The 83,353-nt window shown below is 60.6% G+C and carries 62 protein-coding genes and 13 pseudogenes; 52 read left to right on the forward strand and 23 right to left on the reverse strand.

Annotated elements, in window-relative coordinates; genetic code table 11:
* Positions 1–117: 117 nt before the first annotated feature.
* The 3 genes and pseudogenes from F6X40_RS26630 to F6X40_RS26640 all read left to right on the forward strand — a co-directional run.
* Positions 118–495: pseudogene (locus F6X40_RS26630) on the forward strand (integrase core domain-containing protein); the annotation flags it as partial.
* A 37-nt stretch (positions 496–532) separates the two neighbouring features.
* Positions 533–682: pseudogene (locus F6X40_RS26635) on the forward strand (IS30 family transposase); the annotation flags it as partial.
* A gap of 103 nt (positions 683–785) precedes the next feature.
* On the forward strand, positions 786–1,820 hold the full coding sequence (locus F6X40_RS26640) for an IS110 family transposase (RefSeq protein WP_187629834.1): 1,035 nt from the start codon (positions 786–788) through the stop codon (positions 1,818–1,820).
* Between the two features lie 418 nt (positions 1,821–2,238).
* Here F6X40_RS26640 and F6X40_RS26645 read toward each other — a convergent pair whose 3' ends face one another.
* On the reverse strand, positions 2,239–3,108 hold the full coding sequence (locus tag F6X40_RS26645; RefSeq protein ID WP_187629835.1) for a LysR family transcriptional regulator: 870 nt from the start codon (positions 3,106–3,108) through the stop codon (positions 2,239–2,241).
* 110 nt (positions 3,109–3,218) lie between these two features.
* Between F6X40_RS26645 and F6X40_RS26650 the strand changes: the two are divergent.
* From F6X40_RS26650 to F6X40_RS26710, 13 genes and pseudogenes are all read left to right on the forward strand, one after another.
* Positions 3,219–3,591, forward strand: a pseudogene (locus F6X40_RS26650) (hypothetical protein); the annotation flags it as partial.
* Between the two features lie 1,370 nt (positions 3,592–4,961).
* Entirely contained in the window at positions 4,962–6,356 is a 1,395-nt protein-coding gene (locus tag F6X40_RS26655) for an FAD-dependent oxidoreductase (protein WP_187629836.1), read from the forward strand.
* On the forward strand, positions 6,353–7,165 hold the full coding sequence (locus tag F6X40_RS26660) for a TlpA family protein disulfide reductase (protein WP_187629837.1): 813 nt from the start codon (positions 6,353–6,355) through the stop codon (positions 7,163–7,165). Before F6X40_RS26655 ends, F6X40_RS26660 begins: the two co-directional genes overlap by 4 nt.
* 87 nt (positions 7,166–7,252) lie before the next feature.
* Positions 7,253–8,224: a dicarboxylate transporter/tellurite-resistance protein TehA gene (gene tehA, locus F6X40_RS26665; RefSeq protein WP_187629838.1), complete on the forward strand. Its 972-nt coding sequence runs from the start codon at positions 7,253–7,255 to the stop codon at positions 8,222–8,224.
* Positions 8,225–8,322: 98 nt separating this feature from the next.
* Positions 8,323–9,951: a sigma 54-interacting transcriptional regulator gene (locus tag F6X40_RS26670; protein WP_262421554.1), complete on the forward strand. Its 1,629-nt coding sequence runs from the start codon at positions 8,323–8,325 to the stop codon at positions 9,949–9,951.
* A gap of 223 nt (positions 9,952–10,174) precedes the next feature.
* Positions 10,175–10,729 (forward strand): OsmC family protein, encoded by a 555-nt coding sequence (locus F6X40_RS26675; protein WP_187629839.1) that lies wholly within the window; start codon positions 10,175–10,177, stop codon positions 10,727–10,729.
* Between the two features lie 48 nt (positions 10,730–10,777).
* Positions 10,778–11,920, forward strand: coding sequence for an acyl-CoA dehydrogenase family protein (locus F6X40_RS26680; RefSeq protein WP_187629840.1), 1,143 nt, complete (start codon positions 10,778–10,780; stop codon positions 11,918–11,920).
* Positions 11,917–13,272: an FAD-dependent oxidoreductase gene (locus F6X40_RS26685; protein ID WP_222946169.1), complete on the forward strand. Its 1,356-nt coding sequence runs from the start codon at positions 11,917–11,919 to the stop codon at positions 13,270–13,272. Before F6X40_RS26680 ends, F6X40_RS26685 begins: the two co-directional genes overlap by 4 nt.
* A 9-nt stretch (positions 13,273–13,281) precedes the next feature.
* The gene (locus F6X40_RS26690; protein WP_187629841.1) at positions 13,282–14,673 is read left to right on the forward strand and encodes a CmpA/NrtA family ABC transporter substrate-binding protein; all 1,392 of its coding nucleotides are present in this window, start codon (positions 13,282–13,284) and stop codon (positions 14,671–14,673) included.
* Positions 14,674–14,689: 16 nt separating this feature from the next.
* Positions 14,690–15,601: a nitrate ABC transporter permease gene (gene ntrB / locus F6X40_RS26695; protein ID WP_187629842.1), complete on the forward strand. Its 912-nt coding sequence runs from the start codon at positions 14,690–14,692 to the stop codon at positions 15,599–15,601.
* Entirely contained in the window at positions 15,591–16,559 is a 969-nt protein-coding gene (locus tag F6X40_RS26700) for an ABC transporter ATP-binding protein (protein WP_187629843.1), read from the forward strand. The genes ntrB and F6X40_RS26700 overlap by 11 nt, the downstream gene beginning before the upstream one ends.
* Positions 16,560–16,594: 35 nt before the next feature.
* Positions 16,595–17,044 carry a cyanase gene (gene cynS, locus F6X40_RS26705; protein WP_187629844.1) on the forward strand — a complete coding sequence of 150 codons (450 nt, stop codon included), beginning with the start codon at positions 16,595–16,597 and terminating at the stop codon, positions 17,042–17,044.
* Between the two features lie 86 nt (positions 17,045–17,130).
* On the forward strand, positions 17,131–17,826 hold the full coding sequence (locus F6X40_RS26710) for an MBL fold metallo-hydrolase (protein ID WP_187629845.1): 696 nt from the start codon (positions 17,131–17,133) through the stop codon (positions 17,824–17,826).
* A gap of 6 nt (positions 17,827–17,832) precedes the next feature.
* Here the strand turns inward: F6X40_RS26710 and F6X40_RS26715 are convergent, their stop codons facing one another.
* Both F6X40_RS26715 and F6X40_RS26720 read right to left on the reverse strand, forming a co-directional pair.
* Complete coding sequence (locus tag F6X40_RS26715) at positions 17,833–18,636, reverse strand: substrate-binding domain-containing protein (protein ID WP_187629846.1); 804 nt, start codon at positions 18,634–18,636, stop codon at positions 17,833–17,835.
* 78 nt (positions 18,637–18,714) lie between these two features.
* The gene (locus F6X40_RS26720) at positions 18,715–20,112 is read right to left on the reverse strand and encodes a dihydrolipoyl dehydrogenase (RefSeq protein ID WP_187629893.1); all 1,398 of its coding nucleotides are present in this window, start codon (positions 20,110–20,112) and stop codon (positions 18,715–18,717) included.
* A 171-nt stretch (positions 20,113–20,283) separates the two neighbouring features.
* Here F6X40_RS26720 and F6X40_RS26725 point away from each other — a divergent pair, with 171 nt between their 5' ends.
* Positions 20,284–21,246, forward strand: a complete 963-nt coding sequence (locus tag F6X40_RS26725) for an AraC family transcriptional regulator (RefSeq protein ID WP_187629847.1) — start codon at positions 20,284–20,286, stop codon at positions 21,244–21,246.
* Positions 21,247–21,353: 107 nt separating this feature from the next.
* On the opposite strand, the pseudogene F6X40_RS26730 reads toward F6X40_RS26725, so the two are convergent.
* From F6X40_RS26730 to F6X40_RS26745, 4 genes and pseudogenes are all read right to left on the reverse strand, one after another.
* Positions 21,354–22,088 (reverse strand): annotated as a pseudogene (locus F6X40_RS26730) (IS6 family transposase).
* Positions 22,089–22,200: 112 nt separating this feature from the next.
* Entirely contained in the window at positions 22,201–23,679 is a 1,479-nt protein-coding gene (locus F6X40_RS26735; protein ID WP_187629848.1) for a YncE family protein, read from the reverse strand.
* A 40-nt stretch (positions 23,680–23,719) separates the two neighbouring features.
* Positions 23,720–24,151 (reverse strand): DUF305 domain-containing protein, encoded by a 432-nt coding sequence (locus tag F6X40_RS26740; protein WP_187629894.1) that lies wholly within the window; start codon positions 24,149–24,151, stop codon positions 23,720–23,722.
* A gap of 325 nt (positions 24,152–24,476) precedes the next feature.
* Positions 24,477–24,818: a DUF4148 domain-containing protein gene (locus F6X40_RS26745; protein ID WP_187629849.1), complete on the reverse strand. Its 342-nt coding sequence runs from the start codon at positions 24,816–24,818 to the stop codon at positions 24,477–24,479.
* Positions 24,819–25,917: 1,099 nt separating this feature from the next.
* Between F6X40_RS26745 and F6X40_RS26750 the strand changes: the two genes are divergently transcribed.
* Together F6X40_RS26750 and F6X40_RS26755 are read left to right on the forward strand one after the other, a co-directional pair.
* Positions 25,918–27,543, forward strand: a complete 1,626-nt coding sequence (locus F6X40_RS26750) for a serine hydrolase (protein ID WP_222946171.1) — start codon at positions 25,918–25,920, stop codon at positions 27,541–27,543.
* A gap of 84 nt (positions 27,544–27,627) precedes the next feature.
* Positions 27,628–28,338, forward strand: a complete 711-nt coding sequence (locus F6X40_RS26755) for a transcriptional initiation protein Tat (RefSeq protein ID WP_187629850.1) — start codon at positions 27,628–27,630, stop codon at positions 28,336–28,338.
* A 234-nt stretch (positions 28,339–28,572) separates the two neighbouring features.
* Here the strand turns inward: F6X40_RS26755 and F6X40_RS26760 are convergent, their stop codons facing one another.
* The gene (locus tag F6X40_RS26760) at positions 28,573–29,265 is read right to left on the reverse strand and encodes a response regulator transcription factor (protein ID WP_187629896.1); all 693 of its coding nucleotides are present in this window, start codon (positions 29,263–29,265) and stop codon (positions 28,573–28,575) included.
* Positions 29,266–29,848: 583 nt separating this feature from the next.
* Here F6X40_RS26760 and F6X40_RS26765 point away from each other — a divergent pair.
* The 4 genes from F6X40_RS26765 (at position 29,849) to F6X40_RS26780 (ending at position 32,561) form a co-directional block, all read left to right on the forward strand.
* Complete coding sequence (locus F6X40_RS26765) at positions 29,849–30,226, forward strand: response regulator (RefSeq protein ID WP_187629851.1); 378 nt, start codon at positions 29,849–29,851, stop codon at positions 30,224–30,226.
* Positions 30,227–30,510: 284 nt separating this feature from the next.
* Positions 30,511–30,774: a hypothetical protein gene (locus F6X40_RS26770; RefSeq protein WP_187629852.1), complete on the forward strand. Its 264-nt coding sequence runs from the start codon at positions 30,511–30,513 to the stop codon at positions 30,772–30,774.
* A gap of 34 nt (positions 30,775–30,808) precedes the next feature.
* Entirely contained in the window at positions 30,809–31,099 is a 291-nt protein-coding gene (locus tag F6X40_RS26775) for a hypothetical protein (protein ID WP_187629853.1), read from the forward strand.
* 220 nt (positions 31,100–31,319) lie between these two features.
* The gene (locus F6X40_RS26780; protein WP_187629854.1) at positions 31,320–32,561 is read left to right on the forward strand and encodes an ABC transporter substrate-binding protein; all 1,242 of its coding nucleotides are present in this window, start codon (positions 31,320–31,322) and stop codon (positions 32,559–32,561) included.
* Between the two features lie 53 nt (positions 32,562–32,614).
* Here F6X40_RS26780 and F6X40_RS26785 read toward each other — a convergent pair whose 3' ends face one another.
* Complete coding sequence (locus tag F6X40_RS26785; RefSeq protein ID WP_262421555.1) at positions 32,615–37,741, reverse strand: AAA family ATPase; 5,127 nt, start codon at positions 37,739–37,741, stop codon at positions 32,615–32,617.
* Positions 37,742–38,176: 435 nt separating this feature from the next.
* Between F6X40_RS26785 and F6X40_RS26790 the strand changes: the two genes are divergently transcribed.
* The 3 genes from F6X40_RS26790 to F6X40_RS26800 all read left to right on the forward strand — a co-directional run bounded on the left by F6X40_RS26790 (position 38,177) and on the right by F6X40_RS26800 (position 42,039).
* Complete coding sequence (locus F6X40_RS26790; RefSeq protein ID WP_187629856.1) at positions 38,177–39,787, forward strand: GMC family oxidoreductase; 1,611 nt, start codon at positions 38,177–38,179, stop codon at positions 39,785–39,787.
* 220 nt (positions 39,788–40,007) lie between these two features.
* Positions 40,008–40,469, forward strand: a complete 462-nt coding sequence (locus tag F6X40_RS26795; RefSeq protein WP_187629857.1) for an EF-hand domain-containing protein — start codon at positions 40,008–40,010, stop codon at positions 40,467–40,469.
* A gap of 583 nt (positions 40,470–41,052) precedes the next feature.
* Positions 41,053–42,039 (forward strand): zinc-dependent alcohol dehydrogenase family protein, encoded by a 987-nt coding sequence (locus F6X40_RS26800; RefSeq protein ID WP_187629858.1) that lies wholly within the window; start codon positions 41,053–41,055, stop codon positions 42,037–42,039.
* 52 nt (positions 42,040–42,091) lie between these two features.
* Here the strand turns inward: F6X40_RS26800 and F6X40_RS42610 are convergent.
* Positions 42,092–42,223 (reverse strand): annotated as a pseudogene (locus F6X40_RS42610) (LysR family transcriptional regulator); the annotation flags it as partial.
* Between the two features lie 43 nt (positions 42,224–42,266).
* On the opposite strand from F6X40_RS42610, the gene F6X40_RS26805 reads away from it, so the two are divergent.
* Together F6X40_RS26805 and F6X40_RS26810 are read left to right on the forward strand one after the other, a co-directional pair.
* Complete coding sequence (locus F6X40_RS26805) at positions 42,267–43,004, forward strand: SDR family NAD(P)-dependent oxidoreductase (protein WP_187629859.1); 738 nt, start codon at positions 42,267–42,269, stop codon at positions 43,002–43,004.
* A gap of 4 nt (positions 43,005–43,008) precedes the next feature.
* Positions 43,009–44,118, forward strand: a complete 1,110-nt coding sequence (locus F6X40_RS26810; RefSeq protein ID WP_187629860.1) for an NAD(P)H-dependent flavin oxidoreductase — start codon at positions 43,009–43,011, stop codon at positions 44,116–44,118.
* Between the two features lie 152 nt (positions 44,119–44,270).
* On the opposite strand, the pseudogene F6X40_RS26815 reads toward F6X40_RS26810, so the two are convergent.
* Together F6X40_RS26815 and F6X40_RS26820 are read right to left on the reverse strand one after the other, a co-directional pair.
* Positions 44,271–44,573: pseudogene (locus F6X40_RS26815) on the reverse strand (IS6 family transposase); the annotation flags it as partial.
* 61 nt (positions 44,574–44,634) lie between these two features.
* On the reverse strand, positions 44,635–45,387 hold the full coding sequence (locus F6X40_RS26820) for an IS6 family transposase (protein WP_187629861.1): 753 nt from the start codon (positions 45,385–45,387) through the stop codon (positions 44,635–44,637).
* Between the two features lie 53 nt (positions 45,388–45,440).
* Here F6X40_RS26820 and F6X40_RS43600 point away from each other — a divergent pair.
* Positions 45,441–45,572: pseudogene (locus F6X40_RS43600) on the forward strand (Tn3 family transposase); the annotation flags it as partial.
* Positions 45,573–46,193: 621 nt separating this feature from the next.
* Positions 46,194–46,985, forward strand: coding sequence for an IclR family transcriptional regulator (locus tag F6X40_RS26830; RefSeq protein WP_187629862.1), 792 nt, complete (start codon positions 46,194–46,196; stop codon positions 46,983–46,985).
* Between the two features lie 13 nt (positions 46,986–46,998).
* Here F6X40_RS26830 and F6X40_RS26835 read toward each other — a convergent pair whose 3' ends face one another.
* On the reverse strand, positions 46,999–48,330 hold the full coding sequence (locus tag F6X40_RS26835) for an MFS transporter (RefSeq protein ID WP_187629863.1): 1,332 nt from the start codon (positions 48,328–48,330) through the stop codon (positions 46,999–47,001).
* A 286-nt stretch (positions 48,331–48,616) separates the two neighbouring features.
* On the opposite strand from F6X40_RS26835, the gene F6X40_RS26840 reads away from it, so the two are divergent.
* Positions 48,617–49,399 (forward strand): enoyl-CoA hydratase/isomerase family protein, encoded by a 783-nt coding sequence (locus tag F6X40_RS26840; RefSeq protein WP_187629864.1) that lies wholly within the window; start codon positions 48,617–48,619, stop codon positions 49,397–49,399.
* A gap of 23 nt (positions 49,400–49,422) precedes the next feature.
* Positions 49,423–51,540, forward strand: coding sequence for an acetate--CoA ligase family protein (locus tag F6X40_RS26845; RefSeq protein ID WP_187629865.1), 2,118 nt, complete (start codon positions 49,423–49,425; stop codon positions 51,538–51,540).
* Between the two features lie 456 nt (positions 51,541–51,996).
* On the opposite strand, the gene F6X40_RS26850 is transcribed toward F6X40_RS26845, so the two are convergent.
* The 3 genes from F6X40_RS26850 to F6X40_RS26860 all read right to left on the reverse strand — a co-directional run bounded on the left by F6X40_RS26850 (position 51,997) and on the right by F6X40_RS26860 (position 54,924).
* Positions 51,997–52,407, reverse strand: coding sequence for a VOC family protein (locus F6X40_RS26850; protein WP_187629866.1), 411 nt, complete (start codon positions 52,405–52,407; stop codon positions 51,997–51,999).
* A gap of 132 nt (positions 52,408–52,539) precedes the next feature.
* Positions 52,540–53,400 (reverse strand): oxidoreductase, encoded by an 861-nt coding sequence (locus F6X40_RS26855; RefSeq protein WP_187629867.1) that lies wholly within the window; start codon positions 53,398–53,400, stop codon positions 52,540–52,542.
* Between the two features lie 45 nt (positions 53,401–53,445).
* Entirely contained in the window at positions 53,446–54,924 is a 1,479-nt protein-coding gene (locus tag F6X40_RS26860) for an aldehyde dehydrogenase (protein WP_187629868.1), read from the reverse strand.
* Between the two features lie 220 nt (positions 54,925–55,144).
* On the opposite strand from F6X40_RS26860, the pseudogene F6X40_RS26865 reads away from it, so the two are divergent.
* Positions 55,145–55,534: pseudogene (locus tag F6X40_RS26865) on the forward strand (helix-turn-helix domain-containing protein); the annotation flags it as partial.
* 318 nt (positions 55,535–55,852) lie between these two features.
* Here F6X40_RS26865 and F6X40_RS26870 read toward each other — a convergent pair.
* Positions 55,853–56,131, reverse strand: a pseudogene (locus tag F6X40_RS26870) (DDE-type integrase/transposase/recombinase); the annotation flags it as partial.
* A 31-nt stretch (positions 56,132–56,162) separates the two neighbouring features.
* Here F6X40_RS26870 and F6X40_RS26875 point away from each other — a divergent pair.
* From F6X40_RS26875 to F6X40_RS26895, 5 genes and pseudogenes are all read left to right on the forward strand, one after another.
* Complete coding sequence (locus F6X40_RS26875; protein WP_222946173.1) at positions 56,163–56,741, forward strand: hypothetical protein; 579 nt, start codon at positions 56,163–56,165, stop codon at positions 56,739–56,741.
* A gap of 239 nt (positions 56,742–56,980) precedes the next feature.
* Entirely contained in the window at positions 56,981–58,333 is a 1,353-nt protein-coding gene (locus F6X40_RS26880) for an epoxide hydrolase family protein (protein WP_187629869.1), read from the forward strand.
* A gap of 1,222 nt (positions 58,334–59,555) precedes the next feature.
* Positions 59,556–60,020, forward strand: a complete 465-nt coding sequence (locus F6X40_RS26885; RefSeq protein WP_187629870.1) for a hypothetical protein — start codon at positions 59,556–59,558, stop codon at positions 60,018–60,020.
* A gap of 9 nt (positions 60,021–60,029) precedes the next feature.
* Positions 60,030–60,723 (forward strand): annotated as a pseudogene (locus F6X40_RS26890) (protein mobD).
* Positions 60,716–61,489: a hypothetical protein gene (locus tag F6X40_RS26895; protein WP_187629871.1), complete on the forward strand. Its 774-nt coding sequence runs from the start codon at positions 60,716–60,718 to the stop codon at positions 61,487–61,489. The pseudogene F6X40_RS26890 and the gene F6X40_RS26895 overlap by 8 nt, the downstream one beginning before the upstream one ends.
* On the opposite strand, the gene F6X40_RS26900 is transcribed toward F6X40_RS26895, so the two are convergent.
* The 3 genes and pseudogenes from F6X40_RS26900 to F6X40_RS26910 form a co-directional block, all read right to left on the reverse strand.
* Positions 61,390–61,635, reverse strand: a complete 246-nt coding sequence (locus tag F6X40_RS26900) for a hypothetical protein (protein WP_187619994.1) — start codon at positions 61,633–61,635, stop codon at positions 61,390–61,392. The genes F6X40_RS26895 and F6X40_RS26900 overlap by 100 nt on opposite strands.
* Positions 61,636–61,720: 85 nt before the next feature.
* Positions 61,721–63,962 (reverse strand): annotated as a pseudogene (locus tag F6X40_RS26905) (ParB/RepB/Spo0J family partition protein).
* A 134-nt stretch (positions 63,963–64,096) separates the two neighbouring features.
* Complete coding sequence (locus tag F6X40_RS26910) at positions 64,097–64,930, reverse strand: DUF932 domain-containing protein (protein WP_187629872.1); 834 nt, start codon at positions 64,928–64,930, stop codon at positions 64,097–64,099.
* A gap of 900 nt (positions 64,931–65,830) precedes the next feature.
* Between F6X40_RS26910 and F6X40_RS26915 the strand changes: the two genes are divergently transcribed.
* From F6X40_RS26915 to F6X40_RS26925, 3 genes are read left to right on the forward strand one after another with little or no spacing between them, the layout of a single operon-like run.
* Positions 65,831–66,088 (forward strand): hypothetical protein, encoded by a 258-nt coding sequence (locus F6X40_RS26915; protein WP_187629873.1) that lies wholly within the window; start codon positions 65,831–65,833, stop codon positions 66,086–66,088.
* Between the two features lie 33 nt (positions 66,089–66,121).
* Positions 66,122–66,595, forward strand: a complete 474-nt coding sequence (locus F6X40_RS26920; protein WP_187629874.1) for a hypothetical protein — start codon at positions 66,122–66,124, stop codon at positions 66,593–66,595.
* A gap of 20 nt (positions 66,596–66,615) precedes the next feature.
* Entirely contained in the window at positions 66,616–67,044 is a 429-nt protein-coding gene (locus F6X40_RS26925; protein ID WP_187629875.1) for a DUF5677 domain-containing protein, read from the forward strand.
* 628 nt (positions 67,045–67,672) lie between these two features.
* Here the strand turns inward: F6X40_RS26925 and F6X40_RS42620 are convergent.
* Positions 67,673–68,047, reverse strand: a complete 375-nt coding sequence (locus F6X40_RS42620) for a hypothetical protein (RefSeq protein WP_262421557.1) — start codon at positions 68,045–68,047, stop codon at positions 67,673–67,675.
* 85 nt (positions 68,048–68,132) lie between these two features.
* On the opposite strand from F6X40_RS42620, the gene F6X40_RS26940 reads away from it, so the two are divergent.
* From F6X40_RS26940 to F6X40_RS26955, 4 genes are read left to right on the forward strand one after another with little or no spacing between them, the layout of a single operon-like run.
* Positions 68,133–69,641, forward strand: a complete 1,509-nt coding sequence (locus tag F6X40_RS26940; RefSeq protein ID WP_187629877.1) for a sensor histidine kinase — start codon at positions 68,133–68,135, stop codon at positions 69,639–69,641.
* Positions 69,638–70,051, forward strand: a complete 414-nt coding sequence (locus tag F6X40_RS26945; RefSeq protein ID WP_187629878.1) for a response regulator — start codon at positions 69,638–69,640, stop codon at positions 70,049–70,051. The genes F6X40_RS26940 and F6X40_RS26945 overlap by 4 nt, the downstream gene beginning before the upstream one ends.
* A 50-nt stretch (positions 70,052–70,101) precedes the next feature.
* On the forward strand, positions 70,102–71,583 hold the full coding sequence (locus tag F6X40_RS26950; protein WP_187629879.1) for a response regulator: 1,482 nt from the start codon (positions 70,102–70,104) through the stop codon (positions 71,581–71,583).
* Positions 71,573–72,214: a response regulator gene (locus tag F6X40_RS26955; protein ID WP_187629880.1), complete on the forward strand. Its 642-nt coding sequence runs from the start codon at positions 71,573–71,575 to the stop codon at positions 72,212–72,214. Before F6X40_RS26950 ends, F6X40_RS26955 begins: the two co-directional genes overlap by 11 nt.
* A gap of 188 nt (positions 72,215–72,402) precedes the next feature.
* Here the strand turns inward: F6X40_RS26955 and F6X40_RS26960 are convergent, their stop codons facing one another.
* Complete coding sequence (locus F6X40_RS26960) at positions 72,403–73,377, reverse strand: IS5 family transposase (RefSeq protein ID WP_187629881.1); 975 nt, start codon at positions 73,375–73,377, stop codon at positions 72,403–72,405.
* A gap of 202 nt (positions 73,378–73,579) precedes the next feature.
* Here F6X40_RS26960 and F6X40_RS26965 point away from each other — a divergent pair, with 202 nt between their 5' ends.
* Positions 73,580–74,599 (forward strand): IS110 family transposase, encoded by a 1,020-nt coding sequence (locus tag F6X40_RS26965; RefSeq protein WP_187629882.1) that lies wholly within the window; start codon positions 73,580–73,582, stop codon positions 74,597–74,599.
* Between the two features lie 416 nt (positions 74,600–75,015).
* Here F6X40_RS26965 and F6X40_RS43605 read toward each other — a convergent pair.
* Positions 75,016–76,215, reverse strand: a pseudogene (locus F6X40_RS43605) (IS4 family transposase); the annotation flags it as partial.
* Positions 76,216–76,443: 228 nt separating this feature from the next.
* Here F6X40_RS43605 and F6X40_RS26985 point away from each other — a divergent pair.
* From F6X40_RS26985 to F6X40_RS27010, 6 genes and pseudogenes are all read left to right on the forward strand, one after another.
* On the forward strand, positions 76,444–76,734 hold the full coding sequence (locus F6X40_RS26985; RefSeq protein ID WP_187629886.1) for a hypothetical protein: 291 nt from the start codon (positions 76,444–76,446) through the stop codon (positions 76,732–76,734).
* The gene (adhP, locus tag F6X40_RS26990) at positions 76,731–77,786 is read left to right on the forward strand and encodes an alcohol dehydrogenase AdhP (RefSeq protein WP_187629887.1); all 1,056 of its coding nucleotides are present in this window, start codon (positions 76,731–76,733) and stop codon (positions 77,784–77,786) included. Before F6X40_RS26985 ends, adhP begins: the two co-directional genes overlap by 4 nt.
* A gap of 476 nt (positions 77,787–78,262) precedes the next feature.
* Positions 78,263–79,924 carry an NAD-dependent malic enzyme gene (locus F6X40_RS26995; protein ID WP_187629888.1) on the forward strand — a complete coding sequence of 554 codons (1,662 nt, stop codon included), beginning with the start codon at positions 78,263–78,265 and terminating at the stop codon, positions 79,922–79,924.
* 107 nt (positions 79,925–80,031) lie between these two features.
* Positions 80,032–82,392 (forward strand): aspartate-alanine antiporter, encoded by a 2,361-nt coding sequence (gene aspT, locus F6X40_RS27000; protein WP_187629889.1) that lies wholly within the window; start codon positions 80,032–80,034, stop codon positions 82,390–82,392.
* Between the two features lie 124 nt (positions 82,393–82,516).
* Positions 82,517–82,684: pseudogene (locus tag F6X40_RS27005) on the forward strand (IS110 family transposase); the annotation flags it as partial.
* A gap of 270 nt (positions 82,685–82,954) precedes the next feature.
* Positions 82,955–83,353: DUF3141 domain-containing protein (locus tag F6X40_RS27010; protein ID WP_262421558.1), on the forward strand; the 399-nt coding region annotated here is incomplete at its 3' end.

Here is an 83,353-nt window from a genome sequence, read left to right on the forward strand (position 1 = left end):
CGTCAATCAAAACCGCGCGTCAATCAATAAACGCTTGCCAGCGTCAATCAACATCGGCATCATATTTCTGCCGCGACATTCTCAAGCTGATTGTCGCGCGTCTCTCATCCAGATTGTCGCGCCACAAACGACAACCCGTTCTCGGAATCGCTGTTCAAAACACTGAAGTATCGGCCGGCCTATCCTCTTCAGGCGTTCGACACTCTATTTGCCGCGCGCGCCTGGGTCACCGGGTTGGTGCGCTGGTATAACCACGAACATCGCCACAGCGCGATCCGTATCGTCACGCCTGCCCAACGGCACGCCAATCTCGACCAGCAGATCCTCGATCGCCGCGCGACGCTCTACGAGGCGGCAAAGCAGCGCAACCCGCTACGATGGAAAGGCCCCACGCGAAACTGGAAGCGCGTACACACGGTCCATCTGAATCCCGATCAGACAGACAACTTCGAACCCATCAAACGCGACCACCGACAGGAGCAAAAAGCCGCCTAAATTTAATCGTTGAGGCGACATCTAGCTTGAAATTTACCGGTATTTTCCTAAAGGAATCGATCTCTCCATCTATTCTCAGGCCCAGCTCAATGCCGTCGCAAGGAGGCTCAACGAGCGTCCGCGAAAGACACTAAACTTCGATACACCGGCTGATCGATTTCATCGATCCGTTGCATCGACCGGTTGAATTCGCAGGCAACAACAATGGGATGGACGCCCCCACCCGAAACGACATCAGCGTGCCAAAGTGGAGTTGCGTATCAACCACTTCACAGATGGGAGCGCCCATCATGAAGGCTACAACCATTGGCATCGATCTGGCGAAAAACCTGTTCCAGATTCACGGAGTCGACGAACACGGCAAAGTCGTGCTGAAGAGACAGCTTAGGCTAGAGCAGATGGCGGCGTTCTTTGCCAACCTGCCGCCTGCGCTGATCGGAATGGAGGCCTGCGGGAGCGCGCACTACTGGGCCCGCAAGCTGCAGGGCATTGGCCACACCGTCAAGCTGATGGCCCCGCAGTTCGTCAAGCCCTATGTAAAGACGAACAAGAACGACGTTGCCGATGCCGAGCCGATTTGCGAGGCAGTCGCGCGGCCCAATATGCGCTTTGTACCGGTCAAGAACATCGAACAGCAGGCTGTGCGGGCGCTGCATCGGGCACGCCAAGGTTTTGTCCGGGCGCGCACGGCCCAGGCTAATCAGATCCGCGGGTTGCTCAGCGAATATGGAATCGTCATTCCACAGGGCTTCGCGCATATCGCCGAACAGGTGCCAGACGTTATCGAGGATGGAGCTAACGAGTTGCCGGGACTGTTCCGGCAGCTGGTGCAGCGCCTGATGGACCACCTCAGTGTGCTTCACCGGCAAGTCCTCGATATGGATGCCGTGATCCTGGCATGGCACCGCGAGAGTGATCTGTGCCGCAAGCTGGAGAAGATACCGGGCGTAGGTCCGGTTACGGCCACGGCGCTGGTGGCGACCATCGGCGATGTGAAGCACCTTGACAACGGTCGACAACTGGCCGAGTGGCTGGGTCTGGTACCCCGACAACACTCGAGCGGTGGAAAGCAAAACCTGCTGGGCATCAGCAAAAGAGGTGATTGCTATCTCCGAACGCTACTGATTCATTGTGCCCGTTCAGTGATCTTCTTATCGCGGCGAAAAGGAGTCTGTGAAGGCTGGGTCTATGAGCTGATACAGCGGCGCAACCACAACGTAGCTGCCGTCGCACTAGCCAACAAGATTGCACGCATTGTGTGGGCGCTGTGGACACACGACAGAGAATTCCGGTCTGACTACGCACCCGCTGTCGCGACCGCGTAGCCAGACCGGTTGACCGGAAGACAAAATCGCTGCACGAGAAGATCGAACCACCGATTGCTCAGGCGATCATGAAGTGATGGCAAGACAGGTTAGACCGTGGTTGGCAAAGCCCGAGAATGACCGAGCACCATCGAGTGCGCTACAACGACGGGGAACCAACCAGCGAAACCCATCAGGGACAGCGGCGCCGCCGCAACGAAAGTCCGAATGTACGGTTGCAATCTACCTTTCAGTCATTGCGTAGTGAAAACCTGGCAAAACCGGGGCGTCCATGTACGGTCATTCGTGTGGGCGGGGGCTTAAGCAAACCCATATCGCCACTTGAGGACAATTGCAGCGATGACCTGGCCGCTTTGTTTGAAAGGCGGTCCGGCGAAGCGGACGCAGACCGCGCGGAGGCACTGATCGCCCGCCTCACTCAAACGTTCGCTAGCGCACCGATCGTTGCATCCAGAAGCGCGCGTAGTCGCGCGACGCGACGTAAATCACGGTGATAGCCAAGCCAGACATCGCGACCCGGCGGCGCTTCGCCTAAATCGACCCGGCGGATGCCCGGCGTCGCATCGCCAAGCGGACACGGCAGCACGGCAAAGCCAGATCCTTCAGCACACATGCGTGCCTGCACTCCACGATTATTGCTGCCGAACACGATCTTGGCCCGGGGCAGCATGCGCTTGACCCATTCGACGTCGGGCAGCGAGCCGAACTCGCTGTCCATGCTGATCAGCGTGTAGCCGTCACCCTCTCCGCGTGACGGCGGGACGAGATCGACGTGCCTGTACAACGCATAGTCGATGCGCATCAGCTTGCGCTGGATGACGTCGGGTTCGCCGAACGGCGTGATGCGGAACAGCAGATCCGCCTCGCGCCGCGCGAGGTTGTAGAGGCGTGAATCCGTGACGAGCTCCAACGAGATGCCCGGGTGCTTCGCCAGAAAGCGCGCGAACACCGGCGTGAGTAGGTGCACGCCGAACCAGTCCGACGACGAGACGCGCAGCAGACCCGTCAACTGGGTCTCTTTCCCGGTGAGCGCGCGCGTGAAGCCAAGCGCTTCCTCCTCCATTCGCTCGGCATAGGCGAGCACCGCCGCGCCGTCATCCGTAAGGGCAAAGCCATCGCTCGTGCGCTGGAACAGCGTATGCCCGAGCGCTTCTTCGAGTGCACGCAACCTGCGACCCATGGTGGGCTGGGTCTGGCCCAAACGCTTCGCTGCTGTCCCCAGCGTGCCGCAGCGGGCAATCGCCAGAAAGATCCGGACATCGCCCCAATTCAGGTAGGCTTCGTTCATTCTTGCATGGCCCCCGTGCGGAAACATTGATTTACATGCGTTCTAGCATAAATCATGATGAACGTATTGACCCCTCCCTCGACGGGAAAGCAACCCGATAGGAAACGACCATGACCATGCAGGTGTTCGTCCTCAATCGCTACAACGGCCCGCTCGAATTGACCGAAATCTCGATGCCCGAGCCCGCACACGGCCAAGTGCGGGTGCGCATTGCCGCAAGCGGTCTCAATCCGCTCGACACCAAGATTCGCGCTGGCAGTGCAGCACATGCGAAGCATCCGCTCCCTGACGCAGGACACAGGCTTCGACGTCGTGGTTGACACCGTCGGCGGCCCTTCGCTCGATGCGTCGTTTGCGGCAGTCAAGCATTTTGGCCATGTCGTCAGCGCGTTGGGTTGGGGTACGCATGCGCTGGCTCCCCTGTCGTTTCGAGAAGCGACGTACTCAGGAGTCTTCACCCTCTATCCGCTCCTGACATCGGAAACGCTCGGCTAGTGATGCCATTGGCGCGCGTCCAGCGCGCATGCTGATCAACCGCAAATGGCACGCTCGCTGCATCGGCGTTGTCCGGACGATAACTCGCACCGAATGGCCGGAGACCGCGTATTCGGTGGTGCGACCGCGCGCGTCGCCGTCACGGCAGACTTGACCGTTCGTTCGCGCAACGTGACGAAGCGCACATTACTCACGGTCCAGCGTCGCTAACCTGTCTATGATTCACGAGGCGAGTCCGGATACGGTCTCTCCCGCCGCATTATCATGCACCGGAGACGGCGATATGAACCGGAGCTCGATGGAGCCGCTTCCTGTCCGCTTGCTTACCGCACTGTTCGGACTGTTTTTGATCGCACTGTTTGGCCTGGCGTCTACGCGCGCGGTCGCATCCGATCCTGCTTGGCAAGCGCTCTTGCCTATGTGGCCCACGGTCGATGTGGGCGATCCAATCCCTGACAGCCTGATCAACAGTTGGCGAACGAAATCACTTAGATGTGACGGCGTTAAGGGACGGTACAACAGCTTCCCGGCGAAAGCCCCCGACGCCACAACCCGTGCAACGACGGCGACATGACGCTCTTCAACGGGATACTGTGCGCCGCCGGGGTTCCGGACGGTTGCGTCGCAGTGAAACAGTCCCAGGACGTGAACGGCCGCCGGTACCGCTCGCCGCGGGCGCGCGCATTCAATCAAGATAACTGCGCATCCGCCGGCTTTGGTGGAAAAGCAACGCTGATCCTTGCAAGAACACCCTGTCTCCGGACTGGGGCTTGGCATCATGCTTTACGTGACGACGCAAAGGGACGACAACAGCTTCAGGCGATGGGCGCGCTGCCTGGAGTCAAACGTAATACGACACGAGTGTGCCGATTTGCACGAGATATCTGGATTGGCCGTGCATCGGGATCTGCGCCGTTTGCCGCAGGTACGGGCAGTCATGGACTTTCTACGAAAGATCATCGCGGAAAATGCCGCTTTATAACAAACGATTAGAAAGGGTTCCAGATTTTGAGCTAGATCCGAGAAGACCCGATCGTGCTCGGCGAGGAACGCCCGTTCCAGCGCACGGGCCGGCTGGCAGCCGCACACGCGAAATTATTATGGGTCGATCTAAAACAGCGTAGACGGGCGGACGTGCATTGAGGCACACCCAACGTCAACTTGCGACCGCCCGTTCATCCGACGAAACCGCGCCGTCCCCGGAACCTCCCGCCGCGACGTTGAGACGATCAGGCATTTTTGTGAGTGACGCGGGCATCGGCATACGCGGCGTGCCTCCATAGAATTGACCCATAGTCATGCAAGTCGCCGCGCAGCATGCCGGGCGACACCGAACGGATACCCCACAGGATCTCATCATGTCGAATGTTGAACACTATGAATACGTTTTCCTCGGCGGAGGAAAGGGCGGCAAGACGCTTGCCATGGAGTTGGCTCAAGCGGGCAAGCGGGTGGCATTGATCGAGCGCGGCATGATCGGCGGCTCATGTATCAACGTGGCGTGTATTCCCACCAAGGCCCTGATCCAGAATGCCCGTATTGCTCACGTGCGCAACCCGCAGTTGCGCGATGGCGAAGTGGTCGACCGCCCCACGACTAACATGTCACAGGTTGCCCGGAACGTGCGTTCCGTAGTCGACGGCATGGTCGACATCAACCTCAAGGCGTTTATTGCTTCGGGAATGGCACTCGTGCTGGGCACGGGACGCTTTATCGCCCCACGCACGATCGAGGTGCGGATGAACGAGGGCGGTGAGCGGGTGATCCAGGGCGAGCACGTATTCATCAACACCGGCACAACGGCTGCCGTGCCGGATGTTCCCGGTCTCAGGGATGCGCAACCGCTCACCCATGTTGAAGCGCTGCAACTGGAGTCGCTGCCTGAGCACCTGATCGTGATTGGCGGCGGCTATATCGGCCTCGAAATGGCTCAGGCGTTCCGGCGTCTCGGCAGCAAGGTGACGCTGATCCATGAAGCGCCGCGCGTAGCGATGCGCGAAGACGAAGACGTCACCTCGGCCATCGAGGCAGCCTTGGCCGAAGAGGGTATCGACATCCGGGTCGGCGCCAAACCGGCGCGCGTCTCGGGTCTTTCAGGGCACGCCGTCACGCTGGAACTGGCCAATGGCGAGCAGGTTTCAGGCAGCCACGTACTTGTGGCAGCAGGGCGCACGCCGGTCTGCCGGGGCCTGGGGCTGGACGCGGCAGGCGTCGAGCTGGACGCGCGTGGTTTCATCAAGGTCGACGAGCGGCTCGCGACGAGCGCCGCTAACACATGGGCGATCGGCGAGGTGGCGGGAACGCCGATGTTCACGCACGCATCCTTTGACGACTATCGCGTGTTGAAGTCTCAACTGGCCGGCGGAAACCTTACCACCAACGACCGCATCATTCCTTACGCCTTGTTCATCGAGCCTGAACTGGGCCGCATCGGTCTCAACGAAACGGACGCGAAAGCCCGGGATATCGACGTGCGGGTCGCGAAGATCCCGCTGGCGGCGGTGCCGCGCGCTCGCACCAACGGTGCAACGAAGGGATTCATGAAGGTCCTGGTGGACGCGCACTCTGACCAGATACTGGGTTTTTCCATGCTGGGGACCAATGCCGGCGATGTGTTGACGGCTGTGCAGATGGCCATGCTCGGCAAACTGCCATACACGGTCGTACGTGACGCGATCATTGCGCATCCGTTGATCTCGGAGGGGCTGAATATTCTGCTTTCGAAGGTTCCGCCGCGGGTGATGGGTCAATGAATATTGGCCCGTTTTCCTTCCCGGTTGCACTGTTCATTCTGCTGACGAGCGTCGCGATTGCGGTGGTGGTCGCGCGCATCGCCGGACAGGGGGCATCCGACGCCGAAAGGGTCATTGTAAATAGTGTGATCGTCGGGCTGGTGGTGGGACGACTGTCGTTTGTCGCGCACTATCTGCCCGCCTATAAGGGAGATGTACCGAAGATGCTGGACTTTCGGGACCAAGGCTTTGATCTGCTGCCGGGTGTGGTGTCCGGTGCCTTATTGTTGCTCTGGATGGTGGCGCGCCGGGCTCACGTGCGCCGCGCCACCATTTTCGCGGCGCTTGCCGGTGTGTTCAGCTGGAGCGTGGCTACCGCTTTCGCTGGTACCGGCAGCGAATCCGCATATTTGCCCGCGGTGAACGTCGTTGATCTGAACGGCAAGGTGCAGCCGCTCGCACGAAACGACGGCAAACCGCTGGTGATCAACCTCTGGGCGAGCTGGTGCGCGCCCTGCCGCAGCGAAATGCCAGTCCTCGCGCAGGCACAAAGAGAACTCCATGGCGTGGACCTGGAATTCGTCAATCAGGGCGAATCGCCGGCAACCGTCAGCGATTTTCTGGCGAGTCAAAGGCTATCTTTACAGAATCTCGAGCTTGATCCGTCGTTGGCGGTCGCGCGCGAGGTCGGCGCCCGGGTGTTCCCGACCACGCTGTTCTATGATGGTACAGGCAAATTAGTGGCTGTGCATCTTGGACCGTTTTCGCGAGCAACGTTTGAAAGCGCGCTCGATATCCTGTATCCGGGCGCCATCGTTGTCAGGCGCTAGGGCAGGGGCAGGAGGTCCAAACCGTACAAGGTTTGCCCCTCCCATACTTTCGTCTAGCTTCGCCGCACATCACAGCACGGAGGCTTCATGTCGACCATTTCGGTGTCACCGGGCGTGCGCCACTTTTCGGTTCCGGCTTCTTCGTTCGGAATCGTTCTGGGAATGGCTGGATTTAGCAACTGCTGGCGCTTTGCCCATGTCATCTGGGGCATGGATGCGCGAATTGGAGACGCGCTTTCTGCGCTGACCGCGATAGTGTGGCTTACTCTGCTGGCGGGCTATGCGATGAAGTGGTGGCGCGATCGTGACGACGCGATGACCGAGTTCGAACACCCCATTCAGTGTTGTTTCATCGGACTCGTTCCGGTCTCGACTTCGCTGGTGGGCATGTGGGTGGCCACCTGGAGCGAGACCGCGGGAACGGCTCTGGTTATAGGGGGTGCGGCAGGACAACTTGGGTTTTCGACCTACCGCTCCGGCGCGCTATTGCGCGGGGGGCGCAGCCAGCTCGATACGACAGCGGTGATGTATCTGCCCACCGTGGCGGGCAACTTCGTGTCCGCCATTGCGCTGAGTACGCTCGGGTACATGGACGCCGCCAAACTGTTTTTCGGCGCCGGCCTGTTTTCGTGGCTGGCACTCGAGTCGGTGATTACGCACCGGTTGTACACGGCAGAGCCTCTCGCGCGCGGGGTGCGGCCAACTTTGGGCATCCAGCTTGCACCCCCGGCCGTGGCTTCGGTTGCGTACCTGTCCATCACCCATAACAGCGTCGATATGGTCTTTCTGGCGCTGTTTGGCTACGCCGTGCTGCAGTTGCTCCTGCTGTCGCGCCTGCTACCCTGGTTCATGGAGACGGGCTTCTCGCCGGCATACTGGGCATTCAGCTTCGGGGGAACCGCGTTCGTGCTCGCCAGCATGCGTACTTCCAGCCTGCACGCTCACCCGCTGGTCGATGTCCTCGCGTTGCCGCTTTTCGTGCTGCTTAACCTCACGATCCTGAGCCTTTTCATCGCCACCGTAAGACTCCTGTTGCTCGGAAAGCTGTTTATGAAGTGAGCGTTCTGCGGCGTTCTCCGCAAGAAGAGGAAGCTTCGCGGTGGTTGACTCACAATTTTTGTTAGCGGAGTCTCCGAGACAGTCACCTGTTACGTCCTATGAACAGCATCTCAGACATTGAAAGCGACCAGACTTCCCCCGCTTATTGGCGGCACCACGAGATGTTGTTACTGCAGCACGTGATGGGCCTCGTAGGGAAGAGCCTCTCACCCGAGCCGGTCTTCCGCGAGATGCTTCACCTGATGTCTGAACTGCTCGGTCTGAACCGCGGCAGAGTGGTGCTGCGCGCCGACCACGAATTGCAGTGCAGTATCCGCTATGCCTACGGTCTCACGCAGGCCGAGGTTCAGCGCGGCCGCTATGACTTTGGCGAGGGGATTACCGGGCGCGTGATGCAAAGCGGCCAGCTCACCATCATTCAGGACATCGATCACGAACCCGACTTTCTGTTCCGGAGCGTGCCGCGCGAGAGTCTTCCGCCTGGACCGGTGTCGTTCATTGCCATTCCCATCGTCATCGACCTGAGGACGGTTGGCGTGCTGGCATGCCACCGGATCCGGCGTCGGTCGCGCGCGCTGTCGGACGATGTGATGCTGCTGCGAATCCTGGCAACGCTCGCCGGACAACTGCTCCAGATCGAAGCGAGTCTGGCGCAGAAGACGAGGGCGCTCGAAGAGCAAAACGCGATCCTCTCGCGAGCACTTGAATCCACCCACGCACGCTACGGCATTATCGGCAAATCGCCGCGACTGCTGCGGGCGATCTCCGAACTCGAACGGGTCTCCGATTCGTCCGCGAGCGTGCTGCTGCTCGGCGAATCCGGCACCGGCAAGGAGTTGTTCGCGCGTGCGCTGCATTTGGCCAGCCCCCGGCGCGACCGGGCTTTCATCAAGATCAATTGCGCGGCGATTCCCGAAACGCTGTTCGAGTCAGAGCTGTTTGGCCACGAGCGCGGTGCTTTCACCGGCGCGAACGCGGCGCGCGCCGGCTGGTTCGAACAGGCTGATGCAGGCACCATCTTTCTCGACGAGATCGGCGAGTTGCCTTTAACGATGCAGACCAAGCTACTGCGTACCTTGCAGGAGGGTACCATCACGCGTCTGGGCGGCAAGCGTGAGATTCGCGTCAACGTGCGCCTGGTTGCCGCGACCAACCGCGACCTGCTCACCGACGTCGCGCACGGCACCTTCCGCCAGGACCTGTATTACCGGCTCAACGTGATTCCGATCCACTTGCCTTCGCTGGCGGAGCGCCCCGAGGATATACGCGGGCTCGCGCTTCACTTCATCAGTCATGCGAACCAGACCAATCAGCGTAACGTCAATCTCACCGCAGGCGCACTTGCGCGCCTCGAACAGTATGCATGGCCCGGCAATATTCGTGAGCTTGCCAATCTGATCGAACGCGTGGTGCTGCTCGCCGACAGACCGCTGCTCGAAGCCGCGGACATCGAGGCGTTCATACCCGACACCCCGGGGCTAAACGCAAGCGCCGCCGAAACACCGATTGTGGGGGTCTCATCCGCTGCCAGCGACACTCGCCAGCGCGCACAGTACAACGACCTTGGCGCGATACGCCCCTACGGTCGGGTGACTTCGCATGCGGGCGAAGAACTGGTCTGCGCACTTCGCCAATCCGGAGGCAACAAGTCGCGTGCCGCACAGATGCTCGGCATGACCGTGCGGCAGTTCAGCTACCGGTGGCAGAAGCTCGGCCTGAACGACTAGGCCGACAATGTCGACAATGTCGACATTGTCGGGCCGCTCCTCTCCTTCGCATGCCCGGCGCGGTACCGCGTAAGGCCCAGTAGACCTCCTTCCAAACCCTTGTCCAGCAATGATCTAAACGCAAAAGACGCCGACTGGCACGATCGATGCAGTAGTAGGTCCGACGGCGCGCTGAACATCCTCTTAGGCCCCGTCGATCTCTACCGTCTATCAGGAGCCAATTTTGGACACCACCGTTGCAACGCCCCAGACCATTTCCACCTATCTTCGTCCGATCGACCGCGACGGTCTCGTGGCGTTTGCCGAAAAGGGCCGCAATAACCCGGGCTCGCGCGGCAAGAACAATGTCCACACCGTCATGCAAGGGATGTACCGCTCGCTGAGTTACGTGGGCAAGCATGCCGCGGTCGTGGTCGACGAGCCGCTGCATCTTTTCGGCGAAGACACCGCTCCGGCGCCAGGCGAAATCGTACTTTCGGGCCTGGGCGGCTGCCTCGCTGTCGGCATCACCGCGGTCGCTACGTGGAAGCAGGTCAAGCTGTCGAAGCTCGAGGTGTTCCTCGAGGCCGATATCGGCAACCCGGCTGCATGGGGTGCCGGCGGCGCCGAGATGCAAGCGCCCGACATGGGTTTCCAGGCGATCCGCGCCACGATCGTCGTCGAAGGCGATGCGAGCCGCGAAGTGCTCGAAGAGATCGTCCGCGTGGCGAATTTCTACTCGCCGGTCGCCAACTCGATGCGCAACCCGATTCCGATGACGGTCAGCGTCGCGGAATAAGCCACCTCTTGCGCCAGGCGCCTCACTCGCCATCTCTTGGATGCCATCATGCACAGTGCACTATCAGTCGCACATGCCGGCCAGCCACACTGGAGCGATGACGCGGTCATCGCCGGTGTCAAGGCGGTCGCGACGGGACCGCTAGCGCAGAACGCTAGCCGTATCGACGCCGAAGGGTATTACCCGCTGGACATAATGGGCTCGCTCGGAGAGGCGGGGGCGCTTGGCGTGCATCTCGAGCGGCACGGTGCCCGGGCAGGCTTGTCGATTGATTCGATGAGCGAAGCAAGCCGGGCCTGTGGCGCCACCGGCTTCCTGATGTGGTGCCATGACGTTTGCGGCCTGTACATGGAGCAGTCGGGCAATCCACACCTGAGCGGCGCGCGTCTGGACGCGCACGCGCGCGGCGCCGCCTTCGGAGGCACCGCGTTATCGAACCCAATGAAGGCGTTGTCCGGCATCGAGCCAATGATGCTGCGCGCGCGCCCGGTACCGGGTGGCTATCTGGTCAATGGCACCTTGCCGTGGGTGAGCCACATCGGACCCGGACAGTATTGCGGGGCGATGGCCTCGGTGCTGCGCGACGACGGCAGCAGTTCGCACGAACTGATGTTTCTGCTCGACTGCGACGAGCGGGTGCAATTGAAACACTGCCCGGTGTTTTCCGGCATGGAAGGCACGAGTACGTGGAGCATCAGGCTGACGGATTACTTCGTTGGCGAAGACACCATCATCGCGGACCCAGCGAAGCCATTGATCGCGCGGATACGGCCACTGTTCATTCTGCTGCAGGTCGGCATGGCCCTTGGCGTCGCCCAGGGCGGCATTGATTCGAGCCTCGAAGTGGAACCTTTGTTGGGCCACGTCAACCGCTTCCTGCACGACAGGCCGGACGAACTCGCTGCGGAGCTGGATGAGGCCCGCGAGCAGGCGGCGCGTCTCGCTCGCACACCTTACGACGGCAGCAAGGATTATCTGCTGGACGTGCTCGACCTGCGCGCGCGCGGTGCGGAACTCGCATTGCGCGCCGCACAGGCTTCGCTGCTCCACCAAGGCGCACGGGGCTATCTGATGGGTGCCGCGCCTCAACGGCGGATTCGTGAATCGCATTTCGTCGCCATCGTCACGCCGGCGATCAAACATCTCAGATGGGAAATGGCGCGTCTTGGCGCCGAGGAGTTGCCAGCATGAGCGCGCTCGTGGAGCAATGGAAGAAATTCATTTGCCGTGCTTGCGGCGTGATCTACGACGAAGCACTGGGCGACCTCGATAGCGGACTCGCGCCCGGCACGCGCTTCGAAGACATTCCGCAGGACTGGTCATGTCCGCTATGCGGTGTAACCAAAGCGGATTTTGTGCCTTATGTTGCGCCGTCCGCGCGTGTTGCGCAGCCAACGGCCGCCGTCAAGCCGGCGCGCCGCGGCGTGGTGATCGTCGGCGCCGGCATCGCAGGGTGGTCCGTCGCGCAGGCGTTGCGTGCGCTAGATGCGTCGCTGCCGATCACCCTGGTGACGGCCTGCGAGGGCGATCGTTACTCGAAACCGCAACTCTCCCTCGCGACGAGCCGCGGTGAAACGCGCGAGCAACTCGTCACTGAGCGCGGCGCCGATGCTGCGCAGCGTCTAGGTGTGAGGCTGCTTACTCATACTCATGCGACCGGCCTGTCGCCGCGCTTTCACCAATTGCGCACGACGCGCGGCACGCTGACCTACACACAACTGGTGCTGGCCCAAGGCGCACGCTGCGTGTTGCCGGACACATTGCCGCCGCAACTCTGCTGGCGCGTCAACGACCTCGCTTCGTGGGCGGGGGTGAGCCGGGCGCTCGAAGGCGGCCCCAAGCGGGTGGCGATCATCGGAGCGGGGCTGGTCGGCACCGAACTGGCCGAAGACTTCAGCCGTGCCGGTCATGCGGTCACAGTGCTGGATGTGCATGCACGGCCGCTTGCCAGCTTCCTGCCGGAGCATGCGGCAGAGCGACTGATCGCCAACTGGGCGCAGCTGGGCATACGTTTTCTGCCGGCGCGTACCGTCACGAGCATCGCGCGCGCCACCGATGGCACAGTTGGCGAGCGAGTGATCAAGACGCAGAGCAACGAGACGGTGCGTGCCGATGTCGTGCTGAGCGCGGTGGGATTGAAAACCGATGCGCGGCTCGCACTGGGCGCAGGCCTGCGCTTCGAGCGCGGCATCGTCGTCGATGCGTGCACGCTGCGGACCAGCGAGCCGGACGTCTACGCGCTCGGCGATTGCGTGAGCATCGACGGTGAGCCGTCGCGCTTCATCGAACCGATTGGTGCGCAGGCCGAAGCATTGGCGTATGCCCTGCTGGGGCGCACGCATCCGGGCTATCAGCGCAATCAGCCGGTGCTGCGCGTGAAGACGCCCTCCTTACCGATCGTCCTGCGCGGCGCGCCGCATGCGGACCTGAAGTGGGAAGTGGTCGAGGAAGATGCGACCCATCTGGCGATGGCGCAGTACCGCGGCGGTCACCTCGTTGCGTCGCTGCATATCGAGCAGGCAGCGCTTCGCGCTGCCGCCTAGGGGGACGCAATGAATCACGAAGACCGTTCCCCGCCGTTTTTCCGCGCCATAGGCCGAGGCGGATGCGCGTGTGGACGACACGCATCAGTCGCCGATCATGAACGGGCAACGGCGCCAGAAGGGCGGCCCGACACACTGACGCGCTCGCGTGAAGCCATCGAGTCGGCTGTTCTGCGCGCCTTGTTCCCGCGCGCCGCTCCCCGCAGGCGGTTCCTGCAGGCCGTGGGCCGTACCACAGCGCTTGCTGCGATCGGCAGCGTATTGCCGATCGCCACGCTGCAGGCGGCCCTCGCGGATGACAAGCTCGGCACGCTGGAGAAGCGCGAGCTCAACGTGGGCTTTCTGCCGATTACCTGCGCAACGCCGCTGATCGTCGCCGACAACCAGGGCTACTGGGCGAAACAGGGGCTCGCCGTGTCGTTGCAGAAAGTGGGCGGCTGGGCCCTCGTGCGCGACAGGATGCTCAATCGCGAACTCGACGCCTCGCACATGCTGGCACCGATGCCGCTCGCCATTTCGCTCGGCGCCGGCTCGCAGCCGCAGCCTGCCCGGGTTGCGACAATCCAGAACGTGAACGGGCAGGCTATCGTGCTCGCACTCCGTCACAAGGACAATCGCGATCCGCGCAACTGGAAGGGCTTTCGCTTCGCCATACCGTTCGACTATTCGATGCACAATTTTCTGCTGCGCTATTACCTGGCCGAGCATGGCATCGACCCGGATCGCGATGTGCAGTTGCGTGTCACGCCGCCGGCGGAAATGATCGCCAATCTTCGCGCCGGCAATATCGATGGATTTCTCGGACCCGATCCGTTCAATCAGCGCGCCGTGTTCGACGAGGTTGGCTTCATTCATATCCTGTCGAAGGATATCTGGGACGGTCACCCGTGTTGCGCGTTCAGCGTGAGCCAGAATTTCATCCAGCAAAATCCGAACAGCTTCGCGGCGCTCTATCGCGGCACGCTCGAAGCAGCGGCCTCTGCGCGTGACAGCGCAAACCGCATGCCGCTCGCAAAGATGCTTGCTGCGCCGGGCTATCTGAACCAGCCCGAAATCGTCATCCGTCAGGTGTTGACCGGCACCTTTGCGGATGGCCTCGGGCACGTGCAGCGCGTGGCAAACCGCTGCGATTTCGAACCGCTGCCGTGGTATTCGATGGCGATCTGGATGATGACCCAGATGAAGCGCTGGGGCTACATCAAGGGCGATATCGACTATCAGGCGCTGGCCCACCAGGTGTTCCTGCTCACCGACGCCAGCAACGCCATGCGGCAGCTCGGCGAACATGTGCCCGACGCCGCACGCGGTTCGGGATTCAGGCCGATCACCGTCATGGATCGAACCTTCGACGCAGCCCATCCCGACGAGTATCTGAACGGCTTTTCCATCAAGCGCACCTGACCAGGAAATCATCATCATGAAACGCTCCCGGCATCTTTCGATACGCGCTCGAGCCGCATTGTGCTCGCTCGCGCTGCTGGCTCTGCTGTTGCTGGTGTGGCAGGCGGCGACCTGTGTCGCCGTCCAACCGGGGACGAACAACGGCGCCGAATCCAGCGAGGCGCGCGAATACGCGATCCTGATGGGCAAGCTTCCCGACCCGCAGAGTACGTCGGCAACGGGTACGGCAGCCAGCGCCGCTCCCGTGAACGGCTTTCCGACGCCGGCGCAGTTTGCGCACGAAGCTGTGCTGCAACTCGCCCATCCGTTCCACGATAACGGGCCCAACGACAAGGGAATCGCCATTCAGCTCGGCTATTCGCTGGCCCGTGTCGCGGCGGGTTACACACTCGCGTTGCTGATCGCCGTGCCGCTAGGCTTTCTGATCGGCATGTCGCCGCTCGCGTTTCTGACCTTCAATCCGTTTATCCAGATCCTCAAGCCGATCTCGCCCCTCGCGTGGATGCCGATTGCGCTCTACACGATCCAGAGTTCGTCGGCGTCCGCGATTTTCGTGATTTTTATCTGCTCGGTCTGGCCGATGCTCGTCAATACCGTGCTCGGCGTGGCGGCGGTGCGGCGCGACTGGCTGAACGTCGCCCGCACACTCGAAGTGCCGCTAATGCGCCGTGCATTGACCGTGATCCTGCCAGCCGCCGCGCCGACGATTGTGACCGGCATGCGTATTTCGATGGGCATCGCCTGGCTCGTGATCGTCGCCGCCGAGATGCTGGTGGGCGGCACCGGTATCGGCTACTTCCTCTGGAACCAGTGGAACAACCTCTCGCTCGCCAACGTGGTATTTGCGGTGCTGGTGATCGGTGTAGTCGGCATGTTGCTCGATGTCCTGTTTGCACGGCTTCAACGAAAGGTGACCTATGTCGACTAAACCGCTTCCGTCTACAGATCAGGCGCCCTCGAGCGTCAACCCGTTTCTGCAGGTTCATGCGTTGAGCAAACGCTATCGGGCGGATTTGCCGCCGGTATTCGACAACGTCAGTTTCGATATCGAACGGGGTGAGTTCATCTGCGTGATCGGCCACTCCGGATGCGGCAAGAGCACTATCCTGAACGTGCTGGCCGGCCTCGAAGAGCCGAGTAGCGGCACCGTTATCATGAACAATCGCGAGGTGCGGGGGCCGGGACTGGATCGCGGTGTCGTGTTTCAGGGCCACGCCTTGATGCCGTGGCTAACGGTCGAAGCGAATATCGCCTTTGCTGTCCGCTCGCGCTGTCCGGACTGGTCGCGCAGCCAGATTGCCGCACACGGCCGGCGCTTTATCGACATGGTCGGCCTCAAGGGTGCGGAGCGCAAGAAGCCATCGGAGCTCTCGGGCGGCATGAAGCAACGTGTGGGCATTGCACGCGCCTTTGCGATCGAGCCCAGCATGCTGCTGCTAGACGAGCCCTTCGGGGCGCTCGACGCACTAACTCGGGGTCTGATTCAGGACGAGCTGTTGCGTATCTGTTCGGCAACCCGTCAGACCGTTTTTATGATTACGCACGACGTCGACGAAGCGATTCTGCTCTCCAGCAAGATCATGCTGATGAGCAACGGCCCACGCGGCCGGATAGCGGAGATTGTCGTCAACACGCTGCCGGCCACGCGGGTCCGGCAAACCATCCACCACGACCCGCAGTTTTACCGCATTCGCAACCACCTGGTTGACTACCTGGTGCGGCGCTCGGGTGAGCCGCGCGCAGATGACAGCGACGACAGGCTGCCCGGCTCGGCATGCCCGCGTCTCGTCTACCCGGGCCTCGATGACGACGGGCAGAAGACGTTCGCGTACGGCGACGCTGCCACATTCTCGGGCGTCAACCAGAACATGAAGGCAGTCGCCTGAATTCAAGTATTGATTCATTGCAAAGGAGATCTGACATGATCCAGAGTCGCGAAGAAGTTACCCGCATGATCATTGCGGCGAAAGTGCAGAAGGGCATCAAATGGGCCGACGTGGCTCGTGCGGTGGGACAGAGCAAGGAGTGGACGACCGCAGCGTGCCTTGGGCAAATGACGTTGAACAAGGCCCAGGCGGCGACGCTTGGCGAAATCTTCGGATTGCCTGACGAAGCGGTGGCGTGGCTGCAGATCGTGCCGTACAAAGGCTCGCTGCCAAGCGCAGTGCCGACCGATCCGCTGATTTATCGCTGGTACGAAATTGTTAGCGTGTACGGCACCACGATCAAGGAACTGATTCATGAGGAGTTCGGCGACGGTATCATGAGCGCCATCGACTTTTCGATGGATATCCAGCGCGAGACCGATCCGAAGGGCGACCGCGTTCAGGTGGTCCTGTCCGGCAAATTCCTGCCGTACAAATCGTATTGACCTGACGCGCAGACGCGCAGACGCGCAGGCGCGCAGGCGACGTTGCCGGTGCGTCTGTCGTGCTTCTTATGAGCAGTGCATACCTTATGATCTTTCGACAATTCTTCGAGCCGGTGTCCTGCACGTACACCTATCTGCTGGCCTCGCGTCACGCAGGAGAAGCGCTGATCATCGATCCCGTCAAGGAAAGTACGAGCGAATATCTTGCGGCGATTCAGGAGTTGGATCTGCGTCTCGTGCAGGCCATCGACACGCACACTCACGCGGACCACGTCACCGCACTCGGCGATCTGCGCGACCTCACGGGGTGCGTCACGCTGATGGGCGAGCGCTCGAGGGCCGAATGCGTGTCGCGGCACGTGCGCGATGGCGAACGGCTGTCGGTCGACGGCCTCATCCTCGAGGCGCGATACACGCCGGGTCATACGGACGAATCGTTCAGTTTTGTGCTTGACCCGGAAGCGCCGAGCGCTGTCTTTACGGGCGACGCGTTGCTGATCGGCGGCAGCGGCAGGACCGATTTCCAGGGCGGCGACGCGCACCGCTCCTGGCATTCGATTGTCGGGCGTCTGCTGACCTTGCCTGACGCAACACTGATCTACCCGGCTCACGATTACCAGGGCCGCACCTCGTCGACCGTCGGCAGGGAAAAGGCGTTCAATCCACGTATCGCCGGCAAGACGGAACAAGAGTATGTGGAGATCATGAACAACCTCAACCTGCCGACGCCCAGGTTGATGGATGTCGCCATCCCCGCGAATCTTGCGTGTGGCAAGTCCTGAGCCGTACTAGCGGGGCTGCGTAGTCAAGTGGTTCGCGGCCGCTGCCTGCGAACCGGCGATCCAACCCCAGCGGGCGAAAATCTGCGCACCTTCGTGCGACTTCAGGAAGTCGACAAACTGCTGTGACGCTGGGTTGTCGGCGCCGCGGCGTGTCACAGCCACTCCCGCGTCGCGATAGATGGCATAGCGCGGCTCGATTGGCACCACGTCGGCAAGTTTCGGATTCGACACCTGCCAGATATTCCAGATCAGCCACACGTCAATGTCTCGTTGCTCAACCCACGTTGTGCGTGCCTGAGCACTATTGCCTGCGTAGCTGACGATATTGTGGCGCAGCGCTTCGACCTGCCTGATATCGCCGAGGCGTCCCGCAACGTCTTCCCAGACGCCGTTCTGCCCGGCGCCGTTCACGACCAGCACCTTGACGCCCGGTTCGAGAAGATCGGTAAAGCGGCGGATGTGATGCGGATTGCCCGGTCGGACCAGCATCGCCATGGGCCGCAAATAAAGGGGTGTCGGCGCGTCGGGCGTCAACTGATCGCTCATCTGGGTCACGAAATCGGACATCATCGTTTCCGAGCCACTAAAGACCAGATCGGCGTTTTCCTTCGCGACCGGCAGCCAGGCGGCGGGCGGCCCCGCCGTTACCTCGACCACGGTACCGGTTTTCTGTTCGAAGGCGGCCGCGGCGTCCTTCATTGCAGGAGCGGGGCCGCCCGGACCATATACGTGCAGAACGGCTTGCGCGCCGGCATGGCCGGCAGCTAGCGCCATACATGCAGCCGTGATGAGTTGCAGCGACTTCTTCATCGAACTCCCTTGAGAGCAGGTTGGAATGACACAAATACGGTTAACACGCCCCAGCGGGTTTTATTCACTGGGACAATCTCAGTCGCGGGAATTCAGCGCGGCCGCTGCGTGACGGAGCGCCGTACGCAGCCCTTCCTCAACGACCGGGTGATAGAAGGGCATCGCCAGCATTGCGTCGACGGTCAGTTTCATCTGCAAAGCCCAGGCGAGCAGGTGGGCGATATGCTCGGCGTCCGGGCCGATCCATTCGGCGCCCAGAAACTGGCGGCTAACGTTGTCGACGTACACGTGCATCAGTCCGCGATTCTTCAACATCACGCGACTGCGCCCCTGGTCTTCGAAGCTGACTTCGCCGGTCACAAAGGTGCCGGGTTCCAGATCGGCTTGCCGGGCCCCGACCATCGCGATGCCGGGGTTCGAAAACAGCACGGCGAGCGGCGCGCGGCGTGTCAATGGCACGATCTCGGGGAAGCGGACCGCGTTTGTCCCCGCCGCCCGGCCTTCGTCCGCGGCTTCGTGCAGCAGCGGCAAGACGCCATTGGCGTCGCCGGCGATGAAGACCGGGTGAGCGCCCGCCTGCAGCGTAGCCGGGTCATAGATGGGCATCCCCTGGCTGTCGAGCGTGAGGGACGTATTCTGCAGCGCCAGCCGTTCGACATTCGGCTTGCGGCCCGCCGTGACGAGCACATACTCGAACGTGTCCTCCACCAGCTCGCCGCTGCCGGTCCGAAAGCGAATCTGCACGGCGTCGCCCACGCGCGATACTGCTTCGACTTCGGCCTGCGCCTCGAAGCGCAATGAGTCCTGGAAGGTTCGTTCGGCATAGGCCTTGATGGCCGGGTCCGTAAGCGGTCCCACGCGCCCGCGGGCGCCGATCACGGTGACGTCCACACCGAGGTGAGCAAGCGCCTGTCCCAGTTCGAGTCCGATCACGCCAGCGCCGACCACCGCGATCTTGCGCGGCAGGTCCGACCACGCGAATACATCGTCATTGATGATGGCGCGGTCGCCAAGCGCCCGGTACATCGCCGGGACGACCGGCGACGAACCCGTTGCGATCACTACGCTGCGTGCCCGCACGCGGGTGTGCTCGCCCACCTGCAGCAGGCCGTCGTCGATGAAGCGGGCGTAGCCGGTCAGCTTGTCGTCAGCCGGAATCGCCTCCACGCTGTCGAGCACGAACACCACCAGGCGGTCGCGTTCGCTTTTCACGCGCTGCATGACCTTTCGGCCGTCGATGCGAACGGTGCCGTCAACGTGTACGCCGAACGGGGCGGTATGCTGTGCGGCGTGAGCGGCTTCGGCGGCGGCGATCAGCAGCTTCGACGGCATGCATCCAACCCGCGCGCATGTGGTGCCATGCGGTCCGCCTTCGATCAGGAGCGCGGAAGCGCCCGCCGACCTGGCTGCGCGATATGCCGGCAGGCCGGCACTACCGGCGCCGATAATGGCTACATCAATCTGGACTGTTTTCATGAGAGCCTCGAAACCCTGGTTCGATGTCGGAAGAGAACCGCAAGCTGATCGGGGCCGTGGCTCGGGTAGAATCAAGCTGCCCGGGAGACCGCCTAAGTTGTTGACACTGTAGGCGCATCCGCTCCCGGCGCTAATCCTCAAACGGCGCAAGAATCTGCTCAAGCGGCTCATATGGATCTACTCAGTCGAGTCCTTTCCCTCATTCCCGTCGGCGGGCGCCTCGACGTGCGCTGCCATTTCGGTGCGCCGTGGGCGATCGCGCAAGGCAATGCTGCCGTGCGGGAGATTCCCTATCACGTGCTGGTTTCGGGGGAGGCTGTACTGGAGTTTGGTGACGGTCCGTCCGAGCCTCTCACGGCAGGGGACATCATTCTGTTTCCGTCCGGCGGTTCGCACCGGATTCACGACGGCAGCGGCCTCTTGCCTGCGCCACCGGCCGGACGGCAGGACGTATCGCTGATCGTGGCGGAGAACGAAGGCTCGGGCGCGCGTGCCGATATCCTGTGCGGCCGGTTCCTGGTTGGCGCGGTGCCCGACCGGCTGCTGCGTGAGCATCTGCCGGGACGCCTCGTGGTCCGTAGCGCGCACAGCGCCGCATTGAACGGCAACGGGGAGGCTGCGGGGACGCTGGCCGGCACGCGGCTCGCGCGGTTGATCGAGCTCATGCGGGAGGAGTCGGTCGACGAAGGGCCTGGCAGCGAGGCGCTCGTGAACCATCTGTCAGCCGCGCTGTTCGCCTTGACATTGCGTTTTGCGAGCGGAGGGGCGCAGCCGCCCCATGGTCTGCTTGCCCTCGCTGCGCGACCGCGGCTGCAGCCGGCGATCACAGCCATGTTCGACGCGCCGGAGAAGCCGTTGACACTCGACCAGCTCGGCACCCTGTGCAACATGTCGCGCGCAACCTTCGTGCGGCAGTTCCAGGAGGTGATTGGACGCTCCGCGACGGACATGCTCACTGACATTCGTATGACCCTCGCGGGCCGCAAGCTGACTGAGTCAAGCGTGGGGATCGCCGAGATCGGGGAAATGGTGGGCTACCAGTCAAACGCCGCATTCCAGCGCATCTTCAGGCGGCGGATCGGGGTGACGCCTGCGCGCTACCGCACTTTAGGCGGCAAAGTCGAAGCGACATAGCTCAGTTGGTTAAATCACACTGTCGCAGCAATTGTCAGTGCAACACTCGTGACGGCTTTGTCACGTTGCCGATCACCGGACGAATCGTGTGCAGGCAAAACAATCGCTCAGAAAACAGAAGACGGATTCTGGGTGAGACCGGTGAAAAGATGCCAGGCTTCAAACCGGGTCGCGAGCTGCTTTCGATAAAGCGAAGCGCGCAGCAGATGACGCTTGAGCGCGAAGTGTTGCCGGATCGGACCAAAGCACGACAGGAACGCCTGCATGCGCCCGGGCAGGCGGAAACGCATACGCCGCTCGCGTTCACGCGTGGGCTGATGGCTGTTCTCTGCACGGTTGTTGACGCGGGCGGCTGCCTTGACGAACACACGCTTCACGTTCGCCCGCTCCGGGATTTCAGCCTTTGCTGCGGGGTAACTGCGCAACTGGTCAGTGACGATCTTCTTCGGCACCTCGGGACAGGCCGCCAGTACACGTTTGAAGAAACGTTTCGCCGCCGCCTTGTCGCGGCGCTTCTGTAGCGGATATCGAGCTCGATGCGATGCTGGTCGACGGCACGCCACAGTACATAAGGTTCGCCGCGCAATGACACGAGCACCTCATCAAGATGCCACATGCTGCCCGGCTGGCGACGGGCAACCTTCACGCGATGCGCGAAACCAGCCCCAAACTTGTCTATCCACCGCCGGATCGATTCGTAGCTGACAATGACACCGCGCTCGAACAGTAGCTCCTCGATATCGCGCAGGCTGAGGTGGAAGCTGAAATACCAGCGTACGGCGTGGCTGATGACTGACGCCCGAAAACCGGTGACCGTGATACAGCGACTTCGTTTTCTTCATCACTTCATCTTAACCGACCGCGGCAGCAACGTGACAAAGCCGTAGAGGCTGTCGGCCAATGGCGGGTGCCTGGCAGGTCGACCGAACCGCGAGGCGGCCTGCCGATCGTGCGTTATGGCGACTGAACCTGCACGGCATTTCCCGGTTCGCCGTCGACCGATGGAGCGATGACGAGGTAGCGCCGCGTGACGCCACCCGCAGAAACTTCCATTGTTCCGGGTGCGACGACTTGCCGGATCTGCCCGATCGTATCGACGATTGCCGAGCCTGCCGCATTGCTCATGAAGCGGGCAAGCGGCTCCACCGGTCCGCTTCCGTCCGAGAAACCGCTAAGGCCAAGCACATAGGGCTGCTTCGGTTGCAGGCCAGTCACGGACGCCTGCAGGACCTGCACCACGCCCTGGTCGTACAGCGCGACACTGGTCGCCGGGGATGCTTCACCTGCACGGCTGACCTCCACCATCGATAAGTGTGCCGCCTCGCCAGATACGCCGAGCGGCTGAGTGTTCTGCGTGCCGTCGCCCTCCGGAACGGCATTCGGCACATAGGCGATGGCTTGGGGCGCCTGACCGATCGGGACGACCGCGATGACCTTGTTGGTGTATGTATCGATCGCCGTCATCGTGTCGGAGTTTTCGCTTCCGACATAGACGCGCGACCCGTCGCCGGACGGCCACACGCCGTGTGGCATGTTGCCGACCGGAATGGTTGCGACCTGCGCGAAGGTGTCCGTGCGGAATACCTTGACCGCATTGAGACCACCCACTGTGATGTAGGCGAACGAGCCCTTGGAATTGACGGCAAAGTTGACGTGATTGGTGATGGGCCCCGTGTCGAGGGTCCTGATCAACGAGAACGGTGGGTGTGCATCGAATACCTGCGTTTTACCGATGTCTTTCAGCGTAAACCATACCTGCTTGCCGTCCGGCGTCGCCGCGATATTTGGGCAGAACGGGCTGTCCTGTTTCACTTTGGCAACGATCTGATGGTCGACCACCGTGATCACATCGACTTCCGGATTGAACGACGAGCAGACATAACCATACTTGCCGTCGGTCGAAAAAATCGTCATGCCGGGACCTGCAGGCGTAACGATGCGGGTCTTTTCGGCGTAGGTATGAGCGTCGAGTACATCGACATAATTTTCGCCGCGCACGGTCACCCAAACTTCGCGGCCGTCCGGCGTGAAAAACGCTTCGTGCGGTGAACGGCCCACGTAAGTCGTGTGCCTGACCGCATTCGTCGCGGTGTCGACGAATGTCACCGAATTCGAGCCGATTGCGACGATAGCGAGCGTTCGGTGATCGGGGGAGTAACCCATGCCGTGTACGAGCACCTGGCCTTTGTAGAGCGGGCTGAAGTTGCCCGGGGAGGGATCGCCCAGACGGATGACGCCGATCAGATGGTTATCCACCGGATCGATGACCGACACCGTGTTCGAAAATTGCTCGGCGGCATAGACGCGGTCGTGGCGACTGATCGGTACGTTGGGAGCGCTCGACGCGCCCGGAGCCTGGCCTGCGTAGGCAGTCGGCAGGTTGGCGACAGTCGTTGCCGCTAGCGTGGCTAGCAAAATCAGAATCTGCTTCATCTTGGTGTCTCCTGGGGTGTGAGGGCACTCGTCGCGGTACTTACCGGCTGTCAGGCCGTATCGGCATCGGTATCGACATCGGCATTTGCATGCCCGCGCGCTGAGGCGCGGGCTGGGGTGAAGGAACCGGCCGCGTCTGCGTCGGAACCGGCGCGGGCGGCGGTGGCGTCCGGTTTAGCGCGACGCTCATTGCAACAATCTCCTGCTGCTGATCGACGATGATTTCCTGCGCGATGCGTCGCAACTGTTCGTTGTGACCGTAACGTAGTTCGGCCTCCGCCATGTCGATCGCGCCTTGGTGATGCGGCTGCATCATGGCGACGAAGTCGCTGTCGATATCACCGGTTGGCTTCGTCGCCATACCGGTCATCATCCGGTTCATGGCCTTGTCGTTCTCGGCGAGGAATGATTTTTCCAACGGATCGGGGCTTGGCCGACGCTGGGCAAACACAGTTGCCGGGAAAGTCATCATCAAACCAACCAGTACGATCAACGGCAGCCAGACCGGTCGGCAGTCTTTCAGGTTTCCCATGAGGGCCTCCCTTCTATAGTCAGATTCATGGACATCGTTGCGTGTTGGCATGACACCCGCTCTCATACCGGACGACGTTAGTATGCGGAGATAGACGGCGCGCAACCATTATCAAATGGGCGGCGCGATCCATACCAACGTACAGCCTCGGAAATGTCGTGGCCAGGTGTCCTGGCATGCCCGGGTCGAAAAGGAGGGGCGGTTCGCCGTGCTCCGGCCTGCCATCGGGCCGTGCAGGCGAACCGGTCGAGTTGTTTGCCGTTTCTCAGCTCCCGAAATAAGGCGTGCAGTAGCTGGTCGGGCCCACGCAGTTGTCGCTCATCGCATGACCTCGACGCCGCCCGGACTCGGTGCGGTTGGTCGAACCGCCTGCGCTGTTGGTCGCGAGCGCCGTACTCCCGGCGCTCACCTTGGCTTCAGCAGCCTCGATATCGTTGGGATACGCCTGGTTTTCACCAGTTGCCGGCAAATACCCGGCCTGTTCTATCCGAACCAGGTCCGCGCGAACCTCGGCGCGGGTGAGCGGAGCGCTAGTTTGCTGGGCGAATCCGCACAATGGGACGATGAGAAAGCTCGTCGCGACGACGAGGGAAGCGAAGGACTTCATGGTAACTCCTTTGAACGCCTGGTGGCGAGTGAATGCAGCAAAAGGCGGCGAGGACAGCGCTTGCCGTCGTGGAGCTTGTCGGCTAAGCGATGCACGAACGTCGAGCCGGTTGAAAACGAACGCGGCGCATGGATATCGCTTCTGCGATCCAGTTTGTCCGCATTCGTATTCGACCGTGCTGTAAGAAGCGTATAGGCGTCTACGTGTCCGGGCCATTCTGCAAACGTGTGGCGCCGCATGATCCTTCGACGAGGTCACCCATACCAAGGTGGAGGTGGCCTCTTGCTGGCCCACCTGTCGAGACATACATCGCCGACCCGCCGTGCGCCGGCTTCTGGTTCATCGATCACGTGCGTATTCAAGTCCCATTAGTATCAGCAGGCCACCTTGCTGCGGAAAATGCTCATGGCGCGGCCTGGCATCCGACTCCCGCCGTTTTCCTGAAGAGCAGGAAACTCGCCATCAAGAGCGTGCTGTCTATGGCGACCGATTGCATGCGAAATCGGCGACTTTACGGGTCATGTCGCAGCGGCTCAAGCTCGTGCCGGCATGGCCGGCCTACTGTGTTTCCTGGCCGACACGGACCTGAATCTGCGGCGAGTCGCATAAGAGGGCTAACGATTTGCACGAGATATCTGGATGGCCGTGCATCGGGATCTGCGCCGATTGCCACAGGTGCGGGCGGTCATGGATTTTCTACTGAAAATCATTGCGCAAAATGCTGCTTTTACGGCGCGTGATTGAAAAGGACGTTCAGCAAAAGTGCTTTAGCGGTTGCGTTATCCGCCGGAGCGGTCGAACTCTCTTTCCCAGCGATTCTATTCGCTCGGTACCTAAGCCCCGTCTGGACTTGGGTGCTCTCGCCAGGCAGCTCCCCGCTGCGGCGAAACCCGGAATAACCGCCGCGCGCGCGCCGAAAAATGGCCGCATCCAATACCAACGGATACCTCGAAGTACTGATAAGACTACCCTTCGAACGCCGAAGGTACGATGGTTGTCAGCCTCCGCCAAATCTACGCTAGTCACATCCGGATACAGATGAATCCGGCTTCCGGTTGGGACCTGGCGAATCAGCGACAACGTTGAATAAGCGCATCCCATGAATAAACAACGTTCTTTTTGCGGAGCAGATCAAATGAAAACTTCCAGCATCAGCCTGGCCGCCGCGGTCTTGTCCCTGGGTATGGCATTCTCGGTCGCATCGCCTTCGACGTACGCAGCACGAGGCGACGCCCGTCTGGAATATTACGGACAAAGCATCGACACGATGATTGCCGATTTCATGCAGGAAAAACATATTTCCGGCATGACCATGGCCATCGTCGAAGCACCCTATATTCCCCGTGTTGCAGGTTACGGCGAAAGCGACACCACGAAGAAACTGCTGGCGTCGCAGGGAACGCTTTGGAATATCGGACCGATCACGCAGGGCTATACCGCCGTCGCCGTGATGCAACTGGTTGAAGCGGGCAAGATGGATCTTCACGCCCCGATCTCGACCTATGTTCAGGGGCTGCCGTCGGCGTGGTCGAAGCTGACGGTGATGCAATTGCTGCAACATGCTTCGGGTCTGGCCGACTATCGACAAGCAGATGGCTATGACGCAACCCACGAGTATCAACCGCAGCAACTGATTGATCTGGTTAAGGATGACAAGCTGGCATTCAAGCCAGGGACGGCGGTGGCGCAAAGCGCGACGAATTTCCTGCTGTTGGGCATGGCAATCGAATCGGCCAGCGGCATGAGCTACCACGACTTCATCTGGAACGATCAGATCAAGCCGTTGAATCTGACGCACACGATGTTCATTGAAGACTTTCCCGCCCATGCCGCAATCGATCCTGTCGAAAAGACCGGCATGCGCCATCATCTGTTCACGACCGACGGCCGTTATATCAATCCGGTGGAACCGTCCGCGGGCTACCGGCTAGTCAACGGGAAGCTGACCGATGCGCCGCCCGCCACGTCGTCGAGCTCGTTCGCTTTCGGTTCGTTGTGGGCCTCGGCAGAAGATGTCAGCACGTGGGATATTGCGTTGGCCGGCAACGAGGTGATCAAGGAGGCGGCGCACCGTGATCTCGTCTACAAGCCGACCCGGCTCGACAACGGCACGGTCGTTCCGGCCATGGCCGGCTGGCAGTTCACGAAGCACAAGGGTTTCATGGACATCAAGGGCAACGCGCCGGGCTATAGCGCCTACCTGAGCCGCTTTACCGATCCCAACGAGCTGGTTTGTGTGACGCTGCTCGCAAACACCGAAGGCGTCGATCTGACGGACCTCGCGCGACGCATCGCCGCGGCCTATGACCCCAGTTTGGGTTCGGGTAACGATCCCGCGCAAACGTCGACGTACGAAAGTGTATTCAGCGTGAAGGAAACGGTGGCGCGCCTCGAGAAGAACATCAAGGCGGGCAACGGCCAGATCTTTGCGCACTTTGACCACCAGATGAACGCCCAGCAGGCGGGCCTCAGCATGCAGCCGACCGAAGTGCTCGTGTTTGGCAACCCGACAGTCGGCACCCGGCTGATGCAGGAACAGCCGGGTATCGCCAGCGAATTGCCCCTGCGCGTCGCGGTCTGGGAAGACCAGCGTGGCAGAACGTGGGTGAGCTACACCAACTTCGACCGGCTTGCTGAGCGCTATGGCATTCACGACGCCAAGACGATCGCTGCCATGAAGGCCGGGGTTGCCGAACTCGTACGGAAATCGAGCAGTGCGTATTGAACCGCGTGGTCGGTCTGGCGTGCGCACGGCGCCGCCAGGCCCACACCGTCTGACGGATACACCAATACAATCATGAGGTTTGACATGTCGACTACTCTGCAACGCTCAACACGCCGGGATGTTCTTAGAACAATGGGTTTCGCCGCTCTCTCCGTCACCGCGCTTCTGGCGCAACGGCGAGCAGAAGCTAAGGAAGCACATGACATCGAGAGTTTGTCCGGGCTGAATGGTGCGGCGACGCTTGCCCAACTCGGTAAGCGCCTCGCCGCAGCGCCGCGTCGTCGCGATTTCGCCTCCGTGCCGTTCATGCTGACCGATCGTCAAGATTGGGATTTCGACGCCGCCGAGGAGCTTTTGCGGTACCGGGACAAAGCCCGCCGGGTCTGGGAAAACACGGATCTCGCCGGTCCGTGGCCGGGACTGATGCGCGAGGCGATGAACGGGCAGGTTTTTGCCAATGGCAATGGGGATTTCCTGGCGGTTTCGGCGACCCACGGTCTTGCGCACCTGGCGTTGTTCGCACAACCGATGCGGGACAAGTACAAACTCTCGACGCTTGCGGGGCCGAAGTTCGCGACGAACACGCTGATCGTCGAAAAACCAGGTGCTTCGCGATCGGACAGCGTTGAAGACGTAGCCGGGTTTTATGGGCCGGCGAATAACAATGTGACTTCGCTGCAGCGCCGTGGGGCGGTCTTTATCGCCTGTCACGATTCCATTCACGCCATCTCGCGCATGCTTTGGAGTTCGGCGGGGAGCCTGCGGCGACGGCCGATAAAATCGCCGCTGATCTAACTAACAATCTGATTCCCGATGTCGTGCTGGTCCCGAGCGTGGTGTCGTTTATGGTCGACCTCCAAAGCAGGGGGTTCACCTATTCGAAAGGCGGCTGAGCGTTTCGGTGGGCGTTAGATGGGAACGATGGAGCGCGGCGCGCTCCATCGCATGCGTCGTCGTGCGCGGTTGCTCGCAAGCGGCAGGTCGGGCTCACGAGGCCCCAGCCGGCTTTGCTGGACAGCCCGGTCTGAATCAAACCGGGCTACGGCGAAGCGTTTCGCTTTTGACGCCAGGTTCGACACCCAATGTTTGCACCTTGCGAACCAGATCGGCCACCGAGCGGGCCGCCATCTTCCGCATTGCCTGTCCGCGGTGCATCTTGACCGTGACTTCGCTGATATTCATTTCCGAAGCGATCTGCTTATTGAGCAGGCCCGCAAGCACAAAACTTACCACTTCGCACTCGCGAGGCGTGAGCGAGTCGTAAGACGCGCGCAACGACAACTCGGATTGCTCGACGAGCATTCTTTCTCTATCTTTCGCCAGCGCGTGCGACACAGCGTCGAGCATGTCCTGATCACGAAATGGTTTCGCGAGGAAGTCCTGCGCGCCGGCTTTCATGGCTTTGACGGTCATGGCAATGTCGCCGTAGCCGGTCACGAACACAACCGGCATGCGCAGGTTGCGACTCGCCATCGCGTCCTGAAACTGCAGTCCGTTCTCGCCGCGTAAGCGGACGTCGAGAATCAGGCAACCGGGCACGTCCTGTTTTGGATGATCGAGAAATTCTTGCGACGTTGCGAACGTCTCGACCGAAAGCCCCACTGATCGCAGCAGGCCAACCAGCGCGCGGCGCACGGATTCGTCGTCGTCGACGACATAGACGATCGATGTTTCCATATTTGGACTCGATTTGTTCGCGGCGGGATGTCGCTGTGGAATCATCTGGGGTGCTCCTTCGTCCATCGGTGCGAGGCATTGGCTTGCTTGACCGGACATGCGCTCGGCGCGCGCTCGTTGATTGTTATTAGATTTGACTGAATCAGTCGGTTCTCACGACGCGCGGTGCACCACCGAATCAGTGGCATTGCCCTGCGCTGGCCCATTTTAGGCCAGCTTGACCATGCCGCGCCAGAGCCCCGCGATACTTTCGGACGTACGGGGCAGGAACCTGTCGCCGGGCGCGCGTGACGTTCCGGCATGCTAACGAAGTGTAAGGAAAGCGATGTCATCGCGGAGCTAATCCGACACACGGTTGGACCGGCCAATAGGGCGATTACTGATGGCGGTGGGACGGGTAGGGCGTGGCGGTGCCCTGGCAAACGGCAGGCGCCACTATCCCTTGGTCTAGGGGTGTTCGCGAGCTAGCCTCTGTGCCGATCGGCGCAGCGCGACTGCTGGCGAAAAGAAGCGCTTCGCGTCCCATACTTTAGTATGCTTCTCGTCAGACGACGCAGTCGATACGCTGAGGTCAAGCCCTCGTCGAGTGCCGTCCCGGCCTCTGCAGGCATTCTCTATCGAGCACCGATTGCGCACCGAACCCATCAAGATTGTCGCCGTCGTGGAAGACGACGAGGCCATCAGGAACGCCACGGGCGGTCTCGTCCGTTCGCTTGGATGGCACGTGCGCCTGTTCGACTCGGCCAGTGCGTTTCTGCAGTCGGCCGGCATCGCGGAAACGGACTGTCTGGTTTCGGACGTGCGGATGCCGAACATGACCGGCATCGAAATGCACAACCGGCTCGTGCAGGCCGGCTACTCGCTGACCACCATTTTCATCACGGCGTTCACCACGCCGGCGCTCAACGCCAAGCTTCAGGAGCCGGGTGTGGTCGCCATTCTGGAAAAACCTATCGACGCCGCCGCCATGGCCGATTGCCTCACGCGTGCGTTGGGGTTGCCTTGACTTTCGGGGCGCGCCGCGCCGATCGATTGAAACGAATGAGCGGGTTTTTGGATCGTTCGAGTCTTCGCTCGGTGGAACGTCCCGTCTAAGCTGACCCGGTTACCTTTATCCCGTTCCGCGCGACGGCAACGCTGCATCGACCCAACCTGATGGTGACGTCGGGCCGTCATCTGGTCCCGAGGAGCAGGTACAGGACGGGTCGCCATTGGGAATAAGTGCGGCCGGTCAGGTGTTGCTGAATCAACTGCGCGAATGCTCTATGACAACTCACCTCCGCGACTGGATTGAAAGGTGGTTTTCACGACTTTGCCTCGCCGGAATTTTTCGAGAATCCCTATCCGCTGTATGAAAAGATACGACGCGCCGGGGCGATCTTGCCCGTCGGTCCGAATGCTGTAGTCGCCGGCCAGGCATCCCTGATCGAAGCGCTGTTGCGCAACCGGCCCCATGGGCAAAACATACATCCAGAGCGTGATTGCGCGGTACGGCGAAAGCGCGCCGTTGCAGCCATTGTTCAAGGCGTTGAGCCGCACGTTTCGATTGCTTAACCCGCCCCAACATGCCTCGCTGCGAGCCAATCTGATGCAGGCTTTCAATGCCCGACAAGTGGGCAAGTTGCGGGAAATCGTCGAGTCGACCGCAAACGACCTCGCCGAACGTCTGGCAGCCCAGCAGGAATTCGATGTGATGCGCGACTATGCGCTACCGCTCCCGATCCCGATAGAAATCATCTGCCGCCTGCTCGAAATCCCGCGCGAGCACGTTGACAGGCAGGGCGCCGATGCCAGCCGACTGGTCGCAGCCTTCGACCGGCCGCTGAACGACGCTGCGCTCGCAGCAGCGAATCAGGCGGCACTGACGCTGGAGGCGTAGTTCCGGAGTGTGGTTGCTCAAAACCGGGGTGTAATGGCATCAGCGGAATAACCTGCGCGGCGTGCATCCGCTGACTGCACGCTCACTCGCAGTTCCTTGAGCCAGAAGACCTGAGCTTGTGCCCCAGGTCTTTTCAAGGATTCGCGAAGTTTGCTGACGATGCGACAATGCCCGTCTCACAGGACCACATGACTTCTCGATCAGAAGGGAGACGGGACAGATGCCATTCAAGGTGCAACTCAGGCCGGTCGCTTTACTCAGTCTCGTGGCGGCCGCATTGCTCGGCCCCGGCCACGCCGTCGCTCAGCCGCTTCGCTTGTCGGACGGGATCGTCAAGATCGGCGTGTTGACCGACCTGTCCGGTGTTTATTCGGCGGTGGGCGGACAGGGCGCCGTCGAAGCCGTGAGAATGGCGGCGGACGACTTCATGAAGGCCAATCCCGGCATCAAGGTCGAAGTCATCTACGCGGATCATCAGAATAAGGCGGACATTGCCGCCAGCAAAGCACGGGAATGGTTCGATACGCAGCAGGTCGACATGATTACCGATCTGGCTTCGTCGGGCGCAGGCCTTGCGGTGGTCGACGTCGCCAGCCAGAAAAACCGCATTGCGATTGCCACCGGGCCCTCTACCTCGGAATTGACCGGTACGAAGTGCACCCCTGTTAGCGTGCACTACGTCTACGACACTTATGCGCTGGCTCACGGCGCTGGCGAAGCCATGGCGAAACGCGGCGGCGACAGCTGGTTTTTCATCGCGGCCGATTACGCGTTCGGCGAGGCACTCGTCAAGGACACGACCGAGGCCATCAAGGCGAACGGGGGCACCGTGCTCGGCACCGTGCGTGCGCCGCTCGAAACGGCTGATTTTTCGTCGTACATGCTGCAGGCCCAGTCGTCCGGCGCCAAGGTAATCGGGCTCGCGAACGCGGGCGGAGATTTCGTCAATGCGGTGAAGAGCGCGAATGAATTCGATGTCACCCGATCCGGCAAACAGCAGATTGCGGGCATGCTGGTGTTCCTTTCCGACATTCACGCGCTTGGGTTGCAAGCCGCACAAGGCCTCCAGTTCGCCACGGGCTTCTACTGGGACCTGAATGACGCAACCCGCAAATGGTCGAAGCGCTTTTACGACAAGATGAAAATCATGCCGACCCAGATCCAGGCCGGCGATTATTCATCGACCATGCATTATCTCGAGGCCGTCAAGGCGGCGGGCACGGACGACACGGCTGGCGTGATGAAGAAAATGAGAGAACTGCCGATCAACGACTTCTTCGCCACGAACGGCCGGATTCGCGAAGACGGCCGGATGGTGCACGACATGTATCTCGTGCAGGTCAAGAGCCCGGCGCAATCCCACTATCCCTGGGATTACTACAGCGTCAAAGCGGTGATACCCGCGGACAAGGCTTTCCGGCCGCTCGTCGAAAGCACCTGCCCGCTCGTCAAAAAGCCGTAGCAAAGGTGTGCGTGCGGTAGGTGCACCTTGCACGACCGCACGCAGGTACAGACTTATTGAAGCGCGCCGTCGTCCTCCTCCACCACCCCGCCAGCGGGCAGTATCAGGCTGAACACCGCCCCATGAGGATCGCCCGGTGCGACCGTCAGTTCACCGCCATGGACTTCGGCGATGGAACGGCATATCGACAGCCCCATGCCCATGCCCGACTGCTTGGTCGTCACGAATGGTTCGAAGAGCCGCTCGGCCACTTCGGGCGCGAGCCCCGGCCCCGTGTCCTCGACCCGCACGAGGGCGCGCTGCCCCTGCAGCGCTTCGCATGCCACGGTCAGAACACGAGGGCGTTCGTCCACGGCACTCATGGCTTCGATCGCGTTCATGATCAGGTTCAGCACGACCTGCTGTACCTGAATACGATCGCCATTCACCCGTACTTCATCCGGCGGCCGGTAAATGACTTCGACACGATGGTCCTGTATCTGGCCGCGCAACATCGTCAGCACTTCGAAGACAGCATCGCCGAGATCGAACACGCTGAAAGTCGGCTCCGATTGCTTCGCCATCGCCCGCAGACTTTTGATCACCTGTGACGCCCGCAAACTGTCTTCGGCGACATTGGTGAGCATGATCCTCGCCTCGGCGACCTGGGGCGTTGGCCGGTCGAGCCAGCGCAACGCCGCGCCGACCGACGTCTGAATGGCCATGAGCGGCTGGCTGACCTCGTGGACGATCGACACCACCAGTTCGCCCATCGTCGTCACTCGAGTCATACGCGCCAGGTTCGCCAGCGCGCTGCTCAGCGCCTCTTCGGCTTTCGCCCGGGCCCGGTTCTGTTCGATCAGGTCTTCATAGAGTCGCGCGTTGTCCACGGCGATCGCAGCCTGGCTTCCCAGTACCGACAACACGGCAGTCTTGTCTGCCGTGAACGCGCCGACGGTCAGTTCGTTTTCTACGTAGAGCAAACCGACCAACTTCGCCTGTTTGAGGAGCGGCGTGCAGACAATCGAGCGGGAGCGGTTGCGCTGCACGTACTCGTCGCGAACGAATGCGCCGGTCTCGCAGGCATTGTCGACCACCACATGCTTGCCCGTGCGAACGACCGCGTGTACCACCGAGGTCGCCACGTCGGCGGACGAAATCGGCGAGGAGGCTACGCTAACGTCGATGCGTTCCGACCGTACCCGCGCTTGCGCCTCGATCCGCATCTCCGTGCCATGCGCCAAGGCTAGCACGCAGCGCCGGCCCCCCGCGTGTTGGAGCGCAGTCGTGACCAATGTTTCGATCAGGCGGCCCAGAACGATTTCGCTGGCGAGCGCGTTCGACGCCTTGATGACGGCAGCGATGTCGAGTTGTTGAAAGGCCGGATCTTGCAGCCGTGGTGCCATGGCGGGGGAATTCATTTCGCGCGGCAAGCCATAGCGACGATCCAGTTCATCGGTCTTGGCGTTGGCGCCCCATCGCTCGTAAGCATGACGCGCGTCGCGCAGATAGGCGTGTGCGTTCTGCTGCAGTCCGCGCGTCAGGCAAAACGAAGCCGCAAGCTCATTGGCCACTGCCTCGATCGGCAAGAACCGGTTCGCGTTTGAATGGCGGATCGCTTCGTCGTAGAGGTGTTCCGCGCGAGTCGACGCATCCTCTTGCCCGTCGAGTTGAGCAATCCGTGCGGCGACCAGGGTACTGCGGCCCGCAAAATTGACTGGACAGGCTTGTGCCCAGACATCCAACTGTGCGGAATGCGCCGCCAGCGCGTCCCAATGAATGCGTCGGGCGTCCTCATCGACGGCCGACGCACAAGCGTCGGCCCGCGTGAGCGCGCCGTAGAAGTGATAGTCGATGACTTCGAGAATGGTTGTCGACGCGCCAAGCGACGGCTGGGCCATCTGCTCGGCTTCGAGCGCCGCGTGGATCTGTCCGAACGTGAAGCGGGCCTGCAGACGGTAGGTCCACTTGGAAAATGCCACGCTGGTTGTCGTGTCCCGTGCGGGTTCGTTGATATGGGGGTGACCCGCGACGCCCGTTTCGCGAAGGGCTTTCACGAGTTCGAGCTGGCCGCCCAATACCCCGAGGTACAGAGCAAACCGTGAAGCGCTCGCGAGCGAGAAGCCTTTTTCCGCCTCGCGCTGGACTTCCTCGAGCGGCGCGCCCGCAAAAAGCAGGAGACTCGCCACGTTTCTCGCGCTCGAGACGTCGAACACCAGATTGCCGACTTCGGAAGAAATCCGGTAAGCCTGTTCGACAAACGGCATGCACTCGTCGAGCGGTCGGGTCCACGGAATCACAAGGCTGCCAAAGCGCATGTAGACCCGCGACTTGTAGCGCGACTGGCCGCAACGGTCGATTACCTGAATGGCCAGCTTTCCAAATTCATAGCCGCTTGGATAGTCGCCATAGCGCGCGCCGTACACAAAATTCAGAAAGACGAATCCAAAGCTCGATGCATCGCATAAGCCGTGCTCTACGCTTAGGTTGGCAACATGCAGCAGAATGATGTCGAGCAGGTTGACGTCGATGAACAGCGCGGGTGGGATCATGTCGGCCAACGCTTCGATGGCGCTATGCCAAAGCGGATCGCTGATCGTGGGCAATTGCGCGAGCTCCGCTATTTTCCGGTCGCCGATACGGCGCTGCAGACTGGCAAATGCCTCATCGACCTGCGCGTGTGTCGGCCTTGCTTCGATATGCAGGCCAAGGCGGCGCAGATAGTCGAGGCCCGCTTCCATGCCGAGATCGGCGCGACTCTGCGCGGTGTAGAGACCCGTTATCAGTCGCGTCAACTCGGCGCGCAACGCCATGCTGATCTCGCGAGTACCCAGCCTTAGCAGCCGTTCCTCGGCCGGCCCAAGCATGCCGAGCAGGCATTCGCAGTCGGCGCGGTAGAACTCGACCCAATGCGTGGTCTCGTCTTCGGGTTCGCTGCTCAATAGCGCATCCGCAGCGACGAAATACGTCAATGCCGAGGCGTAGGCCGTCGCCGCTTTGGCTCGCCTGCCAGCCATGATGTTCAGCCTGGCGAAGCGCCGCCGTTCGTCGCCCGGCGCAACGTGGTCAATGCCGAAATTGATCTGGCTGACAATGTCGAACACATCCTCGACGGTCTGGTTGTCGCTCACGTGCGCGATCATGCGCCGGCCGATCTCGAGGTGCAGGGCGATGCGCGAGTGTTCCGTCATCGAACCATAGGCGGCTTCGCGAAAGCGGTCGTGTCTGAAGTGATACGCGTCTTCGGCGAGATACACCAGGTCGGTGCGCACGGCTTCGATCAGCGAATCGTGGAGATCGGCCTCGGAACAATCCATGGCTGTTGCGAGTGTCGCCACCGGCGCAAAACTGCCCAGACAGGAAAAGTGTCTCAGCGCCGACTGTGTCGCGGCGCCGAGCCGGTCGAGGCGTCGCAGCATCAGGTCGATGACATTATCCGTGTAGGCCTTGGCCCGAATGCGGTCGATGTCGCGAACGTGCAAGCTGGACTGGTGTTCGAATTCGATCAGGCCTTCCTGCGCCAGTTCGATCGCGAACTGCGTGGCAAAAAATGGATTGCCGCCGGTTTTCTCCTCGACGAGATCGACCACGGGATTGACCTGTTCGAGCGAGCATTGCAGGGTACTCGCGATCAACCGTGCGGTGTCGTCACGATCGAGCGGCGCCAGTTCGAGGTGTTGCAGATTGGCGCTCTCAGACGCAATGAGTTGCCGCAAGGGATGGTCCAGGCCAACTTCGTTGCTGCGATAAGCACCGATGATAAGAAGATAGGGCGAGCACGACTTTTCGCTTAGATACGCGAGTGCGCTCATCGTGCCTTCGTCCGACCACTGGAGATCGTCGAAGAAAAGAATCAGCGGACGCTCGGGTTTGCAGAACGCCTTGATCAGGTCGGCCGCGGCCGTCAGGAATCGCTCCCGATCGACGGGCACGGTCGCGCCGTCGTCCGCGAACCTATCGCCCAGGATCAGTTTCAATTCGGGGATGACGGTCAACAGCATGCGCGCCTTGGTCCCGAGCGCATCGAGCAGTCGACGTTGCGATAGCAGAAACGTATCCTGATCTTCGCCGAGAATAGGACGGACGAGTTGCTCGATGATCTGAATCAGCGCCACGTAAGGCGTCGAGCTATTAACCTGCTCGCAGGTGCCGGCCGCGAACAGATGCGACGACGCACTGAGCTCTTTGGTCCACTGGTTCACGAGGGAGGTCTTGCCGGCACCCGAATATCCATTTACCAGAATGAGTTGCGACGGTTCGCCGGCGGCAGTTTGCTCGTACACGCTTCGCAGAACGCCGGTTTCACCTTCGCGTCCGAACAGTTGCTGTGAGGTGCGCTGGCGCCCGGACAGGCCGGGTATGTCCAGCGGAAATAAGGTAATCCGCTTGCCGGCCTGCCACATCGTTTCGCAGCGCTCGAGGTCGGCGCGCAGGCTTGCGGCTGATTGATACCGCTCCTCGGGACCCTTGGCGAGGAGTTTCATGACGATTATCTCGATCTGTCTGGGCAGTCCCGCGACCAGCTCAGATGGCGGTGCGGGGCGCTTGGCGAGATGCGCATGAACGAGCGCCAGCCGATCGTCGCCGGCGGCCGGCAAGCTGCCCGTCAGCATTTCATAGAACGTGCAACCGAGCGAGTACAGATCAGCGCGTGCATCAATGCGACGGTTCATCTGCCCGCATACTTCGGGGGCCATATATTCCACTGCGCCCTGACTCGCATGCCGCAAGTCGCTTTCGCGATGTTTCGGCTCGTTGCGAAACGCGCAGCCGAACCCTGTCAGCCGCGCGGCGCCGCCCGGGGTCACGAGAATGTTGTCGGGGTTCAGGTCGCAGTGAACGAGACCTTGCTCATGCGCATCGCTCAACGCGGAACTGATGCCAGCCGCCAGTCGCAGAAAGACGTCGGCGGGCAACGGTGCCCGGCACGTATCACGGAGCAGTTCGCCGCCGGGATCGTCCAGCATCAGCACGAGCTTGTTGTCCTGATGCAGCAGGTCGGTTGGCCGTGCCGCCCATGGTGAACGTAACTCGGCGCGCAAATCGTATTCGTGATGCAATCGGCGAGAGCCGTCACGTTCAGAGTGTGGGTTTTCGATCGACGCGAAAAGGGCGCGTGCCGCTGTCGGACTCGTGCCGCGCTGCAGCACCCGTGGCGCAGTGCGAAGCAGGACGAGTGAATAGTCGGTCAAATCCGTCATGGGCGCCGTCGTAAAAGATAAATCGTCGTGATCTGTCCGTAGTCGCAGGGTTCTGCCATTTAGAACGTCGCGACCCTGCGGTTCTCATGCCGACAGTATATTGCCGTGGCCGCCTTGCAATGCTCTTCTTTCAGCTCTGGATGTGTAATCAACCCTATTTGACCGCAAGCTACTACAAGGCCGACGCGTGTAAGCCTTCTGAAGGCGTACCCAAATCTTCCGGATGGTGAGTTTGAGACGAACGAGCTATTTTTTGAGCCGTTTGGATGTTCGCGCGCGTAAGCAGCTCCTCTACAGTAGAGGCGATGCAACCACCGACCATCTGAGCGCGCGGATAACGCCTCGGGCGCGTTGGTCCCGTATCGTATTCTGTGCAGCGGGACGAATATTGCTTCGCCGCACCTCCCCAATAGCAGAAATGTGAGAACCGGCATCATGACGAACCACACTATGTCAGGCTTTGCAGAGCGAGCGCGACAGAACCAGCAAGAACTTCTGTTGAATCTGGAATCCAGGTTTGACTATATTGTCTGTGGAGCGGGGACTTCAGGTTGCGTGGTCGCAGCAAGACTTGCATCCGATCCCACGGTCAAGGTTCTGCTTCTCGAAGCAGGCATCGACGACGAAGCCGATCTGATTTCCGATCCCAACAAATGGCCAATGACGCTGGGTAGCGAATTCGATTGGGGCTTTGTTGCGGCACCCAACCCCCATCTCAATGGAAGAGCTATTCCTTACTCGATGGGAAAAGGTCTTGGAGGCGGATCGAGCATCAACGTTTCAACCTGGTCAAGGGGGCACAAGGCAGACTGGGATTTTTATGCCTCTGAAACAGCGCATGCAGCGTGGAATTACGAAAATGTTCTAACTCTATATCGAAACCGAATCGAAAGCTGGACCGGAAACCCTGATCCAGATTACCGCGGCACCAGCGGCGCAGTGCATGTACAGCCTGCAGCGAATCCTCACGAATTTTCCGCAGCGCTGCTTGAGGGCGCCGAATCGGCGGGTTTGACCCGCTTTCCCAACGCAAACGGTCGCATGATGGAAGCGGCAGGCGGATGCGCGCTCGTCGACGAAACAGTGACGGGCGGTAAAAGACGGTCGCTATTCCGCTCCTATGTCTACCCCTTGATGGATCAGCCCAATATCACCGTACTTACCGGCGCACTGGTGACTCGGATTACCTTCGATAAGCGCCGTGCCACAGGCATCGATTTCGAACACCGAGGCAAATCGATCCACGTCGATGCCAAGCGCGAAATCGTCCTCTCTCTGGGTGCGATTCACACCCCGAAGTTGCTTATGCAGTCCGGTATTGGAGACCACGCAGAACTGGCACGCTTCGGGATTCCGGTCGTGCAAGCGCTCCGCGGTGTGGGGCGTAATCTTCACGATCATCTCTCGTTTGGGTGGGCGTGGGAAAACACCCACAATCCGTTGCCCGCTGAACCGAGAAGTCAAACTGCTTGCTTCTGGAAGTCGCGTGACGATCTTGAGAGTCCTAACTTTTACGCGTATGCCATTCAAGGTCCAGTATCGACACCGGAGATCGCGAGCCGCTTCAGTCCACCTGCATCTTCCTGGTCATTGGTAGTGGGTATGCGGCCGAGCAGTCGAGGTTCGGTCCATCTCACCGGTGCAAGCCCGTCCGACGCAATGAGAATCGAGGCAAACTATCTCGCCGAGGCGCAGGACCTCGAAGATCTGATAGCGGGGCTCGCCACTGCTCGTGCGATTGGCAATTCGGAAGCTTTGCGCCCATACAGCGGGCGCGAGATCATGCGAGATGCTTTGCACGAGAATGAACTCGAACAGTTTTTCCGCGATGCAGCCAGTACATTTTGGCACCAATGCGGCACTGCCAAAATGGGCCGTGACGAAATGTCCGTGGTCGACGGAGAATTGAAAGTGCACGGCGTTGAAGGTCTACGTGTCGCCGACGCCTCGGTCCTTCCTCGTGTTACGACGGGAAACACGATGGCACCCAGTGTGGTGATTGGCGAGCAGGCAGCATTATTCCTGCAGCTGGGCTGTCGGTCATAAATTCATAAGAGATGTCTATCTGTAATTTGACCGGAGTTCATCATGTCTGTTGTATCCACTAATACACTGGCTGGGCAAACGTATCCGCCTGCAAGCGCAGAGTCCTCGCCGGTCGCCAAATACATCGGGATCGTCAGGTTCAGCGGCCACCGGCGATATCGCCCAGCCGTCCGGGGACACGGCAGCGTCAACCGCGACGGATTCCCAGTCTTCGTCGACGATGGTCACGCTAACGCCGGGTGCTCAAGGACTGGCGTCGCTCGCGGCGGCGGCCATCACCGTCGAGACAGAAAGCTTCGCGAGTATGGGTCTAAAAGCTACCGATTTCCGCAACGCAAACACGCCTGCCCAGATAAGCGAGTTATGGCAGAAAGTTGCGAAGGCGACCTCGGCGCCGCACGGCCCGGTATCGCAATCGGACTTCGAAAATTTCGCCTCGAAGCTTGGTGCGACAAAAGACGAAGCCGATCAAATGTTTAAGGGCTTCGACACCAACCAGGACGGTTTAATCTCAAACGACGAGTTCCTGGTCGGCTTGGCCAGTACATTGAAGGATGGAAGTAGTTCATTTGCTCAATCGATTCTTCGACTAATGGACACTAACCAAAATGGCTCGGTCGACGCGTCGGAGTTTGGCACGCTCGAGTCTTCCTTTGTGCATGCTGAAAAACCTGCTGGCTGAGCTTTTTTAGAGGGCCAGCGCCCAAACCAGCGAATTGATATTTGTCACTGTTGGCCCCGCGCGGGTTAGCAGTGTCTTTCACCTCGCTACTCAGCAGGCCGGTGAAATACCTCCTCATGGCAGGCATCCGGGACGCAGGCGTAAGCGTTGAACTGATGTCATCAATGATGAGCGAAATGGAGCGGATGCGTGGGCAGATGGCTTTGCCGAATCACTGTTCACCGTGTTGATGCTGGACTATTTCGTGCTGAACGAACCTCCGTTGCGTCCGATTTTGCACCTGTGTCAATGACGCGCCTTAGCGCATGGACGATGTCCGCTCGGAGGTACGAGGCTGACGCGATAATGCGCCGACTGAAAGTCTGGGTGGTTCTATGAAGGCCGCACAACTGCACGGGCGGCAATTTAGGTTATGAGCTTCGCGTTTGATTTAAACGGGGCTAAAAGTCTTTTTGACATGCCCCGAAGTCATGCATTAATGCATAAAAGTTATGCGCGTTTGTGGCTTTTGGGACGAATTTGCATAGGCTAGTATTTGCTTCATCTGCTTTTCCACTACCGGTATTTGCAAGGAGCATCGACCGTGACAATGCAAGCCCTCGTTCTCTCCCAGTACAACGGACCGCTGGAACTCACCACCTTGGCGCGCCCCGAGCCATCGCCCGGACAGGTGCTGGTGCGTATAGCAGCGGCCGGTCTCAACCCGCTCGACACAAAAATCCACGCGGGCGGTGCCGCTCATGCAAAGCATCCGCTGCCGCTGGTGCTCGGCATCGACATGGCCGGCGTGGTCGAGGCGGTCGGTGCGGGCGTGACCCGCTTCAAAGCGGGCGACGAGATCTACGGCATGACCGGCGGCGTCGGCGGCATTCAGGGTTCGCTTGCGCAATATGCCGCCGTCGACGCAGATCTGCTTGCGCTGAAGCCCACCAATCTGTCGATGCGCGAAGCTGCTTCTCTTCCGCTCGTGTTCATCACCGCGTACATGGGGATCGTGGATCGCGCGAAGCTTCAGGCTGGGCAAACTGTGCTCGTGCAAGGCGGTGCCGGTGGCGTGGGCCACGTTACGGTGCAACTCGCGCGGGCGCTCGGAGCACGGGTGTTCGCGACGGCGAGCGCACGCGACCAGGAAGAACTCACGCGCCTTGGCGCCACGCCAATCGATTATGCCGCGCAGAACGTCGAGCAATACGTCGCCGAGCACACGGGCGGTGTGGGCTTTGAGGTGGTTGCCGATACGGTGGGCGGCGCGACGCTGGATGCATCGTTCGCTGCGGTCAAGCATTTCGGCCATGTGGTCAGCGCGCTCGGCTGGGGTACGCATGCACTCGCGCCGTTGTCGTTTCGCGAGGCGACGTATTCGGGCGTGTTCACCTTGCACGCGCTGCTGACCGGCGAGAACCGGGCGCACCACGGCGAGATGCTCCGCGAGGCCACGCGCCTCGCCGAAGCGGCGCGACTGACGCCGCGACTCGATCCGCGCCGCTTTGATCTTCGCTCGGCGGAACAAGGGTATAGCGCGATCACCGAGCGCAGCGCACGGGGCAAAATCGTCGTCGACATCGAGTGACGATGGCCGCGCGGGTCGGCGGCGGCGAGTCAGCGAAGCGGCGGCCAGGTGACTATCCGGCGTCGGTGAGCCTGTCAATGACCACGTCCATCAATGCCCGCAACCGACCCAGCCGCCGAAGGTCGCGATGGTAGCCGAGCCACACTTCGCGGCCCGGCGGCATTTCGCGGAGGTCGACACGGCGCCGTGATTGTTGCACAACGTTTTTTATGGACTCGACTTACACCATGAACACTGACAGTCAAACGGCCATTGTCACAGGCGCCTCCAGCGGCATTGGTTTTGCCGTCACCGAGGCCCTTCTCGGACTCGGTTTCAACGTGGTTGGAAATGCGCGATCGGACCGACGTCTGATAGACGCCGCAACGCGGCTGAACCACTCATCGCGGTTCGTGCATGTGGCGGGCGACATCGCCGACCCCGCCGTGGCAGACGCATTGTTCGAAACCGCGATTGCCCGTTTCCGTTCCGTCGACGTACTGGTGAATTGCGCGGGGGCGTTCGTCGCCAAACCGATCGTCGACTACACCGAAGAAGACCTCGATCTGCTGATCAATACCAATCTGAAAGGCTTTTTTTACCCGGCGCAACGCGCGGCGCGGCATATGACGGCCAATGGAGGCGGACACATCGTCAGCATCACGGCGAGCATCGCGATGCAGCCGCATGTTCGCGTGCCCTCGGTCATTCCCGCTCTGGTCAAAGGCGGCATCAACGCCGCAGTACGCGCGTTGGCGCTCGAACTTGCGGCACGCAACGTCAGGGTGAATGCGATTGCACCCGGTGTGATCGACACACCACTGCACGAGCCCGGCGCTGTCGAAAACTATCGCGCGCTCGCGCCATCGGGCGCGGTAGGCACGACGCAAGACGTGGTCGACGCGGTGCTTTACCTCGTCGGCTCCCGTTTCGTGACTGGAGTCGTCGTACCCGTCGACGGTGGCGCGACCGCAGGTGTCTGGTGATCCGATGAAAACATGGCGTAACACACAAATTCTGTCGCTGTTTGGCATCGAACTGCCGATCATTCAGGCACCGATGGCAGGCGTCGGCACTCCGCAACTCGCCGTCGCGGTTGCCCGTGTCGGAGGATTGGGCTCGCTGGCTTGCGCTTTGCTCAGCCCCGAGCAGGTGTGTACCGCCGTCACGTCGATGCTAACGCACACGACGGGTCCGTTGAACCTGAACTTCTTTTGCCATGCGCCGCCTGTATCCGAGCCGCATCGGCTTTCCGTCTGGCAACGGCGGATTCAACCGTATGCGAAAGCCTTGGGTTTGCCGCTCGTTTCGCCGTCCACGTCGACGCCGCCGTCCAGTCCCGGCGTTCACGCGTTCGACGAATCGTTCTGTAAAGTCGTCGAGCAGTTCAAGCCGCGCGTAGTCAGCTTCCATTTCGGCTTGCCCGAGGCATCGCTCGTCGCGCGGGTCCGGGCGACCGGTGCACGCATCATTTCGTCCGCGACGACCGTCGACGAAGCCCGGTGGCTGGCCGGACATGGGTGCGACGCGATCATCGCAATGGGTACCGAGGCTGGAGGCCACCGCGGCACGTTTCTGCCCGGCGAACTCTACACTCAGGCCGGCACACTGGCGCTGGTTCCACAGATCATCGACGCCGTCAGCGTTCCCGTAATCGCCGCAGGAGGTATCGCCGACGGACGCGGTCTCGCGGCAGCCATGATGCTGGGCGCGTCCGCCGTCCAGATGGGCACCGCTTATCTGCTGGCGGACGAAGTTGCGCTGCCGCCTCTTCACCGGAAAGCGATAGAACGTTCTCGCGACGACGCCACCGCGTTGACCAATGTATTTACGGGACGACCGGCACGGGCCGTCGTCAATCGCGCGGTGCGCGAACTCGGCCCGCTGGCCGCCGACGCGCCGCCGTTTCCCCTTGCGGGCCTTGCGCTCGCGCCGCTACGGATGCACAGCGAGAAAGGCGGAGCCGACGACTTCACGCCGCTGTGGAGCGGTCAGGCAGCGAGTCTGGCCAAAGCCTTGCCCGCCGCTGACATCACGCGCGGCATTGCCGCGGAGGCACTGGACCTAATGGGCGTTCAAGGAATGCGTGCTTGTAAGTGATTCGAGGCGATCGATTCGTCACAGGTCGCCACGCGAGTAACCGCTCTGATTTGGGCCGAACCCGTCCAATACGAAGGTTTGAAACTTGGAGCGTCGACGGCCTTGTCAACTTGCCGAAAGTGAGGCGGCACGACGGCAAGTGTGACGAGAGATCAGAAAGCAGTCGACGGATTTTGGGCGACTTCGGTGATGTCGCACCACGCAACGAATCGCGCAGCGAGTTGTTTTCGATAAAGTGAAGCGCGCAGCAGATGCCGCTTGAGCGCGAAATGTTGCCGGATCGGCCCAAGCCACGAGAGAAGTTTCTGTGTGCGTTTCGGCTCGCAAAAGCCTTGCATGCGACGCTCGCGTTCGCGCGTCGGTTGATGGCTGTTCTCGGCCCGGTTGTTCAGTCGGGCTGCCGCTTTGAGGAACACGTGCTTTACGTTCGCAAGTTCCGGGATCTGAGCTTTTGCCGGTATTGTCAACTTGATGGCCGGCGTGCGGCCGAACACGCAATACGTGAGGTTAGCTAAGTTAATTGGCAAGGCGCGTCAACATCGGCGCGCACGTCACGCTTTCCCACGCCTCGAAGGCCTCGGTGCGTAGCGCCCGCTTTTGTTTTGCATCGCTGTGGTACCGACAATGCATGAAGAGATTGGCTACCTGATCGTGAACCGACGCGAAGCGTTGCAGGTGACGCGCGGACTTGAAGCGGCGCGTCACTTTCTCGCGCACCCGTGTTGGCTGATGCGAGTTTTCCGCCCGGTTATTCAGCCCCTTGTGCTGGCGATGTTCGACGTTTATCCCCAGATCCCTGTTCGCCGCCGCGTAGCCCTTAAGCTTGTCGGTAACCAGTGCACGTGGGGCGCGCCCGTGCTTCTTTAACAGCTTGCGCATGAGCCGCCTGGCCGCGTGCGTGTCGCGCCGGCTTTGCACCAGCACATCGAGCACTGTTCCATGCTGGTCCACCGCGCGCCACAGCAAGTGCTTCTTGCCGTTGATCGTGACGACCACTTCATCGAGGTGCCACTTGTCGCCCCGGCCCAACGCCGTAGACCGGATGCGCCGGGCGATGCCCAGCCCGAACTTCACCGACCAGCGCCGCACCGTCGCATATGTAAGCTCAATGCCGCGCGCGGCCAGCAGTTCCTCCACCATGCGCAGGCTGAGCGGGAATCGGTAGTACAACCACACCGCGTAGCTGATCACGTCGGGCGGGAATCGGCAGCCAGCATAGGAGATGGTGTCGATAGCAGGTGCGTTTTGCTGCGCGGCGGCTCGTTTCATGCCCGATATTGTCGCCTCATCTCCGTCAATCCGCCAACAACGTGACAATGCCGCTGGGACGCGTGATTCGGACGCTGTTTCTGCTGAAATATCTCAACGAACCGGACCTGCGGCGCACGATTCACGCGGCGACCAACAAGAGCGAGCAGTTCAATGACTTCGCTCAATGGCTGATGTTCGGTGGCGGCAGAATCACCGTGTCTGTCCACGTCTTCGGCACGCTGCCGACGCGAAAATGGGCGTTGGTCAATATCGGTGTGTTCGTGCCCCGCACTGCCGTGCAAACAATTCGAGCCAGCGGACCTGCGGTGATTGGACGTACGCGAGCGCACTTGACGTTATCGTATCTGAAAGCAATACAAAGGGCCGGGCGCACGCGTTTTGACGCATGTGCAACCGTGCAGCGGGAGTGTCGAAGTCGACTGTGCTGCGAGCGTTGGGCAATCCGCTATCCCAGCCGGCCGGCACCAACGTGCGGCTTAAATTCGTCGCGGGTTTCGGAATGTTGGATCATGATGTCGTCTCCTGTCTTGTCGGCATGATGCACGCGACTTTGTATTGGCTCGGTGCCCATTGGCTGCATATGGTGTAGATACCGTGTGGGCTGATCGTCTGACCGTCGCAGACCTTTGTGATACGCAAGCCATGCTTAAGCGCGATAGCTCAATGAAACGGAGGTTCGTTCTGTAAAGCTGCGGCTAAACTCGGCAGGTGGGTCGATAATGCAGTTCTTGGCGCCCCAATCGAAGTCAAAGAGCGCGGGGCAACACCGATTGCGGGAGCCGCAATTTCCTGGAGGCTGTTCGATGCCGGACCGAAAGGCACCTCAAAAGCAATCGCGGGGCACAGTGTCAAACCGCTCACTCGAGCGTGGCCTTGAAATATTGAGTGCGTTTGGCCCGGGGGCAGCATTGCTCGGCAATGGAGACCTCGTCGAACGCACCGGTTTGGCAAAGGCAACGGTAAGTCGCCTCACGCGCACGCTCGCTGAGGCTGGCTATCTCGAGCATGATGTCGGTCGCAAGGCATATCGGCTTGGCGTACCCGTTTTAAGCGTCGCGCAGGCAATGCGCAGCGGCTCGACAATTCTCCTTGCTGCCGGCCCATTGATGCGTGCTGCCGCCCAGGAGCATCGCATCAATGTAGGACTCGCTGCCGCCGATCGCGAAGACATGGTCTATCTGGAGTCTATCCGCTACAACCAACGCGCGTCCTTGCGAACGGTCGTGTCTGGACAACGTATTCCGATGGACCTGACAGCGCTCGGGCGCGCGCATCTGGCGACGCTATCGAGAGAGGACTTCGACAGGATGATGGCAAGATTCGAAAAACGGGAACGTGGCCAATGGGCACGAATCCAGGCGGAAATCGTGGAGGCCATAGTCAGTGTCCACGCCCGCGGCTTCTGCGGGGCAAGCTGGCAGCCAGAGGTGGTGGCGATCGCTGTACCGCTAATGATCTCCGGGCACCGCACCGTTGTCGTAAACTTCAGTGTGCGTTCGGCCGAGCCCATCCAGACCATTGTCGTGGAGTTGGCAGCGCCCCTGCTCAGATTGCGCGATCAGATCCTGGCCGAAGTCATCAGGATCGAAAGTTGACAGATCAGCGGGGCTACCGTTCATTGATGGCGCGAGCTGGAATACCCAGCACCACCGCCAGGCCGCCCAGCACGGAAACAATCGCTACAGCGTATAGCCCGATGGTGCTGCTTCCAAAGTGTGCGGACGCGAATCCAATGACTGTCGGCGCCGAAATGCCACCGAACTGGCCGAGGCTACTGATAAGGCCGATCCCGCTAGCTGCGACGGTGCTGGACAGATATGCCGGAGGGATTGTCCAGAACAGCGACAGCATCCCCAGATAGCCGGCCGTCGCGATGCACAACATCACCATCAGCAGAACCAGATTGTTTGCAGCATACGGGAGAAACACAACGCCGAGTGCCGCAAGGAGCGCGCTAGCCATGAAGTGCCACCGCCGCTCAAGCATGCGATCCGAGTTCCTGCCAAGAAGGTACATCGCGATGGCGCCGGCAATGTACGGAATTGCGGACAACAAGCCAATGTGCCAGAAGTTGGTCACGCCGCTCTTCTGGATCACACTCGGGGCCCAGATATGCACAACAATGCTCGCCCAGGGCACGCTGAAGTAAGCGAGGGTCAATGCCCAGAACTTCGGCTCCCTGAGTGCTACCCAGATGGACGCCTGTGCCCGTTCAGTCTTGGCGAGCGCCTCCCTTTTCAGCTCACCGATCAGGAACTCCTTCTCAGCCGGGCTCAACCATGTGGCCTGTTCGGGCCTGTCAGTGAGGTAGACATACGCGAAGAACCCCGCGACAACCGAAGGCAGGCCTTCGATCACGAACATCCACTGCCATCCCCTGAGGTTGCCGACCCCTGACAGGCTATGAAGGATCAATCCGGACAAGGGGCCGCTGATGATCCCGGACACACAGATGGCCGTCATGAAAATTGACGTGATGCGAGCACGGCGAGCGGACGGAAACCAGTAGGTGAAGTAGAGAATCACACCTGGGAAGAAGCCTGCTTCAGCGGCACCCAGGAGAACGCGCGCGATATAGAACTGGGTAGGGGTCTGTACGAAAGCCGTTGCCGTTGACACGAGGCCCCACAACACCATGATACGCAGCAGGGTGCTCCGCACGCCGACCCGTTGAAGCCACAGGTTGCTCGGCACTTCGAAAAGCATATAGCCGGCGTAGAACAGCCCCACGCCTAGCCCGAAAGCAGCCTCCGACATGCCAATGTCGCGCGAAAACTGCAGGTGCGCGAAGCCGATATTGGCCCGGTCAAGGTAGGCGAACACGTAGCAGACAAACAGGAAGGGCAGCAGCCGCCAGGTAACCCTGCGATAAATGCCACGTGCGTCCGCATGCGGCTCTAGCGCTTGCGGCTCAATCAATGTCGTCCGGGCTGCTTGCATGATGTCTCCGTCTTTATATCGTAGCGCCGCTCGTCCCGATGGGCTCGACGCGGCGTTTGCATGTGGACCAATTATGGGCGACATACAGGGCCTGCCAAGAGGTCGGTTTCACAGAGTGGAACGGCTCGGTTACCGGCGGCGTCTCCGGACACGTTGTGGTTTCACACAGTGGAACGCGTGGGGTGCCTTTCCGTCCGGCGACGATTACTGTGCCTAATATCGATCGACGGATGGCAGGACTGCTGATACCGCCGTTCGCCAGCAATTGTTCCTGAAAGGTAGAGTCATGAGCACATCAAACATTGAACTGACCATCACGTCGCACGTCGCGACGATCACACTGAATCGCCCTGAAAAGCGCAACGCCATTTCCGACGATATGCGTACGGAACTCATTGAGGCGTTGAGTCGGGTGTCGACAGACCCCGAGGTTCGCGCCGTCGTTCTGACCGGCAATGGAAAAGGATTTTGTGCGGGCGGTGACGTTAGTGGCATGGCAAAGCGGATGGAGGCGCCTGCGGGCGAGATGGCATTCAACGGATGGTCGCGCCAGCAACGCGTGCATCACACAGTGAATCTGCTGTTCTCCATGCCGAAGCCAACCATTGCCGCTGTGAACGGCGCGGCGGCGGGCCTCGGTGCCGATATGGCGCTCAGTTGCGACTTTGTCGTGGCGTCGGAGCAGGCCAGCTTTGCTTGGAGTTACATCAAGCGCGGGCTGATTCCCGATGGCGGCGGTATGTATTTTCTGCCGCGCCGGGTGGGCCTTTCGCGGGCCAAGGAACTGATCTTCAGCGGCCGCAAGGTCGAGGCGCCGGAGGCTCTGACTCTCGGGATTGCCGATAGCGTGAGTCATCCGGACGCGCTTCTCGCCGATGCGCAGGCGTGGGCAGAAGAACTCAGCCAAGGCTCGCCGACGGCGCTCGCGCTCGGCAAGTCGATCCTGAACCAGAGTTACGAGCTGTCGGCGCATCAGGTCTTTGCACAGGGCAGTCAGGCGCAGGCGGTCTGCTATACGAGCCATGAGCATCGGGAATCGGTCCTCGATTTTTTGAACAAGAGCCGGTGAACGTCATGAGTGGAGTGGTCAAGATGAACGCAATTTCACGCCTTGTTAGCCCGCGCAGCGTGGCTGTCATCGGTGCGTCCGCCGATGCTGCGAAGACGTCCGGTCGCCCCGTAGCCTATCTGAAGAAGCACGGGTTCAATGGACAGATCTATCCCGTCAACCCGCGCTACGAAACGATCGACGGCCTGCGTTGTTATCCGGACGTCGCATCGCTGCCCGAAGCGCCGGATGTCGGCATCGTGTTGCTCGGCGCCGAGCGCGCGTATGTGGCGGTCAGCGAACTGGCACGCATTGGCACAGGTGCGGCTATGGTGCTGGCCAGCGGCTACGCGGAGACAGGCGAAGAGGGCGCGCGGCGGCAGTCGGAACTGATAGAAGCTGCCGGCTCGATGCGCCTGCTCGGTCCCAATACGATCGGACTGGTGAACCTGACCGAGGGCATCATGCTGTCCGCGAGCGGCGCACTCGAGACTTCGTCATTCACTGGGGGTGGCATCGGCGTCGTCTCCCAGAGCGGCGGCATTCTGGGCTCGCTGCTGTCGAGGGCGGCGGCCCGCGGTATCGGTCTGTCCAAGCTGGTGTCGACGAGCAATGAAGCTGATCTCGACGTGGCCGATTTCGTCGACTATCTCGTCGATGACGACGCCACCTCGGTAATCGCGTTGTACATGGAAGGGCTACGCCATCCTGAGCGCTTCCGCCAGGCCGCATTGCGCGCGGCGGCAGCAGGCAAGCCGATTGTTGTCTTCAAGATCGGGCGCTCGGAATCGGGAGCGCGCTCGGCTGTTTCGCATACCGGCGCGCTGGCGGGAGCTGACCGGATGTATGACGCGCTGTTTCAGCAACTCGGCGCGATCCGCGCGGAGAAGTTCTCGGATCTGCTGGATATTCCGGCTGCGCTTGCCGTACGTCGACCGTTGTCGGGAAAACGCGTCGCCATTCTGACCTCGACCGGCGGCGCCGGTACGCTGGTGACCGACAGCCTCGGCATGGGCGGCTTTGACACGCCCGCGCCCGACGAGGCCACTGCGGCCGCATTGCGTGCGCTGCAGACTGGCGATCATGCCGTGCTCGATCGCAACCCGATCGACGTCACGTTGGCCGGACTTCAGCCGGTCCTTCTGCGCGGTGCGATTCGGACCTTGCTGGCAAGCCCGGGTTATGACGCAGTGGTCGTGATCGTGGGGTCGTCCGGTCTGGCGATGCCGGATCTGATGGCCGGTGCGATTCGCGATTCGCTGCCAGGCAGCGACAAGCCGCTGGTTGTATTCGTGAGTCCGCACGCGCCGGAAGTCACCGCGTTGCTCAATCGTCAGGGGGTGCCCGCTTTCGTCGACCCAGAGAGTGTGGCGGTGGCACTTGGCGCGATGTGGCGGCACACCGAAAATCGGCTTGGCTTTGCGCGGCAGATTAAGCCAATGCCCAACAAGCCGGTTCTACTGGATGACCTTCCGGTTGGCTCCCTCAATGAAGCGCAGGCCAAGACGTTGTTCAGCCGGTTCGGCATCACGCCAGTGCGCGAACGGATCGTGACGAATGCGGGCGAGGCGAAGGCAGCAGCGCATGAGTTTGGCGATAAGGTCGTGCTCAAGCTGTTGTCCAATGAAATCACCCACAAAAGCGAGGTGGGCGGTGTCGCCGTGGGGTTGAGCGTTGACACGATTGATGCGCGACTCGAACGGATGCGCTTTGACGTTCAAACGGCGACTGGCATCGTACCGAAAGCTTTCCTCGTTCAGGAAATGGTGACCGGTGGCGTCGAACTGATCTTCGGCCTGCATCGCGACTCGCTTGGCACCGCGATGCTGCTCGGCATGGGAGGGGTCACGGCCGAACTGTTCAAGGATACGACGATGCGACTGCTCCCGGACGGCGCTGCGTTGACTCGTGACGATGCGATGCAGATGCTGCATGAACTGAAGACCTGGCCCTTGCTTGATGGCTACCGGGGCAGCGTGCGTGCCGACGTCGATGCACTCGTGGAGGCGATCGTCGCGTTTTCGGAGATGGCCGCGCAACTCGGGGACCGCATCGTCGAGGCGGAAATCAATCCCGTGTTTGTGCTTCCTGCAGGACAAGGTGTGAAGGCAGCGGACGGGGTGGCCGTGCTCGCTCGGCTGAAAACCGCGAAGGTTGACTGACAAGCGGCGCCGGCTGGTGGAAATGCCAGCACGGCGCCTTGCCGAACAGCCGCGCGAAAACCAGACCTAAAAATCGATGTTGGTCAAAGATTTACAGAATCGGGCGTTACGCGAAACCCGCAGAGCCTCGGAACGTTGCCGCAGGCGGCTCTGCGGGGGATCCGCCTCATCTCGCACGACAAGGAGGATAGCCCCGATTACGCGTTCGAGGTCAAGCAGGCGTCGGCCGCATCGCGGCATGTCGAGTTCTTCGTTGCAGCCGCGGTGCCGTGCGGCCTTTGAGGCATTGATGACGTGTTCGGATATCGCGTCTCGTCGAATTATCGTATCGGGTCGACCCCTTGATCCCGACTTCAGTAGCCCCTCGCGTGCTAATCATCGAGTGTTCTCCTCGATGGGCGCTTTCACCCGCATCATGCAAAATAGCCGCATCGATAATGCGGAGGATGTCCCGTGTCAACAGGGATCCAGATCGAACTCCAGCCGGATGCCACCGGGTTCGTACACCATGGTGTGCTGCTTCGGACCGCTGCCTAAGTCCTCCGGCGCGAACTCCACCTTGACGCCTGGCCATGCTGCCACCCGCTCGAAGATTGTGGCGAATGCTTCCTCGCTGGCAGCCCGAAGTGCGAGATGATGGAGCCCGACATTCTTCTTGCGGTCAAATTCGACCTTGTTCGGCTCATCTTTCTGCTGCCATAGCGTCAGGAGGACGTGTCCGTCCGAGACGAACACGGCCGGATAGGCAGGTTTCGCCCCGACCTCTTTCCACCCAAGACAGTTGACGAAAAAATCACGCGTCACATCGAGAGCTTGAACAGTAAGTCCCAGATGATCAATGCCGCAAGTCAGCGATTCAGTATTCATGTTTGGATTCCTTGTTGTACGAGCAGTTCAGGCGGCTCCATGCAAAACAAAACGCCGCTAAAGCGTGGCGTGCCGTGTTTGACGCGCTTGCTTTCGCTATAACGCTTGGTGCGTGCCCGATCAAACGAAACACTATGAAGCAGAAAAGTCAGTCGACGCGGACAGCGCTTTCCAGGTCTCGGTCTCTTGCGTCACATAGGCGTTTTTCTCAGAGATTGCTTTAAGCGTGTCGGTGCCCAGTGGCAAGCGCAATGGAGGCGCTGGCGCGTCGACCAACTCAACCATGGCTTTCGCCAACTTCGCAGGGTCGCCTGGCTGACTGTGGTTGATCTTCGCGGCAACCCTGCGTACGTTGCCCGACGTCTCGTCATAGTCAGGGATCACTTCCCGGGCAACTTTCAGCGACGAAGCGTCGAGAAAGTCCGTACGGAAGTATCCGGGTTCCACGACCGTAGCGTAAATACCGAGTGGCTTCAGCTCCGCTCGCAAGGACTCGGTCAGCCCTTCGACTGCAAACTTGGTCGAAGAATAAGCACCGAATCCGGCGCCTGCGCGATAGCCGCCGATTGAAGAAATGTTGATGACGTGGCCCGCACGCTGCGAACGCATCACGGGCAACACGGCGCGCGTGACATTCAACAGCCCGAAAACGTTGGTGTCGTACATATGGCGCACATCGGCGTCGCTAGACTCTTCGATAGCCCCCAGCAAACCAAACCCCGCGTTATTGATCAACACATCGATCCGACCAAATTGCTCAACTGCCGCCTTAACCGCCGCTTTGGCCTGTGCTTCATTTGTCACGTCAAGCGCCGCAGATAAAAGCGCCGAGGATTCCCCCAGTCGCTCGGTGATTGCTGCAGCATTTCGACCGGCTGCGACGACGGCGTTTCCGTCAGCGAGAGCCGCTTCGGCGATGAGTGCGCCTAGGCCGCGTGAGGCACCGGTAATGAACCAGACACGCTTGAAGTTGTTTTTCCCGATGTTAGTCATGGTAATTCTCCTAGATTTCGAGAAGCGGTAAAAAGATTTAAATTGTCAGGCGCGAATCGAAAATGGATCATCGTCATGGGTTGACGTATCGATCATCAGGTTGTGCACCGTAAGATATGAACGTAGCCCTTCGATGCCACGTTCCTTGCCAAAGCCGCTACCCTTGACGCCGCCGAACGGTGCCTGCACAGCGCCCATGCGGTAGGTGTTCACCCACACGTTACCGGCCTCCATTCGCTGTGCGACCCGATGCGCACGACTGACATCCTGAGTCCAGATGCCAGCTGCCAGGCCGAACGGGTTGTCGTTCGCGACCGAGATCGCTTCCTCCTCGTCAGCAAACTTCAGGATAGACAGCACCGGACCGAATACCTCAGTTCTGGCAATGAACATGTCGGGCTTCACATCAGCGAATACGGTTGGCGCGATAAAGTATCCCGTCGTGGGCATTGCGTCTAGACTATGGCCGCGTGTGACCAGCGTTGCTCCGCTGCCTATAGTCTGGTTGATGATCGCGGTGATGCGTTCGTGTTGCGGTGCGTTGGCCACCGGCCCCATCTGCGTGGCGGGCGCCATTGGATTGCCGAGAACGATCTGGTCGGCGCGTGCGGTAAGCGTCTCAACCACTTCCTGATAGATGCACTCATGCACAAGCAATCGCGATCCCGCGATGCAAGTCTGGCCGCCTGCCGCGAAAATGCCGGCGATCGCACCGTTGATAGCGCGGGGCAGATTTGCATCGGCGAAAATGATGTTGGGGGATTTGCCGCCCAGTTCAAGCGTAACCGGGATTTGCCGTCGGCTTGCGCGCTCCATCACGCGCTGGCCGCCAACGTTACCGCCTGTAAAACTAACTTTGCGAACTGCCGGGTGATCGATCAATGCAGTACCGGTTGCGCTGTCGCCCGTCAACACGTTCACCGTTCCTGCCGGAAAACCAGCTTCTGAAATGAGCGCAGCGAATTCGAGCGTGGTAACCGAGGCGAATTCGGACGGCTTCACGACGGCGCAGTTGCCAGCGGCGAGGGCGGGCGCCAATTTGTTGGCGAGCAGCGCCATCGGACTATTCCACGGCGTAATAAGGGCGACGACGCCATAGGGTCTGTGATGCGAGATATCGACGATATCCGGATTATCGAGCGGGAGGTATTCGCCGTGAATTTTGTCAGCCCAACCTGCGTAATAGCGGTAGCTGCGTGCGCAAAAGCGCATCTGCGTCAGCGTCTCCTTGTACAACTTCCCGTTGTTACGGGTTTCCAGCTCCGCCAGACGTTCTGCGTGCGTATCGAGAAGATCGGCCAGCACATTGAGAAGGCGCCCGCGCTGATAACCGTTTACCTTGCTCCAGGTTTCGCGAAAGCAGCGCGCTGCGCAATGCACGGCGTACTTGACGTCGGCTTCGGTAGCCACCGCAATCGACCCCCATGTCTGCAAATCGTAAGGATTGGTGACCGGAATGCGCTCGTTCCCGCTAGCCGGGTAGACGGCCCCATCGACCCACATTCCATAGTTGTTTTGTGTCATGTGCAATATCCTTTGGTGCTGGAGCAGTTTGGCTAATATGAATTGAATGCTGGCGACATCAATCAATTCCACCCTGTGGAATTAAGCTAGTAACATGTCTGAGTCAGATCGTTAATGCAATAATAGCGACGCCTGAAAACGCGGCAAGTAGACCAAAGCATAGGAATGCCAGACAAAAGTCGTTTCCTGAAGCAGGCAAGACGTGAGGATTATCGTCCCGGTGCCGACAAGAAAACCTATACAGAAGCCCGGTCGAGGGGTAGCGTCGAATCGCTCGCTTGAGCGGGGGTTGGAACTGCTGCGAGCTTTTGGTCCAGGCGCGACGTTGCTCGGCAACGGGGATCTTGTCGAGCGAACAAGGTTGCCGAAGGCCACGGTCAGCCGTCTCACGCAAACGCTGGTTGCCGCGGGATATCTTGAGCACGACACTGGACGTAAGGCTTATCGCCTTGGCGTGCCTGTGGTGGGCCTTGCTCACGCGATGGGTAGCGGCTCGACCATTCTCCAAGTGGCTGCGCCCCTGATCCGCGAGATCGCGCAGGAACGCCATATCAATTCAGGCCTGGCAGCGGCCGATCGAGAGGAGATGATCTATCTGGAGTCGGTCCGATAAAACCAACGGGTTTCGCTAATCATACTGTGTCATATAATTAGTTGCGCGCTCTATTGCCGTACAGGAAGAGAGAGCCATCGTTGCATGAGCCTTAGTCCAAGCAGGATGCGCAATGTAGTTATGGAATCAGGAACGTGACGTTGAGCGCGCTGGACTGCCCCGGGGGATGTAATCCGGGGGAAGGGAAGGCAGCGCGCGTTCAACGAAGTTTTTTTATCGCGTCCGTCTGATTGCATTCTGAGTCGCTGAGCCATCAGAAACGGTTTTGTCGCAGTAAAGATCAAGGGGGAGCGAGTTATATATGCGAAGTACTGCTTATATTGCGAGATCGTAAAATTTATCGGCTGCGGACGGACAGATTCCGCGAGCACATTTCATCTGTCCTTCGACGATCATGTGCATGATTTCAATGCCGGCCAGACGGATCCGGGCACAGCGAAAGGTTTTGAATCCCAGCATGGGCCGCGTTCGTCGCTTGATCGCCCGATGGTCCTGTTCGATCAGGTTATTGAGATACTTGGACTGGCGGATCTTGATGGGCGCTTCACGATCGGCATTGATCCCTTCGAGCGCGGCGAGATTGGCGCCGCTTTTCGTGAACATGTCGCAGATGACGGTCACGGAAATGAGCATCACAGAGACCACCGAGAGCCCCCAACACAAGCTGCACTGGCTTGCCGAGCAGGTATTGGCATGGTCTGGGCTGCCGGTCGTCACGGTGCGACCTACGGTCTTTCTCGAAGGTTTCTTGCTGCGTCTCGCCGATGCAGGCGTGCGTGATCGCGATGAACTGGTGTTGCCGCTGGGCAGCAGCCGCACCTCGCCTATCTCGGCTGTCGATGTGGCGCACGCCGTATCGGTGATCCTCGATGATCCGGCGCCACACATCGGCCATGTTTATAACTTGACCGGATCTGAGTCGGCCGATCTTGAACACCACGCGCGTGCCTTTTCTGCGGCACTCGGCCGGACCATCCGCTACCGCGATGTGCCGGTCTCGGCGTGGGCCGACAAGCTCAGGGAGGCGGGCGTGCCAGCGCACCTCATCAATCACCTGGCCGTGATGGCGGAACTTCATGCGCAAGGACGATACGACCGTATGACCGATGACCTGTTCAAGCTCACCGGCCACGCGCCGACGAGCGTGCATGACTTCGTGAGACTCCACGCCGCCGAATTCACTCGCGGTGAAACCACCGCTTAACGCCTTCATATTCTTGCGAACACGGTTCTTCTTGGCATAGAAATGTATCTGCATGGCGCGTGGGTACACGCGCCTGCAGCAGCGCCCTTCGAGCAAACCGGGGCGATACATGCGCGCGTTCGAATACGCCCCTACGGGGCGCAGCGCACTCTGGGTCGACGATCGCAAACGCAATAAATAGCGCGGGAGATCACCCCGCTACTAATCGAGAGACTGGCTCATCGAAAACCGGAAAACTTATGTCAGACAATATCCTTCCCCAATCGCCGTCTCGCCGTTGCTTTGTTGGCGTGGCAGCGGCAACGGTTGCGGCCGGCTCATTGAGTCAGCTCGCTTTTGCGGAAACGAATCAAACAATCACTGGCGTTGCCCAGCCGACTGGCGGCGACAAGACCGCCATTCGTCCGCTGCATATCCATGCGCCTGAGTCGCAACTAATCGATTTGCGGCGACGCATCAAGGCGACGCGCTGGCCGGATCGGGAGACCGTCACCGACGACTCGCAAGGCGTGCCGCTCGCGATGAGCCAGGAAGTCGCGCGCCATTGGTCGACTGACTACGACTGGCGCAAGGTCGAGGCGAGATTGAACGCGCTGCCGAATTTCGTCACCGAGATCGATGGCGTGGACATCCATTTCATCCACGTTCGTTCGAAGCATGAAAACGCGATGCCGCTCGTTGTCACGCATGGATGGCCCGGCTCAGTAATCGAGCAGCTCAAGATCATCGGTCCGCTGACCAATCCGACGGCATATGGCGCGAGCGAGTCCGACGCCTTTCATCTGGTGGTTCCGTCTTTGCCGGGCTATGGATTTTCAGGCAAACCTACTGAAACCGGCTGGGGTCCGGAGCGCACCGCGCGTGCCTGGGTCGTGCTGATGAAGCGTCTCGGATATGCGAAGTTTGCGGCGCAAGGCGGCGATCTGGGTGGGGTTGTCACGAATACGATGGCTAAACAGGCGCCGCCGGAATTGCTGGGCATGCACACCAACTTCCCGGCGACGATTCCGCCCGAGATTGCCAAGGCACTTGCAGCCGGCGAACCGGCACCCGCGAGTCTTTCCGACGACGAAAAGCACGCTTACGAGATGCTCAGCGCCTTGTCGAAGCGGCGCGCTTATGCTTTGGAGCAGGGCACGCGCCCGCAGACGCTCTACGGACTGTCGGACTCGCCCATCGCACTGGCAAGCTGGCTGCTTGATCACCCGGACGGCTATGGCCAGCCGGCGTCGGCACTCACGTCGGCCGTGTTCGGCCGCACGATCAACGGACACGCTTCAGGCGATCTGACGCGAGACGACGTCCTCGACGACATCACGCTCTACTGGCTGACGAACACGGGGATTTCCGCAGCTCGCTTCTATTGGGAGTCGCACTTCAACCCTTACAACGCCGCCGACATCTCCGTTCCGGCTGCCATCAGCGCATTTCCCGGTGAGAACTATCAGGCCCCCCGGAGTTGGACAGAGCGGGCGTATCACAACCTCATCTATTACAACAGGCCGGATAAGGGCGGCCACTTCGCGGCGTGGGAACAGCCACTCCTGTTCGCGCAAGAGGTTCGCGCGGGCCTGAGGCCGCTGCGCACATAGCGGGTCTGAGGAGGTTCTGCTTCCTTTGGCGTGCGATAAGAACAAAGCCACCGATTTGCGTTGGCGCATGATGTTCAAGAATCCGCCCACGTGACGAGGGTGAATTCAGCTGCCGCTTCGCCGGCTACGTGAAGGGCAAAAACCGCTGTCACGGCACGTGGCGGCTTGATATCCCCCAGGAGAGGATCGCGGCGATAAGGCGGGTTATCGCGGCAAACCATCGCCCACATTCCGCTCAGAGGTTCGAACCACTCCTGCGCCGCCTCCAGCAGTTCGACGTGCGCGAGTTCCCGCAGGTCTGCGGCGACGAAGCGCTGGTCTCACTCGCGATTGGCGCGTTGAGTCTCGCCGATCGTGTAGTGACCATTGGCCAGATCCTGTTTGCCTGCCAAGGCGGGGGATTCGGCTGCGTCTACCCGCCGCGGCGGAACATCGACGGGCTGGACAACGCACGTTGTACTTGTAAGAGGTACATGGGCGCCCTAAACCGGCGATAGCCTATCCTGCCATACCTCGTTTCAATGTCCGTTTTTATCTTCCGGCTAAGCGCTTTCAGCGAGGTTGGCCGGGAATTTCCGTAAGGTGGCCAGATGCGTCCGCGGGATGCACCCCATGAATCCGCTGTTCTTCCTTTGCTCGACCGCACACCGTATCTCATGGTGCGGGATGTCGATTGAACGAGTCTGCATACTGGGCAGGCGGATTTCTGCGTAGTGATCCGGTCCACTGCCGCTACCTGAATGTCAGATGTCTGCGAGGGCCGCGGCTGGAGTCGGTAATCGCACGCGCTGAATCGGCAACGTCGATTCAGCTTCGGGCGGCTGTTGGTCTCCTAAAATCTCGCCGGTCTTTCCCAAAGATATGCAGGCAGGGCTATCGGGAGTTCGTAGAGTAAGGGATATAGTCTGCGAGACTATCGTGTCTCTATCGGCTCGCAGTTCCATTGTGTGAATCCTGATGGCCAGAACAATTCAGCCCGTTGCCTGTGATCGTTCTGCGCCTGCGCCGTCGTGAAGTTTGTCCGGAATCCCTTCGCTACGTCTTTCCGGACATCAGCCCGGTCCGTTGCTCGTGCCAGACGTGTCCAAAATATTTCTTTAATTCCAACGCGATCCGTCTGATTCCATGACGTTCCGATAGCGAAAATCCGGCCAAAAACAGGTGTTGACGAGGTCTTCCCGAGTGAACAAGATGGGATAAAGAGAGCACGACGGAGCGAGCCATGCCAGTTGCGAAAAGCTATACCCGGGCGCAATGGGATGAGCTTGTCCGCACTCTGGAATCACTGCCGGTCAAGCCAGAGGCCGAGCAGCGCGTCTCTATTACCGATGCGATGAAAGAGATGCGTCTGGTAATCGGTGCGGTGAGGAAGAAGGGATATACGCTGGAAGAAATCGTTGAACATGCACGGAAGAAGGGCGTTGATTTTAGCGTTGGCTCTGTCAAGTACGCGTTATACCCATCGAAGAAAGACAAACCAGCTCGACAGTCTGCAAAGGAACCGGCACGAGACAATGCCGGACCATCGCCTCGTACGAAGAAGGTAAGCAAGGACGATGTACCGCGCGCGGAGGCTGTCAGAGAAAATCAAAAGCAGGATGCGGGAGAGATTGTCAGTAGGCCGGGAAGCATGGTGATGCGTGACGCGTTCTCATTCGAGATCAGGCCTGACACCGAGAACCTTTAGAGGATTCAAATGGACATGACGACTTACCCCATCTATCTCGTTGGTGGCAGCAAGGGCGGCGTAGGCAAGAGTTTTGTTGCGCTCGCGCTGGCCGATTATCTGCTACGGCGGGATATTCATGCGGCGCTTGTGGAAACGGATACCTCCAACCCGGACGTGATGAAAGCAGTCCAGGATGATATGCGCTGCATTGCCTATAACCTGGACGATGCAGACGGCTGGATCGGCCTTGTCAATTTCTGCGACGAGCAACGAGACGCAGCGATCGTTGTCAACACGGCGGCGCGGAGCCAGACGGGTGTTGAGCAGTTCGGGGCGACACTGGCCGGCGCGCTTGGCGAGCTTCGGCGCCGGCTTGTTGTCCTGTGGATGATCAACCGGCAACGCGACAGCCTTGAATTGCTGAGCGCTTTCAACGAGACGTTCCCGGACGCGGTGATAAACGTCGTACGCAATGGCTACTTCGGTCCGGCGGACAAGTTCACGCTGTATCAGGGGTCGCAGCTTCGCCGTTCCATCGAATCGCGCGGTCACTCACTGGATTTTCCTGATCTTGCGGATCGGGTCGCGGACGAGCTTCGCAGTCAGCGCATGTCGATTCGCAAGGCAGCGGAGACAGATGCATATCTGTGAACGGGTCGAGCTATTGCGTTGGCGTTCGTTGTGCGATGCCATGTTCGCCAAGGTAACGGTCGATGGATAGCAGGCCGGGCAGGCCGGTGGACGAGCTCGCCTGTCTGTTTCTCGACGTCACGGGCGAATCGCCCGACGATGCCAGTGTGCTGCGAATGCGTCGGGTATCGAGTGCGCTCAACCTCCGCGACAACGATGCGCTGTGGTCTGTGCTGGTCATGCTCGAGCACTACGGGCGACTCTACGAGGCCATGCCGGAGCGCATCCGGCAGGCAGGCGCGGGCAGTCTGGTTGTCGTGCGGACGGAGGCGCGGGCAGCGACGGATGCGTTGATGACGCAGCATCGTGACGCGCTCGCGCGCTGCAAGGCCACGATTGAACTGGCCGGGCAGATGATCGATGAACATGAGGCGCGCTACCGGGCCGCGCTTGCGGCGCTGACCGATGAGGCGCTGACTACACTCACGCAGCGGGCGGCGAATCACATTGCCCGCGTTGCCGGTAACCGGCTCGTGGGGACGACGGCTGTCGCCGTACGTGACCAACAGAAACGGATCGATACGACGCTCACGTCATTCGAGCGCGTCGCCCTACGGCGGCTCGTGCGGGCGTGCTATGGGCTGGTCGTCGGCGGACTGATTGTGATGCTGCTGGCCGCGGGCGCAGGCGGGCTGGCCGGATGGTGGGCTGGCGTCCATTGGATACGGGCAGACGGCTCGCCGTCTGCCAGCATGGGTTATACCTCGTCGGTGTCACCCTCCATGAATTCAGCGGCGTGGCGGAGCACGTCTGCAGCCGCGTCGTTCTGGTCGAAGGCGATCATCGGTGCCCGGTAGCCTTCATCTTCGGCGCGGGCAAGGGCCATGTCGTAGTGCTTGCCTTCGTTGTATTGCAGATCGGTGGCTTCAACGAAAGTCAGGGAGAGGTCGGGCGAGCCTTCGGCATTGATGGTGAGCACGGCCATGCGGATGCGGTTGGTCATGATGTGTTCCACCGGTTCAGGTCTGGCAGGCGGCGCATTCAGGCTTGCCGCCTGCCTCGTCCCGTTGCCGGGGCGAAAGGTGGGATCACGCTACGAGGGGGCCGGATTGCGCGCTGTCCATGCTGTCCGAAGTCGGGTACGGCCACGACGTCAGCGGGCTACTGGCGACAGGGGCGGCTTCTGCGTCGGCGGGCGTATCGTTGACGTGTTCCGTGCCGTTACCGGCATCCGGCTCAGCATCGACGTCTTCGTCTTCCGGTGTGTCGTCCGCGCCGTTGCCGGTATCGCCCGCATCGGCGCCGTCTTCATCCTCGTCGTCACGGTTTTCCCGTGACGTGCGTGGCCGGGGCTTCGCGATCGGTGAGTATTTCCGGGAGCCATGCCACCTTTGCGAGCCGAAGCTCGGCGGCGGTTGCCGCGTCGGTCTTCTTCATCTTGTTGAGGTCGGTGGCGGCTTTTGGTGACACGGCAGCGGAGACAACGTCCGCGATGCGTGCCTTGCTGACGTGATCGAAATACGTCGCACGCGTCGGCGTCCAGTACCGGGTCATGTCGAGGTTCAGCGCACCCGCAAGCGTGTTGATCGCATGCGGTTTTTCCTCGCCCGCGATGCCGTCGAGCAGGGTGCCGGTGCAGAATGCAAGCAGGTCGAGCAGCGTCGTGACGGGGTCCTGTTCGATCAGTCACGGCAGCAGGTCCGCTCTTCTGGCAGGCAGTTCATCGATCCAGCGCGTCCGCTGCGTCTCGATGGCGTTCCACGCGGGGCTGGCGGACAGGTCGTCGGCCGCGCGCAGCAGACTGTCGTGGTTGTTCTCGCCGGACAGTGTGAGATAGCTGCGCGCAGACGTGTGCCCGAAGTGCTCGGGCAGTGCCTTCGGGGTCAGGTAGTGCAGCAGGGCGACGAGCGCCATGGCGGGCCGGGCGACCAGTTCCGCGTGGACGGCAGCGGTACGGTGCGCCGTGAGCCGCTGGCAGAGCTTCGCGCTGTGGACGGGTTTGATCTTCGGAGCCTTGGTGGACGGCGCGTCCGGGCCTTCGGCTGCGGCGATGCCGGTGACGGTTGCCCCTGCCGCGTCCAGTGCCGCGCTGCTCTCGCGCCGCACGAGGCCGCGCTCGATGACGAACTCACCCTGCGGCCCGACAATCACGAATGCGCCCGTCTCGGCCATCTGATGCGTGTCCCATGCGAGCGCTCGGTTTTCGAGTGCGATGAGCATCGCATTGACCCGCTCAATTTCGTCGTTGAGCCGGTCGGCTTCCTCATAGGCGCTTTCGTCGTCCTCCGCCAGTGCTTCGATTTTTTCGGCGAGTTCATCCTGCTGCGCGGTGAGGGCGTCCATTTCGCGCTGCTCGTCCTCGGTGTATGGGCGCTGCACCGGGCGCAACCTGCCGTGGCGGTTCAGTTCGACAAAATCGCGTTCGATGCGCGTTTCCGTCCAGCCCCATCCCTCGGCCCGCACTTCGGCGGCAGCAGCGTCGAGCTTCTGCGCGACGAGCTTCTGCAGCAGTTCGGCGTCGGCGATGTAGCCCGAGTTTTCGTCGTCGCTGAACAGATCGCGGCGAATGTAGCCGCCCGCTGCTTCATAGGCGGCGAGGCCGACGAATCGGACGAGGCGGCTGCGGCTCGCATCGATTTCGGCGCGCGTGATCGCCTGTCGCAGGTAGTTCGGCTGGCGCTGCCACCCGTTCGCGTCGGACCAGATGTGTTCCTGCGTTTCGTGGTCGTCTGCGAGGGCGAGTGCGGCAAGCTGTTCGAGCGTGATCGCGTCCTCGCGCAGCTTGGCGAGCAGCTTGGGCGATACGTTGGCGAGCTTCATGCGCCGCTTGACCGTGAGCGGCGAGGCGGAGAAAAGCGCCGCGATGTAATCGACGCTACGCCCTTCCTCGGCCAGCATCCGGTATGCGCGCAGCACGTCGAACGGGTCGAGTGCTTCGCGTTCGCTGTTCTCGATCAGCGAAATGGCGAGGGCTTCGCCTTCGCTGACGATTCGCACCGGCACCGGATAGTCGGCCACGATATGCTTCTGTTCGAACAGCAGGTCGAGCGCGGCTTCCCGGCGCTGGCCCGCGCAGACGCCATACCGGCGCTGCTTGCCACGCGATCGCTTCATGTCGTGGACGACGAGGTTTTGCAGCAGGCCCCTCGCCCGGATGTTGGCGGCGAGCGCCGGGATCCCCGACAGCGGTTTCGTGCGGGCGTTGAGCGGTGAGGGCCGCAGGCTGGAATACGGCACGGTGACGAGCGGCTGTTCGTCGCCGAAGTTGGTTTCGAGCGGCGAGACGGCTTCGTCGGTGTTCGCCTTGACGGTTTCGACTTGAGCTTGCATGACTGACTCCAGAAAAATAAAAAGGAAGGTTCCGGGTCGGGTGCTGTCCGATTCCACCAGGACGTGACCCGGATAGGAATCCTGATGGAATGTGACGGAGCGAGGGAGGCAAAACGCTTTCGCCCCTGCGGCGCTTACTCCTTCATCTGGCGCATGGCGTCAGCGAGCATCCACAGCGCACGGTTGAGCTTCACGTTCTGGTCGATGCCGGTGATGGGGCGCGTGGACATGGCGCGCCCGCTGCGAGAGCGCCCGTGCAGGCCGCCTTTGGTGAGGTTTTCCTGCACCCGGTTAAAGACCGTCCAGAGATCGTCGTGGCGATCTTCGAAACGGCGCGGCACCAGTAGCTGACTTTCGGTGACCGGAGCGGCTGCCTCGGCGTCGGTCGGGTCGTAGCGCAGGGCGAGGGCGGAGCGGGCGAACGCATGCTGTTCGTCGAGGTTCAGTTCGACGGCTCGCATACCTTCCTTCTGCTCGCGGATCAGGTCGAAGCCGTCGAGAACGTCAAACGCGCCGTTAATCACGTTCTGTACGACGTTGCCTTTATGCGGTACGCGAATATCGGCGATGTTGTCGCCCGCGACCATGCCGTTCCGACAGACAAAGCGGAACGTGCCTGCGAGCATCTGGTAGCTGCTGGTGCCGTCATGAGAATTCAGCAGCACGATCTCATCGGCTTCCTCGCCAGTGATCTGATCAGCATGGCGAAGCCGCAGCATGTGCTTCGTGAATTCGCGCTTGCCCTGATCGCGCACGCGGGTCTGGCAGATCATGAACGGTTGGAAGCCTTCGTTCCGAAGACCACGCAGGACGTCGATGGTCGGAATATAGGTATAACGTTCCGAACGGCTTTCGTGCTTGCCATCAGCGAAGATGGACGGGGCGACGCGCCGGATCTGATCGTCTGAAAGCGGCGAGTCAGCGCGCAGCATCGGGGAGCCGTAATGGAAAGAGGAAGCGAGTTGCATGGCAGTCTCCACAGTCAAGGTTGAGGACCTGAACCGGGCGGTGGAATGTGGTTTGCCGTTGCGGCTGGACACTTTCCGGTGGAACTCGGGGTTGGCTTTGCTGCCGCCTGGCTCCCTGGTTCCCGCCCGTGCGACTCGAGGAGCCGATAGCGGGCAGGCGTCAAGGAAAAAGGCGAGGGAGGGGTGCGGGCAACACGGTCCCTCGCCCCTTGATGCGTGGCCGCTATCGGCTACGGTCGCGGGTCAAGGGCGGGGAGCTGGGAGCCGGGTGCATGTCGAGCCTCGGGTTGACCGGGCAGGGTTTGGCGCAGGACCCGCGGCGATGTGATTGATCGCGACACCGAAATAGACAGTGGGGTATGGCTGTGCCGCGGCTTGGTGACCGAGACGAAATTGAACGAGGCACGCGGCCCGGTTCATACTGCGACAGCTCGCTGTCTTCAATCATCCCGGCAGTCCATCTGCCGTCGTTAGGGGCGCCGCGGGATCTGCGGCTGTTCAACCACGACTAGCGGCCATTCACCGACGCGAGGCTGAATACAGCTTCTCGGCCTTTGCGGTCATTGGCCGATCGCCGGTCAAGGGGCGCTATAGGTTGCTCTGCAGTCGTTGGACAACCGGCTACTTCGAAAGAAGGCTCTTCGCCCTGCGCGAGGACAACACTCGACCCTGGCCCGTCGTACGAACACTCTCCGCACACGGTAGCTTCCAAGCTGCAACCGCCGCTGGCACCCATCAAATGCCATAGGTGACCGATCGGCTTCAGTTGTCGTTCAGTTGTCAGCCTCGATATGCGCGCTTCGCGGCTGGGAACGGACCCGTGTTTCCAGAAGCGACGCCTCGCGATAAAATTGCACCGGAACGAGCACGCCTATTTCGCCGACTCACGGAGCATTGAACATGGACGGGGAATTCGAGGAACACAACGAAGGCCCGCGGTACGAGGCCCCGGAAGCAATCAACAGTATGGCGCTCTACCAATCGCTGTCGAACCTTGTTTTTTTCTCCGACGATATGTACCTGCGTTCTCAGGCGCAGAACCTGAACCTCGTAGATCAGTTTCTCATGCCCCTGGAATACAAGGTATTGCGAGAGCTGTTTGAGACAGACTCTACCCCGGCTGATACGCATTTTCTGCTCGCGCAGTCGCAAATGTGAATTTTCGCGGCTTATGAATTATTGCGGACTTGGATGCAGCGTGCAAAAGAAATCATCAAGTGGCAGAGGAACCACGGGCTCGAGCAAAAACTGGCGTCACTGAAAGAGCGCGACAAGGCGGGTTCGCACTTTGGTCTCAGAATCAGAATAGAGCAGATCGAGCAGGTGTTGAATGACGAAGCGATTGTGGCTGAACTTGATAAGCAACTCCGACATACCTACATCCCGTTCACACGTCTGGAGTGGGTTCGCGTGTCGCTTGCAAAACACGAAGTCAGCGGCAATCCCAAGCAGGCAGCTCTTATGCCGGGTTATGGGCGAATCAACAACTGGTGCGGTTCGCTTGACTTTGAGTTGGAGAACGGCAAATACAGCATGGGCTATGTTAGCCGCCGAGACATTGCCGACAGTATTCGGCATTTTGACTTCATGCACGATCCCCCTGGCGACGAGCAGATTGCAAGTTTCGATGCCTATATGTCTGGCAAGGGGTTCGAGCAGGACTGACCGCCTCAGGGCTCAAGAAGATGAACACAATAACGGTCTCGCAACTTCTCGACACGTCGGGGCAGATTCTTGACGATCTTCGCAGCATCATTGTTCGCTCGCGTCCCCCAAAGGGCTGGCCCGACCGTTCGCGCGTCGGCCTCGTACCGACAATTGCCGAGCAATTCGAAGCGACGTTGCGACTCGCGAATGCCCATATGAGTACGCATTCCGCTACACATGTCCGGTCGATGATCGAAGCACTCGTAGCAATGAGGATGCTCGAGTCCGATGCCGACTACGTCGGCCAAATGAAGTACGAGAAATTGAGAGGCGAGCGCCGCGTCTATAAAGGAATATTGACTGACCCGAATATTCCTCAGCATCTGAAGGATCCGATCAAAAAAAGCTACGACATTTGCAATAGCGAGTGCGAATCTTTTCGTGCAGCGGGCCGCAAGCCGAAATAAATCAGCGACGACTTTGGAACCGCAGGGTTATGGCATTTGGTTGGACCATACTGAAGTATGACACGGCATAGCCCAAGGTATGAGGTCAATGTCCAAACGCAGCTTTGCAGCCGCTCGCGGGGATCCTTATGCTGGAATCGACGTCTGGAAGAGTCGCACGAGCGGTTGAGCATAAAAACCGGACTGGCTTGCAAGTATAGGGAGAGAAATATGTCATTCGCATCGCAAGAGTGCTTCAGGCCATATCTCTATTCCCCCGGCCAGGCGGGGCCAGCACGGCCGGCCCGGCGCGCGCAACGGCGCGCAGCAGACGATGCAGAACAACCTTCGCGCGTGGCCGATGCATGCTTGGCATCACGAAGGCCGCGGCCAGCCGCTGTTACCGCCTGACGAGACGAGGACTGTGAATGGTGGATAAGTCGCCAGCATGCCCGTCGCAGGAGAGAACGGCGCGCGCTGCCCTTCGCCGCGTCCCAAAGTCCAGAAGCAATGCTAAACCGATCGCTTTCGCAAGGAGTTTCGACATGCTGGCAAACGCAAACGTGATGGATCCGTGGGCGCAGACCATCTGTCTGCTGGGGACGCCTTCGCGCCTGTTGGCCGCTATGGAAGGGGCCGAGCAGCGCTGTCAGAAGGCGCACGGCGCCGACGGATGCTTTACCGCCGCGGTGACGCTGATCGACCGGCCGACGCCGTCGACGGCCACGATTGCGTGGCGCGATGCGACGCGCGGCTGTTTCGGCGACCAGGCCGGATAGCGTGCGCTGTCGGGTAAATTGGTCATCAGGACGCGTACCTTGCCGGTGGATGCCACGTGACGGACTAGGCGCATGGTGAGCGCCATGGCGGGACATTCGTAATCGACTGCGTCGCGATGATCCGGGGCGCGCAGGGTGACGATCTGCTCGTCCAGTCCGGAGCGCAGAAACTGACGTACGCAGGCAAAGCCGCCATTGCCGGATTGCTCGACGCGCAGACATGGGGCCAACGAAGTTGGCTTCACGTCAAGTGCTTATTTAACTCTCCGGCGCAGCAACAGCCCGGCGCTGGTAGACTTTATTGCCGGTATAAGGACTCTGCAGGACTACGTGAAAGAACACATCCTGGAAGGCCAGACTCTGAACTGGCTTTTGGCTTCCGCTACGGAAGCAATGCTGATCGTCGATCGTAATGGCCAGATTGTCCATGCCAATCCGCCTGTCGATCGGCTTTTCGGCTATCCACGCTCGGAACTTGTCGGGCGGCCAATGGAAGTACTGATGCCGGAGCGCTTCAGGGCAGCGCACATCGGCAAACGCGTGGACTATTTTGCCGCTCCGCATGCTCGCCCCATGGGTACCGGGATGGAACTGCTCGGCCGTCGGCAGGACGGCGGAGAGTTTCCGATCGAAGTCAGTTTGTCGCCGCTCAGGACCGATCGCGGATTGAAACTGGTCATGGCGACGATCCACGACATCACCTCTCGCAAGCGCGCAGAGGAGGCGCTACTGGAAAGTGAAGCCCGCATGCGGGCGATCGTCGACACTGCTGTTGACGCCATTATCACCATCGATGAACAAGGCGTGATGGAACGCGTGAATCCGCGCGCCGAGCGCCTGTTCGGCTATAGCGGCGTCGAGATGATCGGAAAGAACGTCTCGATGCTGATGCCGGAGCCGTTCCGCAACATGCACGATGGGTATTTAGCCCAATACCGGCAGACCGGCGAGAAAAAAATCATCGGCGTCGGCCGTGAAGTCGTCGGTTTGCGCAAGGACGGCACCACTTTCCCGATGGACCTAGCCGTGGCGGAAATGCACTTGGGACAGCGCCGCATGTTCACGGGGGTCGTGCGCGACATCACCGAACGCAAGCACGCCGAAGAGCAGCGTTTGCGCCTGTTGCAGGAAATCAGCAGCGCCAACGAGGAATTAACAAACTTCGCATACGTCGTGTCGCACGACCTCAAAGCGCCGCTAAGGGCCATCGGTTCGCTGGCCGACTGGCTCTCGACCGATTACGCGGACAAATTCGACGACGAAGGTCGCGAGCACATGCGACTACTGATCAGCCGCGTGCACCGGATGAGCGCGCTTATCGACGGTATTTTGCAATACTCGCGCGTCGGTCGCGTCAAGGAAACATCCGTTGCGGTCGAACTCAACCTGTTGGTGCGCGAAGTGATCGATTTGCTCGCACCGTCAGAGAACATTGCGGTGACCATCGAGGCCCCCCTGCCCACTGTCTTTTGCGAGCGAACCCGGATCCAGCAGGTATTTCAGAATCTGATATCCAATGCCATCAAGTACATGGACAAGCCCGACGGCCAAGTCTGGATCAATTGTGTCGCAAAAGCCGACCGGTGGCAGTTCTCCGTGGCCGATAATGGCCCCGGCATCGAGCAGCGGCATTTCGAGCGGATCTTTCAGCTATTTCAGACCCTCGCGCCGCGCGATAGGGTCGAGAGTACCGGGGTCGGGCTCGCGTTGGTAAAGAAAATTGTCGAGATGTACGGGGGAGAAATCTGGTTGGAATCCACGCCGGGGACCGGCAGTACCTTCTTCTTTACCCTGCCCGTCGGCACGGCAAGCAAACCACACCTGGAGCAAGTTGCATGAAGACACCGAGTAAGCCGATTCTTCTCGTTGAGGACGACGAGGTCGATATCATGACCATCAGACGTGCTCTCAAAGAAATCCATGTGGCCAATCCGGTGATACCGCAAGAAAACGGCGAGCAAGCGTTGGCCTATCTGCGCAATACTGCCAACGAAAAGCCCTGCATCATTCTGCTCGACCTCAACATGCCCGTCATGAATGGTATCGAGTTTCTTCAGGTGGTCAAGAACGATGACCAGCTTAAGCGAATTCCAGTTTTGGTACTCACCACTTCTGAGGAAAAGCAGGACAAGGTAAACAGTTTCAATTTCAGCGTGGCCGGTTATATGGCAAAACCGGTGGACTATCGGCAATTCGTGGAAGTCATGCGCTCGATCGATCTCTACTGGTCCCTCAGCGAACTACCATGAAAAGCGGCACACCAAGTACTTTCCAGGCATTGACGATAGCCTGACCAACCATGACGAAACCGCAGATTCGCATACTCCTGGTAGAAGATGATATGGTGGAACGGATGGCCTGCCGTCGCGCATTTGCCAGGGATCCGACTTGCGATTTCGTGTTATTCGAAGCGGAAACGGGCAGAGAGGGGTTGCAACTAGTCGATGCGCAAAGGCCGGACTGCATTCTGCTCGACTACCATCTTCCAGACCTGAACGGTCTCGAGTTCCTTGCGGCGCTAGCCCACGACACGGGGGAGATCGCCGTGCCCGTTATGGTACTGACCGGCGGAGATAGCGCGGCCGTAGCGGCAGAATTGATGCGACGGGGCGCACGGGACTACCTGGGTAAAGACTCCGAGCACCAGTACCTGAAGCTGCTGCCAGGCGTGATCCAGCGTATGTTACGGGCGCAGCAGATGCTGGAGGCAAAACGCCAGGCCGAAGCCAAATTCCGTACCCTGGTCGAACAGATTCAGGCCATCACTTATATCTCTTCCTGCGGCGAGTCTGGTTCGCTGCAATACATCAGTCCGCAGATCGCCATTCTCGGCTTCTCACCACAGGAGTGGCTGGCTGACAGCGGACTGCACGCGAGACAGGTCCACCCGGACGACCGCGCACATGTGCGGGAGGCCATGACTAACAGTCTCGCTGTCAATGCTCCGCGACGGATCGAATACCGCCTGCTGGCCAAAGACGGCCAGATCCTGTGGTTTCGCGACGAGACACAGGCGGTGCTCGACGATTCCGGCCGGCCGCTTTTTATACAGGGAATCTTGGTCGACATCACGCAAAACAAGCTGACCGAAGATGTATTGCGGCAGAAGCGGGAAGCATTACGGTCACTGGCCGCACATCAGGAAACGATCAAGGAAAATGAGCGCAAGCGCATCGCTCAGGAGATACACGACGAACTCGGCAGTCTGCTCACCGGTATCAAGGCATACGTATCGGTTTCCCTCGAGCGGTCGGTCCAGGCAGGCAGCTCTCCCGACCCGTTGTTGATCGACGCGGCCCGTCTCGCCGATGATGCGATGGCAGCGGTGCGCAGAGTCATTACGGACCTGAGGCCCAGCATACTGGACCAGCTTGGCGTATGGGAGGCATTGCATTGGTATGCGAACCAGATAGAGACGCGCTCGGACCTGGTCTGCGAGTGCGCAATTGACGAGAGCGCCGTCTCGACACAAATCGACTCCGAACGCAGTACGATGCTGTTCCGGATCGTACAGGAGACGCTCACCAATGTTCAGCGCCACGCCGAAGCATCACGTGTATCGATTCGCGCGGCAGCCGCGGAGGGTGAGATCATCGTCGAAATCCACGATGACGGCAAAGGCATCGAAGCCGAACACGTGCCCAACCACCCGTCGTGGGGCATCCTCGGCATGCATGAGCGTGCAAGGCATTTCGGCGGCAACCTGGTCGTGACCGGGCGACCTGGCGTCGGCACGACTGTATTGCTGCGACTGCCGATGGAGAGTACAAGTGGAAGCTGAGTTGATCAAGGTATTGCTGGTGGATGACCACACCGTCGCCCGGAACGGGGTTCGCCTCATGCTAAGTTCCGCGCCGGAAATTCGCGTGGTCGGTGAAGCCGAAACGGCAGCCGATGCGCTGCACCTCGTGCGGGACCCGAACTTCGATGTCGCGCTGGTCGATATAGCGTTACCCGGCAAAAATGGCCTCGAATTGCTTAAGTGCTTGCGCGTAGCGCAGCCCAGACTCGCTGTTTTGATTCTCAGCACCTATTCGGAAGAAATCTATGCGCTGCGTGCGCTGAAACTGGGTGCTGCAGGCTATCTCACCAAGGACAGTCCGACCGCCACGCTGGTGGCGGCGGTTCGCAAGGCCGCGCGCGGCAGTAAGTACGTCAGCCCATCACTGGCTGAGAAGCTTGCCAGCATGATCGGCGGACAAAGCGCCGCCTCGCATGAAGCGCTGTCGAATCGGGAAATCGAGGTCCTGAAACTGCTGGCCAAGGGTGAACATTTGGTGCAGATCGGAGACATGCTTCACCTGAGCCCCAAGACCGTCACCACCTACCGCACGCGCATCCTCGAGAAAATGGGACTTCACAGCAACGCGGAACTGGCCCGCTACGCGGTCGAAAACGGACTTCTGGCCTAAACTCAAATACTGTTCGTTTCATAACTACCTTGGGGCACGATCAGCTGATTTAGGGCAACGCTGAACAAGCCGCCGCAAATTTCGATTTCAAAATGATTCGAGGTCTGATCACCGTGAGCGGAGCTATGACCTCTGGTTTTCGGCCCTTTCGGGCCATTTGCACGGGCCTTTGGCCCGCTTTTCGCCCACTACGGGCGCACCTGTGCCATCAATCGTCGGCGCAACAGATAGACGTTGGCGAGGGCCAGCGCTACAAAAGCACGGTTGGCGTTCTTTGCCAGCCCGCGATAGCGCACTTTGGTGAAACCCCAGAGGCGCTTGACTACTGCGAATACATGTTCGACCCTGGCCCGGATCTTCGACTTGTTGCGATTCTTGCCGCGCGCTACCTCGTCGACTTCGCCCGCACGGCGCGCGCGCTGATTGGTGAAGTCGCGTGCCTTGGGCGCTTTGCCGCGAATCAGCGCTTTCTGGCTCGCGTAGGCGCTATCACCGTAGACGCGTTGCTCCTGCCCGTGCAGCAATTGCGGCAGGGGATGCTTGTCGTGCACGTTGGCGGCAGTGACCACCGCACTATGGGCCAGGCCGCTTTGGCTATCGACGCCGATATGCAGCTTCGCGCCGAAATACCACTGCTGGCCTTTGCGCGTCTGATGCATCTCCGGATCGCGGGCCTTCTGCTCATTCTTCGTCGAGCTCGGCGCAGAGATGAGCGTTGCATCCACGATGGTGCCGCTGCTGAGCTTCATCCCGCTGGCTTGCAGCACGCGCCCCACCTCGGCAAAGAGTCGTTCACCCAGTTTGTTCGTCTCAAGCAGTCGCCGGAATTTGAGCAACGTTGTTGCGTCGGGCACGGCCTCGCAGCCCAGATCAATTCCCACGAAGCGACGCAGGCTGGTGCTGTCGTAAAGCGCCTCTTCGCAGGCGAAGTCGGCCAGATTGAACCAGTGCTGGATAAAGTGAATCCGCAGCATGCGCTCCAGGCCAATGGGCGGGCGGCCGTTGCCCCGTTTCGGGTAAAACGGCTCGACCACCGCGCCCAGTTCCGCCCACGGCATGATCGAATTCATCGTGTCGAGAAACTCGTCGCGACGCGTGCGTTTGCGTCGGGTCTCGAATCCTGCACCTTGATCTGCGGCCATCGCGAGCGTTTGTTGCTTCATCGTGTTTTGCGTTTGTCGTTTCCTGTGCGCTCTATAACGCTTGAGGCGCACAATCGGTGGACTTAATCAGATGGGATGGACGCCTTTCTCCGGCGGCGATCACCTAGCGTCCGATGTGACACGGGCGACCGCCGCCTCTTTCTGCCATCATCAGTGAGAGCTTCCGGCGTTTGCCTGCATCTCGCCACTTGAGGAGGTTCAAATGAAACCCACCGTAATCGGCATGGACATAGCCAAGCACGTATTCCAATTGCATGCCGTTATGGCTCAAACCGGGGAGATTCAGCGCATAAAACTCAAACGCAACCAGGTCATCGAATTCTTCACGAGGCGCGAGCCTTCGCTTGTCGTCATGGAAGCGTGTGGCAGCGCTCACTGCTGGGCCAGACAGCTGATGAGCCTCGGCCACGACGTGAAGCTCATTGCCCCACGCTCAGTGCGTCCCTTCGTTCTGCGTAACAAGACTGATGCTGCCGACGCGCGGGCGATCTGGACAGCTGCTCAGCAGCCCGATGCGCGGTTTGTCGCCGTTAAGACCGAAGCGCAGCAGGCCATTCTCGCGCTGCACCGGCTTCGGGCGCAACTGATGAAGTTTCGCATCATGCAGACCAACGCCCTGCGCGGCCTTCTCTACGAATTCGGTGAAGTGCTGCCGGAGGGATATCGCGCGTTTGCCGACAACATCTCCGCCTGTCTCGCCAGAGTTGCCGACCGTCTTCCGGGTTTGCTCGTCGACAGCCTTCGTGAACAGTGGACCCGTGTACAGGCAATCGACGGCGAGATCGCCGTTCTGGAGCGCCGCCTCGCCCAAGCCTTCAGGAACAACGAGGACTGCCGCAAACTCAGCGACAGTCCGGGTGTCGGTCTCCTCACCGCCACAGCCATGGCGGCCGCCATTGGCGATGCACGCAACTTCAAATCAGGACGTGAGTTTGCCGCGTGGCTCGGCTTGGTGCCGCGCCAGATCGGGACCGGTGGCCGAGTGCGTCAACTCGGCCTGAGCAAACGCGGAGATACCTACCTACGCACCCTACTCATGCACGGGGCACGCTCCGTTGTCCTCCGGGGTAAGCATAGCGACTGGGTCGACGCACTGCTCAGCCGCCGACCCTTCAATGTCGCCGTCGCGGCGGTAGCGAACAAGCTAGCCAGAACTATCTGGGCCGTCCTGGCGCACACCGACAGATATCAACCCGTTCAAGCGGCCGGACTGACGAACTGATGTCACAACCAGTGAATTAACCTACTTCCTTCATCGAGGTGCGCAAGCGATAGACCCACATTGGCTAACAGGTTGGACCGGGGCAGGGATAACCCGATAAGGCATATGAACCTTTGTGTTCGATGATCAGATGAGGACCCCGCCAGCGCATTCCATAGAGGCCAGCAGGCATCACGACCTGCGCAAACAGGCCGGACATAAGCGTGCGACCTTACCTACCAGCCAACGTGATAAAACCGCTTGCAATCCGGGAGGCGTCCACATAAGCGTTGCCTTAGCGGCTCCGATCGTCGCCGGATGCGGAAATTCGACATTTTTCGTTTCACGCCGCGGGGAGTGCGGCTGCCGCGGCTTTGCACTGCGCGCCCGCTGGCAATTTCCCGCAGCAGGCTGAGCCTCCAGCTTTGCCACTGCTCAGGGGGAACGGCCGCCGCCTCGGGCAGGCGTCGGTTCAGCACGCGCACGGCGTGGACAAAGGACAGGTCTTCAGGTCGCTGCCCACTATCCTGTGCAGCCTCGTACATCAGTCGGCGAATGGTCGCGTGCGTAAGCATTAACGCATAGAACTCCTGACGGACCAGATCGGGCGTCTTGCTGCGCAGCACCTTCTTCCCGTCGCACAGATGTGTCTTGATCTCGTCGAACATCTCCTCTATCTTCCAGCGCCGGTGGTACAGCGCCGCCAGCTCAATGGCAGGTGCCACCGCCGGATCCAGCAAACTGGTAATCAGGCGATACTGCGGCTCAGCGTCAGGCACGCCTTCCAGGCGATACTCAATAACCCGCACCTGCATGCCGTTGCGCTGGTGTCGCCGCTCGGTGTCGCTGGCATAAACGGTGCTCAGGTACGAACCGTCTGCCAGCGGCACTTCGCACGGCAGCCGCAGATTCGATTTCACCCGCCACAGCAGTTGCGCGCCGGTGGCCACCGCGTCGCGCCACATGTCATAGCCAAGAACAGGCGATCGGCCAGCACCAGCATCTCGCTGGAGAACGCCGCAAACAGCTGGCGCGTGAGCACCTGTTCGCTGTCCTCACGCACCCCGCCCATCTGGACCTCACACAGCGCGTGCGTCGCACATTCGGCCAGCGCCACAAAGCGGATCTGCGGATACGCTGCCTCACCGCGCCCGCCCTGCGCATACCCGAACGCCTGCGCATTGGCCTGCTCATCAGGCACATCCAGGGTGGAGCCATCCACGCTCATGACGCGATACCCCGCATAGTCCCCGCCCGCCGCCCGCCGCCCGCGGGCGTTGCGCTGCCTGGCGGGCGAACAGTTTGCGCATCACCTGCCAGCCCAGCCGTGTGCGCCCCTGCGAGATCGCCGCCTTGCTGACCTGCGCGTCGCGTACCTGGTCGCCGTCGATGCGCCGCAGCCCCTCGATCACCAGACGAAACACTTCCTCATAGGCCACCCGCGGATACAGGCACATCGCCATCACGAAATACACCAGCACTTCCCGCGGCATGTCGCGGCGTAGCCGCGTCTGCACGCCGCACTACACCAGCGCCTCCTTGACCTGCCCCAGCGAGCAATTCAGCGCCAGATATCCCACCGTCAGATAGTCCGCCAGCCTCGCACCGCCGGGTATCGTTGCTGCCGTTCTTGCCATCCTTCAAGCTCTTCTTGTTGTTGCAGACGCTTGCAAGTGGCCTAAACCGCTCCGGCACTTTTTTGTAGGGGAACGCCTACAAATGACCATTCCGATCCCCGATACCGGGCGCGGGGCGTCCCGCAGACAATTGACTCCATCAAGAGACGTTCTGGCCGTCGACGATGAATGCCCGGCTGCTGCCCGGCCTCATTGCTCACGCCTTCTCCTACTCGACTGGAGTCTGACATGCTGAACAGCGTAACCAACCAATTGGCAAGCGCTCGAGTGCGCGGCTGCGAAAACCCGGCTGTACCGATGATGGCCATTGACCCGGATCGCATCGGGTTCGTGCGCACGGCGGCACCGCGGCCTGTGCTGATGCTCGGCCGACTGGACGACGAGAGAAACGTCCCCGTCACCGGGCCATCTCGTAGTGTTCAAACGTCGCAGTTCCCGCGAAGGTCGCAAATGCCCATCAAGATAGCAGTTCTCAAGGAAACCAGGCCGGACGAGCAGACGCAAGGAGTTTTATCATGAAGAAGACCATGAAGGCGGCCGTTGTTCGCGAATTCGGCAAGCCGCTCGTCATTGAGGAAGTGACCGTACCCGAGATGGGTCCCGGCCAGATCCTTGTCAAGATCGCTGCGACTGGCGTTTGCCATACCGATCTCCACGCCGCCGAAGGCGACTGGCCAGTGAAACCGAAGCCGCCCTTCATTCCTGGTCACGAAGGCGTTGGTCACGTTGTTGCGGCAGGCGCGGGCGTCCGCCATGTGAAGGAGGGCGATCGCGTCGGCGTGCCGTGGCTCTATACCGCCTGCGGTCACTGCGCGCACTGCCTCGGCGGCTGGGAGACGCTATGCGACGAGCAACAGAACACAGGCTACTCGGTCAACGGCAGTTTCGCTGAATACGTCCTCGCCGACCCCAACTATGTCGGACATCTCCCCGCGAATGTCAGTTTCGTTGAGATCTCGCCGGTGCTGTGCGCGGGGGTCACGGTCTATAAGGGACTGAAGGTCACCGATACCAAACCTGGTGACTGGGTCGCCATCTCGGGCATTGGCGGGCTCGGCCACATGGCCGTGCAATACGCGAGGGCGATGGGGCTCAATGTTGTGGCTGTTGACATCGACGATGCCAAACTGAAGCTTGCGGAGACGCTAGGTGCGGCGCTGACGGTCAATGCGTTGAACACCGATCCTGCAGCCTTCATCAAGAAGGAGCTGGGTGGCACACAGGGTGTGCTAGTCACCGCCGTCTCGCCCAAGGCGTTTCAGCAGGCGATGGGCATGGTTGCTCGCGGCGGCACTGTCTCGCTGAACGGTCTGCCGCCGGGCGATTTTCCACTTTCGATCTTCGACACGGTGCTCAATGGCATTACCGTTCGTGGATCGATCGTCGGCACACGCCTTGATCTTCAGGAAGCGCTCGACTTTGCCGCTCAAGGCAAAGTCCGTGCGACTGTAAGGACCGAGACGCTCGACAACATCAATGATGTGTTTGCACGGATGCACCATGGCGAGATCGAAGGCCGTATCGTGCTCGATTTCGAGAACGATCCGACGCTCGGCAGGCGGTTAGGCTAGAGCGGGGCGGTCGCGCTGCCGGCGGGTTCCGGCCGCGCGGCCCGCTCGGTACGTGTCGGCCAATACAGCAACGCGATTGAACGCAGACGGCACGTCAAAGAGCCGAGCCTGCGGTTAGGTGTGTCTGCGCGACGTCGTCCACCTCGTCCTCAACAACAACGGTGAAGGCGATTCGCTGATCGGCTAGACGTTCAACATCAGCGAACCTGTCAGCAATCGTCGGGCGGAAATCGAAAGCCGTAGAGCACATCGGTTCGGTCGCTCGTTGCAAGGCCAAGGTCAGGAGGTCAATGCTCAGCCTGACGCGTTTTCAGGCGTCGCTTTGAAAAATGGTCGTGGGCTACACCGCACAGCGAAACCACGCATGGCGACGCGTCCATACATGCACGAAAAGGACGATTACCCGGAATCATGACGCGGAAGTCCACTCGGGCTTGCGTCAACCCCCTCGTAAAACATCAAGAGGATTTGCAAACATGAGTACCAGTCACACTATCGAAAACAAGAAGCTCGCTGTTCGTCCTGTCGCGCCGCTCACTGGCGCGGCCCTGCTACACGAGCCGGCGCACAACAAAGGGTCGGCCTTCACGCGCGACGAACGCCGCAGGCTCGGACTCGAAGGGCTGCTGCCGCACGCGGTCGAGCCGCTCGACCGTCAGGTGGAACGCGTGCTGTCGCATCTCGACGTGCTCACCGACGACCTCGCACGCTACGTCTATCTGATCGATCTGGAAGCGCGCAACGAAACGGTGTTCTACAAGACCATCATGTCGGACCCGAAGCGCTTCATCCCGATTCTCTACGACCCGACCGTCGCGGACGCGTGCCTCGAGTTCGGCAATCTGTATCGTCGCGCACGCGGCATGTACATCACCCGCGACATGAAGGGCCGCATCGCCGAAGTGCTGCGCAACTGGCCGGAGCGTGACGTGCGCTTCATCTGCGTGTCGACGGGCGGCCGCATTCTCGGGCTCGGCGACATCGGCGCGAACGGGATGGGCATTCCGATCGGCAAACTGCAGCTCTATACGGCGTGCGCCGCCGTGCCGCCGACGTGCCTGCTGCCTGTGCTGTTCGACATCGGCACCGCGAACGAACAGCTGCGTGCCGACCCGTTCTACATGGGTACGCGCGAGCTGCCGCTTTCCGAGGCCGAACTCGACGAGCTGACCGAAGAGTTCATCCAGGCAGTTCAGGAAGTGTTCCCGAACTGCTGCGTGCACTTCGAAGACTGGAAGGGCACGGACGCGATCCGGATGCTCGACCGCTATCGAGACCGCATCCTGTGCTACAACGACGACATCCAGGGTACTGCGTCCGTCGTGCTCGCCGGCATTTCGGCCGCGCTGACCCAGACCGGTGGCCGTCTTGCCGACCAGCGGATCGTGTTTCTGGGCGCGGGCTCGGCGGGGATCGGCATCGCGAAACTGATCGCGGCTGAGATGCAAACCAAGGGGCTGTCGATCGAAGACGCCCGTGCGCGCATTCGGCTCTTCGACGTGAATGGTCTCATCGAAGCGTCGCGCACCGACCTCACCGACGCGCAGAAGGCGTGGGCACGCGACGACAAGCCGAGCAAGCGCTTCCTCGACGTGATCGAGAGCTTCAAGCCGACCATCCTGATCGGCGTGTCGACGAAGGTCGGCGCGTTCACCAAAGACGTCGTCGAGGCGATGGCCCGGCTCAACGAAAGGCCGGTCATCTTCGCGCTGTCCAATCCAACGACGAAGGCCGAGTGCACGGCGGAGCAGGCTTATACGTGGTCGCAGGGGCGAGCGCTCTTCGCCGCCGGCGTGCAGTTTCCCGATTTCGAGATGAACGGCCATCAGTATCGGCCGGGCCAGGCGAACAACTTCTACATTTACCCGGCGATCGGTCTTGCGACGTACGCATGCTGCCCGACGCGGCTCACAGATGAATGCTTCATCGTCGCCGCACACGCGACCGCCGACCAGGTCAGCCCGTCGATGCAGGCCAAGGCGATGCTGTTCCCGAGCCAGGACCACATCCTTGAAACGGAGATCACGACGGCGAGCCGGATCGCCGAGTACATGTTCGAAGCCGGCCTCGCGCAGGTGCCCCGCCCTCGCGAGATCCGCGCGTGGATCGAAAGCCTGCTCTACAACCCGGCGTACTAAGCGTCAAGCGGTGGACAGGGGCGATAGGTGCCACGTGCCGGACGCGCGACGACGCATGCAACGTCGTCGGGACGACAACCGGCAGGTCGTGGAAACAGCGAGTGCATATGGAACTGCGAGCAATGCGGTACTTCGTCGAACTCGTGCGGCAGAACAGCTTCACGCTCGCCGGCGAAAAGATGAACGTGACGCAGCTGACAATCAGCAGGATGGTCAAGGCGATCGAGGACGAAGTGGGCGCGCCGCCGATCATTCGCGGCAAGCGGTTCGTCGAGCTGTCCGATGCGGGACGATTGGTGTTCGCGAGCGGCATCGGGATGCTGACCGCCGAGCGCCAATTGCGTGACGCCCTGACCGATCTCGGCAGCGGCGCGAGCGGCGTCGTGCGCGTCGGCGTGCGGCGGCTCGCCGGGCCGCTGGTTGCGCAACTCGTCGCTGCGTTTCGCGAGCGCTGTCCCGATATCACGCTGCCCTTCTGCGAAGACGTGAGCACCACGCTCGAAGCGATGCTGCGCGACGGAACAATCGATGCCGGCTTCATCCATCCGACGGTCGCGACAGAGGGGCCCGATCGAGCGCCCGTCAGCAGCGACCGCCTTTGCCTAGTCGCGCCGCGCGGATCGACGTTCGCCGTCATCCGCGCATCGGCAAGGAGCCTGATTGAAGAGAGAAAACGATGCCGGTTCAGGCGCACTGATGTTCGATATCCGGCATCAACCACATACCTTTCGCGCGCCAGGATGCGACGCTGTGCAAGCGAAGCTAAACATAAAGAGTCATTCGCCATGGAATACTTTGTCCAAACACTCCAGAAGTATCCGGAAATCGCCCTGTTCCTCACGATCGGCGTCGGCTTCTGGATCGGAAACCTGAGGCTCGGGAAACTCAATCTCGGCGTCGTCACCTCGACGTTGCTCGCCGGGCTGCTGGTCGGCCAGATCGGCATCAAGCTGCCGTCCGCGCTGCAATCGACGTTTTTCGCGATGTTCCTGTTTTCCGTCGGCTATTCCGTCGGTCCGCAATTCATCCGCGCGCTGAGAAGTGACGGGCTACCGCAAGTCGTCTTCTCGGTCATCGTCTGCCTCGCGGGCACGGCCACGGCCATTGCGCTCGGCAAGATGCTCGGCTATAACGCGGCGCTCACGTCCGGTCTGCTGTCGGGCGGCTATACGAACTCGACCGTGCTCGGTGTTGCCACCGACCTCATGCAGCAATCCGGCCTGCCCAACGCGCAACTGCAGAGCGCGCTCGCGCTGCTGCCGATCGCGTATGCCGTAACATACCCGTTCGGTACGATCGGCTCCGCGTATCTGCTCGCGAACATCGCGCCGAAGCTCATGCGCTTCGATCTCGCAAAAGAGTGCGAACAATACGAACGCGACCATGGCGGTGGCACCGCAATCGGCCCCACCGCCTACCGCGAGTATTCGGCGCGTGCGTTCCGTCTGACGAACACCGATCTGATCGGCAAGACCGTGCTCGACGTCGAAACGCTGTTCAACCACGAAATCTTTGTGCGGCGCATACGCGTCACCGAGGGCTCGGCCATCGTCGACTGCACGCGCGATACCGTGCTCACCGAAGGTGCCGTGCTCGCAGTGTCCGGCGGCCTCGCCGCGCTCCTCACGTACGAGAACTGCTTCGGTCCCGAAGTGAAGGACGTACCGCTGCTCGATTTCGCGACCGAGCTGCTCGATCTCGTCGTGACGAACAAGCGCTATGCCGGAAAGACCCTCGGTGAAATCATCGACACGCTGTTCGGCGAGCCGGGTCGCGGCGTTTTCCTCACGAACGTCACGCGCTCCGACGTGTCGTTGCCGATGCAACGCGAGCATAAGGTCCAGCGCGGCGACGTGCTGAAGATTCTCGGCGCACGCCAGGACGTCGCGAAGATCGCGAAGGTGCTCGGCTACGCCGACCGCCCGGTCGAAGGCACCGACATGGCGTTCATGGCGTTCGGCATCGTCGCTGGCAGCCTTGTCGGCGCGTTCACGATCCATATAGGCGGCGTCCCCCTCAGCCTCGGTACCGCGGTCGGCGCGATCGTCGCCGGGATCATCTGCGGCTATCTGCGTTCCACTATGCGGACCTTCGGCCAGATCCCCGGGCCTGCCATCTGGGTATTCAACAACGTCGGCCTCAACGGGTTCATCGCATGCATCGGACTCAACGCGGCGCTCGGCTTCGTCGGTGGTATCCAGCACTATGGCTTGACGCTTTTCCTCGCCGGCGTTCTGGTGACCATCGTGCCACTCGTCGTCGGTCTTTTGCTCGGCCGGTACGTGTTCAAGTTCCACCCCGGCATCCTGGTCGGCGCCTGCGCTGGCGCGCGGTCGACGACAGCTGCGCTCGGCGCGTTGCAGGAAGCCGCGAAGTCGAACGTGCCAGTCATCGGCTATGCGACAGGCTACGCGGTCTCGCGCCTTGTGATGGCGTTGCTCACCATCGTTGTGGTCAATATGTTCTAGACAGTATGACTCCGTGAGGCAAAAGCTGGGCCGCCGTGAGGAATCAAACGCGGGTTAGCATTGCTGCCAGAGCCGCACGGTGTGGACAGGGCCGCACCCGGCGATTTCCGACACGGAGGCCAGCATGGAACACGACAGCACGCTCTACGTGGGTCTTGACGTTCACAAGGACTCGATCACGGTTGCCTATGCGCTCGGCACAGGCGAAGTCGAACTGCCTGGCAAGATTGGTACAACGAAGACGGATATCGATCGCCTGTGCAAGCGCCTGCAGTCGAAAGCGCGGCACATCCGTTTTTCCACGCTGCGGCGAAACGACGCGATCCGCTGAACTCAACCGTCGTGTCATCGACCGGGTTTATAATGAATACATTGTCATAAATGACGGATTTGTCAGATGACGGATGGTTTGTGCTTGGTGCTGCCCGTAATCCAGTCGGCATCTAAGCTTCTCTGCAACCAGGCAACGGAATGAGCAGTTGTGCCAGGTTAAGTCGCTTTGCTTAAGGAGATTCATGAGATGGACCAGATTACACAGCTGACACGCAATCACGAGATCGCATTGAAAATCCTGCGCCTGTTGCACAATCGCCTGGAAGAGGCCTGGCAACGGTTCGGGCAGAGGACGAGCGACGCAATCAAGGGGGGCGGTGGCACGTCCGCGCTCACCATTCCCAACCTGGCGCAGTTCACACCATGGGGTGCTTGGCACTATACGGCCGATTTCGCGCAGCGCTCCGTTCTGTTCTGGGATGCCTTGCGTCAACGCGGCAACGAGTTCATCGAGCGCAACAAGGCCGGGATCAAGCCGGCGTTGCATTTCGACTATGACGTAGTGCTCGACGCGAGGCACTTTGAGCGGCCCGTCAACTACGCTCTGCTGTCGATACGGCCGCCGGAGGGTGTCGTGGTCGACGTGAAGAAGCGCCCGTATCTGATCATCGATCCGCGCGCCGGGCAC

It is taken from the genome of Paraburkholderia sp. UCT31, assembly GCF_014397655.1.
Classification (GTDB): Bacteria; Pseudomonadota; Gammaproteobacteria; order Burkholderiales; family Burkholderiaceae; genus Paraburkholderia; species Paraburkholderia tuberum.

Coding starts and splice junctions, on each gene's coding strand:
- F6X40_RS26640 (WP_187629834.1), top strand. CDS start 786: ATGAAGGCTACAACCATTGGCATCGATCTGGCGAAAAACCTGTTCCAG.
- F6X40_RS26645 (WP_187629835.1), bottom strand. CDS start 3,108: ATGAACGAAGCCTACCTGAATTGGGGCGATGTCCGGATCTTTCTGGCG.
- F6X40_RS26655 (WP_187629836.1), top strand. CDS start 4,962: ATGTCGAATGTTGAACACTATGAATACGTTTTCCTCGGCGGAGGAAAG.
- F6X40_RS26660 (WP_187629837.1), top strand. CDS start 6,353: ATGAATATTGGCCCGTTTTCCTTCCCGGTTGCACTGTTCATTCTGCTG.
- tehA (WP_187629838.1), top strand. CDS start 7,253: ATGTCGACCATTTCGGTGTCACCGGGCGTGCGCCACTTTTCGGTTCCG.
- F6X40_RS26670 (WP_262421554.1), top strand. CDS start 8,323: ATGAACAGCATCTCAGACATTGAAAGCGACCAGACTTCCCCCGCTTAT.
- F6X40_RS26680 (WP_187629840.1), top strand. CDS start 10,778: ATGCACAGTGCACTATCAGTCGCACATGCCGGCCAGCCACACTGGAGC.
- F6X40_RS26685 (WP_222946169.1), top strand. CDS start 11,917: ATGAGCGCGCTCGTGGAGCAATGGAAGAAATTCATTTGCCGTGCTTGC.
- F6X40_RS26690 (WP_187629841.1), top strand. CDS start 13,282: ATGAATCACGAAGACCGTTCCCCGCCGTTTTTCCGCGCCATAGGCCGA.
- ntrB (WP_187629842.1), top strand. CDS start 14,690: ATGAAACGCTCCCGGCATCTTTCGATACGCGCTCGAGCCGCATTGTGC.
- F6X40_RS26700 (WP_187629843.1), top strand. CDS start 15,591: ATGTCGACTAAACCGCTTCCGTCTACAGATCAGGCGCCCTCGAGCGTC.
- cynS (WP_187629844.1), top strand. CDS start 16,595: ATGATCCAGAGTCGCGAAGAAGTTACCCGCATGATCATTGCGGCGAAA.
- F6X40_RS26710 (WP_187629845.1), top strand. CDS start 17,131: ATGATCTTTCGACAATTCTTCGAGCCGGTGTCCTGCACGTACACCTAT.
- F6X40_RS26715 (WP_187629846.1), bottom strand. CDS start 18,636: ATGAAGAAGTCGCTGCAACTCATCACGGCTGCATGTATGGCGCTAGCT.
- F6X40_RS26720 (WP_187629893.1), bottom strand. CDS start 20,112: ATGAAAACAGTCCAGATTGATGTAGCCATTATCGGCGCCGGTAGTGCC.
- F6X40_RS26725 (WP_187629847.1), top strand. CDS start 20,284: ATGGATCTACTCAGTCGAGTCCTTTCCCTCATTCCCGTCGGCGGGCGC.
- F6X40_RS26735 (WP_187629848.1), bottom strand. CDS start 23,679: ATGAAGCAGATTCTGATTTTGCTAGCCACGCTAGCGGCAACGACTGTC.
- F6X40_RS26740 (WP_187629894.1), bottom strand. CDS start 24,151: ATGATGACTTTCCCGGCAACTGTGTTTGCCCAGCGTCGGCCAAGCCCC.
- F6X40_RS26745 (WP_187629849.1), bottom strand. CDS start 24,818: ATGAAGTCCTTCGCTTCCCTCGTCGTCGCGACGAGCTTTCTCATCGTC.
- F6X40_RS26750 (WP_222946171.1), top strand. CDS start 25,918: ATGAATAAACAACGTTCTTTTTGCGGAGCAGATCAAATGAAAACTTCC.
- F6X40_RS26755 (WP_187629850.1), top strand. CDS start 27,628: ATGTCGACTACTCTGCAACGCTCAACACGCCGGGATGTTCTTAGAACA.
- F6X40_RS26760 (WP_187629896.1), bottom strand. CDS start 29,265: ATGATTCCACAGCGACATCCCGCCGCGAACAAATCGAGTCCAAATATG.
- F6X40_RS26775 (WP_187629853.1), top strand. CDS start 30,809: ATGCAGGCTTTCAATGCCCGACAAGTGGGCAAGTTGCGGGAAATCGTC.
- F6X40_RS26780 (WP_187629854.1), top strand. CDS start 31,320: ATGCCATTCAAGGTGCAACTCAGGCCGGTCGCTTTACTCAGTCTCGTG.
- F6X40_RS26785 (WP_262421555.1), bottom strand. CDS start 37,741: ATGACGGATTTGACCGACTATTCACTCGTCCTGCTTCGCACTGCGCCA.
- F6X40_RS26790 (WP_187629856.1), top strand. CDS start 38,177: ATGACGAACCACACTATGTCAGGCTTTGCAGAGCGAGCGCGACAGAAC.
- F6X40_RS26795 (WP_187629857.1), top strand. CDS start 40,008: ATGGTCACGCTAACGCCGGGTGCTCAAGGACTGGCGTCGCTCGCGGCG.
- F6X40_RS26805 (WP_187629859.1), top strand. CDS start 42,267: ATGAACACTGACAGTCAAACGGCCATTGTCACAGGCGCCTCCAGCGGC.
- F6X40_RS26810 (WP_187629860.1), top strand. CDS start 43,009: ATGAAAACATGGCGTAACACACAAATTCTGTCGCTGTTTGGCATCGAA.
- F6X40_RS26820 (WP_187629861.1), bottom strand. CDS start 45,387: ATGAAACGAGCCGCCGCGCAGCAAAACGCACCTGCTATCGACACCATC.
- F6X40_RS26830 (WP_187629862.1), top strand. CDS start 46,194: ATGCCGGACCGAAAGGCACCTCAAAAGCAATCGCGGGGCACAGTGTCA.
- F6X40_RS26835 (WP_187629863.1), bottom strand. CDS start 48,330: ATGCAAGCAGCCCGGACGACATTGATTGAGCCGCAAGCGCTAGAGCCG.
- F6X40_RS26840 (WP_187629864.1), top strand. CDS start 48,617: ATGAGCACATCAAACATTGAACTGACCATCACGTCGCACGTCGCGACG.
- F6X40_RS26845 (WP_187629865.1), top strand. CDS start 49,423: ATGAACGCAATTTCACGCCTTGTTAGCCCGCGCAGCGTGGCTGTCATC.
- F6X40_RS26850 (WP_187629866.1), bottom strand. CDS start 52,407: ATGAATACTGAATCGCTGACTTGCGGCATTGATCATCTGGGACTTACT.
- F6X40_RS26855 (WP_187629867.1), bottom strand. CDS start 53,400: ATGACTAACATCGGGAAAAACAACTTCAAGCGTGTCTGGTTCATTACC.
- F6X40_RS26860 (WP_187629868.1), bottom strand. CDS start 54,924: ATGACACAAAACAACTATGGAATGTGGGTCGATGGGGCCGTCTACCCG.
- F6X40_RS26875 (WP_222946173.1), top strand. CDS start 56,163: ATGAGCATCACAGAGACCACCGAGAGCCCCCAACACAAGCTGCACTGG.
- F6X40_RS26880 (WP_187629869.1), top strand. CDS start 56,981: ATGTCAGACAATATCCTTCCCCAATCGCCGTCTCGCCGTTGCTTTGTT.
- F6X40_RS26885 (WP_187629870.1), top strand. CDS start 59,556: ATGCCAGTTGCGAAAAGCTATACCCGGGCGCAATGGGATGAGCTTGTC.
- F6X40_RS26895 (WP_187629871.1), top strand. CDS start 60,716: ATGGATAGCAGGCCGGGCAGGCCGGTGGACGAGCTCGCCTGTCTGTTT.
- F6X40_RS26900 (WP_187619994.1), bottom strand. CDS start 61,635: ATGACCAACCGCATCCGCATGGCCGTGCTCACCATCAATGCCGAAGGC.
- F6X40_RS26910 (WP_187629872.1), bottom strand. CDS start 64,930: ATGCAACTCGCTTCCTCTTTCCATTACGGCTCCCCGATGCTGCGCGCT.
- F6X40_RS26915 (WP_187629873.1), top strand. CDS start 65,831: ATGGACGGGGAATTCGAGGAACACAACGAAGGCCCGCGGTACGAGGCC.
- F6X40_RS26920 (WP_187629874.1), top strand. CDS start 66,122: ATGCAGCGTGCAAAAGAAATCATCAAGTGGCAGAGGAACCACGGGCTC.
- F6X40_RS26925 (WP_187629875.1), top strand. CDS start 66,616: ATGAACACAATAACGGTCTCGCAACTTCTCGACACGTCGGGGCAGATT.
- F6X40_RS26945 (WP_187629878.1), top strand. CDS start 69,638: ATGAAGACACCGAGTAAGCCGATTCTTCTCGTTGAGGACGACGAGGTC.
- F6X40_RS26950 (WP_187629879.1), top strand. CDS start 70,102: ATGACGAAACCGCAGATTCGCATACTCCTGGTAGAAGATGATATGGTG.
- F6X40_RS26960 (WP_187629881.1), bottom strand. CDS start 73,377: ATGAAGCAACAAACGCTCGCGATGGCCGCAGATCAAGGTGCAGGATTC.
- F6X40_RS26965 (WP_187629882.1), top strand. CDS start 73,580: ATGAAACCCACCGTAATCGGCATGGACATAGCCAAGCACGTATTCCAA.
- F6X40_RS26985 (WP_187629886.1), top strand. CDS start 76,444: ATGCTGAACAGCGTAACCAACCAATTGGCAAGCGCTCGAGTGCGCGGC.
- adhP (WP_187629887.1), top strand. CDS start 76,731: ATGAAGAAGACCATGAAGGCGGCCGTTGTTCGCGAATTCGGCAAGCCG.
- F6X40_RS26995 (WP_187629888.1), top strand. CDS start 78,263: ATGAGTACCAGTCACACTATCGAAAACAAGAAGCTCGCTGTTCGTCCT.
- aspT (WP_187629889.1), top strand. CDS start 80,032: ATGGAACTGCGAGCAATGCGGTACTTCGTCGAACTCGTGCGGCAGAAC.